The 111,840-nt window shown below is 59.5% G+C and carries 118 protein-coding genes, 1 pseudogene and 1 riboswitch (2 of these 120 running past the window's edge); of the genes and pseudogenes, 87 read left to right on the forward strand and 32 right to left on the reverse strand.

The features are described 5' to 3' along the window. Positions 1-236, forward strand: the end of a protein-coding gene (rfaD, locus tag NSJP_RS07625) for an ADP-glyceromanno-heptose 6-epimerase (RefSeq protein WP_080886317.1). It extends 844 nt beyond the left edge of the window; 236 of the gene's 1,080 nt are visible here — the last part of the coding sequence; its start codon lies beyond the left edge, outside the window; its stop codon occupies positions 234-236. Between the two features lie 161 nt (positions 237-397). After that, entirely contained in the window at positions 398-967 is a 570-nt protein-coding gene (locus tag NSJP_RS07630; RefSeq protein WP_080886318.1) for a DNA-3-methyladenine glycosylase, read from the forward strand. Between the two features lie 63 nt (positions 968-1,030). Here the strand turns inward: NSJP_RS07630 and NSJP_RS07635 are convergent, their stop codons facing one another. From NSJP_RS07635 to NSJP_RS07670, 8 genes are all read right to left on the reverse strand, one after another. Further along, on the reverse strand, positions 1,031-1,399 hold the full coding sequence (locus NSJP_RS07635) for a hypothetical protein (RefSeq protein WP_080886319.1): 369 nt from the start codon (positions 1,397-1,399) through the stop codon (positions 1,031-1,033). A gap of 243 nt (positions 1,400-1,642) precedes the next feature. Further along, positions 1,643-3,472 (reverse strand): ATP-binding protein, encoded by a 1,830-nt coding sequence (locus tag NSJP_RS07640; RefSeq protein ID WP_080886320.1) that lies wholly within the window; start codon positions 3,470-3,472, stop codon positions 1,643-1,645. Between the two features lie 133 nt (positions 3,473-3,605). Further along, positions 3,606-4,004, reverse strand: coding sequence for a phage holin family protein (locus tag NSJP_RS07645; RefSeq protein ID WP_197685493.1), 399 nt, complete (start codon positions 4,002-4,004; stop codon positions 3,606-3,608). A gap of 15 nt (positions 4,005-4,019) precedes the next feature. Continuing rightward, positions 4,020-4,361, reverse strand: a complete 342-nt coding sequence (locus NSJP_RS07650; protein WP_080886322.1) for a DUF5666 domain-containing protein — start codon at positions 4,359-4,361, stop codon at positions 4,020-4,022. Positions 4,362-4,399: 38 nt separating this feature from the next. Beyond that, complete coding sequence (locus NSJP_RS07655) at positions 4,400-5,014, reverse strand: c-type cytochrome (protein ID WP_080886323.1); 615 nt, start codon at positions 5,012-5,014, stop codon at positions 4,400-4,402. Between the two features lie 12 nt (positions 5,015-5,026). Further along, on the reverse strand, positions 5,027-5,857 hold the full coding sequence (locus NSJP_RS07660) for a carotenoid biosynthesis protein (protein ID WP_080886324.1): 831 nt from the start codon (positions 5,855-5,857) through the stop codon (positions 5,027-5,029). A 78-nt stretch (positions 5,858-5,935) separates the two neighbouring features. Continuing rightward, positions 5,936-6,922 carry a hopanoid-associated sugar epimerase gene (gene hpnA, locus NSJP_RS07665; RefSeq protein WP_080886325.1) on the reverse strand — a complete coding sequence of 329 codons (987 nt, stop codon included), beginning with the start codon at positions 6,920-6,922 and terminating at the stop codon, positions 5,936-5,938. An 89-nt stretch (positions 6,923-7,011) separates the two neighbouring features. Beyond that, positions 7,012-7,902, reverse strand: a complete 891-nt coding sequence (locus NSJP_RS07670) for a polyprenyl synthetase family protein (RefSeq protein ID WP_080886326.1) — start codon at positions 7,900-7,902, stop codon at positions 7,012-7,014. A gap of 658 nt (positions 7,903-8,560) precedes the next feature. On the opposite strand from NSJP_RS07670, the gene NSJP_RS07680 reads away from it, so the two are divergent. The 16 genes and pseudogenes from NSJP_RS07680 (at position 8,561) to NSJP_RS07760 (ending at position 24,292) form a co-directional block, all read left to right on the forward strand. Then, positions 8,561-8,857: an antibiotic biosynthesis monooxygenase family protein gene (locus NSJP_RS07680; protein WP_080886328.1), complete on the forward strand. Its 297-nt coding sequence runs from the start codon at positions 8,561-8,563 to the stop codon at positions 8,855-8,857. 44 nt (positions 8,858-8,901) lie between these two features. Further along, a riboswitch (cobalamin riboswitch) is annotated at positions 8,902-9,109 on the forward strand. 253 nt (positions 9,110-9,362) lie between these two features. Next, positions 9,363-11,804, forward strand: a complete 2,442-nt coding sequence (locus NSJP_RS07685; protein ID WP_080886329.1) for a ribonucleoside-diphosphate reductase subunit alpha — start codon at positions 9,363-9,365, stop codon at positions 11,802-11,804. After that, positions 11,801-12,823, forward strand: coding sequence for a ribonucleotide-diphosphate reductase subunit beta (locus NSJP_RS07690; RefSeq protein WP_080886330.1), 1,023 nt, complete (start codon positions 11,801-11,803; stop codon positions 12,821-12,823). Before NSJP_RS07685 ends, NSJP_RS07690 begins: the two co-directional genes overlap by 4 nt. A gap of 90 nt (positions 12,824-12,913) precedes the next feature. After that, positions 12,914-13,219, forward strand: a complete 306-nt coding sequence (locus NSJP_RS20065) for a cysteine-rich CWC family protein (protein WP_080886331.1) — start codon at positions 12,914-12,916, stop codon at positions 13,217-13,219. Between the two features lie 518 nt (positions 13,220-13,737). Next, a complete protein-coding gene (locus tag NSJP_RS07700; RefSeq protein WP_197685495.1) occupies positions 13,738-14,637 on the forward strand; it encodes an acyl-CoA desaturase in 900 nt (299 codons plus the stop codon). Between the two features lie 43 nt (positions 14,638-14,680). Beyond that, entirely contained in the window at positions 14,681-15,790 is a 1,110-nt protein-coding gene (gene cfa, locus NSJP_RS07705) for a cyclopropane fatty acyl phospholipid synthase (protein WP_080888536.1), read from the forward strand. 4 nt (positions 15,791-15,794) lie between these two features. Continuing rightward, entirely contained in the window at positions 15,795-17,135 is a 1,341-nt protein-coding gene (locus tag NSJP_RS07710; RefSeq protein ID WP_080886333.1) for an FAD-binding oxidoreductase, read from the forward strand. Positions 17,136-17,506: 371 nt separating this feature from the next. Continuing rightward, positions 17,507-17,839: a hypothetical protein gene (locus tag NSJP_RS07720; RefSeq protein ID WP_080886335.1), complete on the forward strand. Its 333-nt coding sequence runs from the start codon at positions 17,507-17,509 to the stop codon at positions 17,837-17,839. A gap of 69 nt (positions 17,840-17,908) precedes the next feature. Next, positions 17,909-18,283: a hypothetical protein gene (locus NSJP_RS07725; RefSeq protein ID WP_080886336.1), complete on the forward strand. Its 375-nt coding sequence runs from the start codon at positions 17,909-17,911 to the stop codon at positions 18,281-18,283. Positions 18,284-18,361: 78 nt separating this feature from the next. Beyond that, positions 18,362-18,991 carry a hypothetical protein gene (locus NSJP_RS07730; RefSeq protein WP_080886337.1) on the forward strand — a complete coding sequence of 210 codons (630 nt, stop codon included), beginning with the start codon at positions 18,362-18,364 and terminating at the stop codon, positions 18,989-18,991. A gap of 96 nt (positions 18,992-19,087) precedes the next feature. Next, on the forward strand, positions 19,088-19,735 hold the full coding sequence (locus NSJP_RS07735; protein WP_080886338.1) for a YajG family lipoprotein: 648 nt from the start codon (positions 19,088-19,090) through the stop codon (positions 19,733-19,735). Positions 19,736-19,761: 26 nt separating this feature from the next. After that, positions 19,762-20,823: a hypothetical protein gene (locus tag NSJP_RS07740; RefSeq protein WP_080886339.1), complete on the forward strand. Its 1,062-nt coding sequence runs from the start codon at positions 19,762-19,764 to the stop codon at positions 20,821-20,823. A gap of 196 nt (positions 20,824-21,019) precedes the next feature. Further along, positions 21,020-22,126 (forward strand): DUF2914 domain-containing protein, encoded by a 1,107-nt coding sequence (locus NSJP_RS07745; protein WP_080886340.1) that lies wholly within the window; start codon positions 21,020-21,022, stop codon positions 22,124-22,126. Positions 22,127-22,238: 112 nt separating this feature from the next. Continuing rightward, positions 22,239-22,946 carry an FAD-binding oxidoreductase gene (locus NSJP_RS07750; RefSeq protein WP_080886341.1) on the forward strand — a complete coding sequence of 236 codons (708 nt, stop codon included), beginning with the start codon at positions 22,239-22,241 and terminating at the stop codon, positions 22,944-22,946. Positions 22,947-23,546: 600 nt separating this feature from the next. Then, positions 23,547-23,891, forward strand: a pseudogene (speD, locus tag NSJP_RS07755) (S-adenosylmethionine decarboxylase); the annotation flags it as partial. Between the two features lie 65 nt (positions 23,892-23,956). After that, positions 23,957-24,292 (forward strand): SCP2 sterol-binding domain-containing protein, encoded by a 336-nt coding sequence (locus tag NSJP_RS07760; protein WP_080886343.1) that lies wholly within the window; start codon positions 23,957-23,959, stop codon positions 24,290-24,292. Positions 24,293-24,301: 9 nt separating this feature from the next. Here the strand turns inward: NSJP_RS07760 and NSJP_RS07765 are convergent, their stop codons facing one another. The 9 genes from NSJP_RS07765 to NSJP_RS07805 all read right to left on the reverse strand — a co-directional run bounded on the left by NSJP_RS07765 (position 24,302) and on the right by NSJP_RS07805 (position 33,902). Then, positions 24,302-27,493 carry an efflux RND transporter permease subunit gene (locus tag NSJP_RS07765; RefSeq protein ID WP_080886344.1) on the reverse strand — a complete coding sequence of 1,064 codons (3,192 nt, stop codon included), beginning with the start codon at positions 27,491-27,493 and terminating at the stop codon, positions 24,302-24,304. Between the two features lie 10 nt (positions 27,494-27,503). Beyond that, positions 27,504-28,730 carry an efflux RND transporter periplasmic adaptor subunit gene (locus NSJP_RS07770; RefSeq protein ID WP_080886345.1) on the reverse strand — a complete coding sequence of 409 codons (1,227 nt, stop codon included), beginning with the start codon at positions 28,728-28,730 and terminating at the stop codon, positions 27,504-27,506. Beyond that, complete coding sequence (locus NSJP_RS07775) at positions 28,730-29,365, reverse strand: TetR/AcrR family transcriptional regulator (protein ID WP_172834229.1); 636 nt, start codon at positions 29,363-29,365, stop codon at positions 28,730-28,732. The genes NSJP_RS07770 and NSJP_RS07775 overlap by 1 nt, the downstream gene beginning before the upstream one ends. Positions 29,366-29,636: 271 nt before the next feature. After that, entirely contained in the window at positions 29,637-30,029 is a 393-nt protein-coding gene (locus NSJP_RS07780) for a PilZ domain-containing protein (protein WP_080886347.1), read from the reverse strand. Between the two features lie 23 nt (positions 30,030-30,052). Next, positions 30,053-30,445, reverse strand: a complete 393-nt coding sequence (locus NSJP_RS07785; protein WP_172834230.1) for a PilZ domain-containing protein — start codon at positions 30,443-30,445, stop codon at positions 30,053-30,055. Between the two features lie 41 nt (positions 30,446-30,486). After that, complete coding sequence (locus tag NSJP_RS07790) at positions 30,487-30,903, reverse strand: PilZ domain-containing protein (protein WP_080886349.1); 417 nt, start codon at positions 30,901-30,903, stop codon at positions 30,487-30,489. A 200-nt stretch (positions 30,904-31,103) separates the two neighbouring features. Beyond that, positions 31,104-32,783 (reverse strand): isocitrate lyase/phosphoenolpyruvate mutase family protein, encoded by a 1,680-nt coding sequence (locus NSJP_RS07795; RefSeq protein ID WP_080886350.1) that lies wholly within the window; start codon positions 32,781-32,783, stop codon positions 31,104-31,106. Positions 32,784-32,850: 67 nt separating this feature from the next. Beyond that, positions 32,851-33,384 (reverse strand): hypothetical protein, encoded by a 534-nt coding sequence (locus NSJP_RS07800; protein ID WP_080886351.1) that lies wholly within the window; start codon positions 33,382-33,384, stop codon positions 32,851-32,853. A gap of 2 nt (positions 33,385-33,386) precedes the next feature. After that, positions 33,387-33,902 carry a hypothetical protein gene (locus NSJP_RS07805; protein ID WP_155969983.1) on the reverse strand — a complete coding sequence of 172 codons (516 nt, stop codon included), beginning with the start codon at positions 33,900-33,902 and terminating at the stop codon, positions 33,387-33,389. A gap of 144 nt (positions 33,903-34,046) precedes the next feature. Between NSJP_RS07805 and NSJP_RS07810 the strand changes: the two genes are divergently transcribed. From NSJP_RS07810 to NSJP_RS07835, 6 genes are all read left to right on the forward strand, one after another. Further along, positions 34,047-34,544 carry a thiamine pyrophosphate-binding protein gene (locus NSJP_RS07810; RefSeq protein ID WP_080886353.1) on the forward strand — a complete coding sequence of 166 codons (498 nt, stop codon included), beginning with the start codon at positions 34,047-34,049 and terminating at the stop codon, positions 34,542-34,544. 67 nt (positions 34,545-34,611) lie between these two features. Next, positions 34,612-35,190, forward strand: coding sequence for a thiamine pyrophosphate-dependent enzyme (locus NSJP_RS07815; RefSeq protein ID WP_080886354.1), 579 nt, complete (start codon positions 34,612-34,614; stop codon positions 35,188-35,190). A 15-nt stretch (positions 35,191-35,205) separates the two neighbouring features. Further along, complete coding sequence (locus NSJP_RS07820; RefSeq protein ID WP_080886355.1) at positions 35,206-36,288, forward strand: pyridoxal-phosphate-dependent aminotransferase family protein; 1,083 nt, start codon at positions 35,206-35,208, stop codon at positions 36,286-36,288. Then, entirely contained in the window at positions 36,285-37,004 is a 720-nt protein-coding gene (locus NSJP_RS07825) for a phosphocholine cytidylyltransferase family protein (RefSeq protein WP_080886356.1), read from the forward strand. Before NSJP_RS07820 ends, NSJP_RS07825 begins: the two co-directional genes overlap by 4 nt. Before the next feature lie 55 nt (positions 37,005-37,059). After that, on the forward strand, positions 37,060-38,445 hold the full coding sequence (locus NSJP_RS07830; protein ID WP_080886357.1) for a CDP-alcohol phosphatidyltransferase family protein: 1,386 nt from the start codon (positions 37,060-37,062) through the stop codon (positions 38,443-38,445). Next, a complete protein-coding gene (locus tag NSJP_RS07835) occupies positions 38,438-39,427 on the forward strand; it encodes a lysylphosphatidylglycerol synthase transmembrane domain-containing protein (protein ID WP_080886358.1) in 990 nt (329 codons plus the stop codon). The genes NSJP_RS07830 and NSJP_RS07835 overlap by 8 nt, the downstream gene beginning before the upstream one ends. On the opposite strand, the gene NSJP_RS07840 is transcribed toward NSJP_RS07835, so the two are convergent. Both NSJP_RS07840 and NSJP_RS07845 read right to left on the reverse strand, forming a co-directional pair. Continuing rightward, positions 39,424-39,786 (reverse strand): PilZ domain-containing protein, encoded by a 363-nt coding sequence (locus NSJP_RS07840; RefSeq protein ID WP_080886359.1) that lies wholly within the window; start codon positions 39,784-39,786, stop codon positions 39,424-39,426. The two genes, NSJP_RS07835 and NSJP_RS07840, sit on opposite strands and share 4 nt — an antisense overlap. 61 nt (positions 39,787-39,847) lie before the next feature. Further along, positions 39,848-40,927: an alpha/beta fold hydrolase gene (locus NSJP_RS07845; RefSeq protein WP_080886360.1), complete on the reverse strand. Its 1,080-nt coding sequence runs from the start codon at positions 40,925-40,927 to the stop codon at positions 39,848-39,850. Between the two features lie 229 nt (positions 40,928-41,156). On the opposite strand from NSJP_RS07845, the gene NSJP_RS07850 reads away from it, so the two are divergent. The 3 genes from NSJP_RS07850 to NSJP_RS07860 are packed head-to-tail and all read left to right on the forward strand — an operon-like array spanning position 41,157 to position 44,731. Next, positions 41,157-43,163, forward strand: coding sequence for a carbon starvation CstA family protein (locus NSJP_RS07850; protein WP_080886361.1), 2,007 nt, complete (start codon positions 41,157-41,159; stop codon positions 43,161-43,163). A gap of 22 nt (positions 43,164-43,185) precedes the next feature. Further along, a complete protein-coding gene (locus NSJP_RS07855; protein WP_080886362.1) occupies positions 43,186-43,683 on the forward strand; it encodes a YajQ family cyclic di-GMP-binding protein in 498 nt (165 codons plus the stop codon). Between the two features lie 25 nt (positions 43,684-43,708). Then, complete coding sequence (locus NSJP_RS07860; RefSeq protein ID WP_080886363.1) at positions 43,709-44,731, forward strand: WD40/YVTN/BNR-like repeat-containing protein; 1,023 nt, start codon at positions 43,709-43,711, stop codon at positions 44,729-44,731. A gap of 24 nt (positions 44,732-44,755) precedes the next feature. On the opposite strand, the gene NSJP_RS07865 is transcribed toward NSJP_RS07860, so the two are convergent. Continuing rightward, positions 44,756-45,910, reverse strand: a complete 1,155-nt coding sequence (locus NSJP_RS07865; RefSeq protein ID WP_080886364.1) for a hypothetical protein — start codon at positions 45,908-45,910, stop codon at positions 44,756-44,758. A gap of 271 nt (positions 45,911-46,181) precedes the next feature. Between NSJP_RS07865 and rsmH the strand changes: the two genes are divergently transcribed. The 21 genes from rsmH (at position 46,182) to NSJP_RS07970 (ending at position 68,251) form a co-directional block, all read left to right on the forward strand. Further along, positions 46,182-47,096 carry a 16S rRNA (cytosine(1402)-N(4))-methyltransferase RsmH gene (gene rsmH, locus NSJP_RS07870; RefSeq protein WP_407938653.1) on the forward strand — a complete coding sequence of 305 codons (915 nt, stop codon included), beginning with the start codon at positions 46,182-46,184 and terminating at the stop codon, positions 47,094-47,096. A gap of 2 nt (positions 47,097-47,098) precedes the next feature. Continuing rightward, positions 47,099-47,413 carry an FtsB/FtsL family cell division protein gene (locus NSJP_RS07875; RefSeq protein ID WP_080886366.1) on the forward strand — a complete coding sequence of 105 codons (315 nt, stop codon included), beginning with the start codon at positions 47,099-47,101 and terminating at the stop codon, positions 47,411-47,413. Between the two features lie 23 nt (positions 47,414-47,436). Then, positions 47,437-49,149: a peptidoglycan D,D-transpeptidase FtsI family protein gene (locus NSJP_RS07880; protein ID WP_080886367.1), complete on the forward strand. Its 1,713-nt coding sequence runs from the start codon at positions 47,437-47,439 to the stop codon at positions 49,147-49,149. Between the two features lie 19 nt (positions 49,150-49,168). Continuing rightward, on the forward strand, positions 49,169-50,671 hold the full coding sequence (locus NSJP_RS07885; RefSeq protein WP_080886368.1) for a UDP-N-acetylmuramoyl-L-alanyl-D-glutamate--2,6-diaminopimelate ligase: 1,503 nt from the start codon (positions 49,169-49,171) through the stop codon (positions 50,669-50,671). Between the two features lie 41 nt (positions 50,672-50,712). Continuing rightward, positions 50,713-52,155 (forward strand): UDP-N-acetylmuramoyl-tripeptide--D-alanyl-D-alanine ligase, encoded by a 1,443-nt coding sequence (locus NSJP_RS07890; protein WP_080886369.1) that lies wholly within the window; start codon positions 50,713-50,715, stop codon positions 52,153-52,155. Between the two features lie 31 nt (positions 52,156-52,186). After that, positions 52,187-53,263, forward strand: coding sequence for a phospho-N-acetylmuramoyl-pentapeptide-transferase (mraY, locus tag NSJP_RS07895; protein WP_080886370.1), 1,077 nt, complete (start codon positions 52,187-52,189; stop codon positions 53,261-53,263). A gap of 5 nt (positions 53,264-53,268) precedes the next feature. Beyond that, positions 53,269-54,678, forward strand: a complete 1,410-nt coding sequence (gene murD / locus NSJP_RS07900) for a UDP-N-acetylmuramoyl-L-alanine--D-glutamate ligase (RefSeq protein ID WP_080886371.1) — start codon at positions 53,269-53,271, stop codon at positions 54,676-54,678. A 32-nt stretch (positions 54,679-54,710) separates the two neighbouring features. After that, positions 54,711-55,904: a putative lipid II flippase FtsW gene (ftsW, locus tag NSJP_RS07905; RefSeq protein ID WP_080886372.1), complete on the forward strand. Its 1,194-nt coding sequence runs from the start codon at positions 54,711-54,713 to the stop codon at positions 55,902-55,904. Continuing rightward, on the forward strand, positions 55,904-57,031 hold the full coding sequence (murG, locus tag NSJP_RS07910; protein ID WP_080886373.1) for an undecaprenyldiphospho-muramoylpentapeptide beta-N-acetylglucosaminyltransferase: 1,128 nt from the start codon (positions 55,904-55,906) through the stop codon (positions 57,029-57,031). The genes ftsW and murG overlap by 1 nt, the downstream gene beginning before the upstream one ends. 70 nt (positions 57,032-57,101) lie before the next feature. Then, positions 57,102-58,493, forward strand: coding sequence for a UDP-N-acetylmuramate--L-alanine ligase (murC, locus tag NSJP_RS07915; RefSeq protein ID WP_080888537.1), 1,392 nt, complete (start codon positions 57,102-57,104; stop codon positions 58,491-58,493). A 4-nt stretch (positions 58,494-58,497) separates the two neighbouring features. After that, the gene (gene murB / locus NSJP_RS07920; RefSeq protein WP_080886374.1) at positions 58,498-59,451 is read left to right on the forward strand and encodes a UDP-N-acetylmuramate dehydrogenase; all 954 of its coding nucleotides are present in this window, start codon (positions 58,498-58,500) and stop codon (positions 59,449-59,451) included. Between the two features lie 68 nt (positions 59,452-59,519). Further along, on the forward strand, positions 59,520-60,512 hold the full coding sequence (locus NSJP_RS07925; protein ID WP_080886375.1) for a D-alanine--D-alanine ligase family protein: 993 nt from the start codon (positions 59,520-59,522) through the stop codon (positions 60,510-60,512). Beyond that, the gene (locus tag NSJP_RS07930; RefSeq protein WP_080886376.1) at positions 60,509-61,375 is read left to right on the forward strand and encodes a cell division protein FtsQ/DivIB; all 867 of its coding nucleotides are present in this window, start codon (positions 60,509-60,511) and stop codon (positions 61,373-61,375) included. The genes NSJP_RS07925 and NSJP_RS07930 overlap by 4 nt, the downstream gene beginning before the upstream one ends. Before the next feature lie 4 nt (positions 61,376-61,379). Continuing rightward, positions 61,380-62,615: a cell division protein FtsA gene (gene ftsA, locus NSJP_RS07935; protein WP_080886377.1), complete on the forward strand. Its 1,236-nt coding sequence runs from the start codon at positions 61,380-61,382 to the stop codon at positions 62,613-62,615. Positions 62,616-62,667: 52 nt separating this feature from the next. Next, positions 62,668-63,846 (forward strand): cell division protein FtsZ, encoded by a 1,179-nt coding sequence (gene ftsZ, locus NSJP_RS07940; protein ID WP_080886378.1) that lies wholly within the window; start codon positions 62,668-62,670, stop codon positions 63,844-63,846. Between the two features lie 18 nt (positions 63,847-63,864). After that, positions 63,865-64,605 (forward strand): peptidoglycan editing factor PgeF, encoded by a 741-nt coding sequence (gene pgeF / locus NSJP_RS07945; RefSeq protein WP_080886379.1) that lies wholly within the window; start codon positions 63,865-63,867, stop codon positions 64,603-64,605. Between the two features lie 56 nt (positions 64,606-64,661). Next, positions 64,662-65,372, forward strand: a complete 711-nt coding sequence (locus NSJP_RS07950; RefSeq protein WP_080886380.1) for a YggS family pyridoxal phosphate-dependent enzyme — start codon at positions 64,662-64,664, stop codon at positions 65,370-65,372. After that, positions 65,365-66,177 carry a pyrroline-5-carboxylate reductase gene (gene proC / locus NSJP_RS07955; protein ID WP_080886381.1) on the forward strand — a complete coding sequence of 271 codons (813 nt, stop codon included), beginning with the start codon at positions 65,365-65,367 and terminating at the stop codon, positions 66,175-66,177. Before NSJP_RS07950 ends, proC begins: the two co-directional genes overlap by 8 nt. Then, a complete protein-coding gene (locus NSJP_RS07960) occupies positions 66,177-66,473 on the forward strand; it encodes a YggT family protein (protein ID WP_080886382.1) in 297 nt (98 codons plus the stop codon). The genes proC and NSJP_RS07960 overlap by 1 nt, the downstream gene beginning before the upstream one ends. A gap of 19 nt (positions 66,474-66,492) precedes the next feature. Continuing rightward, a complete protein-coding gene (locus tag NSJP_RS07965; RefSeq protein ID WP_080886383.1) occupies positions 66,493-67,005 on the forward strand; it encodes a DivIVA domain-containing protein in 513 nt (170 codons plus the stop codon). Between the two features lie 79 nt (positions 67,006-67,084). Further along, positions 67,085-68,251, forward strand: coding sequence for a serine hydrolase domain-containing protein (locus NSJP_RS07970; RefSeq protein WP_080886384.1), 1,167 nt, complete (start codon positions 67,085-67,087; stop codon positions 68,249-68,251). On the opposite strand, the gene NSJP_RS07975 is transcribed toward NSJP_RS07970, so the two are convergent. Further along, complete coding sequence (locus NSJP_RS07975; protein ID WP_080886385.1) at positions 68,233-68,550, reverse strand: hypothetical protein; 318 nt, start codon at positions 68,548-68,550, stop codon at positions 68,233-68,235. The genes NSJP_RS07970 and NSJP_RS07975 overlap by 19 nt on opposite strands. A gap of 140 nt (positions 68,551-68,690) precedes the next feature. On the opposite strand from NSJP_RS07975, the gene NSJP_RS07980 reads away from it, so the two are divergent. The 10 genes from NSJP_RS07980 (at position 68,691) to NSJP_RS08025 (ending at position 79,141) form a co-directional block, all read left to right on the forward strand. Beyond that, positions 68,691-69,227: a CDP-alcohol phosphatidyltransferase family protein gene (locus NSJP_RS07980; RefSeq protein ID WP_080886386.1), complete on the forward strand. Its 537-nt coding sequence runs from the start codon at positions 68,691-68,693 to the stop codon at positions 69,225-69,227. 155 nt (positions 69,228-69,382) lie between these two features. After that, positions 69,383-70,597, forward strand: a complete 1,215-nt coding sequence (locus tag NSJP_RS07985) for a type II secretion system F family protein (RefSeq protein WP_080886387.1) — start codon at positions 69,383-69,385, stop codon at positions 70,595-70,597. 155 nt (positions 70,598-70,752) lie between these two features. Further along, entirely contained in the window at positions 70,753-72,456 is a 1,704-nt protein-coding gene (locus NSJP_RS07990) for a two-component system sensor histidine kinase NtrB (protein WP_155969987.1), read from the forward strand. Further along, the gene (locus NSJP_RS07995; RefSeq protein ID WP_080886389.1) at positions 72,441-73,826 is read left to right on the forward strand and encodes a sigma-54-dependent transcriptional regulator; all 1,386 of its coding nucleotides are present in this window, start codon (positions 72,441-72,443) and stop codon (positions 73,824-73,826) included. The genes NSJP_RS07990 and NSJP_RS07995 overlap by 16 nt, the downstream gene beginning before the upstream one ends. Then, positions 73,819-74,742, forward strand: coding sequence for a 4-(cytidine 5'-diphospho)-2-C-methyl-D-erythritol kinase (ispE, locus tag NSJP_RS08000; RefSeq protein ID WP_080886390.1), 924 nt, complete (start codon positions 73,819-73,821; stop codon positions 74,740-74,742). The genes NSJP_RS07995 and ispE overlap by 8 nt, the downstream gene beginning before the upstream one ends. A 215-nt stretch (positions 74,743-74,957) precedes the next feature. Further along, positions 74,958-75,899, forward strand: a complete 942-nt coding sequence (locus NSJP_RS08005) for a ribose-phosphate diphosphokinase (RefSeq protein ID WP_080886391.1) — start codon at positions 74,958-74,960, stop codon at positions 75,897-75,899. 34 nt (positions 75,900-75,933) lie between these two features. Beyond that, positions 75,934-76,725 (forward strand): 50S ribosomal protein L25, encoded by a 792-nt coding sequence (locus NSJP_RS08010; RefSeq protein ID WP_080886392.1) that lies wholly within the window; start codon positions 75,934-75,936, stop codon positions 76,723-76,725. Positions 76,726-76,727: 2 nt separating this feature from the next. After that, the gene (pth, locus tag NSJP_RS08015; RefSeq protein WP_080886393.1) at positions 76,728-77,312 is read left to right on the forward strand and encodes an aminoacyl-tRNA hydrolase; all 585 of its coding nucleotides are present in this window, start codon (positions 76,728-76,730) and stop codon (positions 77,310-77,312) included. 79 nt (positions 77,313-77,391) lie between these two features. Continuing rightward, the gene (ychF, locus tag NSJP_RS08020) at positions 77,392-78,483 is read left to right on the forward strand and encodes a redox-regulated ATPase YchF (protein WP_080886394.1); all 1,092 of its coding nucleotides are present in this window, start codon (positions 77,392-77,394) and stop codon (positions 78,481-78,483) included. A gap of 70 nt (positions 78,484-78,553) precedes the next feature. After that, entirely contained in the window at positions 78,554-79,141 is a 588-nt protein-coding gene (locus tag NSJP_RS08025) for an acyloxyacyl hydrolase (protein WP_172834232.1), read from the forward strand. A gap of 105 nt (positions 79,142-79,246) precedes the next feature. On the opposite strand, the gene NSJP_RS08030 is transcribed toward NSJP_RS08025, so the two are convergent. Genes NSJP_RS08030 through NSJP_RS08040 form a run of 3 tightly spaced genes read right to left on the reverse strand, consistent with a single transcriptional unit; the run spans position 79,247 to position 84,110 of the window. After that, complete coding sequence (locus NSJP_RS08030) at positions 79,247-79,891, reverse strand: UdgX family uracil-DNA binding protein (protein ID WP_080886396.1); 645 nt, start codon at positions 79,889-79,891, stop codon at positions 79,247-79,249. Then, positions 79,888-82,920, reverse strand: coding sequence for a DNA polymerase III subunit alpha (locus NSJP_RS08035; RefSeq protein WP_080886397.1), 3,033 nt, complete (start codon positions 82,918-82,920; stop codon positions 79,888-79,890). The genes NSJP_RS08030 and NSJP_RS08035 overlap by 4 nt, the downstream gene beginning before the upstream one ends. Beyond that, positions 82,917-84,110 (reverse strand): DNA polymerase Y family protein, encoded by a 1,194-nt coding sequence (locus tag NSJP_RS08040; RefSeq protein ID WP_080886398.1) that lies wholly within the window; start codon positions 84,108-84,110, stop codon positions 82,917-82,919. The genes NSJP_RS08035 and NSJP_RS08040 overlap by 4 nt, the downstream gene beginning before the upstream one ends. Positions 84,111-84,331: 221 nt before the next feature. Between NSJP_RS08040 and NSJP_RS08045 the strand changes: the two genes are divergently transcribed. The 15 genes from NSJP_RS08045 to NSJP_RS08115 all read left to right on the forward strand — a co-directional run bounded on the left by NSJP_RS08045 (position 84,332) and on the right by NSJP_RS08115 (position 94,808). Then, positions 84,332-84,967 (forward strand): Yip1 family protein, encoded by a 636-nt coding sequence (locus NSJP_RS08045; protein WP_080888538.1) that lies wholly within the window; start codon positions 84,332-84,334, stop codon positions 84,965-84,967. A 165-nt stretch (positions 84,968-85,132) separates the two neighbouring features. Beyond that, complete coding sequence (gene rpsF / locus NSJP_RS08050; protein ID WP_080886399.1) at positions 85,133-85,480, forward strand: 30S ribosomal protein S6; 348 nt, start codon at positions 85,133-85,135, stop codon at positions 85,478-85,480. After that, complete coding sequence (locus NSJP_RS08055) at positions 85,467-85,877, forward strand: single-stranded DNA-binding protein (protein WP_080886400.1); 411 nt, start codon at positions 85,467-85,469, stop codon at positions 85,875-85,877. Before rpsF ends, NSJP_RS08055 begins: the two co-directional genes overlap by 14 nt. Before the next feature lie 25 nt (positions 85,878-85,902). Then, positions 85,903-86,169 (forward strand): 30S ribosomal protein S18, encoded by a 267-nt coding sequence (gene rpsR / locus NSJP_RS08060; protein ID WP_080886401.1) that lies wholly within the window; start codon positions 85,903-85,905, stop codon positions 86,167-86,169. 10 nt (positions 86,170-86,179) lie between these two features. Continuing rightward, positions 86,180-86,794, forward strand: a complete 615-nt coding sequence (locus NSJP_RS08065; RefSeq protein ID WP_080886402.1) for a YceD family protein — start codon at positions 86,180-86,182, stop codon at positions 86,792-86,794. A gap of 54 nt (positions 86,795-86,848) precedes the next feature. Beyond that, positions 86,849-87,034 (forward strand): 50S ribosomal protein L32, encoded by a 186-nt coding sequence (gene rpmF, locus NSJP_RS08070; RefSeq protein ID WP_080886403.1) that lies wholly within the window; start codon positions 86,849-86,851, stop codon positions 87,032-87,034. A 257-nt stretch (positions 87,035-87,291) separates the two neighbouring features. Continuing rightward, on the forward strand, positions 87,292-88,317 hold the full coding sequence (plsX, locus tag NSJP_RS08075) for a phosphate acyltransferase PlsX (RefSeq protein WP_080886404.1): 1,026 nt from the start codon (positions 87,292-87,294) through the stop codon (positions 88,315-88,317). Continuing rightward, the gene (locus NSJP_RS08080; RefSeq protein ID WP_080886405.1) at positions 88,314-89,288 is read left to right on the forward strand and encodes a beta-ketoacyl-ACP synthase III; all 975 of its coding nucleotides are present in this window, start codon (positions 88,314-88,316) and stop codon (positions 89,286-89,288) included. Before plsX ends, NSJP_RS08080 begins: the two co-directional genes overlap by 4 nt. Before the next feature lie 105 nt (positions 89,289-89,393). Further along, the gene (gene fabD, locus NSJP_RS08085; protein WP_080886406.1) at positions 89,394-90,329 is read left to right on the forward strand and encodes an ACP S-malonyltransferase; all 936 of its coding nucleotides are present in this window, start codon (positions 89,394-89,396) and stop codon (positions 90,327-90,329) included. Between the two features lie 57 nt (positions 90,330-90,386). Continuing rightward, complete coding sequence (fabG, locus tag NSJP_RS08090; protein ID WP_080886407.1) at positions 90,387-91,133, forward strand: 3-oxoacyl-[acyl-carrier-protein] reductase; 747 nt, start codon at positions 90,387-90,389, stop codon at positions 91,131-91,133. Between the two features lie 131 nt (positions 91,134-91,264). Further along, positions 91,265-91,498, forward strand: a complete 234-nt coding sequence (gene acpP, locus NSJP_RS08095; RefSeq protein ID WP_080886408.1) for an acyl carrier protein — start codon at positions 91,265-91,267, stop codon at positions 91,496-91,498. Between the two features lie 12 nt (positions 91,499-91,510). Further along, positions 91,511-92,761, forward strand: coding sequence for a beta-ketoacyl-ACP synthase II (gene fabF / locus NSJP_RS08100; protein ID WP_080886409.1), 1,251 nt, complete (start codon positions 91,511-91,513; stop codon positions 92,759-92,761). Positions 92,762-92,791: 30 nt separating this feature from the next. Next, positions 92,792-93,499 carry a ribonuclease III gene (gene rnc, locus NSJP_RS08105; RefSeq protein WP_080886410.1) on the forward strand — a complete coding sequence of 236 codons (708 nt, stop codon included), beginning with the start codon at positions 92,792-92,794 and terminating at the stop codon, positions 93,497-93,499. 97 nt (positions 93,500-93,596) lie between these two features. Beyond that, positions 93,597-94,187: a peptidylprolyl isomerase gene (locus tag NSJP_RS08110; protein WP_231989513.1), complete on the forward strand. Its 591-nt coding sequence runs from the start codon at positions 93,597-93,599 to the stop codon at positions 94,185-94,187. 12 nt (positions 94,188-94,199) lie between these two features. Continuing rightward, entirely contained in the window at positions 94,200-94,808 is a 609-nt protein-coding gene (locus NSJP_RS08115) for a peptidylprolyl isomerase (RefSeq protein ID WP_080886411.1), read from the forward strand. Positions 94,809-94,945: 137 nt separating this feature from the next. Here NSJP_RS08115 and NSJP_RS08120 read toward each other — a convergent pair whose 3' ends face one another. After that, positions 94,946-95,644: a hypothetical protein gene (locus NSJP_RS08120; RefSeq protein ID WP_080886412.1), complete on the reverse strand. Its 699-nt coding sequence runs from the start codon at positions 95,642-95,644 to the stop codon at positions 94,946-94,948. Continuing rightward, entirely contained in the window at positions 95,641-96,702 is a 1,062-nt protein-coding gene (locus tag NSJP_RS08125; RefSeq protein WP_080886413.1) for an NHL repeat-containing protein, read from the reverse strand. The genes NSJP_RS08120 and NSJP_RS08125 overlap by 4 nt, the downstream gene beginning before the upstream one ends. Before the next feature lie 148 nt (positions 96,703-96,850). Here NSJP_RS08125 and folD point away from each other — a divergent pair, with 148 nt between their 5' ends. The 4 genes from folD (at position 96,851) to NSJP_RS08145 (ending at position 100,257) form a co-directional block, all read left to right on the forward strand. Continuing rightward, complete coding sequence (gene folD / locus NSJP_RS08130; protein WP_080888540.1) at positions 96,851-97,711, forward strand: bifunctional methylenetetrahydrofolate dehydrogenase/methenyltetrahydrofolate cyclohydrolase FolD; 861 nt, start codon at positions 96,851-96,853, stop codon at positions 97,709-97,711. 32 nt (positions 97,712-97,743) lie between these two features. Next, positions 97,744-98,631 (forward strand): methylenetetrahydrofolate reductase, encoded by an 888-nt coding sequence (locus NSJP_RS08135; RefSeq protein WP_080886414.1) that lies wholly within the window; start codon positions 97,744-97,746, stop codon positions 98,629-98,631. Beyond that, entirely contained in the window at positions 98,628-99,416 is a 789-nt protein-coding gene (panB, locus tag NSJP_RS08140) for a 3-methyl-2-oxobutanoate hydroxymethyltransferase (RefSeq protein WP_331714209.1), read from the forward strand. Before NSJP_RS08135 ends, panB begins: the two co-directional genes overlap by 4 nt. 64 nt (positions 99,417-99,480) lie before the next feature. Continuing rightward, positions 99,481-100,257 carry a sterol desaturase family protein gene (locus tag NSJP_RS08145; protein WP_080886416.1) on the forward strand — a complete coding sequence of 259 codons (777 nt, stop codon included), beginning with the start codon at positions 99,481-99,483 and terminating at the stop codon, positions 100,255-100,257. 18 nt (positions 100,258-100,275) lie between these two features. Here NSJP_RS08145 and NSJP_RS08150 read toward each other — a convergent pair whose 3' ends face one another. The 3 genes from NSJP_RS08150 to NSJP_RS08160 form a co-directional block, all read right to left on the reverse strand. After that, complete coding sequence (locus tag NSJP_RS08150) at positions 100,276-101,085, reverse strand: symmetrical bis(5'-nucleosyl)-tetraphosphatase (RefSeq protein WP_080886417.1); 810 nt, start codon at positions 101,083-101,085, stop codon at positions 100,276-100,278. A gap of 131 nt (positions 101,086-101,216) precedes the next feature. After that, positions 101,217-101,615, reverse strand: a complete 399-nt coding sequence (queF, locus tag NSJP_RS08155; protein ID WP_155969989.1) for a preQ(1) synthase — start codon at positions 101,613-101,615, stop codon at positions 101,217-101,219. Between the two features lie 87 nt (positions 101,616-101,702). Then, positions 101,703-101,951, reverse strand: a complete 249-nt coding sequence (locus NSJP_RS08160) for a methylenetetrahydrofolate reductase C-terminal domain-containing protein (protein WP_080886419.1) — start codon at positions 101,949-101,951, stop codon at positions 101,703-101,705. 410 nt (positions 101,952-102,361) lie between these two features. Here NSJP_RS08160 and NSJP_RS08165 point away from each other — a divergent pair, with 410 nt between their 5' ends. The 5 genes from NSJP_RS08165 to NSJP_RS08185 are packed head-to-tail and all read left to right on the forward strand — an operon-like array spanning position 102,362 to position 106,505. Continuing rightward, on the forward strand, positions 102,362-103,264 hold the full coding sequence (locus tag NSJP_RS08165) for a thiamine pyrophosphate-dependent enzyme (protein ID WP_080886420.1): 903 nt from the start codon (positions 102,362-102,364) through the stop codon (positions 103,262-103,264). Positions 103,265-103,287: 23 nt separating this feature from the next. Then, positions 103,288-104,004 carry a 2-oxoacid:acceptor oxidoreductase family protein gene (locus NSJP_RS08170; protein WP_080886421.1) on the forward strand — a complete coding sequence of 239 codons (717 nt, stop codon included), beginning with the start codon at positions 103,288-103,290 and terminating at the stop codon, positions 104,002-104,004. Positions 104,005-104,013: 9 nt separating this feature from the next. After that, the gene (locus NSJP_RS08175) at positions 104,014-104,337 is read left to right on the forward strand and encodes a pyruvate ferredoxin oxidoreductase (RefSeq protein WP_197685498.1); all 324 of its coding nucleotides are present in this window, start codon (positions 104,014-104,016) and stop codon (positions 104,335-104,337) included. A 22-nt stretch (positions 104,338-104,359) separates the two neighbouring features. Further along, positions 104,360-105,124 (forward strand): carbon monoxide dehydrogenase beta subunit family protein, encoded by a 765-nt coding sequence (locus tag NSJP_RS08180; RefSeq protein ID WP_080886422.1) that lies wholly within the window; start codon positions 104,360-104,362, stop codon positions 105,122-105,124. A gap of 37 nt (positions 105,125-105,161) precedes the next feature. Continuing rightward, a complete protein-coding gene (locus tag NSJP_RS08185) occupies positions 105,162-106,505 on the forward strand; it encodes a transketolase C-terminal domain-containing protein (protein ID WP_080886423.1) in 1,344 nt (447 codons plus the stop codon). 82 nt (positions 106,506-106,587) lie between these two features. Here the strand turns inward: NSJP_RS08185 and NSJP_RS08190 are convergent, their stop codons facing one another. Then, positions 106,588-106,836 (reverse strand): hypothetical protein, encoded by a 249-nt coding sequence (locus NSJP_RS08190; RefSeq protein WP_080886424.1) that lies wholly within the window; start codon positions 106,834-106,836, stop codon positions 106,588-106,590. 37 nt (positions 106,837-106,873) lie between these two features. Between NSJP_RS08190 and NSJP_RS08195 the strand changes: the two genes are divergently transcribed. Continuing rightward, positions 106,874-108,082 carry a small ribosomal subunit Rsm22 family protein gene (locus NSJP_RS08195; protein WP_080886425.1) on the forward strand — a complete coding sequence of 403 codons (1,209 nt, stop codon included), beginning with the start codon at positions 106,874-106,876 and terminating at the stop codon, positions 108,080-108,082. A 161-nt stretch (positions 108,083-108,243) separates the two neighbouring features. Here the strand turns inward: NSJP_RS08195 and NSJP_RS08200 are convergent, their stop codons facing one another. Together NSJP_RS08200 and NSJP_RS08205 are read right to left on the reverse strand one after the other, a co-directional pair. Then, on the reverse strand, positions 108,244-108,426 hold the full coding sequence (locus NSJP_RS08200; protein ID WP_080886426.1) for a hypothetical protein: 183 nt from the start codon (positions 108,424-108,426) through the stop codon (positions 108,244-108,246). Between the two features lie 37 nt (positions 108,427-108,463). Beyond that, entirely contained in the window at positions 108,464-108,823 is a 360-nt protein-coding gene (locus NSJP_RS08205; RefSeq protein WP_080886427.1) for a hypothetical protein, read from the reverse strand. A gap of 115 nt (positions 108,824-108,938) precedes the next feature. Between NSJP_RS08205 and NSJP_RS08210 the strand changes: the two genes are divergently transcribed. The 4 genes from NSJP_RS08210 to NSJP_RS08225 all read left to right on the forward strand — a co-directional run. Beyond that, positions 108,939-109,379 (forward strand): dual specificity protein phosphatase family protein, encoded by a 441-nt coding sequence (locus tag NSJP_RS08210; RefSeq protein WP_231989514.1) that lies wholly within the window; start codon positions 108,939-108,941, stop codon positions 109,377-109,379. A gap of 83 nt (positions 109,380-109,462) precedes the next feature. Continuing rightward, entirely contained in the window at positions 109,463-110,347 is an 885-nt protein-coding gene (gene mutM, locus NSJP_RS08215) for a bifunctional DNA-formamidopyrimidine glycosylase/DNA-(apurinic or apyrimidinic site) lyase (protein ID WP_080886429.1), read from the forward strand. A 162-nt stretch (positions 110,348-110,509) separates the two neighbouring features. Next, positions 110,510-111,706 (forward strand): ATP citrate lyase citrate-binding domain-containing protein, encoded by a 1,197-nt coding sequence (locus tag NSJP_RS08220; protein WP_080886430.1) that lies wholly within the window; start codon positions 110,510-110,512, stop codon positions 111,704-111,706. Positions 111,707-111,789: 83 nt separating this feature from the next. Continuing rightward, positions 111,790-111,840: the 5' end (the start) of a citrate/2-methylcitrate synthase gene (locus NSJP_RS08225; RefSeq protein WP_080886431.1), read on the forward strand. 1,770 nt of this gene lie beyond the right edge of the window; only the first 51 of its 1,821 coding nucleotides appear in the window; the start codon lies at positions 111,790-111,792; its stop codon lies beyond the right edge, outside the window.

The raw sequence follows: 111,840 nt of genomic DNA on the forward strand, positions 1-111,840 counted from the left end.
ACTTTATCGACATGCCCACCGACTTGCGGCCGAAGTATCAATATTTTACCCAGGCCGCTATCGAAAAGCTGCGCGCGACGGGGTATACCCGTCCCATCACACCGCTTCATGATGCCGTACAGGATTATGTCGTCAACTATTTGATGCCAGGGGCTCTCTTGGACTCTGGTGTCGGGCTAACGCTCTCGAAGCCACAGAAGAGTGACAGTCCGGTCGGTTCTTTCCAGCATCCATGAATGGCAATGCCTGTTCCTTCCTGACGGCTTCCATGGATGAATTGCATAACGAGGTTTGATAGGCATAGGTCTAAAAAGGTAGGTCGAACGTGTAGATATCTTGCCACCACGGGGTAGCCGTCTTGCGACCTAATGGCACCATGGTGAAGAATAGTTCCTTCATGTGTAACATCTTGCCCCGAGCCTACTTCAATCGTCCCACGCTGACGGTCGCGCGGTCGCTCGTGGGCAAGTACCTGGTTCGTGAAAACGGAACGGGACAGCTGGCAGGGCGAATCATCGAAGTCGAGGCGTATGTGGGGCCTTCTGACAAGGCTTGCCATGCCTCGAAAGGCCGAACGGCCAGGACCGACGTGCTGTTCGGTTCGCCGGGGGTCTCCTATGTGTATCTCATTTATGGCATGTATCACTGCCTGAACGTCGTGACGGATCGGGAAGAGTTTCCCGCCGCTGTCCTGATTCGGGCGATTCAACTGGACGGTCTCTTGATCGATGGGCCCGGTCGAGTGTGCCGTGCGCTCGGCATCGACCGGACGCTGAATCGGCTCGACATGACGATCGGCAAGCAGCTCTGGTTCGAGGAACGGGAAAAGAGAACGGGCAGGACGCCCATCGGTGCGTTTCCACGCATCGGCGTGGATTATGCGGGGAGTTGGGCCAAGAAACCGTGGCGATTCCGGTTGCTCTCCGGAGAACCGGCCTTGTCCGGCCGCCGCGCGCTTCGTTCCTGATCAAATGAAAAGGGGACGCTGCGGTTGACGCAACGTCCCCTTCGTCGCACGTGCGTGCCGTCGTCAGTCGATCTTGCGATCTCCGGTGATCTTCGTGGCGGAAGTCACAGGAGGCGCAATCTGGATCTGGGGACCCTGGACCTTCGGAAGCCGTCCCGCTCCCTCGTTGGCGGTGATACGCTCATTGTCTTTCTTCTTCAGATCCTGCTGTGCGTGCTTATCGTCGAATCCGGCCGCTTTGGTCAGCGTGGATTCGCCGCGAGCATCTCCCTGACCCGGATCGTTGGCCGTCGGCTGGCCGGTGACCGGGCTTCCGCTGTTCTTCATTGGATAGCCTTCATGCTTAGGGAGTAACGCAGGATTGGCCGACGCCATAGACAGGGCAAACAGCACACCGGACGCTGCCGCAAGAGTGCCGAATACGAGCTTCATACCCCTTCTCCTTTGAATGATGGTGGGTGAAGGATTACCGTGCATAGGGTTCGTATTTATAAGGCCTGATCAAGTGGCGGGATCATATCCAGGGATGCCCGGTTCTGTCAAGGATGAAAGCAATCGCGGCGACCGGTGACCGCGCAGTCTATGTGCTTGAAGACACGAGGATTTGACCAATAGCGCCGGCCGGCTGGTTTGAAGGGACTATCGGGGTTCGACCTTGAGGTCCTGGCGGGATCTTCAGCTGCCACGCCGGGGCGGTCGCCGTCCCCGGCCGCCGCGGTGGCGAAATGCCGGTCCTCGGCTGACTCCCGGCAGACGAATCGTGACGGTGGTGCCCTCTCCGGGCGCACTACCGATGGCGATCGACCCTCCGTGTTCCTCGACGATCTTTTTCACGGTCGCAAGGCCGAGACCCGTACCGGCCCGCTTCGTCGTAAAGAACGGTTCGAAGACCTTGTCGACGATCTCCGAAGGAATCGGCGCTCCGTCGTTCTTGATCAGAATTTGATCCTCGATCCCACGGCCGGCCCGATGCTGGCTGACGTGGATCGTGAGATGTCCGCCGGGCGTCATGGCCTCGCAGGCGTTCTTGAAAATGCTCAGGAACACCTGCTGGAGCTTGGCTTCATCGCCCCGGACGGGCGCCAGGACCGGCGCGTATTCCTTGGTGACGTGGATGCGCGTGACCTCCAAGTCGGTCGCGACGACGGTCAGCGCGCTTTCGATGACTTCGGGTATGCGGACCAGCCGGCGGTTAAGATCGAGCGGCTTGGCGAAGTCCAGAATCTCGTTGAGAATGGCTTCGACGCGAATCAAGTCGCGCATGGCGTTTTCCACCCGGGTTTGCGGGTCGAAATCCAGAATGCCTTCACCGGTGACCTCTTCCAACTGCGCGCGGATGGATCCGAGGGGTTCCCGGATCTCGGTAGCGAGAAACGCGCTAAATTCTCCGATCGCAGCCTGACGCTCCTGCTTGCGGATGACCGGTTCCAACGGCACGGCGCCTTGAGGAGAGGGCACGCCTTCCGCATCCTCGGTCCCCGTGTCGCTTTTGGTCGGACTGGGCTGTGGGGCCGGAGCTTGAAGCAACTCCGCCAGCTTGAGAATATCAGGTTCGAGGGTGCGTGCGTCCGTCGGCTGGTACCGCCCGGCTTCCCGCGACGCCAATGTCAGGGTTCCTCCGACCTGTCCGCGAACGAAGAAGGGAAGGACCAGCGAAGACTGGAAACGGTCCTTGAACAGCTGCTTGTGGTCCAAGAAGCGGCCCTGGGTGGAAGCCAGATCATGATCCACGCGGGGTTTGCGATGGCGGATCGCCCATCCGGCGGCCGAACTGTCGAGGGTCAACCGGTGGCCGGGCTTGAGATCCCTCTTACCGTCTTTCTGGTCACCGCGCACGTCGCCCGCCAGACCCAGGACTTCGACGTTGCCCGCGATGGGGTCGTAGTGACAGACCCAGGCGCGATCAAAGGGCACGGTCTGGTGGGCATCGGTCAGGACCGATAGAATTTTTTCCTGCAGTTCCGGCGTCACCTGCGAAACGGGAGCGACAAACATATCGGCGGCCGATTGGACCGGGGCGGTCGGTTCGTTCGAGACCAACGCGCGACTGAGGACGACGTTGATGTTGAATAACCCCTCGCGATCCAGCGCCTTGGTGATGTCGTCGCCGGCCTGATCCATCAGGCCTTTTTCTTTTTTCGCGAAGGATGCCCCTTCTTTTCTCCCGATCACGAGGAAGCCGTAGGTGCGATTGCGGTATTTGAGCGGCACGCTCAGGAGCGATTTTGCACCCGGTGTGACCATGCGGACCCGCATCGTGCGGCCGCCGTCCTGGTCGTGTGCAGATGCCCCGTCGGTGACCGCCGGAGCCGACAGCGTCCGGAGAATCGCGTGAACGTCCCGTGTCGTGAATCCGCGCGCGACGTGACCGACGAGCGGTCCCTGTTCCTGGTGAAAGATGGCGGCCAGGGCGGAGTCAACCGGCAGCTCGTTCAAGACCGACGTCAGCGTCCGTTGCAGATGCGTTTCGGGCTGGGCTTTGCTCTGAGTCACAGCTGATGGCATTGGGTGATTCGTCAAAAAAGAAAATGCATTCTAGCAATGCATGCGAGGCAATTCAATGAGAAGACGATCGGGGCGTCGTCCGCCTTCCGCCGGGGATCAGAAGAAAAGAAATCGCAACGATTCGGACATCTGATCATGGGTTGATGATCTTGGGCGGACGCGGTTCCGAGTGGCGCACCTCGACGCGGTGAGAATCGGACGTGAACAGGTTCAGAATGCTGGTCACGATGCTGATCACCAGGGCGCCGCCGACCGCGGGCCAGAACCCCGACACGGTGAAGCCCTTGACCAGATAGGCGGTCAATTCGAGCAGAATGGCGTTGACGACGAGCAGAAAGAGGCCGAGCGACAGCACGATCAACGGCAGCGTGAGAATCAAGAGGATCGGGCGGATCAACAGATTGAGAATCGTGAGCACCAGGACGGCGGCGACACCGGCCGTCATATCGCGCACCTCGATTCCCGGGACGGTCGCCACGGCAAGAAATACGGCGATCCCGGTGATCACGATCCGAACGACGGCCGACTGCATCGTCATCTTCCTTCGTTAGTGAGCGGGCTGCGGAGCCGGGACGGTCGCCGCCGCGGCTTTCTTCGCCGGCGAGAAGTGGACTTCGGTCGCGGTCAGGCCCTTCTTCTCCTTGACCGCATCGATCACCACGCGGTCTCCCGCAGCGGGCAACTCCGACGAATTTGGATTGCCCTTCTCCTTGAAGTGGGTGTCCTTCGTCACCTTGACCGTCACGGTTCCGCCTTTCTGCGTTTTCACCTGAATGTGGTCGCGGTCGATTTCAGTCACGGTGCCGAGCACATGCTGGCCGGAGCCGTGTGCGAAGGCGGTGGCGGAACAGAACAGAACGAGTGTGGCCATGAACAGATATCGAACCATAAGTCGCGTCACTCCTTTGTCATGCAAGGTGAGACAATTCAATGGTGATGGCCGTCGGCCTGTCCGACGGTATCGTCCCCTTCCAGAAACTTGTCGTATTCGGCTTCCTCTTCCATTTCGTGCCTGGTCTTCGGGTTGAGGCCCTTCATCTCGTCGAGTTCCTCGGGAGTCAGGTTGGGAAGATGCCGGATGAAATGAACCAGTTTCCAACTGTCCATGTCCTTTTCCGGCTCATCGTCGCCCCAGGCCGGCATGGCAGTGAAACGGATGCCATTGTGGATGGCCCAGAATAACTCTCCGTCGGACATCGACTGTGTGTCCGCCTCGCGCAGATCAGGGGCTTTGGGATAGACGTTCTTGCCGATCGGCGTCCGTCCACTGCCGTCATTGGCGTGGCAAATGGCGCAATGGTCGGCAAAGTGCGCCCGAGCATCTTTGAGGACCGCGGGAGTCAACGGCACAGGATTCGGGGCGTTCCTCTGGGCGATCGGAACGGCTAGATGGCGGATTTGCCGTGCCATCAGGACCTCGAGACGATGAGGCTCCGTCTTCGCGCTGAAACCGGTGGTAAAAAGCTGATAACCGACCCACCCGACCATGCCGAGCGCCACGAGGCAGACCACGATGACGACTCTGATCACCCGTTTTTTCATGGTGAATAAACACTATACAAATTCCGTGGGTTCATTGCCAGCGACCGGCTGTTTGCGGGGCGCGGCGAGGCGAAGCACGAGCACAATGGTGAGTGGAAGAAACATCAAGGCTCCGGAAAAACCGAGGGTCGTCTCGCCAATCCAGAACGTGACGCTCAAATTAAACAGCAGCACACCATAGTACAGCCCGACTCCCAGCAGGACTCGGTGTGTAGTCGCGACTCCCGGACGGACGGCAAGCGGAGGCAGGCGGCGGTCCAGTGGAAAATAGATGGCGAGGGAAATGAGGCCCACGACCATCCAGCCGGCGTAATTCGACAGAGGGACGCCGAAGTGCGCGCCGTCTTCCGCATAGTAGTAGAGTTTGCCCAGGAACCAGCGGTCGCCGCGCAACGCGACCGGGTCGATCACCATGTCGATCGCGGCGAACAACAGCGAGGTCAACAGGAGCGCCTGCCACCCGCTGCGGACAGCGAGGTCGAAGCGGAGAGGCTGCAGCCGGGAGGCTGAATCCGTTCGGTCACACGGCAACACGACACACAGCGCCGTGCAATAGGCCGCATACAGCAAGAAGCTGAACGAGATCGAATCCATGAACGGAATATTCGAAAAGTACAGCTCCTGGCCGGCTGTGGAACCCGTGTAGAAGTACCAGCCGAACGGGATCCCCGTTCTGGTCGAAGAAAACTCGCAGACGAAAGCGGTCAACCAGCTGATCAGCCAGAGCCGCCAGGCTCGCGGCCATCCGAGCAATTGAATCGCGGAGATCAGGAACCCGGCCAGGAAAACGAACACATAGGGTCGGAGCAGGATGGTGTTGAAGAAAAGGACGGCAATGTCCATCAATGTTTCATGTTGAATGATGGTGGAATCCGGCGACCGTCACTTCACATTGAATATTCGGCGTGTGGCATTGACGCCTCATGAGGCGTAACCATGTGTTCGAAACCATCGCACCGCTTTTTCCAACGCTACTTCCGGAGGGGTTTGAGGAAGGCCGAGTTCGCGCAGGGCCTTGCTGCAATCATAATGCATCTTGTACTTGGCCATCTTCACGCCTTCAAGAGGAATGCGCGGCGTCCGGCCGGTCAGTGCGGCGATCCATTGGTTGCCGTAGGCCAGGGGAAGCACGGCCAGCCTCGGCAGCCGCAGGGTAGGCGCCTTGACGCCGGTCAATCGACTGAGGATCTCGAAGACTTCGCGGAGCATCAAATTCTTGTTTCCCAGGATGTACCGTTCGCCTTGCCGGCCTTTCTCCATGGCCAGCAGGTGGCCGGCCGCCACGTCGTCGACGTCGATCAAGTTCATGCCGGTTTCGATGTAGGCGGGCATGCGCCCCTTCATGAAATCGACGATCACTTGCCCGGTCGGCGTCGGCTTGACGTCGCCGGCTCCCACGGGCGCGCTCGGATTCACGATCACCACGGGCAGTCCGTCTTTCGCCAGTTTCAAGACCTCCTGCTCCGCCAGAAACTTGGAGCGCTTGTAGTGCCCGGCCATCTGATCCAAAGATACGGGCGTCGTCTCCGTGCCGACTCCGCCCTCGGGCGGCAATCCGATCGCGCCGATCGTGCTGCAATAGACGGTGCGTTCGATGCCGACCGAACGGGCCGCCTCCAGCATGTTCTTTGTGCCGGTCACGTTGACGTCGTAAAAAATGGACGGGTCCTTGGCCCACAGGGCATAGTGGGCGGCGATGTGGTAGAGCTGCCGGCAGCCGGACAGGGCCCGGCGCAATGAGGCCTGGTCCCTCAGATCGCCGGTGACGGGTTCCACCGGTAATCCGTCGAAGTTCTGCCGATCCGAGTCGGCGCGGACGAGCAGGCGAACCTCGGTCCCGGCTTGCACCAGTGCACGCGCCACCGCGCCTCCGACGAACCCGCTGGCTCCTGTGACGAGAACCTTCATAGTGAGGAGCTGATGGCGAATGGCTGATGGCGTATGGCAGGAGCGAACGTTCGTCGGCCGTCGGCCATCAGCTGTCAGCTATCGGCCCTTCAGTTCTTTCTGGACGTGATGTATCGGGCGATCTCGCGAAGCGGATCGGCGGATTGGCCGAAGGAGGACAGGCGGCCGATCGCCCGGGCCACGCATTCGTCGGCGAACTTCTTTGCGCCGTCGACTCCATAAAAGGTCGGATAGGTCTTCTTGCCGCGCTCGGCGTCCGTGTTCGGATTCTTGCCCAGCTCTTCCCGGGTGCCGGTGACGTTCAGCACGTCGTCGGCGACTTGAAAGGCCAGTCCGATGTCCTCAGCGTAGCCCGTCATGTCGTTGAGTTGGCGGTCGGTGGCTCCGGCCGCGATCGCGCCCATTCGTACCGCGGCGCGGATCAGCATGCCGGTTTTGTGTTTATGGATGTTCTGGAGCGCGGCCAAGTCGATGTCCCGGTTTTCCGCCTGAATGTCGAATACCTGTCCCCCGACCATGCCGGCGTGACCGGAGCCATAGGCTAGCTCCTGAATCAAACGGACTTGTCTGGTCGGATCGCAGCCCTTCATCAGATCGGGCCGGCTGCAGAGATCGAAGGCCATCGTGAGCAGCGCATCGCCGGCCAGGATCGCCATGGCATCGCCGTACACTTTGTGGTTGGTCGGCTTGCCGCGGCGAAAGTCGTCGTTGTCCATCGACGGCAGATCGTCGTGGATCAGCGAATAGGTATGGATGAATTCCAGGGAGCAGGCGACCGCCATCAAGCCGGGCGGGTTGGTTTCCACCGCCTCAGCCGCCGCGATCGCCAGGATCGGGCGGATCCGTTTTCCACCCGCCATGAGGCTGTAGCGCATGCTTTCGTGAAGCGTGGTCGGGGGCAGCGTCGCGGCCGGCGTAACCTGATCGAGAAACCGATCGACTTCGACCTGTTTGTGTTCGAGATAATCCTTGATGTTCATGGGGTTGAAAGCGGTGTTTGATATCAAAGGGAAGGAACGGCGCGGAGAGTAGCAAATGGATTTTGGAGTGTCAAACAGAGATGTGGAAGACGAATGCTCTCGGTCACGCAGCTGTGCCATCGGGCTTCGGTCTGCTACCTTCGCTGAGGCCTGGGCCTTGTTGGCCGCTGTTAGCCTCGTTGATGCTTGGCGCCGCAACTGGATCCATTCCAAGCGACGCTTGAATGGATCTGCGGACAGCGACGCCACCTGCCCGGAGCAGGCCGCATAACTCGGCATCAGCGGAAACACAAGTCCCAATGGCCGCTTAGGTAGCAGACCTCGTGGTCTCTCTACCCAGGCTTCATCATTGTTCGGAAAACTGAAACGGGTATTCCGTCGATATGCTGGAGCCGCATGAAGGTGGCCCGATTCACCTCAAACGTGCACGCATTCTTGCTCCCTCAACCTATATCTTGCTTGGCGCGGGTGTCGCGGTGACCGGGTGCCCCGTCGCGCGGAGCGGAAGGGACCCGCTGGGGGATGGGTGGAGCGAGCACCAGGGGGCTGGTTGCCGCGACAGGACCCGCGCTCACACCCCTTTCATCGCTCTGTACGACGACAGCATAATGATACCTGGTGAACTCGATCGACCGTACTGATCCTGGGGAGGTGCATCATGGCGGTGACGCTGATCAACGTGTTCTCGGTTCCGAAGGGGCAGGAAGAGGCGTTCGTGAAATGGTGGGAGGACGTGAAGGCCGACATTACCTCCCAGCCTGGCTTCATCAGCGGGAAGTTTCATCGAAGCCTCAAGCCGGACAGCAAGTTCAATTTCATCAACATCGCGATTTGGGACAACGAAGAAATCTACTGGAAGGCGTATGAGAAGAGCGTCACGCCGATGAAAGCCAAGCTGGCGCAGCTGGGCGTCGAGATGGTGCCGGCGCTCTACCGCGTCGCGTTTGAATATTGATCGAGCGTCCGGTCGCGCGTGCTTGACTTCACCAGGGGCCGACTATAGACTCCGCCCGTGCTGGTTCACTGATCTCCTATTCAGTGAGCAAAAGGGAACCCGGTGCGAATCCGGGGCTGCCCCGCAGCGGTAAGCGAGAACGACTCCACGATTACGCACTGGCCTTCCGGCCGGGAAGCGGTGGAGAGTAGGAATCCGGCGACAGCCGAAGCGCTCGCAAGCCCGAAGACCTGCCAGCACCCGGTGACGGAGAGACAACCGAAACCGGTTCGACCTGGAAGCCTCGAGGGAGGACCGTAGGTCTGAGCTGGTTCGGACTGTCATCCTGCCTTCCGTTCTTGGTTCACGACCAACATCCTTCTACAGCTGTATTCTCACCCGCGGGGGTGGCGGTCGGTCTCGGAACCGTGTTGATTCCCTCACGCGTTTCGGCCGGCAACGACTTCTCGCGGTTCGCCGCAAAGGGGCATCCTTTGCGCTACCCGACCCAACGAGGAGGACGTGCATGCCCAGTGAACCAACCGAGAGCATCGAGAGTCTCGCCGTCTCAGATTCACCCCTCTCTCCACATGGCGGGAACGATGAGGTGTCTTCCCAGCACACCATGCGGGTGAAGAAGCGCAACGGGTCGACGGAACCGGTCGACGTCATGAAGATCGTCCGTGCCGTGGAGCGCTGCTGCGGCGGCCTCTCGGACATCGATCCGCTTCGGATCGCGACCAAGACCATCAGCGGCCTGTACGACGGGGCGACGACGCGCGAACTCGACCGGCTTTCGATCCAGACGGCTGCTGCCCTGATCGTGGAGGAACCCCAGTACGCAAGACTCGCCGCCCGGTTGCTGGCGACTTACATCGACAAGGAGGTGCGGAATCAGGAGATCCACGCGTTCTCCCAGTCCGTCGCCGCCGGGTATCGCCTGGGATTGGTGAACGAGCGGCTTCAACACTTCGTCTCGCAAAACAGCCGCAAGTTGAACGATGCGCTCGATCCGAAGCGGGACCGTGAGTTCGAATATTTCGGGTTGCGTACCGTGTACGACCGGTATTTGCTCAAACACCCGGCGACCCGGCAAGTGATCGAGACGCCGCAGCAGTTCTTCCTGCGCATCGCCTGCGCGCTGTCAGAGACCGTCTCCGACGCGCTGGAACTGTACCGGTTGTTGTCATCTTTGGAATACCTTCCGAGCTCGCCGACCCTGTTCAATGCCGGGACGAAGCACGAGCAGTTGTCGAGCTGCTTCTTGCTCGATTCGCCCGACGACCACCTCGAGCATATCTATCAACGCTACACGGACGTGGCGATGCTGTCGAAGTTCTCGGGAGGCATCGGTCTGGCGTATCATCGTGTGCGCTCGCGCGGCTCCTTGATCGAGAGCACGAACGGACACTCGAACGGAATCATCCCCTGGCTGAAGACGCTCGACGCCTCCGTTGCCGCGGTCAATCAGGGTGGAAAGCGTAAAGGCGCCTGTTGCGTGTATCTCGAGCCGTGGCACGCCGACGTCGAAGAGTTTCTGGAACTGCGCGACAACACGGGCGACGAAGCTTCCAGAACCCACAATCTGAACCTTGCCAATTGGATTCCGGATCTCTTCATGAGGCGTGTGGAAGCCGACGCTGATTGGAGTCTGTTCGATCCGAAGACCGTTCCGGAACTGCCGGATCTTTACGGTGAAGAGTTCGAGCGGGCGTACGTCCGGGCGGAAGAGGCCGGGCTCGCGGTAAAAGCCATCAAGGCGCGCGAGCTGTATGCGCGAATGATGCGGACGCTCGCGCAGACCGGCAACGGGTGGATGACGTTCAAGGACAAGTCGAACCGTGCCTGTAACCAGACCGCGTTGCCGGGGCGGACCGTTCATCTGTCGAACCTCTGCACCGAAATCCTCGAGGTGACGTCGCGGGACGAAACGGCCGTCTGCAACCTTGGCTCGATCAATCTTGCCCGCCATACCGCGGCCGGCTCCGACGGCGCCGTCTCGTTCGATTTCGAGAAAATGGGCCGTACCGTGCGATGCGCGGTGTATCAGCTCGATCGCGTCATCGACTTGAATTATTACCCGATCACCGCGGCCCGGTCGTCCAATCTGCGCTGGCGGCCGGTCGGGCTCGGGGTCATGGGCCTGCAGGACGTGTTGTTTCAAATGCGGCTTTCCTTCGACGCTCCGGAGGCGCGCGCATTGTCTGCCCGCATTGCCGAAGACATTTACTACCACGCGCTCTCGGCTTCGGTGGATCTCGCGATCACGAAGGGCCGTCATCCCGCGTTCGAGGACACGAGGGCGGCGCGAGGCGAACTGCAATTCGACGCCTGGGGCATCGAACCGAGCGATCCGGCGCGATGGAGCGCGCTCCGGACGCGGATCGCGACGCATGGGCTGCGAAATTCGCTTCTGGTCGCGATCGCGCCCACCGCCACGATTGCGTCGATCGCCGGATGTTACGAATGCATCGAGCCGCAGGTCTCGAACCTGTTCAAGCGGGAAACGCTCTCCGGGGACTTTCTCCAAGTGAACCGGTATCTCGTCGCGGACCTGAAGCGGCTCGGCCTGTGGAACAGCGAGACGCGGGCGCGCCTCAAGCTGGCCGAAGGCTCCGCGCAAGGGCTCAATGAACTGCCGAGCGACCTGCGAACCCTGTATCGGACCGCCTGGGAGATTCCGATGCGGTCCCTCATCGACATGGCGGCCGATAGGGGAGCCTTCATCGACCAAAGTCAATCGCTCAATCTGTTCATTGAAAATCCGAACATCGGCCAATTGTCGAGCATGTATTTCTACGGGTGGAAGAAGGGATTGAAGACGACGTACTACCTGCGTTCCCGGCCCGCCACGCGCATCGCGAAAGCCACGGTCGACGCCGCGCCGCAAAAGTCGCCAGGCGAACGGGGCACGGACGCCGTGGCCTGTTCGCTCGAGAATCCCGGAAGCTGCGAGGCTTGCCAATGAGCCACGTCAAACGGCCGGCGCGGCTGCTCGATCCCGGTATGTGCCTGACACTCCGCCCCATGGCGTATCCCGTATTCTTCGACATGTATCGCTCGGCGATCAAGAACACCTGGACCGTGGAAGAAGTGGACTTTTCGACCGACGTGGGCGATCTGCGCACGAAGATGAGCGCCGCCGAACGTCACCTGGTGCAGCGGCTCGTCGCATTCTTCGCCACCGGCGATTCGATCGTGGCCAACAATCTGGTCCTCAATCTGTACGAGCACATCAACGCGCCGGAGGCGCGGATGTATTTGTCCCGGCAGCTCTATGAGGAGGCCCTGCACGTCCAATTTTATTTGACGCTGCTCGACACGTACGTGCCCGACCCTGACGAGCGGTTCTCGGCGTTTGCCGCCGTGGAAACCATTCCCTCGATCCGGCGAAAAGCCGAATTTTGCTTCCGGTGGATGGATTCGATCCACCGACTCGATGCCCTGGATTCCCGTGAGAAGCGGAGCCGATTTTTGAGGAATCTGGTCTGCTTCGCCGCCTGCATCGAGGGACTCTTTTTCTTCGCCGCGTTCGCCTATGTGTATTTCCTCCGGTCACGCGGCCTGTTGCACGGGCTTGCGAGCGGGACCAACTGGGTCTTTCGAGACGAAAGCGCCCATATGGCCTTTGCCTTCGAGGTGGTCAGTCAAGTCCGCCGTGAAGAACCGGAGCTGTTCGACGGAGCGTTCGAGGCCGATATCGGGCTGATGATGGACGAAGCCGTCGCCTGCGAGACCGCGTTTGCCGAAGATCTCTTGGGTGGAGGCGTGGCGGGCCTCTCCTTGCGCGACGTGCGGCAGTATCTGCAGTTTGTGGCGGATCAACGACTGACGACCCTCGGCCTCCGGAAACGGTACGGGGCGAAAAATCCTTTCACGTTCATGGATCTTCAGGATGTGCAGGAAGTGGCGAATTTCTTTGAACGGCGTGTGTCCGCGTATCAGGTGGGCGTGACCGGAGACGTAGCCTTCGATGCGGCATTCTGACGGACGATACCCGGCGCCGGGTTGCGTGGCAGGCGGGCGGGTTTGGCCGCCGGCGCGACCCCGTGTGGATCCGGATTGCGGACTCAGGGCATGCGGGTGGGCGGAAGTCGAGGCGGCTGGGGTGGTTCCAAGCCGCTTCGCCGGTGCGCCGGCGTGAGCGTCTCGGAGTTCGATCCGGCCAAGTGCCCGCGCTGCGGACAGGGGAATGAATGCGGGATGGCGGCCGGCAGCAGAGCCTGTTGGTGTTTCGAGTCATCCATTGCACCGGAGGTCCTCGATCGTGTCCGATGCGGATCCGAGGGGCAGGCCTGCCTTTGTCGGATTTGTCTATCGGAGCCCCATTCCTCGATGGTCGAGTTGGCAAAGATTCACGATCGTATTCGAACGTGGAGGTAGTGGCGAGGCCGTCGATGCAGCGCAGGCGCGAGGCCTCTTCGTTGTAGGTATCTGTCCACGGTCTGCCCCCCTGCGTCTCTCCCCTCCGTCACGCTCCCTCGAGGGCTTCGGCTCCGGGCCGTGCCGTGGTAAGATCTTTTTCGGGATTTCTGCTCAATCCGATTGCGCTGGCCTTGAATTTCAAAAACAGATATCTTAGAGTCATTACCCATCCCGCCGGGTGATCAGGAGCGGCTTAATGCCCACCAAGTCACGGCACCACTGCTGTTCGGCGTCGTCGCGCTCGGGTGGTGGATGATTGTATAGCGCGTCCGGCAGGGGCAGACACGCTTGTCTGAGCAGTGGCTGTGTGTCGTCTACTTACCGGCTTTCGCAAGGTTTTGGTCAAGGATGTTATTCGGTTCTTCGTGGGTCATTCCGCTTCCGAGTCTCCATGTGACGCATTTGGGGTCCGTTGAGAGAACGGTCGGACGAGAATCGGTGCGATTAGCGATTGGCAGATGCTCTCAGAGGGCCCCGTGGTAGCTACCAGTCCCGATCAGTCGATCCCGCCTAAATCTCCCGGCTTCTGCTGGTGGGAGTCGCTCCCGTTCGTTGCCATCCACTTGCTCTGTCTTGCCGCAATCCTGACGGGTGTACGATGGGAATGGGTTGTCCTGGCCGTCGTGAGTTACTACGTGAGGATGATCGGCGTCACGGCGGGGTATCACCGCTATTTCTCGCACCGGTCGTTCAAGACGAGCCGGATGTTTCAATTTCTACTGGCGTTTTGGGCCATGACGTCGGCACAGAAGGGCGTGTTGTGGTGGGCCGCCCATCACCGCCATCACCATAAGTATTCGGATCGGAAAGAAGATTTCCATTCCCCTCTGCAGCGGGGGTTCTGGTATTCGCACGTCGGCTGGATCCTCTCGGATGATCACGTCAAGACCGACTTGACCCTGGTGAAGGACCTGAGCCGCTATCCTGAGATTCGGTTCCTGGATCGGTTCTATTTTCTTCCCCCGTTTGTCTACGGCGGCCTGCTCTATTTGCTCTGGGGATTTCCGGGGTTGGTCTGGGGCTTCTTCATCTCCACAACGGCGCTCTACCATTGCACGTTCTTCATCAATTCACTGACTCATTTGTTCGGGACCGTTCGATACCGATCCGGTGACGGAAGCAGAAACAGCCTCATCCTCGCTCTCCTTTGCTGCGGGGAAGGCTGGCACAACAATCACCACCACTATCAGATTGCAGCCAATCAAGGTTGGTTCTGGTGGGAGGTGGACCTGTCCTACTACGTCCTCGTCGTCCTGTCGTGGGTTGGGCTTGTATGGGACATCCGCACGCCGCCCCCGCAGATCAAAGCCGCGACCATCGCCACCGAGCTGTCCTTCCGATCGGACGGCCCCCAGGCACCGGCCGCCCTCCGATAGGGTTGTCATGGCGGGTGCCGTCGGCCATTCTGAACAGCGGATCATGAGTCAAAAATCCACGATCGAGAGTTTGCTTGAAAAGGCCGGCATCCAGGTCGATGGACCGGAGCCGGGCGACATCCGTGTCCACGACGACCGTTTCTATGCCCGGGTGCTGGCGGAAGGGTCGTTGGGATTGGGCGAATCCTACATGGACGGCTGGTGGGATTCGCGGCGCTTGGACGACTTCTTCGCCAAGTTCCACGATGTGCCGCTGGATCACGCCGTCGTCGACAAATACCTGATCATGAACGCATTGAAGGCGCGGCTGTTCAACATGCAGAACATGCGGCTTTCGAAGCGGGTTGCCCAGCAGCATTATGATCTGGACAATGCCTTCTATGAAAAAATGCTCGGCCCGCACATGCAGTATACCTGCGCCTATTGGAAACGGGCCCAGGATCTGGAGACGGCGCAGAAGCACAAGCTGGACCTCATCTGCAGAAAACTGCACCTTCAGAAGGGAGAACGGGTCCTGGAGCTCGGGTGCGGATGGGGCGGCTTCGCCCGCTATGCCGCGACTCACTACGGATGCAGCGTGACGGCCTACAATATTTCCGAACAACAAGTGAGCTATGCACGCAAGTGGTGCGAGGACCTTCCGGTCGAGGTGATTCAGGGCGACTACCGGAGCGCCTCGGGCGAGTTCGACAAGGTCGCGGCCATCGGCCTGTGCGAGCACGTGGGATACAAGAATTACCGGACGCTCATGGAAACGGTCCATCGGACGCTGAAGCGCCGCGGACTCTTTCTGCTCCATACGATCGGGAACAACGCGTCGGTCTCGACGGCCGATCCCTGGTTCGACAAGTACATTTTCCCCGGCGGGATGCTCCCTTCCGTCGCGCAGCTCAGTGCGGCGATGGACGGACTCTTGGTGTTGGAGGACTGGCACAATTTCGGGCCCGATTACGACCGCACGCTCGTGGCATGGCAGGAGAACGTGGACCGGCATTGGGACGAGCTCAAGGCGAAATTCGACGAACGGTTCCGCCGGATGTGGCGGTACTACCTCCTGTCGCTGGCCGGGGCCTTCCGCGCCCGCCGTATTCACCTCTGGCAGGTCGTGCTGTCCAAGCACGGTGCGTTGGGGGGATACGAGCCGGTACGATAAGCGCATGATTCCTTTTGACGCGTATGCCGAGAAGCGGGCGCGCGCCGCCGCGAGCATGCAGTCCCTCGGTTCCGAGGGACTTTCGCTGGAGAAATCCACTTCCAATCTCTTCCGGCATCGGACCGGATCCGCCAAACCTCGGCTCGATCTGCGGGAGTTTCGTCACGTCATTCGCATCGACGAACAGGCTCGGACCGCGGAAGTGGAAGCCCTGACGACGTACGAAGAACTGGTCCGCGAAACCTTGCCATTCCAATTGATGCCGGCGGTGGTGCCGCAGCTCAAGTCCATCACGGTCGGCGGCGCGATCGCGGGGATCGGCATCGAATCTTCATCGTTCCGATACGGGTTCGTTCACGAGACCATGCGTGAACTCGACGTCCTGCTCTCCGACGGGCGCGTCGTCACGGCGACCGCCGACAACGATCATCGCGACCTGTTCTTCGGGTTTCCCAATTCCTACGGCACGCTGGGCTATGCGTTGCGCACCGTCATCGATCTGATTCCGATCAAACCCTTCGTGAAGCTGACGCACCGCCGCTTTACGGATCCGGATCGGTATTTTGAGGCCATGGCGGACGCCTGCCGCCAGGGCGGCGCCGATTTCGTGGACGGCACGATGTTCGACGGGCGGACGTTCTACCTGACGACGGGAATCTTCGTCGGCCAGGCGGAATGGCTGAGCGATTACACCTATCTGCAGATGTACTACCGGTCCATCACGGAGAAGACGACCGATTACCTGATCACACACGACTATCTCTGGCGTTGGGATACGGATTGGTTCTGGTGCTCCAAGCATTTCCTGCTGCAATATCCGATCATGCGCCGGTTATGGGGCAAAGAGCGGCTCAATTCCGGAGTGTACTGGAGGTTGTGGAAGCGGGCCCACGGCTCACGGGTCGCGCAATTGGCCCTGAAGATGATCGAAGGCCGTCAGGAGGCCGTCATTCAAGACGTGGAGATTCCGATCGAACAGGCCCCACGATTTGCGCGGTTCTTCAACGAGCGCATCGGCATCACGCCGGTCTGGCTCTGTCCGGTCGCGGTTCGCGATCCCGCCCGTTCGTACAGTCTGTATCCCATGGAACCCGGCATGCCCTATGTCAATTTCGGTTTCTGGGATACGGTCAAGAGCCGTCACGGCGACGGGCATTTCAATAAGCTGGTCGAAGAGACGGTTCGGGATCTTCGCGGCCATAAGTCGCTGTATTCGACCTCGTATTATTCTCGGGAAGAATTCGATCGGCTGTACAATGGCGAGGCCTATCGCCGTTTGAAGGGCCTGTACGATCCGGGGAAACGGCTGAAGGGTCTCTATGAAAAATGTGTGCTCAAGCTCTGACGTTCGCCGTACCGGAACTGCCGGCTGGGACGCCCGCCGATTTTCCGGCCGCTTGTCATTCGGGAGCCCGCTTGGCTATACTGCCTCCCTATGAGCATTAGGAAAGCTGGTGGTGATTGGGAGCCGATGCTCCTTCCGATCGAGCCGCGACAGTGCAAGGTGTGCCAGTTAGGGCTCTATCGCGACAAAACGATGCTTCGTGGAGGCTGGTCCCGCTGCAGCGTTTGCGACGAGTTCGTCCACTACAGTTGCCTGGCCAGCGGCAAGGTGTCGTTCCTCAAGGCTCGTCCGCGTATCTGCAAAACCTGCCGCGCTGCGGAGAAGGCCGCCTCCGTCCCCCCGACGGCGGAGCAGCCGGTGGCCGTGGGCTCGTGACCGACCCCGACTTCGGCCGATCTTCCGATGACCCGAGATGGCAGCAGGTGTTGGCGCAGAGCGTGCACTACGTTCTGGCCCCGCTGATTCTCTTCTCCAGCGGATTCTTCACGGCAAATTTTCTCATCAGCGGCCAGTACACCTGGCCGAGAACGAGTCGGGCCGCAGCCTTGACGCTGACGGTGCTCGTCCTGTGCTATGAATTCGTCTATAAGGAACATCGAACGCGAACCGGATCGCACGAGCAGGCCCGCGCCGTCGTGCTGTATGCCTGCGTGATTCCCTATATCATGGGCGCCATGATCATGGTGGCGCTGTGGAAACTGTGACCGGTTCATAACCGGGCTCGTGGGCTCGTCGCGATCGGTTGCCAACCTGCACGGTCGGAAGAGAGACAAATGGCCGAGGTCTTTCACAGCGGGGCGTTTCTCCAGCAATGCTGGTCGGTACATCCGCTCTGCATCGCGGTCAAACGGATGGGAGCAGACCGCACGCTTATTCTGAGCTGCAGTTCCTGTCGATCCGTTCATCATTTGGCATTGGGATCGGTCACGGTCAGAGCCTCGGTGGTATCGGCCGACCCGCAGGACCCCGAACGGCCCGGCGATCCCGACGAGGGCGAGGTACGGCTGACGGAGTGTCTCCGGGCCCATGCGGCGGCCTTGTCGCTCCGGGACATGGATGTGTTCAAGGATTTGGTCTTGATCCGTTGTGCGGAATGCCGCAGGCATTATGCCGTGGCGGTGACGGCCTTTGAGACGCACCAAAAGTGACGGGGCCGAAGAGACGTTTCCCGGACGCGGTTTCCCGGGATCGACGGTCCGGTTCATCGTGGACGTGGAGCGACTGCAATGAATCCCCTGGATCGTTCGGGCTCGTTTACCGACGAGGAAACAGTCCTGCTTGCCGACGGCGAATTCTTTCGCAAGAAGCAGCGGATCTCGGCAAAGATCCGAACGATGCTGGAGGCCTCGCACGTTGCGCTTCGCGACGAACTGACGCGCTCGCGTCTGCTGGCCCCTTCCGATTTCGACGCGACGCATCACCAATTCGTGAAGGGCGAACACCTCGAATCTTGCCCGTATCAATACCTCGATTGTCCCAAACACTTTCAAGGATCGGACAAGTACACATTCCGAACGCTTGTCTGGTGGGGCCACCATGTGGTCTTTGTCTGGATTCTGGAAGGGCGGCTCGTGAAGCAATACAAGAAGAATCTCGTGGATCGTTTCCATTCCGTCGCCGGCCGGCATCTGGAGTTGTCCACGGCGCCGACGCTCTGGGAATGGAAATGCGGAGAGGGATACACGCTTCCTCTCACCCATGACCGCAAGGCAACGGTCGCCGCTGTCGTGGCTGAGCGGGGATTCCTGAAAATCGGGCGGTATGTTCCTCTCGGCGATGCCCGGGTCCGCCAAGGAGACTTGGCATCGCTCGCCCGGGAGGCCTTTGCCGCCCTGAGTCCCATCGTCTCCTCTTGAAATTCCCTGTTTGTGAAGGCATAGGGATTTCGGTAGACTAGCGCCATTCTTTCTCACGGACTCAATGATGCGGCTGTCGATGCGCAAGGAGGTCAAATGGATAAGGTGTTGATGCGTGCCGGGGCGGTGATGGTGTTGCTGGTGGGGGGACTGATCGGGTCCGGTTGCGGTGGAAGCGGCCAGACCGTTCATTTGGATGTCGTTCCCAAGCCGATGCCCGCACAGATGGCGGAGCCCGAAGCGGTCAAGATCGTGGTTGTCCCGTTCGAGGACCGGCGCATGGAGAAGAGCCGCGTCGGTATGCGGACGCATCTCTGGGGCGGAGTCACCTATTTCAACACGAAGGGCGACAAGCCGGGCGACGCCTATGCGCAAGCGCTGGCGGAGCGGCTGCGGGCCAGGGGGTGGCATGACCGGTCGTGGGATGTCCGGGTGTTGCCGGCCGGCTCAGAAAACTCGGCGGACATCGTGATTACCGGGCAGATCGTCGACTTATCCGCCAACGCCAAGAGCCGGATGTTCTCGACGGCGCTGACGTCCAGCAGCAAGGTGACGATTTCAGCGCACAACAACGCGGATAAGACGACCACCAATCGCACGATCGAGGGCGCGCAGACCGACACCGTCTTTTGGTTCACGGATAGCGACATACAGAAAGTGCTCACTGCGACCATCAAGGACACGATCGATCGGTATGTCGAGGACACGACGATTTCACAGCGCACGCTCCGGCCCAGCCGATAGGAGGACGATGGGAGAGGAGGACGCCAGTGCGGGAACGTCGCTGGGAAACGACCACGCCCCTGTCGTTCGGGCAGGTATTGGCCGTGGGCGATCGGCTGGCCACCCTGGGCCTGAAGCCGGCGGTTGCGGCCAAGGACGTCATCTGTTACGTCGAGGATTGGAAGGTAGAAGCGCCGGAGGATCTGGACGGTCTCGACGCCTGGGCCACGGAAGACGTCACCCTGGTGCACGTGCGAAGCGGCTGGCGAGGGGATTTTTTCCTGCTGGCGGGGGCCTATCACACGGTCTATCAGCGACATCAGAATCTCGGCACCTACTGTTCGATCAGCCACCCTTGGCGCAATCGCGAGCCGCTGGTCCATCACGAAAGCCGCAACATGCTCTGGCTCGGTTTTCGCCACGCCCATTCATTCGTGCGCGTACGTCTCCAAACGAGGGAGGTCATCAGCCCCGGAGAGACCAGAGGGGACGACCGGCGGGAGCAATGGCTGGAAGAGCGCCGTACCGCGTTCCTCGAGGCCATCACCTCGCTCGAAGTGCCGGTTGAAACGGCGATTGACAAGCAGCAGGTCGTCTTGCATCCGGTCGATCCGCATGTCCCGTTTTTTTGTTCCTGGCCCGACGCCTTCGGCCCCTGCCAGTTCGAGTACAACACCACGGATGCCTATGAGTTCCTGGTCCCAGCCAGCCGGCTGGCGGCGACGTTTGCCCCCGAGCCTGCCGGCGTCCGGGCCTACCTGACCGGTTTTTCCGAAGAAGCGCTCGGCGAATTTGCGGCCATCGAGCCACAGGCCGGCTTGGCCTATCGGTGTTCGGTGCATTGTCCCCTGGACGACCTGCCGGAGATCCGGAGCGTGATCGAACCGGAGGGCCGGCTCTATGCCACACTCTGCGAATTTCAAACGCAGGACTTGATTCCGGAACAGGACGACGCGTCGGCCATTGTGGGAGTCATGGGGACCGGCGCAGGGTTTCACTTGGAAGTCCGCTTGAATCGGGCCCCGTTGCCCGAGGAGCAGATGGCCGGATGGCTGGAGCGACTAGTCGGGTACCCGGTCGTGTATGCACCGCTCCCCGCCTTCATCTGACAGAATGTTGAAAAAGCCTACGGGCATCGTTCTCGCATCGCTCAAACCCTCGACGTACCCGGAACCGTACGCCTCAGGGTTTCACTCGCTGCGGCCTCGCCGGTGGGCTTTTTGAACATTCTGTACGAAATCTCAATGCGAATCGCAAAGAGTATTTTTCGTTGATCAATTCTTGGCGATTCAGCACAGTGGGCCCATGAGCCCGCTCGGGAAGGTTCAATCGATTCTCGCCAAGCCGTTCATGCCGGCCGTGTTTTTCTTCTCCGGCGTGACCTATGACACGCTGACCTTGACGCGTATCGACCGGCTGCAGGACAACTTACTGTTGCTGCTCTACATTCTGTTGCTCGGAACCCTGATCGTGCTGACCGGCCGGTTGGGAATCGAGCCGCCTCCCGATCGCGCGCAGCTGGCCTCATTCCCCCCGCTCGTCCGATGGACGCTCGGCAGCCGGCCCTATTATCCAATGGTCAGCCAGTTCCTGCTCGGCGGGCTCTTCAGCGCCTATGCCGTCTTTTATTCCCGCAGTGCGTCGCTGACCGGTACGGCCGTGTTTTTCGGCCTGCTGGTCCTCCTATTGGTCGGCAACGAGTTCCTACGGGACCGGCTCTCGAATCTGCGGTTGACCGTGAGCCTCTATGCGCTCGTGTGTTTCTCGTTCTTCACCTTCTTCCTGCCCGTCATGACCGGCCTGATGAATGCGGCGATGTTCCTGCTCGGCGCGGTGCTCAGCGGCCTGGTCACCCTGCGGGTCGTGGAGCTGATCTATCGGAACAACCCGGACCGATCCCGGCGTGAGGCGGTCGGAGTCACTGCGCCCGCGCTCGCACTCATCGCCCTACTGGTGTCGTTCTACTTTCTCAATTGGATTCCGCCGGTGCCGCTGTCGTTGAAGTTCGGAGGCATCTATCACGAGGTGAAGAAAAGCGACGACCGGTTTGAGCTGTCCTACGCCAAGAAGTGGTACGAAGTGTGGAAGCGGTCCGATACTGTGTTCCCTGCTGATGAGCCGGTCTATTGCTTTACGGCGGTGTTTGCGCCGGTATCGCTCAATACGACGGTGTATCATCACTGGTATTTCCGAGCCCGGCACGATAGGCCGTTTACCCATGCGGATCGCATCCCGGTCAGGATTTCCGGAGGACGAGAGGGCGGATACCGGGCCTACACGTTCAAGCAGCGACTCGACTCGGGAGAGTGGCGCGTCGACGTGGAATCCGAGGACGGCCGTATCATCGGCCGGGTCTCCGTCACCGTGGAACAAGACTACGGGATGGGGCCGTTGGTCACGACCTTCTATTAATGCGTGTGCACATCCATCTGCCTGACATTCGCATCGAACCATCCCGACGGACGACCCCAAGACGTCTGTGGTACGGTATTCGGGAACAGCTTGAAACAAAGGCGGATCGGCGGTGACGTTGACCTACCAAGCGGAAGTCTGTCGAATTCGAGACTTGACGCATGATGTTCGTGAACTGGAACTGGCCTTGCACGAACCGTCTCGTCTTTCCTTCAAGGCCGGACAGTTCATTTCGTTTGAGGTGCCGAAGGCCGGTCTCCCCCAACCCGTGGTCCGGCCCTATTCCATTGCGTCTCCCCCCTCGATCGGGGATCGGGTGACCTTGGTCTTTAATTTGGTGCAGGGGGGGCCGGGTTCGCAGTATCTCTATGGTCTTCGGACGGGTGATGCCGTCCGGTTCAAGGGCCCGGCCGGGTCGTTCTACCTGCGAGAGGATTCCAACCGACGGATGCTCTGTGTCGCCACGGGGACCGGCATCGCTCCTCTTTGGTCCATGATTGTTTCGGAATTGGAGCGGCAGAGTTCTCAGCCTGTCACCCTTTTCTGGGGCCTCAGATACGAGCGGGACCTGTATTACCGGGAGGAACTGGACGGGCTGGCCTCCCGCTTCCCGAGGTTTTCGTTCGTCACCTGCCTCTCGCAGCCTGGTCCGGACTGGACGGGGGTCAGGGGACGAGTCACGGAGTTGGTCCGGGACCGGGTGACGTCGGTGCGTGACCTTTCCGTGTATCTATGTGGTAACGGCGCGATGATCAAGGATGTGACGGCCCTGATTCAGGCGAAAGGGTTGTGCCCGATCTATCGGGAGAAGTACTACTGACAGGCGGTGAATCGCATTCTAGCGGCATTCTCGCATCGCTCACGCGTCCACATAGAGCGGAAACCACTGTCCCCACAGTCCGATGGGTGGACGGGTGAGCGGGGCCGCTGGCCTCCGCGTCATGGACTAGTGTTTTGGCGATGCTTGGGGTTTCGGCCCCAACCGGGTGGTGTGTTGAAAGATGCACTTTGGGCAGGTGTAGTGAACGAATTGTCCTCCTCCCACGAGCCGTTTCTTCATCGAAATCTTGCACCAGGTGCATAGGCGATCGGGAAGCTCGGAGAGAACGGGAGCAGAACCGGACGGGGGCGGCGTTGCAGACGACGACGACATGGGGAGCATTGTGTCCGAGCGTCGAGAAGCTTGTCAACCAATCGTCGCGATTCAGCAGCGGACGAAACAGATTTTTTTTCTGCCCGAGTCCTGCATCCGAACGAATCATGTTATAGTGCAAACATTCAAACGGTTTTCCCACCACATCACAGAAAGGCGGAATATCCTATGAGCGTAACCGTTGGATCGGAATCGACGATTTTGCCATCGAGTGCCCCGACGACTTCCTCGCCCGTTCAAGCCCACGAAATGGTGGGAGAGGGGAAGGCGTGGGGACTCTGCACCGCCGTGGATCTCCAAGACTGCCAACCGGATTTGATTCGCAATGCGGAACATATTCGCCGTTACGTCGTGGAACTCTGCGAGCTGATCGGCATGAAGCGGTTCGGTGAGTGTCAGGTCGTCGATTTCGGCTCGGGTCGTGTCGCCGGCTATTCGATGGTACAACTGATTTCGACCTCGCTGATCAGCGGGCATTTCGCCAACGATACCAACAACGCCTATTTGGATATTTTCAGCTGCAAGGGGTATGACCCCGCCGTCGTGGAGGCCTTTTCGAAGGATTTTTTCAAGGCCCGTCGCAGCACGGCGACCGTCACGCTTCGATATTAACGAGTTTGCCGGGAGCCGCGTAATCGGCTCCCGGCTCCGCATCACTTCCGCCTTCGTGCGGCTTCATGAAGCCTCCGACACTCAAAGAATTCTTCCGGCATCTGCCCGAGAAACTCGACACAGACGCGGCCGAAGGCCTGGAGGCCGTCTATCAGTTCGACTTGAGCGGCATCGAGGGCGGGAACTACTTCCTGACCGTCAGCCAGGGCGCGTGCCGGGTCAACGAGGGGAAGCACGACGATCCGCATGTGACGCTGGCCATGGCGGGCGAGGATTGTATCAAGGTCCTCACCGGGCAATTGAGCGGTCAAATGGCCGCCATGTCCGGCAAGTTGAGGATCATGGGAGATCTGGGACTGGCGCTTCAATTGCGCGCGCTCTTTCCCGGTATTGGGTCGTAGACAGGCCGACTATCCTCTTAGCGGCTCAATCGAGGATTGCGCCGGTAGGTCGCCCCCACCTGGCTGCTCGTCGACAAGGGGCCTCGGAAACCGCTCCTCGAGAATCAAATACATCGTCGGTACGAGAAAGAGGGTCAGCAAGGTGGAGAGGCTGAGACCGCCCACCACAGCTCGGGCCAAGGGGGCATTGGTCTCTCCGCCGGTTCCCCAGCCGATTGCCATGGGGATCAATCCGAACACGGTGGCCAAGGACGTCATGAGGATAGGGCGAAGTCTGGTCCTGGCGGCAGTGATCACGGCCTGATGGAGCTGGGTTCCCTTGCGGCGCAAGACGTTCGTGTAATCCACGAGCAACACGCCATTGGAGACGACGATACCCAACATCATGATGATGCCCATCATCGACGTGGTGGACAGGGTCGTGTCGGTCAGGAACAGCGCCAAAATGACGCCGGGGAAGCCCATCGGAACCGAAAACATGATAATGAACGGATCGATCAGCGATTTGAATTGGGCCGCCATGACCATATAGACCAGGATCAAGGCCAGCACCGTGGCAAACAACAGGCCGGTGAAGGTTTCGCGCTGCTGCTGGATTTGACCGGCCAGTTTGATGCTGAAACCGGTTGGCAGCTGCAGACGGGAGAATCCGGCCTCGAGGTCGGCGGCGATCGCGCCGAGGTCCCGATTCAACGGGTTGGCCGTGATATGGATGACCCGTTGGAAATACTTGCGGTCGATCTTGACCGGCCCGGCATTGAGCTTGAGCGAGGCGACGTTTTTCAGGAGCACCGGCTCCTTGTTGCTGGCGGTCAGGATGATGTTCTCCAGGTCGGTCAGGTCTTTGCGATGGTCTTCGGCCAGCCACGCGCTGATGTAGTACTCGTTGCCGTTCTGCGGATCGGTATAAATGATGGGGTCCGTTTGCCCGTTGCCGTTCAACGAAAATAAGACGGCGTTGGCGATGTCCGTTTCGCTGATTCCAAGCAGCGCGGCTTTTTCCCGATCCACGACCACATTCACTTCCGGATAATTTTCTTCACGACTGACCTCGATGTCGGCCAGGCCGGGAGTCTGGTGCATGAGCGCCTCGACGTCCCGGATGACGCCGCGGGCCTTCTCAAAGTCATAGCCGTAGATTTCCACGTCTACCGATTTTTGCGAGCCGAAGCTCGTCACCCGTTTGACCAGCCCGCCCGGGTCGAAAAACATGGCCACACCGGGAAAGAGCTTGACCACTGCCGGCCGCACGTCATTCATGATTTGCACCTGATTACGGGTCCGCATGTCCGGCGGTTTCAAGTAAACGGAGATGATCGACGTGTGCGGGCCGGTATTGGGATTGAACAGGGAGGAACGGCCCTGTGCGAGCACGCCCGTGCTCGAAACGATGGTTTCGAGTTCGTGAGGCGGAATGTTCGCGCGCAGGACCCGTTCGACTTGAGCCACCTGGTGCTCGGTCTTTTCCACGCGCTGTCCCACCGGTGCCCGCAGCACGATGCGGAATTGACTTTCGTCCGATACGGGAAGGAATTCCGTGCCGATCATCGGCACGAGCGCCAGGCTCAAACCGAAGATGGCCACGATGCCGAGGATGAATATCCGGCGATGACACAGGACCCATCGCAGCGACTCTTCAAATCCCCGATCCAGCGACTCGTACCGCTCGCGGCTCCAGGCCATGAGCCGCACGAACCACTCGGGCATCCGTCGATGGGATTCGTGCTCAGGTTTGAGAAACTTGTAGCAGAGCGCCGGCGTGACGGTGCGCGAGACAAAAAACGACGTGAAGAGCGAGATGGCGATGGTCAGCGTCAGCGGAATCAGCAGGAGCCGGGCGATGCCGACCACGAAAAACATCGGAAGGAAGACCACCACGGTCGTGACGGTCGACGCCAGGATGGGCATCGCGACCTCGCGGGCGGCCTCCAGAATCGCATCCCAGCGTCTGGGAGTGGCATTGAGATGTCGCTGGATGTTTTCCAATTCCACGATCGAGTCGTCGACCAGCCGTCCGATCCCGAGCGCGAGACCGCCGAGCGTGAACACGTTCAACGTTTGTCCCGTGAAATAGAGGACGATGAAGGTCACCATGATGGAGAGCGGAATGGCCACGGAGATGATCAGGGTGCTCGTCAGATTCCTCAGAAAGATCAGAATGACGGCCGCGGCCAACAGGGAGCCGTGCAGGGCCTGCTCGATCAGATTGCTGATGGACTGGCGGATGTACACCGATTGATCGAAGGAAATGCCCAGCGTGACGTCGGGTGGAATGCCGAGCATCTTGGGAAGCGAGGCCCGCAGCGCATCCACCACCTCGACGGTGTTGGCGATCGGCTGCTTGTTTACCCGAAGGTACACCGCGCGATTTCCGTCGGTTCGCACGATGTTGGTTTGGATGTCCGATGAGTCGGTGACTGTGCCGAGGTCGCGCACGCGCACCGGATTGCCGGTCTGGTTGACCTTGACGATGACGTCCTGGATCGGTTCGACGGTCCGGAATTGATTGTTCGTGAAGACGTTGTAGTCGAGATTCCCGGCCTTGATGTTGCCGGACGGAAGAATGAGATTCGCCGCTTTCACGGATCTGACCACGTCGAGGATGGAGAGCCCGCGGGCATTGAGCAGGGCGGGATCCAGATTGATGTTGATCTGGCGGATCTTTCCGCCCTCGACGGTCGCGGCGGCGACGTTGGCGATCTGTTCGATCTGCGGGGCGATCGTGTTGAAAGCCAGATCATAGAGGGCCCGCTCGTCGAGGGCATCGCTGGATACCGTGACGAAGGCCACCGGGATGTTCGACACGTCGAACTTGACGATAAACGGCTGCAGGATGCCGGGGGGCAGGCTGTTCAGAATCTGGGTGATGCGCTGCATCACCTCCATCTGCCCCACGTTGATGTCGGCGCCCCAATTGAACCAGACTTGGACCGCCCCGATGCCCTGTTTGGCGAAGGATTCGACGTGTTCGACGTTCGACGCCGAACTGACCGCTTTTTCGATGGGATAGACGACGCTTTGCTCGATGTCGAGCGGCGGGGCGCCTTTGTAGAGGACGCCGACGAATGCCACGGGAACCTGGATGTTGGGAAACAGATCGACGGGTAACCGGTTCAGGGAGGTGGCGCCGAGCACGATCATGGCGAGCGACAGCATCAGGATCCCGATGCGGTTGCGCAGTGCAAGCAGCGTCAGCCACATATCGCGGCGGTTACCCTTTCGGCGGGGCGGGGGCGGCCTGTTGCGGCGTGGCCGGATCGTCGTGCGCGGGTTGGAGCGATTGGGCCTGCACGGGGGTTCCGGATTGGACCAAGTCTTTACCAGACACGATGACCTGCTCGTCGCCGATCAATCCCTTGGTGATCTCGACCCGGTTCTCATCCCGCACGCCGATGTCCACCGAGACCCGCTCGGCCTTGCCGTCCCGGACGATGTACACGTACTGTGCATCCTCAAGGCGACTGACCGCATCAATGGGGATTTGCAATGCGTTGGCGTGCTTTCCCACCAACACTTCGACGCGCGCGAACATCCCGCCTTTGAGGAGATGGTTCTTGTTTGGAAGATCCAACTCGACGGTCATGGTCCGCGTGGCGCGGTTCAGAGCCTGGACGACGCGGGTCACGGTTCCTTCGAACGCGCGGTCCGGGTAGGCTTCGGCCCGTACTTCGGCTTTCTGCCCGATCTTGATCAATGGCACGTCCTTTTCGACCACTTCGATCAGCGTCCGAACGACTTCGATGTCATGTAGGCTGAGGATGCCCCTGGAGGTCGTCGACGTACTGGTCGCGGCTCCGGTGACGTAGGCGCCCAGATCAAGGTTGCGTTCCGCAATGTATCCGGAGAACGGCGCGCGGATGTACGAGTAGGCGAGGTTGGTTTCCGCCTGCGCCAGCGCCACTTCCATTTGTTGGACCTGCGCCCTCAACGATTCCTGCGCGGCGACGGCCGCGTCGGTGTTCACCTCCGCATTGTCCAAGTCCTGTTGGGACACGAACTGATCCTTGATCAGCGCCCGCATGCGGTCGAGCGTGAGCCTGGCGTTGCGCACGGAAGCGTCCTGCTGCGTCACCTTCGCACGGGCGGCGGCCAGGTTGGCCTTCGCTTGGTTGACGGCATGCAGGTAGTCGGTATGGTCGATTTCGACGAGCAGGTGATTGGCTTTGACGAAGTCTCCCTTGTCGACGTACAGCTTGGAGATATAGCCGTCGACGCGCGAGAAAATGTTGACGACCTGGTTGGGCGTGATGTCGGCCGTATAGGCGAGCCGGATGTCCAGATCCTGCTTGAGGGGCCGGACCGTTCCGACGGTAATCGTCCGGGTTTTCTTCGGATCGTTCTTGGCTCCGCTGCTCAACCGGAAGACAACCAGCGCCGTCACGGCGAAAAAAATGATCACGCCGAGCGTCACGATCGGGTGCTGTCGGACGGGGTTCATCAGCCCGGTCTCCGTCGGCGTCGGTGACCGCCGTCTTGCCGAATCAAGCCGTTGAGGAATAATTCGACATAGGTCGCCACCGTTTCGTCGTGTGTTCGATGCATCGGAACGCCAAAAATCTCGTGCAAGAGCCGGTGGTGGACGACGATGCCGATGAAGGCGCGGGCGGCGAGCAGCGGGTCGACGTCGCGGAACGCCCCTTCTTTGATCCTCAGCTGGATGTAGGAGGCCAGGTGGTCGTAGAAGACCTTGTGGTGCTTCGCAAAGAAGATATCGGACAGTTCATGTCCCTCGAGCGCGCTGAATAAGAGGAGCCGGAGCAGAGTCGGATCGACCCCCGGTCTGATGCGGAAGCCCGCAATCAGCATGAACACCCGATGGTCGTCGCGTTTCTTGGCGGACTCCTCCACCGCCCCGAGCAGCCCATCCACGGACACTTTCTCCGCCAAGATGGCGGCGTACAAAGCCCGCTTGGTCGGAAAGTGTTTGAAGACGAGGGCTTCGCTGACCCCGGCCGCCCTGGCGATTTCTCGCGTCGTGGTGCCGTTGAAGCCTTTCGCCGCGAAGAGGGAGGCGGCTGCGGCGATCAATCCGGCCTGTCGCTCCTGACTGGAGGGACGGCGTCGCTTGTCCATGGTCTGCATGTGCTTTGAGGGAAGCCGACCTAGTAAGTGAGTATTCACTCACCATGTACAGTAGCATGAGGCCGGGGTTGCTGACAATGAACGGTGTGCGGCCGAAGACTCTCGCCGGCGGCGAGGAGCATGGGATCCAGTGGCGGAACGGTGGGAGGCAGGTGAAGGGAGAAAGATGATGCAGATGAAACGGTCCGACGAAATGAATCGGCTCCCGTGGAAGGATCTGTGACCTCGGCCGGATGTCCCGCGCGAACGGGCCGTCAGCCGGCTAGTGGTCGCGCTTTTCGTGCAGGCTGCCGGCAACGAAGTAGCGGAAGCGGTTCTGTTCCCGAAGGTTCATCCCCGTGATCATCACGCCGAAGCGATGGCCTGCCGTCCAGGTGACCTTGGCTGCGGTCACGAATAGTGGATCTTGCCCGTCGGGCAGGTAGAGGAACAGCGTCAACTCCATTCCGGTCCTGACCGGTGTGTTTCCTCTGACCCCCAGGCCGTGCCGGGACAATGACGTGACCGTCCCGTCGCCGACCAAGACGTGGCGGCCCTCCGGCTGCGCGGAGTACATGAGGCTGAAGTTGGCGGGAACCCTCAGGTGTTCTCGCCGATTACATGGAGTGGTCTGCAGCCGCAAGGACCTGTTGGAACGGACTTTTGTGCATCTCATGATCCACCTCCTTCAAATGGCGATCATCCACCGATGGACGGACGGGACGATGAATTCCAGGTGTGAAAGCGCAGCTGATTCGAAATCTCAGGTGAGAGTGAGAGCAGTTCCACGCCGAAGCGAAGGCCGGACACCCAGGACACCCGGCATTGCGGCAGGCAGATCGGATCGTCCGTGCCAGGGACGGTGATAAAGAGAGCGAGTTCCATCCCGCTCGTCACGCCCTGGTCGCCGCAGATGCCGACGCCGCCGTCTGAGAGGTTGGCGGTCAATCCGTCGCCCATCACCATGCGTCCGGCCTGCATTCCCGAATACATCACGGCAAACCGACTTGGGACCCGTTCAGTGACGCGGCGAGTTGGTCTGAGGACGGCAGGATGATCATGAGGACGGTCTGACGGATACGTGTTCATCATGGCTCCCCTCTGGCCGCTATCGGCCGCGATTGGTCTCATCCTCAGACAATGCGAAATCCGGCTCGCGTCTGTCTAGATGCGGAAAAGGTGACATGCCTCCAGATTAGTTGCTGAATCCGCTTCCGTTCTTCCGGCATCAGGTCGGGGAATTCAGCCGCAAAGGCCAATCCCTTCACTCTGGGGATTGTCACGTCCGTCAGGCAGAGGGGAGGCTGTCCATCCGCGAGATAGAGAAACAGCGTGATTCGGCTGCCTACCGGCGGGGAGACAGTCCCTTCGATGTTGCAGCCGGATTTTGAGAGGTCCGTCAATAATCCTTCCGCCTTGAGGAGGCTCGATCCGTCCGCACTCGCATATAAGACGGGGATTCGCAGGGAGGCCCGTTCGGCATAGCGGCGATCCAACGGGGTGTAGGCTTCTTTCACATCGATGCCGAGATCCACGACCCGCTGTTTCATTGAGTACCCTCCCGGCGCCTCTTTTATCGACAGGTCCACGTCAGGCGACAAGTTGAAGAGTATCGGATTTCGCGGATTTGCCCATCCCCAGGGAGGGGGAAACGGGACCCATCGTTAGGGGGGGAGGGTCAGGAGAAATCAGCAGCCGGCCGGACGAGCGTCCAGGGCATGCATAAATACAAAGACAACGGGATGGCGGATTATTGGCGCAGTTTGGCCCAGGCCTTTTGATATTCTTCGAAGGAATCGACTTCAACCCAACCTTTGAAGATCGGGACGGCTTCGACCCGTTGGCCTTGGTCGATCAATTCCTGAATCAGATCGGTAAACGAGGCTTTGACGACGGCGCCGGCTTCGTGGAACCCATCGGATTTATAGCGTTCCAGGGCGGCCCGATACCCGGCTTTGAATGCGGCGATGCCCTTCTCGGAGAACATGGCCATACCGATGAATTCACCGTGCGCTTGGTCGTGGGGTAGATGCTGTCCGATCTTGATGATCCGATGCTCTCCGTCCGGCATGACGAATCGAGACAGATAGCTCTTGCCGGGAGCATCGGCCAGACTGACCAAATCGGGGTTGATATGGACCGGTTGCCGGTCACGCTGGCGCTCCTCCTGCCAAGCCAGATCCACGACCAGCGCGATGTCCGCCGGACTCTTCAGAAGTTTTTCGAGGATCGTGTTGTCGAAGACGATATCGCCGTACAGGATGATCGTTCGGCCCTTCATCTCGCTTTCGGCGCAGAAGATCGAGAAGAGGTCGCCGGTTTCTTCGTAGCGGTCGTTGTCGTAGTACCGGATGTTCGGAAGGGTGATCGCCTCTTTCTTGTAGCCGCGGACGAGGGCGATCTCCTTGATGTTGCATTCGTTCAAGGCGGAGATCTGCCGTTCGAGAATCGTTTTGCCCTTGATGTCCAGCAGGCACTTGGGCATGTCTGCAATGAGAGGAAGCAATTGCTTCTCGAATCCGGCGGCCGGGATGACGGCTGTGATCTGCTCTCCGCCGACGGGAAGGAATTGACGCTCATCCCGCTCCATCTGCGGAACTCCGACGATGTCGTAGACTTCCGGCAGCGTGACGATGCGGTCGTTTGCGGCGCCGGGCCTGGTGTCCCGTTTGATGAGATCCAGCGTATCGCGCATCGCGCGGATCGCCGCGCGGACCGGCTGGTTGGCATAGATGATGATTTTTACGCCCGCGTCTTCCATTTCCTCGGCGGTCGTCTGGTCGAAAATCGTCGGCACGACCACCAGAGGCACGCGTCCGGACCAGGCTTTGTACACCGCGCGCAGCTCATCGAATTTTTTTGACTTGGAATGGATCAAGACGGCGTCGGCACCGGCCTCCGCGTAGGCTTCCGCCCGTTTGAGGGCTTCCTCCTGCCCCCATCCGGCAATCAGGGCTTCGGTCCTGGCAATGACCATGAAGTCGGGGGAAAGCTGGGACGCTTTCGCCGCCTTGATCTTGCCGCAATGTTCGTCCACGGCAATGAGCTCGCGGCGGACGCCCGCGTAAAAGCTGCAGCGCTTGGGATAGACGTTATCCTCGATGCAAATCGCCGCGACGCCCGCCCGCTCCCGGTCGGTCACCGTGCGCATGACGTTCAGCGCGTTTCCATAGCCGGTGTCGCAATCGGCGATGACCGGAATCGAAACCGCTTCGGCGATGTTTCGTTCGACTTCAAGTTGCTCGCTGGAGGTGATGAAGCTGGCGTCCGGAATGCATTTGAGCGAAGCGGAGATGGCAAATCCGCTGGCCCATACACCGTCAAATCCCGCCCGCTCGATGAGGCGGGCGCTGAGGGCGTCGTGTGCCCCGACAACTTTCAACGCACCGGGTTTCTTAAGGGCAGCCCGAAGTTTAGCAGCGTTCGTCATGATGGCCTCGCATGATGCGAAAGCGCGACCCGCTTGTCAACCAAAAGTTTACGGCGGAGGCACGCACTTAGAAGACTGTTGCCGAGTTGCCGTCGGCGATTTTTCCCCGTAGGGTTTGGCTCTCGAAAAAAATGATGCCTCGATCCGCTCGATTCTCGTATCGCAGGGTGACTTCCGTTTCGAATCCTTGCCAGGCGTAAAACTTCACGGGACCGACGGAGAACTGCTCCAGGGCGTCGTCGAGCGGGCCGTAGAGTGACTGCAGATACGCCAGGATCTCGTCATGGGTTGCCTTGCCCTGGTATCGCACGGTGACCCGGGCGAACTGATCGTCGATCGTGGTGAACTTCATGGACTCCACCTGGGAAGGTCCCAGGTGCGGGGGCGCATTTTTCCCCTCATAGGTTTTCAATCGTCCGGCTTCCTCCGTCTTGCCGAAGGTTTCGGACTCCGACAATGCGGCTCCCCACGGAATCCCCTCGAATCCGTTCGGATCGTGCTGGAGAGGCACCGCAAACGCTACGAGGCTCGACAGGAGCAGGGTCGATGCCGTTGACAGCACCCCCCGTAGAAGCACGCTGCAATAAGAGGGTTTGGCCATGCTCAATCGGCTGTGTCGGCGATTTGATCGTTGAACAGAGGTGCCAGACTGCGGCTGTCGATGAAAATGAACCCGCGCTCGGTCGCTGCCTGGTAGGTCACGTTGATTTCCGAATCGGTCCCGCGCCAATTGTACTGCTGATTGAGTCCGCGCACCATCTGCCCGGGCAGGCGTTCCACCGGGCCGAATTCTTCCTCGAGATAGACGAGAATCCGCTTGTGAGTCTGATCGCCTTTGTAGCGAATTGTGACTCTGGCGAACTGTTCGTCGACGGACGTCAACCGGACGCTTTCAACCGGGATGCCTCCGAACGACGGAGCATCACGGCTGAACTCATAGTCCCGAAGGTGGTCTCCCTCCTGCTTGACCTTCAAGTCCGGCCGTTCGGCCAACGACGAACCCCAGGCAATGTCGCGGAACCCCTTTGGGTCCTTCGTCATCGGCACGGCATGAAGGGCGTTGGGGAACCAGAGAAAAACGAATGCCAGAAGGAATAAATGTCCCGAGCGCTGTTTCACGGAAGGCCACCGGTATGTATGGAGCACGCTAACATGCGAAGATTCGAGGTGCAACCGTCCAGATTTCTTGAGAACACCTCGGTGCATGGCATATAATGCGCGCGTTTTTCCCGTTGGGACCGCATACACGAGGAACAAGATCCGATGATCGACAGCGATGCATTTGTACGGGCCATGCAGGACATGGGGGTGGATTTCTTTACCGGTGTGCCCGATTCGTTGCTCGGAGGCATCATCGCCGAGTTGATCGATCGGCATCTGTATACGCCGGCGGTACGCGAGGACGAAGCCGTGGCGATGGCCGCCGGAGCGTATATGGCCGGCAAGATTCCCGCCGTGCTGATGCAGAATTCGGGACTGGGCACGTCACTGAATACGCTCATCTCTCTCAATGTGATCTACCGGCAGCCCTGTATCCTGATCGTCTCGTGGCGGGGACAGGGTGGAAAGGATGCGCCGGAGCATCTCGTCATGGGAGAGGTGATGCCGCAATTTCTTGACACGATGAAGATCCCTCACCGAACACTGACCGAGAAAACCGCCGTCGAGGATTTCAAGTGGGTGGCGGAGACGTTCATGAAGCAGCGCATTCCCGTCGCGCTCTTCATTGGTAAGGGTGTCGTCAAGGGACTGCACCCATGAACCACCGAATGTCCGGGGTGTCCCCTGCGCGACGCAATCGGGACACCGTGATGAAAGGAACGATGTCATGAGACCGGAGCAAGGGACTTTGATCAGCCGGGCTCAGGCCATCGGCGCCCTGTTAGAATTATTGACGGACCAGCCGGTCGTCATTTGCAATGGATTTCCATCGCGCGAAGCGCACAAAATTGCGGACCGGGCCACGCATTTTTACATGATCGGATCCATGGGCAATGCGCCGGCGATCGCGCTGGGTGTGGCGCTGGCCAAGCCGAACAAGCAGGTCGTCACCTTCGACGGAGACGGCAACGTGCTCATGGGCATGGGGACCTTGGCCACCGTGGGCGCGCTGAAGCCGAAGAATTTCATCCACGTCGTGTTCGACAACGAAGTCTATGGGACGACCGGAAATCAGCCGACGATCTCGAATGTGGTGCCGCTGGACAAAGTGGCCAAGGCCGCCGGCTACGTGAATGTCGAGCGTGTGCGCGACCGGGAGGATCTTGTCTACGAATTCAAGGATATGCTCAAAAAGGACGGGCCCAGCATGCTGCTGGTCAAGGTCAATGAATTCGCCGAGGATGCCGGCCGTGTCCTCCTCGAGCCGCCAGATTTAACCAAGCGATTCATGAAAGCGATAGAGTAGGAGTCGAACCGCACCATGATGTTGTTGAATCCGGGACCGGTCAACGTATCCGACAGAGTCAGACAGGCGCTCCTTCGGCAAGACATCTGTCACCGGGAGTCTGAATTCTCCGAGCTTCTGGCGGGGATTCAATCCAAGCTTCTGAAGGCCTTCGTACCGGGAGCGGAAGCCGACTATGTCGCCGTTCTGATCACCGGATCGGGAACGTCCGCCGTCGAAGCCGCCGTGCTGTCGTCCCTTCCGCACGGCAAACGCATGCTCGTTTTGAACAACGGAGTGTACGGCGAGCGCATGTCCCAGATGGTGGGGATTCACCGATTGGGCGCCTCGGAGTTGAAATTCGAGTGGACCGTGACGCCCGATCCCGAGCGATTGCGGTTGGCCCTCAGGCAGCATCCGGAAGTCCATGCCGTGGCCATGGTGCATCATGAGACCACGACCGGATTGATCAATCCGGTCAAGGCGATCGCGGAAGTCGTCGACAGCCAAAACCGCGTATTTATTCTGGACGCCGTCAGCGCGTTGGGCGGTGAACCTCTCGATATCGCCGGAAATCACATCTACATGGTCGGCGGTACGGCGGGCAAATGCATTCAGGGATTTCCCGGCGTGTCGTTCGTACTCCTGCGGCGGGGATTCCTGGAGCGGATGCGGGCGTATCCCAAGCGCTCATGGTATCTCCATCTGACCCACTATGTGAACGATCAAGGGCAAGGGATCATTCCGTTCACGCCGGCCGTGCAGGTGTACTACGCGTTCGACGAAGCACTCAACGAACTCCTGGAAGAAGGGGTCGCCAAGCGCATCCAGCGCTATAAGAAAATGGCGACGTTGATCCGGGAACGCATGGCTAAACTCGGCATGAAGGCGGTTCTGACACCGGATCGCCAATCCAATACCATCACCGCGTACTATCTGCCGGAAGGATTGTCCTACCAAACCCTCCATGACCAGTTGAAGGCGCAGGGCTACGTGATCTATGCCGGCCAAGGCAATCTGGAAAACAAGATTTTTCGAGTGGCCAACATGGGGGCGTTGACCGAAGCGCAGTTTACGGCCTTTCTCGACGCCGTGGAACGGGTTTGTGCGTCCGCATGAAAGCCGTCATTCTCGCCGCCGGCGTCGGTAAGCGGCTCTGGTCCGTGACCCAGCATCGTCCGAAGTGCCTGATTGAGATCGGCGGTCGGAGTCTGCTTCACCGGTATCTGCAATCACTGGGAGCGGTCGGCGTATCCCGAGCGGACATCGTCGTCGGATACAAACAGGAGCTGATCCGGTCGGCGGTGGATGCGGATTCGTGCGGGATACGGGTGAACTTTCTCGTCAATGAGCAATTCCATCGCGGCAGCATTTCTTCTCTCTGGGTGGCGCGGGCGGTCTTGGATGATGACGTCATCATCATGGACGCGGACGTGCTGTTTCATCGTGAGATTCTCAGAAGACTGGTGAATTCCGCGTATCCCAACGCGTTGCTGATGGATGAGTCTGTCAAGCAGACCGGCGAGGAATGCATGGTGGTGATCGAGGGGGGGCGCGTCATTGCCCTGACCAAGCGTATGCCGTTGCATTACGATTACGCGGGTGAAGGCGTCGGATTTCTCAAGGTCAGGGCGGCGGATACCCCCCATATCGTGGCATCCCTGAAAACGTACGTCGATCGGGAAGCCTGGCAGATGGAATATGAGGACGCGTTGTCGGAATTCTTCAAGGACGTCAAGGTCGGGCACGAAAAAATCGGAGGTTTGCCCTGGACCGAGATCGATTTCATCGAGGACGTGGAGAGGGCCGAGCGGGACGTGTTGCCGAAACTGTGAGGCGCGGGCGCGCGTCGCGTCGGCGAGGGGCGCAATTCGAAGAGGGTGAGCCGAGATGGGTGAAAGTCTGCTCGATCAACGGGCCGATCTGCAAGGACTCTCGACGGCCATCCTGCTGCCGTCCGTGGACCTATTCGGCGCGCCGGTCAGAGGAGCGGTCGGGCCCCTGACGCCGATTGTGGGCATCAGTTTGTTCCAGCGCGCAGTCTTGACCTTTCAGCGGGCGGGCATTCGACAATTGATTGTGGTGGCCGGGGCGGAGGAGGAAGCGCTCAAACACGCCCTCGGTAAAGGACCTCGCGTGACGATCCCGGTGCGGTGGATGCCGATTCGGGAATTTCCGCTGGACGATCCGCGAACCTGGGAGGCTTTGGCCGCAGAAGCTCGAGGATTCTGTCTGGTGTCCGGAGCCACGGGCATCTTTTCCCGCGCCTTGGTCGAGCAACTCAGACAGGACGTCCAGGAAGGACACGCAATTGTCGTCGCACCCGGACGGCCTCGACCTGGGACGAGTCAGGGCGATGTGGGATCGACGCGCCGCCTCGTCGAATCAGGGACGGGAGAGGCGGCGGATCTGGTGGTGCTGCCGGTCAATATCTTGAACGCTGCGGGATCAGCGACGCGCGAATCCGGCACCATTCCCGTCCGTCGGTGGATCGAGCAGGCGGCGGCGACCGGACGGTTGCGCGTGTGTTCGACCGGCTCAAACCAGGCTCAGTGGTATCGGGCGGTGCGAAACTCCCGTGACGTGCGTGCCGCGGAAAACCAGCTGTTTGCCTCGCTCAAGAGCGACCTTGAAGGTTTCGTCGACCGGTATTTCAATCGAATCCTGTCCCGAAGGTTCACGCGGGTCTTTCTCTCGCTCGGATTGTCCCCGAACGCCGTGACGATGCTGGCCACATTCGTGGGGCTGGCTGCGGCCGCGGGATTCGCGATGGGGACATATGCCGCCGGCCTTACGGCAGCCGTATTGTTCCAACTTGCGGCGGTCATCGATTGCAGCGACGGCGAGATTGCGCGGCTGACGTTCACCGAGTCCCCGTTCGGAGCCTGGCTCGATATTGCCATGGACAATGTCGTCCACATGGCCATCTTCGGAGGAATCGCCTGGGGAAGCTACACCGCCGGTTCGGGAGATCCGTACGCCTGGGTGCCGTTGGTATTGGGGGCGGCCGCAATTCTGGGGAATGCCCTGTCATTCGGCCTGGTGGGCAAGGCTCAGAAGATCAAAGCGGCGAACGGGTGGAAGACCCTTGCGCAGGCGGCACGCTCCGAATTCATTCTGCAGAATCTGGCGAGCCGGGACTTTTCGGTCATCGTCCTGTTGTTTGCGCTCGTCGGCAGACTGGAGTGGTTTCTGTGGCTCGCGGCGATCGGATCCTTGACGTTCGCGGCGATCATGTTCTGGGTGGTTCGTTTTTCCTCGACCGGCCGTGGTTAAGCGGCTTCTTCTCGCCGTCGGTCTTTTCACGCTCGGGTTCCTCGTCTGGTACATCGGCCCCGCCGAGATTTACGACGCCGTTCACAGGCTGGGTCCGGTGGCGATTCTGGCGATCCTCGCCCCTTCGTTCATCATGTATCTGGTCGAGGGGTACGGATGGAAGGTGACGCTCGAACGACCGGAACGGGTCCCGTTCTGGCGTCTGCTCATGATCCGCATGGCCGGGGAGGTGGTCAATATGACCACGCCGACCGCCTACGTCGGCGGAGAACCATTGAAGGCGTATCTTCTTCAGCGGCACGGCGTGCCCATGGTCGAGGGATTGGCGTCCGTGGTTATCGCCAAGACCACCATGACGATCGCGCAAGTCTTGTTCATCATCGTCGGGATCGGCGTCGGCTTGTGGATTCTGGGGCCTGACGGCTCGCCCGGTCAGATCATCACGGCAGCCCTCCTCAGTCTGGGATTGTTGCTCTTCGGGACGGGGGCGTTTGTGTTGGTGCAGCGACGGGGTCTTTTTACCTGGACATTAGAGCTGATCCGGAAGCTCGGCTGGCGGATTGCGTTTCTGGAGCGACGGGAAGAACAACTCCGATCACTCGACCGGACAATCCTAAATTTCTATACGAGACGCCGGGGGATGTTCTATCTCTCAACAGGACTGTACCTTCTGGGATGGCTGGCTGAAGCCATCGAAGTCTATGTCATTATCTATTGCCTCGGCGGCTCGGCTGATATGTTGTCGGCGGTTTCGATCGGCGCGTTATCGGTTTTAATCAAGGGAGGAACCTTCTTTATTCCCGGAAGCCTGGGTGCGCAGGATGCAGGCAATTTGCTGCTGCTGCGCGCGTTCGGCTACAGCGAAGTCGTCGGAGTCGCATTCGCGCTCTTGCGGCGGTTTCGTGAACTGGTCTGGATCTCCGTTGGGCTGCTGTGTTTGACGCTGATCGGTAAACCGCAAGGATCGGCGAATGATTCCTAGATCGTGACCCGCTCCCGCTGAATGGCCTGGATCCGTTCCACCATCAGGTCCCACACGAAACTGTGCAGGCGAAGGTTCGCGGTCCGATCCATCTTGGTGAATTCGATCCCCGCGCGATTCCCGTCGACCCATCGCACCTCGCCAAGTTCAATGGGGAGAGAATCATGACGATCCGGCAACAGCAATCTGAGGGCGACGCTCCGTTCATGCGGTAGGGGATTGTCGGTTTGGATCGTGCAGCCTACGGCCGACAGGTTGACGATGACCCCCTCTCCTATCGTAGACAGTACGCAATACATTGCCGGATAGCTGACCGGAAGGCGGTAGAGCCCGCGATGATAGGGCCGGATGGTTTCCATGATTGGCAGAGTTTAAATGGTTCCCTGCTCATCGAATATTCCCCGTAAGGGGGGCGGCCGATCACGGATCGACTGCCGGCTTCATAAACGGGATCGCGACCGATTCGGGTTTGAGCATAGTGGGCTGCCGCATAGCACTTGGTCCTGATGCGGGCCGGCTGAACTCGATCAGTTGTCTGACCTGTTCGACGATGATCTCGGGCTGATCGAAGTTGACGAAGTGAGTGCTCTTGTCCGCGAAGACCTGACGGCTGTTGGTAGAAAGCTTCAGGAGATCGGCCTGGAGATTCAACCACATGTGGCGGAACCTGGAAAGGTCCACGTCTTGCGGCATATCGGGCCACCAGGTCGGTCCCGCCGCCGTGACGATGATCAGCGGGAGGTCGCCGAGCAGACCGGCGCGCTTCACTTGGGAGGCGGTGGCTTCCAGTGACGCCTCTTCATCCGCCATGGTGGCGAAATAGCGAGTTTTTGCCCAACCCGCTCGCAGCATAGGGCGAATATCCGGAGGCGCCCCTTTCTCTTGTCTGGCGAACAGCGGCGGCAGGACATCCAATGTCAGCATCAGCCGCGTGATTCCGAGCGTGGTGGCCGCTCCCATGATTGGAAAGGCCGTTCTGACCGCAGCGATGAATTCCCGAAACTCTTCTTCGTCGAATTGTCGTTCGTGGTGAGCGTCGACCAGCACCATCGCGGCGACGTCCTCCCTGTGGGTTTCGTAGTACAGCCTGGTTACGAAGCCTCCGAGCGAATGGCCGACCAGGATAAAGGGTCCGGAAACTCTCGCGCGGGCGAGCAGGGTATGGAGTTCGTTGGCAATATGCCGGCCTGTCCGTGGTGACGGCCCGCGCTCGCTCCAACCCAATCCCGCTCGATCATAAGAGCAGACGCGCGTAAGCCGGGCGAGATCGAATTGGATCGTCGTCCAATAAAGCGACCAGCCCATATTGGCCGATTCGAGAACGACGGTGGGAATGCCTTCTCCCATACAACGAAGATGGAGTTCGTGTCCGCCGACGTCGACGAGCCTTCCCGGCGGCGGATACAGTTGAGCGTCCAGGGCCAGATCAACGGCTTGGTATGCCGCTCCGGTTAGGGCGAGCAGCAACATCCCGACGATGAAACGAATCAGCCATCGCATACGATGTCAGTCGACCTCTTCCGCCATTCCGTGAAGATGTCCTCGACTCGCCGGCCAAGCTCTCAGGAGGTCATGTGGCATGACGAGTCATAGCTTTTTAGCGCACTTCTTCCGCGTATGGCCTAGTAGACTCCCTTGAAAATGTGAAGATCTGTACGAGGTCTGGCAGATACTTTCGTCCACCATTTCCCTTCTTTTCCATCCGGATCTTTATGATAGGATGCCGCGAATGTCGGTCATGATGCGTGCGACTTGGATATTGCTCGCCGTACTGGGGGCGGTGGCGTTCGGTTTCGTCGGCGGTCTTATCAATCCCAACGAAAAAGTGAACGGGCTCTGGCTCGTCGTCGCGGCGGCCTGTTTGTACGTGCTGGCCTACCGGTTCTACGGACGCTGGCTCGCCAGCAGGGTCATGGAGTTGAATGACCGGCGGATTACTCCTGCCGTCCGTTTGAATGACGGCGTGAATTTTCACCCGACCAACAAGGTTGTCCTGTTCGGGCATCACTTCGCGGCCATCGCGGGCGCCGGCCCGCTCTTGGGGCCGGTACTCGCCGCACAATTCGGGTTCCTTCCCGGGTTTCTCTGGCTCGTCGTCGGCGCGGTGCTTGCCGGAGCCGTGCAAGACTTCATCGTGCTCGTGGCTTCGATGCGACGAAACGGCCGGTCATTGCCGCAGATCGCGCACGACGAGTTGGGAACGATTACTGGAACGGCAACGGCGGCGGCGGTGCTGTTCATCGTGGTGGTCGCTCTGGCTGGGCTCGGATTTGCCGTCGTGAATGCACTGTATCACAATGCATGGGGAACGTTTACGATTGCCATGACGATTCCCATCGGATTCTTGATGGGATTTTATCTTCATCGGTTTCGCCCCGGGGCGGTTGCCGAGGTGACAATACTGGGGGTGATATTGCTGGTGCTAGCGGTGCTGGGCGGGCGCGTGGTTGCCCAGTCGACTTATGCCTGGATGTTTGAACTCGACAAGATCACGCTTGTGTGGACGCTTGCCGGGTACGGCCTCCTGGCCTCGGTGTTGCCTGGATGGATGCTATTGGTACCGCGCGGATATCTCTCCACATTCATGAAGCTCGGAGTCGTCTTCCTTTTGGGATTGGGGGTCATCCTCATGGCACCCACCATCGAAATGCCCCGGGTGACGAGATTTGCCCTCGGCGGAGGACCGATCATTCCCGGCTCCCTGTTCCCGTTCTTATTTATCACGATTGCATGCGGAGCGGTTTCCGGCTTCCATTCCCTCGTCTCGTCCGGAACGACTCCGAAGATGATCGAACGGGAATCGCATGCGAGGGTGGGGTATGGAGCCATGCTGCTGGAGAGCTTCGTCGGCGTGATGGCGCTCATTGCGGCATCCGTCCTTATTCCCGGAGATTACCTCGCGATCAACACGACACTTTCAGCCGACGCGCTGGCGGCGCTAGGATTTGCGCCCGTACACATTACTGAACTTGCTCATTTGGTAGGGACGGACATCGAGGGGCGTCCAGGTGGTGCCGTGTCGCTGGCCGTCGGTATGGCCTCGATCTTCTCCGCCTTGCCGGGCATGGGTGGCCTGATGGCCTACTGGTATCAGTTCGCGTTGGTCTTTGAGGCGCTGTTCATTTTGACGACCATCGATACGGGTACTCGGGTTGCCCGCTACCTGGTGCAAGAGATGATGGGGCGGGTCTATGCCCCTTTCCGGCACATGAACTGGTGGCCTGGGGCTCTGGCCACGAGTGTCCTGGTCGTCGGTGCTTGGGCCTATCTGATAGGGACCGGCAATATCTCGACGATCTGGCCGATGTTCGGGGCGGCCAATCAGCTCTTGGGCACGTTGGCCCTCTGCATCGGTACGACGGTTCTCATCAAGATGTGGAAATCTCCCTATCTGTGGGTGACCGCCGTGCCGATGAGCTTTGTCGGTGTCGTCACGTTGACCGGCTCCTATGAACTCCTGGGAATGTTTTTGAGCAAAGCGGCAAAGGTCGCAGGCCGTGAAGCGTTTTCTTTGTATCTGGATGCGGTACTCGTCGTGGCGGTTGCCATGTTGGGACTCGTCGTCTTGGGAGACAGTTTCAGGCAATGGTACGGATATGTCGTTCGGAAAGAACCATTTACGAGCAGCGAGGTGATCGTCATGGCCGGAGGCGGCTCTGCGGGGCGGGCACAACCGGTCATTCAGGACGAAGAGGTCCAGCGAGGCTTTAAGCTTCCGTTCGGGGGCTGCTGCTGACATTGAAATAAAGGAGGCCGACATGGCCGATCAGTTCTCGTTTGACATCGTCTCGGAAGTCGACATGCAGGAACTCAAGAATGCGCTCGATCAAGCCGTCAAGGAGATCAAACAGCGGTTCGATTTCAAAGATTCGAAAACCGAGATTCTCCTGAAAGAAAAGGAGAAGGAGTTGGTCGTCGTATCGGATGACGAGTATAAACTGGCCGCGGTTCAGGAAATCATCAAGGCGAAGTGTGTGAAGCGAGGCGTCTCTCTAAGAGCGTTTACGCATGGAAGCATCGAGCCGGCCCTCAGCGGGACGGTTCGACAGATATCGAAGATCCAAAGCGGACTCGCCTCGGACAAGGCGAAAGAGATTGCCAAATCGATCAAGGAGTCGAAGCTGAAGGTGCAGGCCCAAATCCAGGGGGAGCAAGTGCGCATTCTTGGCAAGAGCAAAGATGAACTGCAGGGAGCCATCGCGTTCCTGAGAGGAAAAGACTTCGGAATCGACATTCGGTTCACAAACTACCGGTGACCGGGAGGTGGTGCGGCTCTCCACTATGCGCCTCGTCTTTCTTCTGCTTTCACTCGTCGCGATCGCAGGGTGCGATCGCAGCGACCCGATTGTCCTTATCCAACTCCATCCAACGAATCCCGACATTATGTACGTGGCGACGAACGACTATATCTATAAGACGCGCGACCGGGGACAGACCTGGACGAACCTCTCGCAAGGCATGAGTCATTCGCGGGTCATTTCCATGGCCGTGGATCCCACGTATCCGGCGACCGTATATGCGGGGACAAAAGGGGACGCCGTGTTTAAGAGCCATGACGGTGGACAGCGCTGGGTTTCGATGCGCTCAGGGCTGGACGACGCCACCATCTCTTCGGTCGTGAATCAGTTCGTGTTCGATCCGGCGGAGAGCAATCACATTTATCTCGCCACCACAATGGGAGTGTTCGAGACGAATAACGGCGGGGACAATTGGATCAAGAAAATGGAAGGGATGAAAGAAGTTCTGATGGTCGTGACGCTCGGCATGGATTCCTCGAGGCCGGAAGTTCTGTATGCCGGCACGAGTGGTGGGGTCTATAAGACCTCGAACAAGGCGGCCCGCTGGGACAAGGTCAACAACGGTCTGGTCGCGCCCGATATGATCAAAACTTCCCGTGCACTCAACGTCACCGCGGTCGTCGTCGATCCGTTCGCGTCAGACACGGTATATGCCGCGACGTTAACGGGACTTTATAGAACGACGGACGGAGCGAAATCGTGGACGCGTATCGGCCAATCGCTTGCCGATCAAATGATCATTGGCATGATCGTGGATCGGACGAAGCAGGGAGTCATTTATATTTCAGGACGCGACGGGATCCATCGAAGCGAGGACGGCGGGTCGACCTGGAAGACGATGAATCGCGGGCTTATAACTACAAACGTTCGATGCATTGTCCAAAGTTCAACTGACCCCAAAGTGTTCTATGCGGGAACCAACGGGAGCGGGCTCTATCGTAGCGGGGATGGCGGGGAGACCTGGGACGCCATGCCGGCAATCGTCCCGGTCAAAGCGACGCCATGATTGACGCGTGTACAGGTAACTGGCTTAGTGAGGAGATGTTCCGCGATTCTGCAGGCTAGACCCGACGGACGAACCGCCCAATGTGGAGCCGATCGTGCTGTCGCTGAGGCCTGAACCGATCGTCGAGCCTCCCAAGGTCGATCCAACCGTGGAGTCCGGCAGATTCGATTCGACGGAAGACGGGCGAAGGCTGGATCCAACGGCGGACTGATTTGTATTCAAGGTAGATTCTCCTACGGCGGCCCCGGCACGTCCCGTCGTTCCGATTTCGAAGCCCACAGGCCCGGTAGCACCGATGTCCACGCCAGTCTTCGGAGTCACTCCGAAGTCTGATCCGGTCGTACCTCCTTTCCCGATGGCCGATCCGGTTTTCGGCGTCATTCCGATTCCCGTTCCTACCGACGGGCTCGCTCCGATTCCCGTCCCGGTCTTGGGGCCGGCGGGAACCGGACGAGGCTGGAAATCGCGCTGAATGGCATCCTCGAGTTCGTGAATCTTGCGGGAATCTTTCGCAGCTGTGTCGGAATGGCCGCTTGCCAGACGCTCACGGGTTCTTGAGATTTCGTCGAGTTGCGCATGGAGTCGTTTTAAATCGGCGCGTGCCTGCGCAACCGGAGGAATCAGTTCGCCGATCGTCCAGCCTCGCACCTTAATTTGTTCGCTGAAAAGCCCGGACTGGGCCAGACTGAGCAGTTCGTTGACCTCGTCTCCCATCGCTTCCACTGCTTCCAGTTCGGCAAGATCGGTCTTACAGCAGGCAAGGAATTTATTGTAGCGCTGAAGAAAGGAAGCGACCTCCGCTTCAAGATTATCGATTTTGAGCTGGCGGCTTTGCGCACGTCCTGACGTCGCTTTCTTACCAGATTCGTCTTTTTTCTCCACCAGCGGTACACAAGGTCCGTCGGCTGATCCTTTTCCCTGCGATGCCCGTAACTGTTGATCGGCCGGCCGTCCTTCGCAAAATTCCATGGGCGGTGCCGCCAATAATTCCGGCGCACGGGATAGAAAAGCAGCCAAGGAGAGCGCAACGGCCGCCAGCAGTACCTGTCCGCCTCTTTTGATGCTCGTCTGACTGAGATGAGCGGTAATGATCATGGTTGAAGTGTCGCCTTCGATCCCCGATCTGTCAAGAAATTGACGGGTCATCGCAGTGGTCCGTTTGATGATTCTCGACATCATCAATCCGCCTGCCACTATGCAGAGGAGGGCCTTCCTTTCCTCCTATTCCCATGGCACATGAGGCTGGGGACGACAGCATCGATCGGTAAAGGTGCAATGGGCCTCCCCAGACATCATTATTAAGGAATGCGAATAAGATGTCTGAACGAAGAAGTTCGGACGGTGAGATTTCTGGATCGGAACCAGTGCATAAGTCTCTGAATTTCTGTTGACAAGACTTTTGTCTAGAGTATACTCCGCCACAGAGTGGGAGAAAGTGGGTGAACCTGGAATCGGGAAATTTTCTGAATCATTGAGGCATGTTTCGGTCATGCCAAATGAGATTGTTTCTTGGCTAATGCCAGGTCCCGATGCAATCGTGCTGGATTGCACGGTGGGATATTGTGGGCACGCGGAAAGCATTCTGAAATCGAGTGCGCCCAGTGGCCGAGTGATTGGAATAGATCGTGATCCCCAGGCGATTCATGCGTGCGAAGTGGAGTCCGCTCGCTTCGGGGGACGGCTCCAGTTGGTCAGGGGACATTTTGTTGATTTGAAACGGCATCTCGCCGATCGTGGTGTCGCACAAGTGAGCGGCGTGCTGTTTGATCTCGGGGTTTCGTCTCCCCAACTTGATGAGCCCGCTCGCGGGTTCAGTTTTCGGGCTCCTGGCCCCCTTGACATGCGGATGGATCAGTCCGTCGGAAGAACCGCAGCGGAGATCGTCAACCATGCGGATGAAGCGGATCTGGCCAAGATGATCTTCGAGTTCGGAGAAGAGCGGTTCTCCCGGCGGATCGCGCGGGCAATCGTGCGAGACCGGACGCGAAAGCCGCTTGAAACGACCGAAGAACTGGTTGCGACCATCGAAGGCGCCGTTCCATCGTCATATCGGCGAGGCCGTCTCCACTGTGCGACGCGGACGTTTCAAGCGCTTCGCATCGCGGTCAATGAAGAGCTGGACTATCTGGAACCCGCATTGCGCGACGCCGCCGACGTGCTGAAGCCGGGAGGGCGGCTCTGCGTACTCTCATTCCACTCGCTTGAGGATCGCATCGTCAAACGGACATTCCGTTCGCTATCCGACGGACGCCTGACCATAAAAACGAAGAAACCCTTAAGGCCAACCGAGGAAGAGATGGCGCACAATCCACGGTCCAGAAGCGCGAAGCTTCGCGTCGCGGAACGAACTCACGAGGTGATGTGACTATGAAAGCAATCATGATGCTATTGGGGCTGGCGTTGGTCTTTCTCTTTGTCTGGGAGCGGGTAGACGTCGTTCGTCTTGGGTATCAGATCGAGCGATTGAAGGCCCAGAAGGTTCTGTTGGTGCGCGAGCGGGATCAGCTCCAGGTCAAGGTCTCGACACTTGCCGCTCCTGAGCGGATCGCCAGGGTGGCGACGGAGAAGCTCGGGCTGCTTCCGCCTCAGCAGGGCCAGGTTTTCCTGGTTCGTCAGCAGCAGGAGGCGCCGGTTCCTTCGTCGCCGGTTGTCGAGCAGATTCGAGTGGCACGCAACAATTAGCGGCTGGAGTTTGGGGAATAGTAATGGGCACGTTTTCCCGGAGACGGTACGTCACGCTGTGCCTGCTCCTCGTGGGGTTTTGCGGCATCCTGGCTCGGCTGGTATCTCTGCAAGTCCTGCAGGCTGCGGAACTGACCGCCAAGGCGGACCGGCAGCACCAGAAGAGCGTCACCTTTGAAGGTGCGAGAGGTTCGGTGACAGATCGCCACGGGAAGATGCTCGCAATGAATATGGAAGTGCCCTCGGTATTCGGGGTGCCGGCTGCACTGGAAAGTCCGTCTCGAACTGCGCGCTCCCTGTCCCCTGTTCTTCATGTGCGCCGCGATGAACTCGAGCGGAAATTGCGACAAGACAAAAGCTTCGTGTGGCTGGCCCGCAAAGTGGAGCCCGAACAGGGCCAACGCTTGGAGCGTTTGTCCTTGGATGGTATCGGCGTGGTCATGGAAGGGCGGCGCTTCTATCCCAAAGGTCCGCTGCTTTCGCACGTCCTCGGATTCGCCGGCATGGATGGGCAGGGGCTGGAGGGCTTGGAACACCGCTACGAAAACCAGCTCCACGGCGAGAAGCGGGTCACCATTCTCCAGCGTGACGCACTGGGCCGCACGGTTTTCCCAAAGGGATTGGCCGAGAACCCTCCGATTCCGGGCAGCGCGCTCACGTTGACCATCGATGAAGTTATTCAATACATCGCCGAAAAAGAGCTGGAAGATGCCGTCACCCACGCTCATGCCAAGGGGGGTGCCATTATCGTGATGGAACCTCAGACCGGCGCCATCCTGGCCATGGCGGTCAACCCGCGGTTCGATCCCAACGCCGTCGGCGCATTGACGCCGGATCGCTGGCGTAACCGCGCATTGACCGACGTATATGAGCCCGGCTCTACGATGAAGGTGATTCTCGCGGCGGCAGCTCTTGAAGAGAAGGTCATGATGCCCGAGACCATGATCTTCGGGGAGAACGGTCGAATGACCGTGGCCAATACGGTCATCCACGATCACGAGAAAATGGGGTGGATGACCTTTGCGCAAATGATTCAGAAATCCAGCAACATCGGCGCGGCAAAAACGGGGATGGCGTTGGGCGAACAGCGGCTCTATCGACATCTCCAGGCATTCGGATTCGGGCAGCGGACTGATATTGACCTGCCCGGTGAGGTCAGCGGCCTGCTCAAAACTCCTAAAGATTGGGGGCGTCGATCCCTGGCGTCGATTTCCATGGGGCAGGAAATCGGTGTGACTCCGTTGCAATTGGTATCTGCCATTTCGGCACTCGCCAATAACGGCGTCATGATGAAGCCCTATGTGGTGTCGGAGATCAGGGATGCGAAAGGTATGCTGCTGAAAGAGGTTATCCCCCAAGCGAAACGGCGGGTCGTATCCCCCGAAACCGCCAGGACCCTGACGTCGCTACTGGAAGGTGTCGTCACGAACGGCACCGGGACGAAAGCGGCCATCCCGGGCTTTCGCGTGGCCGGCAAGACCGGCACGGCCCAGAAGGTCGATCCGAAAACCGGAGCGTATTCGAATACGCTGCTGATTGCGTCGTTCGTCGGGTATGTGCCGGCCGATGCACCGAGGTTGGCGATCGCCGTCATTATCGATGAGCCTCAGGGGGAATCCTGGGGAGGGGTCGTTTCCGCTCCCGTGTTCCGGCGGGTGGGCGAACAGGTTCTGACGTATCTGGGCGTGTCGAGAGACGATCAGGTCAAGATCGCCTCCGCTGGGGCGTATGATTGATGGACGCGAGGATCCAGTCATGACGGTGGAGGACCTCGTCTCGGCGGCGCGCGGACAGATGGAGATCCTGGAGCAGCGCGGCGATCTGCGTGTGCCCATCGGCGTGGTGACGGATGATTCGAGGGCGGTGGTGCCCGGCAGTCTCTTCGTGGCGGTCAAGGGGGAACGGGTCGACGGACATGAATTCGTGGCGAAGGCATTGCACGATGGTGCGGCAGGGGTGATTGCGCAATCCCCCGTGGATACGGGGATCATTCCGCTCGTTCGCGTCGCCGATTCGCGAAAGGCGCTGGGCATCATCGGCAGCCGGTTCTATGGGGATCCGTCTTCGAGATTGACGATGGTCGGCGTCACAGGGACCAACGGTAAAACGACCACGACCTACTTGTGCAAGGCGCTCCTGGAAGGCATCGGGCGACAAGTCGGGTTGATCGGCACGGTTGCCTATCAGATTGGAGAGGAAGTCATCCCCGCCTCGCACACGACTCCTGGTGCGCTCACTTTGCAGGGGCTTTTGGCAAGAATGCTCAAGGCGGGATTGAATGCCGTGGCGATGGAAGTCTCTTCCCATGCATTGGCCCTGGACCGCACGGCCGGCTGCGAATACGACGTCGCGGTCTTCACCAATCTGACCCAGGATCATCTGGATTTTCATTCGACGATGGAAGAGTACTTTCAGAGCAAATTGAAACTCTTCACGGAGTTGGGTCGCGGCAGAAAATCAGGCCAGCGCGCGGTGGTCAACATGGACGATCCTCGAGGATCTCAGGTGCGTGCTGCGTGCCGAGTGCCAGTCTGGGGATACGGCATGACCGGAACCCCGGAAATCAAGGCCGAGCAGGTCAAGCTGTCTCTCAACGGTACGAATTTTATGGCCGCGACTCCGGCCGGGACGTTTCCCGTGGACAGTCGATTGGTGGGTGAACACAACGTCTACAACCTATTGGGAGCGATCGGTGTGGCGTTGCATGCCGGGGCGACCTGCGAACAAGTGCGCGAAGCGGTCACGCAGGTCAACAACGTTCCGGGACGGTTCGAACGGGTGTCGGCCGGTCAAGATTTTACCGTGGTCGTGGATTACGCCCATACGGAAGACGCGCTGAGACGATTGCTGGCGGCGGCGCATGAACTCAAGACCCATCGGATCATCACGGTATTCGGATGTGGCGGCGACCGTGATCGGGGAAAGCGTCCGAAGATGGGCCGCGCGGCAGTAGAATACAGCGACGTAGTCATCCTCACATCAGACAATCCACGCACCGAAGATCCTCTGGCCATTCTGCGCGAAGTTGAGGTGGGCGTCCATGAGGCGCTCCAGCGGCGCAAGGACGTGGAATATCATCTTATAGCCGACCGGCGCGATGCGATCGCGACGGCGGTTCGGATGGCTCGTTCCGGGGACATGATGCTTATCGCCGGCAAGGGCCACGAGGACTATCAAATCATCGGAACGACGAAGATTCATTTTGACGATCGCGAAGTCGCACGGGAAGCCATTCGGCACTTAAGGGATTGCGCGTGAACGTCCAGCACGACGGACGATGGAGGGATGGGGACCCGCCTATGGCGCTTTTTACGATCGAAGAGTTGCGGGAAGTCATCAGCGTCAAGGTCTTGGCTGGCGAGGCCGCGCCGTCGGCCAAGCGACGAATCAGAAATATCGGCACCGATTCGAGATCGATCGGGCGGGGGGATCTCTTCGTGGCCCTGCAGGGCGAACGGTTCGACGGCCACGAGTTTGTGGCCACGGCCTTCGCGCAAGGCGCCATCGGCGCCATCGTTCACGACCAATATCGTCCTCCCGTTTCCAAACGCCAGGACCGTCGGCCGGTCCCGTTTCTGCTGGGGGTTCGTGATCCGCTGTTTGCGTATCAGCAGTTGGCGATGCATCACCGGAGCCGGTTCGAGATTCCGGTCGTCGCCGTCACGGGCAGCAACGGCAAGACGACGACCAAGGAGATGACGGCCGCCGTGCTGGGGCATCGGTGGCGGACGTTGAAGACCGAGGGCAATTACAATAATCGGATCGGAGTTCCCCACACGTTATTCCGATTGACGAAGCGGCATCAAGCGGCGGTCATTGAAATGGGTGTGGACGCGCGCGGGCAGACCACGCGATTGTGCGAGATCGTCCGGCCGACGATCGGCATCATCACCAATATCGGGCCGGACCATCTGGAGTTCTTCGGAAGCATGGAAGGATCGGCCCAGGCTAAGGCGGAGCTGCTGGATCTGCTCTCCGCAGATGGCACGGCTGTGTTAAACGCCGACGATCCGTATTTCGACTATTTGGCGTCGCGTGCACGTTCCCGCGTCGTGTCGTTCGGCCTGTCGGACAAGGCCGATGTGCGCGCGACGCGTGTGACGTCCGATGTCAAGAGAGGAACCAAGTTCGACCTGCTGCTGCCGGGCAAGGGCCGTCCCATCGGCGTGACCATGAAGGTTCATGGCACCCACAATGTGCTCAACGCACTTGCCGCGGCCGCGACCGGTTTTGCATTGAATTTGTCGGGGGCCATCATTTCGGAAGGATTGGCCACGTTCCGTCCGGCCGCAATGCGTTCGCAGATCGTGGCGCACCATGGCGTCCAGATCATCAACGACTGCTACAACGCCAATCCCGCTTCAATGAAAGCCGCGATCGAGCTGCTGGCGACCTGGACGCCGTCACGGGCACGGGTGGCGGTGCTCGGGGACATGCTGGAACTGGGCACCCAAACCAAAGCGCTGCATCGCGAGGTCGGAGCGTATCTGGCCCGCCGCGACGTCTCCCGCTTGATTGCGTGCGGATCTTTGGGGCGGGAAATCGCCGAGGGAGCCAGGCAGGGCGGCATGTCCGGAACCGCCGTCGCCGAAGTCGGCGATGCGGTCGCCGCCGCCGATCTTCTCAGGGCTGAGGTCCGGCAGGGTGACGTGGTGCTGGTCAAAGCTTCACGCGGCATGAAGATGGAACAGGTCGTTCAGAGACTGACCGGTATGCGAGCGGTGACGAAAGAGGCTTCGTAGGAGTGCAGGTTCGCTCCTGTCGAAAGGGTGCATGCTCTACATCTGGCTGTATCCGTTTCATACGGAATATTCGTTTCTGAACGTGTTTCGGTATCTGAGTTTCCGCATCATCTATGCGGCGGTTACGGCCTTTCTTATCGCCTTCGTTCTGGCGCCGTGGCTGATCAGGAAATTGCAGGAGATCAAGCTCGGTCAGCAAATCCGTGACGATGGGCCCAAGCGGCATTTGGCGAAAAGCGGGACGCCCACCATGGGCGGATTGCTGATTATTTTTGCGGTGCTGCTGTCGACATTGCTCTGGGCCGACATCACTCGGCCGTATGTCTGGCTCGTGATGATCGCGACGCTGGGCTTTGGCGCTATCGGGTTTGCTGACGACTATCTGAAATTCATCAAGGCTCGCTCAAGAGGGTTGACGGCCGGGCAAAAGTTCAGCGCGCAGGTCGGTATTGCCCTCCTGATCGCAGTGGCACTCTATTTTACGCCGGGCTACACCACGAAGCTGAGCGTGCCGTTTTTTAAGAACATCATGCCGGACCTCGGCTGGTTTTATATCGTCTTCGTCGTCCTGGTGATCGTAGGGAGTTCCAACGCGGTCAATCTGACCGATGGGTTGGACGGGTTGGCCATCGGCCCTGTCATGATCGCATCCCTCGCCTATACCATCGTCGCGTATGTGGCCGGTCATCGGATCATGTCGGACTATCTCCTGATTCCACACATAGACGGAGCAGGAGAAATCGCGATATTCACGGCTGCGATCCTGGGATCGAGCTTGGGGTTTCTCTGGTTCAACGCGTATCCCGCCACCGTATTCATGGGCGACGTCGGTTCGTTGCCCCTCGGGGCGGCCCTCGGTACCGTGGCCGTGATCAGCAAGCATGAACTGCTGTTGCTCATGGTAGGCGGCGTCTTTGTCATCGAGGCGATTTCCGTCATCTTTCAAGTCCTGTCGTTCAAGTCTCGAGGTAAACGCATTTTTCTGATGGCGCCGATCCACCATCATTTCGAGATGAAGGGCTGGGAAGAGCCGAAAGTCGTGGTCCGTCTGTGGATCATCGCGATCCTTCTCGCGTTGCTGAGCCTGAGTACGTTGAAGCTGCGGTGAGTCTCATGGTGGGAGCCGATCAAACGAGTCTTGCGGGCGCGCGCGTCACGGTCATGGGATTAGCGCGCAGCGGCGTCGCGGCCTGCCGGCTGCTGCAGGAGGTCGGCGCTCGTGTCACCGTGTCGGACCGAAAGGAACCTGGCGAGCTTCAGTCGGCGCTCGGGGACATCGATCTCGGTGCCGTGCAGGTGACCGTCGGGCCGAGCTATGAATCGTCCCTCGAGGGAGCCGATCTGGTGGTCATCAGTCCCGGTGTGCCCTACCGGATGGAAGCACTTGAGCGCGTCCGCCGGCGTGGAGTTGGAGTGATCAGTGAGTTGGAATTGGCATCGCGGTTCCTCGCTGCACCGATGCTGGCCGTGACCGGAACGAACGGCAAGAGCACGACCGTGACCTTGATCGGGAAAATACTCGCGGAACAGGGCAAACGTGTGTTCGTCGGAGGGAATCTCGGCACGGCTCTCAGCGATGCGGCATGGGCGGCCGTGAAAGCGAAAAAGGAAGGGCGTGCGGATCCCTTCGATTATCTGGTCGTGGAAGTCTCGAGCTTTCAGTTGGAGACAGTCGATCGATTCCATCCGTGGATCGCGGGCATCCTCAACGTCACCGTCGATCATCAGGATCGCTACGATTCCTTGGACGATTACCTCGAGGCGAAAGCCAGAATTTTCGAGAATCAATCGCCGGAGGATTATGCGCTCCTCAATCTGGATGATCCCAGGGTTTCGAGGCTCGGAGGGCGGATCCGTTCTCGCCGCATCGGCTTCACCAGAGCGGGAACGCTCGGCCTGGGTGCCGACCAGGGGACCTTTCTAGACGGCGACACCATCGTGACGACGGTGACCGGTTCGCGCCAGACGATTTGCCGGACGAGAGAAATTCGGATGTTGGGAAGCCACAATGTGGAAAATGTCATGGCGGCGTCGACCTATGCCGCGCTGTGCGGCTGTTCGCCCGATGTCATCAGGAAAACCGTGACGGCCTTTCCCGGTCTCGAGCACGCATTGGAATTTGTCCGCGAACGCCGCGGCGTCCGCTTCGTCAATGATTCGAAGGGAACGAACGTCGATGCCACGCTGAAGGCGCTTGAGGGCATCGATCATCCAATTTGGTTGATCGCCGGGGGCCGTGACAAAGGGGGGGATTTCTCGCGCCTCACCGACGCCGTCCGGCGACGAGTCACGCACGCGATTCTTATCGGGGAGGCGGCGCCGGTTCTCCGGCAAGCCTGGCACGGCGCGGTGAAGATGAGCGAGGCCGGTTCCCTGCGTGAGGCCGTCCAATATGCGGCACGGGAATCCTCGGCCGGCGATGTCGTCCTGCTTTCGCCAGCCTGCGCCAGCTTCGACATGTTCAGGGACTATCAAGACCGGGGCCGCCAATTCAAGGAAGTCGTTCTGTCCTTACCGGCCTAGTGGGCACGACTTGGGAGGAGTGAAACAACACGATGGCATCGCGGTCTGCGGGGACGTTGTCGTTGCCATGGCAGGCAGCCGGCCAACGGTCGGCAAAGCAGCGTGTGCCCATGGATCACACCCTGCTGGTTGTGACCCTCACCTTGGCATTGGTGGGCTTGGTCATGGTGTTCAGTGCCAGCGCGATTATGGCGGCAAACCGTTTCCAGGATCCGGAGTTTTTTCTCAAGCGTCAGGTCGCCTGGCTTGGGATGGGTGTGCTCATGATGCACGCGATGTCGCGCGTCGACTACCTGCTGTGGAAGAAGCTGGCGATTCCCATCCTGATTTGTATGGTCTTGCTGCTGATCGTCGTGCTGATTCCGGGAGTCGGCGTCGTGACAAAGGGGGCGAGGCGGTGGCTCCGGGCCGGACCAATTTCGATGCAGCCGGCGGAAATGGTCAAGCTCACGGCCGTCATCTATTTGGCCTACTATCTGACGAAGAAGAAGGACAAGATCGCCCTATTTGGCTCGGGATTGTTGCCGGTACTGATCGTGATGGGGATTCTGAGCGGTCTTGTGTTGCTTCAGCCCGATTTAGGGACGGTCGTTGTCATGGGATTGGTGGCTGTTGGACTGCTGTTTCTCGGCGGGGCCAAGGTGTCCCATCTGGCCAGTCTGGCACTCTGCGCGGTCCCGGTGATGGCCGCCCTTGTGCTGGGGTCGAGCTATCGACGGCAGCGATTGATGACGTTCCTGGCTCCGTGGAAAGACGCATCGGATGCGGGCTTCCAAATCACCCAGTCGTTCCTGGCCTTCGGCAGCGGCGGGCCGTTCGGCGTGGGTTTGGGCGAAGGAAAGCAGAAGCTGTTTTTCCTTCCGGAAGCTCATACGGATTTCGTCCTCGCCCTCGTCGGAGAGGAATTGGGGCTGGCCGGGACGGCGACCGTCATCCTGTTGTTTGCGGTCTTTGTGTGGCGAGGCTTTGTGATCGCCGCCCGGGCCCGCGCTCCGTTCGGCAGGTTTCTCGGCCTGGGTATTACCCTTTTGATCGGGATTCAGGCGCTGGTCAATGCCGCGGTCGCGACCGGCATGCTGCCGACAAAGGGATTGACCTTGCCGTTCGTGAGCTACGGCGGATCATCGCTGATCGTGAATTTTGTCGGCGTGGGCATCCTGTTGAGTATTTCCCGGGATCGCCATGCCGGAGGCAGCAAAGGCGGGCGTGGTGAGTTGGATCACTGATGATGATCGTCATTGCGGCGGGGGGAACGGGCGGCCATCTATATCCGGCCGTCGCGCTGGCGCAGGAATTTCTCCGGCGCGATCCTGCCGTGCGGGTGCTGTTTGTGGGAACGGCGCGGGGGTTGGAATCCAAGGTGCTGGCGCACGAAGGCTTCGAATTGGCATTGATCAGCGCCAAGCCGGTCATGGGGACCGGCCCGGTCGGCATACTGAAAGGCCTGGCCGCGATGCCGCTGAGTTTTTGGCAATGCCTCAAGATTCTCCGCAGCCGGCGGGCGAGTTTGGTGATCGGAGTCGGAGGATATACCAGTCCCATGATGGTGGCCGCGGCGGCCGCGGCCGGAGTGGCGCGCGTGATTCTTGAACCCAACGCGAATCCGGGTATGGCGAATAAGGCGGTCGGTCCGTTCGCGCAACGGATCTTTGTTGCATTCGAGTCGGCGGCCCAGAGGTTCGACCGGGCAAAAGTCCGCGTCGTGGGTACACCCATACGGCGCGCGTTTATCCAGGCCGCGCTCGCGGGTTCCGGAACGAGCCGCACGCCGGGAGAGTTCCGGCTCTTGATATTCGGCGGCAGTCAGGGGGCGAAAGCGATCAACAGCGCCGTCATCGAGGGCCTTCGGACGGTGCGGGACGCGCAGGCCCGCCTGGCCATTACGCACCAGACCGGCGAGGCCGACCATGCACGCGTAACGGAAGCGTATCGTCAAGCCGGAATCTCGGCCTCGGTTGTGCCCTTCATCTATGACATGCCGGCCGCGATTACGGGGGCGGATCTTGTGGTGGCGCGGGCCGGCGCCATGACTGTGGCGGAGTTGACGACGTGCGGGAAGCCGGCCGTTCTGATCCCTCTGCCGACGGCCATTTATGATCACCAGACCAAGAACGCACAAGTGATGGAGGCTGCCGGTGCCGCCGTGCTGCTGCCGCAGAGTGAACTCACGGGCAAGACGTTGGCACAGCTCATCGGCTCATTGGCCGGAGATTCCGGACGGCTGGCTGCCATGGCGGCGGCGAGCCTGTCGTTGAGACGAACCGACGCGGCCGAAGCGATCGTCCGCGAATGCTACGCACTCGTAGGAGGTGGGCATGACAAGCGTCAGTCTCTTGGAGCGGGGGCACTTTGATGGTACCGGACAGCGAAACGGACATGGATTCAATCCATCGCAGCCGATCAGCGGCTTGAGGCGGGCACCGATGTTCAGAAAAACGCAACAGATTCATCTCGTGGGAATCGGCGGAGCAGGCATGAGCGGGATCGCCGAAGTCCTGCTCACGCTCGGTTACAAAGTCACCGGCTCGGATCTTCAGGCCTCCGACACCACGCGGCGCCTGGAAGAATTGGGCGGGCGCATTTTCATCGGCCATGAGGAGTCCAACGTAGGCGACGCGCAAGTCGTCGTCATTTCGTCCGCGGTCTCTCCCGTGAACCCGGAGGTCATTTTCGCCAAGGCGAAACAGGTTCCGGTGATCCCGCGGGCGGAGATGCTGGCCGAGCTGATGCGACTGAAGTTCGGCGTCGCGATCGCCGGGGCTCACGGCAAGACCACGACTACGTCGATGGTGGCCAACGTGCTCGCGCAGGGCGGGCTGGATCCCACGATGGTCATCGGCGGCAAGGTCAACGCGCTGGGAAGCCATGCGCGACTGGGGCGAGGCGATCTGTTGGTGGCGGAGGCGGACGAAAGCGACGGCTCGTTTCTGCGCTTGTCGCCGACCGTCGTCGCGGTGACGAACCTGGATAGGGAGCATCTCGATCACTACGGCAGCATGGAACGGATCAACGAAAGCTTTCTCGAGTTCATCAATAAAGTGCCGTTCTACGGCCTTGCAGTCCTGTGCGCCGACGACGACCGCCTTCGAGCCTTGTTCCCCAAGATCGTGAAGCGGTACCAAACCTATGGGTTGCGGGAGATCGACGGGATCTCGCCGGATTTCCGTGCGACCGACATCAGTCTCAAGCAATGGGGGGCAGAATTTCGCGCCTTCTACAGGGGACGCAACCTCGGCCCGTTCCGTCTCTCGATCCCGGGCATCCATAACGTCTCGAATGCCCTGGCGGCGATCGCCATCGGGATTGAGTTGGACGTGCCGACCGACTTGATCCGCAAGGCGCTGGCCGCCTTTACAGGGGTTGAGCGGCGGTTCCACTTGCGGGGAGAAGCCGGCGGGATCATGGTCGTGGACGACTACGGCCATCATCCGACGGAAATCAAAGCCACGCTGGCCGCGGCCAAACAGGGATGGACCGACCGGCGCCTGATCGTCCTTTTTCAACCGCATCGCTATACGAGGACCAGGGATCTTCTTGAGGATTTTTCGCGCGCCTTCACTGATGCGGACCGGGTGTTTCTGACGGACATCTATGCCGCCAGTGAACAGCCGATTCCGGGAGTCTCCGGGGCCAGATTGGCCGAAGCGATTCGGGCGACCGGTCATCAGTCCGTAACCTTCGTGGAACGGAAAGAGGATCTGGTGGATCAGGTGTTTCCGGAGATCAAGCCCGGAGACCTGGTGTTGACGCTCGGTGCCGGAGATATTTGGAAGTCGGGACCCGCGTTGCTGGCGAGGCTGGCTCCCGGTACGTGACACGATGAATCGCGCTGGATCTCGGAGAAGGACGAAACATGCCGGCACGAAATTTCGGAAGACGGACATCCTGGCGGCCGTCGCGGGGATCAGGGGCGCGGTGCGCTTCGATGCGCCATTGGATTCCTACACGTCGTTCAAGATCGGAGGGCCGGCCGATGTCGTCGTCGAACCGGCGGATGTGGAAGATATCCGTCGCTTGGTTACGCAGGCGCGCGCGCGAGGGGTGCCGCTCTTTGTCGTGGGCGGCACGAACCTGTTGATCCGTGACCGCGGCATCCGCGGAATCGTGGTGCACTTGGGAAAGCTGCGTGCGATCAGGGAAGAACCGGGGGAAATATTGTATGCGGATGGCGGCGCGGGAATGCCGACTTTGATCGGCTATGCCGTCCGGCGGGCTCTCGCCGGACTCGAATGGGCGGCGGGCATTCCGGGCACCGTCGCAGGGTGCGTCGTAATGAATGCTGGAACGAGGTTGGGGGAGATGAAGGATGCGTTGAAGGCCGTACGCCTCGTGACCGCATCGGGCGTGGTTCGCGACATTCCGGCGTCGGCGATCCCCTTTGAGTACCGGCGCGCCAGGCTGCCCAAAGGGATCGTGGTCGGCGTGTGGCTGCAATTGCGCAAGGGGATCAAGAAAGACATTGAACGGGTGGTCAAAGAGTATCTCCATTATCGGCGAGATACGCAGCCGCTTACGCTGCCCAGCGCCGGGTGTGTCTTCAAGAATCCGATCAATGATTCTGCCGGCCGCTTGATTGAGACGCTGAAACTCAAAGGGTTGCGCGTGGGCGATGCAGAGGTGTCGACCAGACACGGGAATTTCATCGTGAATCGCGGGCACGCTCGTGCCGCCGACGTCGTTGCCTTGATCGGCAAGGTCCGGCGGGCGATCAAACGCCAGGCCGGCGTGCGGCTGGATCTCGAACTCCGGATTGTCGGAGAGGCCGGACGGTGAGCGTTCAGGATTTCACAGCCGGGCGGCGACGGGAACACCCGACAAGCGCCGACTGAAGAGCGAACGAGATGGCACGACGTTCTTTGCTAACCAATCTGCGGGTCGGAGTCTTGATGGGAGGGCAGTCCTCCGAACGGGAGGTGTCGCTCCGCACCGGTTCGGCCGTTCATCGCGCTCTTTGTCGAAGAGGATATGACGCCGTCGCGATCGACGTCGGCCCCGCCTTGAGCCGGGATCTTCAGAGGCATCGAATTGCCTTGGCGTTCTTGGCCTTGCACGGGCCTGGAGGGGAAGACGGGTCCATTCAAGGGTTTCTGGAAACTCTCGGCATTCCGTATACGGGATCGGGTGTTCAGTCCAGCTCCGTCGGCATGCATAAAGTCACGACCAAGACGATTCTCGCGGCGTACGATGTTCCGGTTCCGCCCGGGCTGGTGGTGAAACGCGGCCAGATCGTGTCCGAAAGCAGAACCCTTCGGGCAGCGAAACTGCGATGGCCCGTCGTTGTGAAGCCGGCATCCGAAGGATCGACGATCGGTGTGACCATCGTGAAGGAACGAGCACAATGGAAGAAGGCCCTGGCGCTGGCCCATCGCTATGACCGAGACGCGGTGGTCGAAGCCTACATTCCCGGCCATGAAGTCACGGTCTCATTGCTCGGCCGTGGCGGCCGGGCACCGCTCGTGTTGCCGGCGGTCGAGATCGTCGCGCCGGGCGGCTTTTATGACTACTCCGCCAAGTATGAAAAGGGAAAGACCCGTTATCTCTGTCCGGCGCCGTTGCCGGCGGGCGTGACGAAGGAGATCCGCGCGCAGGCGTTGCGGGCGTATGAGGTTCTCGATTGTGCAGGAGCGATCCGCGTCGATTTTCGTATTACGCCACGCGGGCGTCCCTACGTATTGGAGGTCAATACGGCGCCTGGCATGACTGAAACGAGCCTACTTCCGATGGCCGCCGCCCAAGCCGGTATCGGTTACGAAGAGTTGACGGAACGGATCTTGGAATCGGCCGTGGCACGCATGTCTTCTCATCGACCGACGGGAAGGAGCAGGCGGTCATGATTCGGTGGTTCCGGAAAAAGAAAGTCGGAGAGCCGGCTTACCGGCAAAACAGTTGGAAAGGGTCGCGCGGCTTGATCGAGATCGATCGCCGGCAACGACGCTGGGCGCGCGTCAGGCCGACCTGGAATCCAAAAATGCGAATCGCGGCGTGGGCGGCTGGTTTGACGATGGGCGTATGGGCCGTGATCGTGGGGGCGAGCCACCTTGCGCCGATCATCGAACATGGCCTGGAAATCCGCGAGATTCAAATCCAGGGCGTCCACCATGTGGCACGCGAGGAGGTACTTCAACGATTGGCGCTGAAGAACGGAACATCGCTGCATCGGATCAGCTTGCCATTTTTGGCTGAGCGACTGCGGACGATCGCCTGGATCAAGGAAGCCACGTTGGAGCGACTGCCACTGCACACCCTGAGGGTCACCGTCGTGGAGCGGCAGCCGGCTGCGATTGCGCGAGTGGGATCTGAATTCTTGCTGTTGGACGAAGAAGGAGTCGTATTGACACGTCTGGGTGATCAGGACCAACCGTCGCTCCCGCTGGTCATCGGTGCGACTCAGAAGATCCTGTTACAAGGCGAGTCCGGATTGCGTCGGACTGTGCAGGCGTCGATCGAATTGGCCAGGACGATGGCGCATACCGTCGAAGGACGCGTGGAGATCGACGTCTCCGACCCGCTGAATCTGGTCGCGTCGGCCAAGGGCATGCGCTTTCAGTTCGGCCATGATGCCTTGCTGGATCAGTGGAATCGCTTTCGCATGGTGAAGGCCGTGTTCAAGCCCGGCACGCTGGACGGCCGGAAGCGTGAGCTCGGTGAAGTGGATCTGCGGTACGACAATCGCGTCATCGTGCGGGAAAGGGGGTAAGGCTGTGGCGAAGCGGGATCAAATTCTCGTGGGGTTGGACATCGGGACCACGAAGATCTGCGCCATTGTCTCGGAGATTACCGACGATGGGGCCCTCAGCATCATCGGTGTAGGGTCGAGCCCTTCCCGAGGCCTCCGCAAAGGCGTGGTGGTGGACATTGAGAGCACGGTGGAATCGATCAAGAAGGCGGTGGAAGAGGCGGAACTCATGGCGGCGGTCCAAATCAATTCCGTCTATACCGGTATCGCGGGCAGTCACATTTCCGCGGAAAATTGCAAAGGCGTGGTGGCGCTGAAGAAAGCCGAGGTGACTCGCGACGACGTGCAGCGCGCCATCGAAAGCGCCAGAACGCTCGCCGTGATTCCTCACGAGCGCCGGATCCTTCACGTGCTGCCGAGAGAATTCATGGTGGACGGTCAGGAGGGGGTTCGCGAACCGTTGGGACTTTCCGGCAATCGGCTCGAAGTCAATGTGCATGTCATTACAGGTGCGGTAACGTCCGCTCAGAACATTATCAAGAGCGTCAACCGCGCGGGTCTCGACGTCGTGGACATTATCCTGCAGCCGCTGGCTTCCAGCGAGGCCGTCCTGAGCCAGGAGGAACGGGATCTCGGCGTGGCCATGGTCGACCTTGGCGGCGGGACGACCGATCTCGCGATCTTTCTCGACGGCAGCATCCGGCATTCTGCCGTGCTTCCCATCGGAGGACAGAATCTCACCAAAGACTTGGCGATCGGCCTACTGACATCGCAAACGGAGGCGGAAAAGATCAAGGTTCAGTATGGGTTGGCCCGCACGGATCTTGTGCACGGTCATGAGCGTGTGGAAGTTCCTTCCGTAGGGGACCGGCCGGCCCGGACATTTTCGCGCCGCGACATCGCGGAAATTCTCGAGCCTCGAGTCGATGAAATGTTCGAACTGGTTCGCCGCGAGATCGCTCGGGCCGGCTATGAAGGCATGCTGGGAGCCGGGGTGGTCATCACAGGTGGAACCTCGCTGCTGGACGGGATGCCCGATGCGGCCGAGCACGTCCTCAATCTGCCGGCGCGTCGCGGCGTGCCGGGCGGCGTCGGCGGCCTTCGCGACATCGTGAGCAACCCCATGCACGCGACCGGCGTGGGACTGCTGATGCACGCGCGGCGGCATACCGAGGAACTGGCAGCCGCGGGCATGCGCAACGGGCGTCCGCTCAGCCGGGTATTCGATCGGATGAAGTCCTGGATGTTTGAGTTCTTTTAACGTTCGCGTGCGGTGCAATGCCGCACGCGGTTAGCCCAAGGGAGGTGCCCTGATGTTCTCATTTCAAGAAGATGTCCTCTCCCCCGTCCGGATCAAAGTCATCGGGGTCGGGGGAGCGGGATGCAATGCGGTCAATACCATGATTGCATCGGGGCTGGCGCGCGTCGATTTCATCGCCGCAAATACCGATTTGCAGGCGCTTGACCGTTCGCGGGCTGCCTATAAGGTTCAGTTGGGGCCCGAGAGGACCCGTGGCCTGGGAGCCGGCGCCAAGCCGGAAATCGGGAAAGAGTCGGCTTTGGAGAGCAAAGACCAAGTGCGTGAATGCCTGGAAGGAGCGGACATGGTTTTCGTGACCGCCGGCATGGGCGGCGGAACGGGGACCGGTGCGGCACCGATCGTCGCCAGCATCGCCAGGGAGTTGGGCATTCTGACCGTGGGAGTGGTGACGAAGCCGTTCCAATATGAGGGACACCGGCGGATGTTGCACGCCGATGAAGGGCTCAGGGACTTGAGGCGTCACGTCGACACCCTGTTGGTGATTCCGAACCAGCGACTCCTCGGTATCGTCGACAAGACGACGCCGCTGCTTGAGGCGTTCAAGGTGGCCGACGATGTCTTGAGGCAGGCGATTCAAGGAATTGCAGATGTGATCACCACGACCGGCCATGTGAACGTCGATTTTGCCGACGTCCGCACCATCATGTCGCATACCGGCCGAGCCGTGATGGGCATGGGAGTGTCGCGTGGTACCAATCGGGCGATCGAGGCTGCTCAGAAGGCCATCTGCAGCCCATTGCTGGAAGAAGGAAGCGTCGAGGGCGCCAGAGGCGTGCTGCTGAACATCACGGGCGGCCCCAACATGTCGCTGCACGAAATCGAAGAGGCCGCCTCGATCATCCAGCAGACCGCGGATCAGGAAGCGAATATCATCGTCGGACAAGTCATTAACCCCGATATGGGAGACGATCTGGTGGTGACGGTCATTGCGACCGGATTCGAGCGCGAAGAGCAACCGGCGACCGTGCCGGTGGGAGCGGCCCGTGCATCACGGACGACTCCACAGGCGATGAACGGCGTTGGGATTGCCGTGGCGGACCGGCATCACAAGGATATCGACCGACCGACGTTCTTGCGCCGCAGCGAGCTCGTCCAATCGGTGGATCGGGCCGCCCTGCCGGGCGAGGACGAGTGGGACGTGCCGACGTTTTTGAGAAAACAAGCGGATTGATCGGGAAAGGGCTGCTCGGTGCACACGAACCTTCCGGTCATCACCGTGCCGGCGTTCGCCTCCTCGCGGGACGGCGTCCGGCATTTTTTCGGCACGCGGCGGCATGCCGACAGCCTGGCGCTTGCGATCGGTGTGCCGGCTGCGGCTGCCGGGTCTCGCGGTAAGGGATGGCTATTATCCGTCAAGCAAGTCCATGGCACCGACGCATTGGTTCTCGACAGACCGTTGATCGAAGGTGACCGATTCGATGGGGGATGGGATGCATTGGTTACGGATCAGCCGGGAGTCACCGTGACGGTGCGGACGGCCGATTGTGTACCGGTTCTGATCTATGACCGACGCCGCCGGGCGGTCGCGGCCGTTCATGCTGGCTGGCGTGGTGCGGTGGCTGAGATCGTACCCAAGACGATTGACCTGCTCATGGCACGGTTTCACGTGATGTCCGAGGATCTCCGCGTCAGCATCGGACCTTCGGCCGGACCCTGTTGCTATGAAGTCGATGAGCCGGTCTTGAGCGCGTTGCGACGGCAGATGCCGGAATGGGAGTCCGTCGTTCGGAACGCCGGAGAGGGGCGGGCGCAGTTGGATCTCAAGACGTTGATTCGCAGGCAGGTGGAACGAATCGGCGTTGCGCCGCTCCACGTCACCTCCGTCAATTTGTGCACGATCTGTCACGACGACCTGTTTTACTCGTATCGACGGGAAGGGCGAGTGAACGGCACCATGGTCAGCGGCATCATGTTGATGCCGCGCCGTTAAGGGCTTCACCCGCGCATGGCCGGTAGTGTGTCCGCTGGAGTGCGGGCTTCTTGCGTATGGATGTGCGGACGGCCGATTCAATTGCAGACCGTCTCAGGATCGTGATGGATCGCATCAGGCAGACCGCCTTGGCCGTCGGGCGTGACCCGAACGGCATCCGTCTGGTGGGGGCCACGAAAAAGGTTTCCGCTGAGCGCGTTCGTGAAGCCGTTGCAGCAGGATTGCGCGTGGCGGGAGAGAATCGGCTGCAGGAGGCGATTCCCAAGATCCAGGCACTCCGCGACGAGCCGCTCCGGTGGCATTTCATCGGGCACCTGCAACGTCGCAAGGTCCGCGACGTCGTGGCGCGGTTCGAGGTCATTCATTCGGTGGACACTTTGGAACTGGCGTCGGAAATCGACCGACGGGCTCAGGCAGCCGCGATTCGCCAAGATGTCCTGCTGGAGGTCAATGTGGCCGGTGAGTCGACGAAGGCCGGATTCTCTCCGCATCAGCTTGAGGAGCAATTCGCACAATTCTCAGGACTGACGCACCTTCGTATCCGTGGACTGATGACGATTCCACCGCCGGTCGACGATCCGGAACAGGCGAGGATCCACTTCCGTACCCTCCGCGAGCTGGCCGGACGTTTGTCGGCCCTGGCTGTTCCCGAGGTGGCGATGACGGAGCTTTCGATGGGCATGTCGAGCGACTATGAGGTGGCGGTGGAAGAAGGGGCGACACTCGTCCGGGTCGGAACGGCGATTTTCGGGAGGCGGGATGCCTGATCCTGTCATATCGGTCGGCTTCGTCGGCGGCGGGCAGATGGCAGAGGCCATTGTCGGTGGGATGCTTGGTGCCAAGCTGTGCTCCCCTCAAGGGCTATGGGCGACCGATCCCGTCGCTGCAAGACGCGACCAGCTGAAAACTCTGTTCGGTATTCGCGTGGGTGAAGACAACCGCGCGTTGACGGAGTGGGCCGATCTGGTCATTCTGGCCGTCAAGCCACAAGTGCTTCCCGGCGTGTTGAAGGAGATCGGCTCCTTCCTTGCCGGCAAGCTGGTTGTTTCGATCGTCGCCGGCCTGCCGATTCGGGTGATTGCCGAACGGGCGCCGGGTGTCAGAGGGATCATCCGTGCCATGCCCAATCAGCCGGTGTTCGTGCGTGAAGGCATGACGGCGCTGACGGGTGGCCATGCCGCGCCCGCCGCCGATTTGAGTTTTGTGCGCGCGATGTTCGAAGCGGTAGGTCGGGTCGTGGAGGTGGATGAACGGCTAATGGATGCGGTGACCGGTCTCAGCGGAAGCGGTCCGGCATACGTGTTCCAAGCCATCGAGGCCTTGGCCGACGGGGGTGTAAAAATGGGATTGCCACGGCGCACCGCGGACCTATTGGCCGCGCAGACCGTGTTCGGCGCCGCGCGGATGGTACTGGAATCCCGTGAGCATCCGGCGAGCCTCAAAGACCGCGTGGCGTCACCCGGCGGGACGACGATTGCGGGCCTGCATCGGCTTGAACAGGGCGGCTTCCGTGCTACACTGATGGGGGCCGTCGAGGCGGCTACGAAGCGATCGGAAGAATTGGGACGCTGATGTTCGTCGGAGGCAACATCCTACAGGCGGTCGCGACCGTGTTGGATACGGTTCTCTGGCTGTATATGTGGGTCATCATCGCCAGGGCCCTGATCTCGTGGGTGAATCCGGATCCCTGGAACCCGATCGTGCAATTTCTCACGCGTGCGACCGAGCCGGTATTGGCCCCCATTCGCCGCTGGGTGGGGTGGCGGATGGGCATCGATCTGTCTCCTATAATCGCCATCCTTGCGATCACATTCCTGCAGCTGGCATTGGTCCAGACGCTCCGCGATATTGCCGTCCGGTTGAACTGAATCGGTCAAGGGGGACGCCATGAAGATCACGCCGCTCGACATCCAGCAGATGGTGTTTAAGACCAGTTTCAGAGGTTACGACAAGGAAGAGGTCAACCGCTTTCTGGAAGAGATCGCGGAAACCGTCGAGTTGTTGAATCGAGACAACGCGGTACAGCGGGAGAAGATCGTCCTCCTTGAGCAGCAGATCACCGAACTTAAACGGACGGAAGTCACGCTGTCGAACACGCTGGTGTCCGCTCAATCACTCGCCGAGGACGTGAAGCGCAGCGCCCAGCGTGAATCCGATCTCGTCATCAAGGAAGCGGAACTCAAGGCGGGGGAAATGATCCGGCAGGCGCGGGTGGAGTTGCACAACACTCAGCGGGATCTGACGGCGCTTCAAAAGCAACGGCTCCTGATGGTGGAGCGGCTTCGCGCGACACTCCGCACGTTCGAGCGGATGTTGGAAGTCGAAGAGCAGGAAGCGTTCAGTGACGCGGCCTCCACGTCGGAGAACAAGCTCGAAGGACAGTCGAGTCAGGCGTTGTGATCCTCGGCGCAATCTCCGGAGCGCCCGGTCGCTCGGACATTATCCGCTCCTTCCAAAGGCTCTCATTTCCATACCGCGTATGAGTTTGCCCTCTGCGATTCATGCGGAACTGCGATCCGCCGTGAACGACGGCGTATTTCCGGGTGCCGTTGTGGCGGTTCGGCTGCGGGGACAGGCGCCCTGTCTTGCCGCGGCGGGACGGCTGTCTTCGGAATCCGATAGCCAGCCGGTGGAAGTCTCCACCCTCTACGATCTCGCGTCGCTGACCAAACCGCTGGTGACCGTCACCTCGATCCTGCTGCTTGCGCAACAGGCCGGACTTTGCCTCGATGATCCAATTGAAAAAAGCCTGCCGGAGCTTGCGCGCAGCGCCGTGGGACGAGCCCCATTGAGCGATCTGCTGGCGCACAGTTCAGGTCTTCCCGGATGGCGGCCGTTGTATGAAAAATTGTATGGAGACACCCCAGTGACGGACCCCGCGTCTCAGGGTATCGATCCGGCAGCCGCACGATCCGCGGTGCTGAATCTGATTCGCGATGAACCGGCGGTCTATGTCAGAGGGACGAGGAGCCTGTATAGCGATCTGGGATTCATCCTTCTCGGATTTCTCATTGAACGGACGACGGGGGTTTTATTGGACGAGTGGTATCGTCGTGCAGTGACGGATCCCCTCGGGGCAGTGTCGTTGCTGTTTGCTCCCGTCTCCGGAATGGGCATCTCGAGCGATCCGTCCGCGGGTAAAGCCGCGGGGATTGCACCGACCGAGTACGATTCCTGGCGGCAGAGATTGCTGAGGGGAGAAGTCCATGACGAGAATGCCGCGGCTCTGGGAGGGATCGCGGGCCATGCAGGGCTTTTCGGAACGGCCGAAGGCGTCCTTGCCGTTTCCGGAGCGTGGTTGGATGCCTACCACGGCAATGACCGCTTCTTCTCCCCGGACCTGGTTCGCCGGTTTGTGACCCGGCAGACTAACGTTCCGCAATCCAGTTGGGCGCTGGGGTGGGATACCCCGTCCGTGCCGTCGTCTTCAGGCAGCTATTTCTCGGAATGTTCCTTTGGGCATCTCGGATACACCGGCACCTCGGTCTGGGTGGATCCGACTCGAAAGCTCGAGGTCGTAATCCTGTCGAACCGTGTGCATCCAAGCAGACGAAACGAGAAGATTCGGGAGTTTCGCCCGCGTCTTCACGATTTGATCATTCGGGAGTTCGCGTTGTTCGAGAAAGGTCAGGCCGGATCGGGATAGTCGGTCCAGGTTTCTTTTTCGGCGAGGTACTTCGTTCCTTTGAAGTTCGCCCGCGTTCTGAGCCGCCGAAAACCCAGCCGAGAAAGTTTCTCGATCAGTTCCTTCACGGCCGCGGCGATGGTCGGGTGAGACTGCCCTTCGACGGTCAGGGCTTCATACATCACTTTGGCGGCATATCCGGACGTCGTGCGATTGACGAGAATAGCGCGGTTAAAGTAACGGTCGCTGGGATCGACCCCCTCGAGTTGATGCTTCTCGACGAGTCCGTCTTTTTTGAAGAGTGACGTGAGAGAATTCATGAACTCTCCATAGATACCGATGTGCCGCCGCCAGGCCGCAGTATAGGGAAGGTCTCGGCGGACTGCAAGACATTGACAACCCCAAACGCCCCTCCTATCCTTTTGATTCGACTGCGCAAGACGAGGCGTTCCGACCCCGTATGAATATTCCCAACAGTTTGACTCTGCTGCGCATTCTCTTGATCCCCGTGTATATCGGCCTGCTCGTCTATGAGGAATTCGATCAGGCTCTGTTGGTGTTGCTGGCGGCAGGAGTCACCGACGCGCTCGACGGCACCATCGCCAGGGCCGCCAATCAGAAAACCCGCCTCGGAGCTTTCCTCGACCCTCTGGCCGACAAACTGCTGTTGACGTCCGGATTCATCACACTATCGACGATTCATCTCATACCCTCGTGGGTCACCATCCTCGTGGTCAGCCGAGACGTGATGCTTTTGCTGGGCACCGCGGTTGCGCAGCTGACAGAGACGGAGATCGATATCACGCCGACCTTTCTCGGAAAAGGCACGACGTTCCTGCAGCTCTCCTATGTCCTTCTGGTGATTTTCTTGAGTTCCCGCCAGATTGATCTGCAGTACCTTCACCCCTTGCTCTTCGGCATGGCGGCATTCACGCTGCTCTCAGGATTTCACTACCTCTATCGTGGCTATCGACGGGCCGGTTCCGTCGGCCTGTAACCTGTCTTCCTGCTTGTCGGACGGAACACCTGCACTCGGCTATGCGTGGAACCTGCATTTGTTTGACAGGTTTTGGGGTCGTCAGTAGACTCGCTCGATAGAACCGTTGTTTCCGCAAGTTCGCTTCCGCACACACGTAGCAAGTGGAGTGATCTATGGCGACCTTCGCATATGTCGGGCGCTCCCGGTCCGGTGCCGTCAGGAAAGGCGAGCTTTCCGCCAAGAACCGTGACGAAGCCGTCGATCAGCTCCGCAAACAAAGCATCGTCGTCACCAGTCTCGATGAAAAGGCCGGAAAATCCGGATTCAACCTCAGCTTCGGGAACGGCCTGACCGACAAAGATCTTGTGGTTTTTACCCGTCAGTTTGGCACGATGATCAACGCCGGGCTTCCGCTGGTGCAGTGTCTGGAAATTCTCTCCACGCAATCGGAAAACAAGGCCCTGCGCGAGTCGGTCGGGGAGGTCAAGGTGCAGGTTGAGGCGGGTTCTACGTTTTCCGATGCCCTGCGCCGCCATCCCAAGGTGTTCGACGATCTGTACGTGAACATGGTGCATGCCGGTGAAGTCGGCGGTCTGCTCGATACGATTCTGACCAGATTGGCGAAGCACATCGAGAAGGCCATGAAGCTCAAGGGGCAAATCAAATCCGCCATGGTCTATCCGGCGGCCATTCTCGGCGTCGCGGGAGTCGTCATCACCGTGCTTATGATCTGGGTGATTCCAATCTTCGCAAAAATGTTCGACGAATTGTCGAGCGGTAAAGTGGGATTGCCGGGCCCTACGCAGCTGGTCATCGATATCAGCAATGCTTTCCAATCCTATTGGTATGTGGCGGCGGGACTGGTCGCAGGCCTGATATTCGGTGTGAAGAAATACTATGCGACGCCCAAGGGCCGGATGGCGATCGACAAGTTCTTGCTGAAGACCCCTGTGTTCGGGGATCTTATTCGAAAAGCCTCGGTAGCTAAATTCACGCGGACGCTTGGCACCCTGCTGTCGAGCGGCGTACCGCTGCTGGACGGCCTCATTATTTGTGCCAAGACTTCCGGCAATAAGGTGATCGAAGAAGCCTTGTTGAACGCCAGGGTCAGCATCAGCGGCGGTAAGACGATCGCCGATCCCCTGACCCAAAGCCAGGTGTTTCCGAAGATGGTCACGCACATGATCGCCGTCGGAGAGTCGACGGGCGCGCTGGATGCGATGCTGGGGAAGATCGCAGACTTCTACGAGGATGAAGTCGACCAGGCGGTCGCCTCCCTCACGTCGTTACTCGAGCCGATGATGATGGTGTTCCTGGGGGTAGTCATCGGGTTCATCGTCATCGCCATGTACCTTCCCATCTTCAAGATGGCGTCGGCGATCGGGTAGGAGTCCGTTCACGTATCACTGCTTCAGGCAGCCGCCTCTACGGCGGCGGTTCAGCATCATGGGTCCATCGGGATGCTCGGGCTGTTTCCCGTGGTCCGCGACCGCTTCCCTGATCTCAACGACACGCCTTGACGCCCGTTCGCAGGGGTCGTTTCTTGTCTGACGGCATGGATGAATTGCGGGCCAGACTGCGCTGGTTAATGGCATTCCGGGTGGCGATTGTCACCGTGATGCTCGGCTTGTCCCTGGTCTTTCAAGCCACAAAAGGGGAACAAGTCGACACGTACTATGCGCTCATCATCCTGACCTACGCGGTTACGATTCCATCCGCCCTCGTACTGCCCTCTCTCACCGCCCCCGCAAGTCTCACGGTATTTTTCTGGGCGCAAGTCGGGATCGATTTTCTATTGGAAACCGTGCTGGTGGTGAGAACCGGGGGCGTCGACAGCCCGTTTGCAGTTCTCTATGTCATGACGGTGACGGTCGCGAGTCTTGTGCCGCGAAAACGCGTCGGACTGTTCGCGGCCTGTGGCTGCATCATCTTGTTCGGCGCGGTGACGAACGTTCAACTCTACGGGCTTGCTGACGGATGGGACTGGGGGTCGAAGAGCCAATTGACCGCGCCCGAGACGTTTCAGACCTTCGGCGCATATGCCCTGGCGCTTCTGGTCGTAGGACTGCTCAGTGGAACCCTGGCCGATCAACTTCAGCAAGCTGACCGGTCGTTGCGTGAAAAGGAACAGGGACTGACCAGACTTCAGGCGTTTCATGAGAACATCGTCCAGAGTATCAGTAGCGGAGTATTCACCGCCGATGGAAGCGGGGCGATCACATCGTTCAACCCGGCTGCGCAGGAGGCGACGGGCTACACGCTATCTCAAGTGCTCAGGTGCCAGTGGCGCGAGGTATTCAACTGGCATCCTGCCCAACCACTGCACGACGGCGCCGGCATGGCGGCCGTGAGCCGTTTTGAAGTGGAATGCAAACGCGCGGATGGAAACCGGCTCGTCCTGGGTATGACGGTGTCTCCACTGCACGAACAAGGGCAACAGGAGGGGTTAGTGGGAGTTTTCAAGGACCTGACGCAGATCAGGGATCTAGAGGAGGAAATGCGCCGAAAAGAATGGCTGGCCAACTTGGGTGAAATGTCGGCCGGCATGGCTCACGAGATTCGTAACCCGCTGGGCGCGCTCGCGGGAGCCATGCAGATGCTCCGGAAGGAAGCGGCGGCGGACGACACGGATCGGAGATTGATGGATATCGCGATCAGGGAAGCGACGCGATTGGATTCAATCATCACGGAATTTCTACAGTATGCCCGTCCCCCGGCGCTTAATCTGGCGGAGTCCGATATCAACAAAGTCCTTGCCGAGACTCTGGATCTGGTCCAACATGAAGCACGGACCCGCTCGAACATCACGATCGTGACCACACTCGCATCCGGTTCGCTCATCGCCCAGATTGATCAGAATCAAATGCGACAGGTCTTTTGGAACCTCGCCACAAATGCTTTTGAAGCTATGCCGGACGGCGGGCAGTTGACCATCGCCACCGGATGTCGGCAGATCGACGCGGGAGGTCGAAAAGGAGAAGTCATCGAGATCTCGTTTCAGGACCAGGGGCAAGGGATTCCAAAAGCGAATCTCGACAAGATTTTTCTCCCGTTTTTCACGACCAAGAAAGCGGGATCCGGATTGGGCTTGGCAGCGGTCCATCGTATCGTCGACCTGCACGGAGGATGGATTAAGGTGGAAAGCGAACGACAGCAGGGAACTCGTTTCGTCGTGTGCATGCCCCGTTCCGGGGACGACGGCGTACGGCTTTGGCATGAGGGGCGAACACCGTGGAAAAGATCCTAGTCGTCGATGACGAGAAGAGTCTCCGTGAAGTGATGAGCATCATGCTCAAGCGGGCCGGGTACGCCGTCACGGAGGCGGCCGACGGTGAAGAGGCCATCGGCCAGGTCAACAAGGACATCTTCGATCTGGTCATTACCGATTTGCGCATGCCGAAGGCCGGCGGAATGGATGTCCTCAAAGCGGTGAAATCCTCTTCGCCGGATACGGTGGTGCTGGTCGTGACGGCCTTCGCGACGGCGGACTCGGCCGTCGAGGCCATGAAGCAGGGAGCGTACGACTATCTCACCAAGCCGTTTCAAGTCGACGAGGTTCAACTCATCATCCGCAATGCACTTGAGAAGCGCCGGTTGTCCACCGAGAACATGCTCCTCAAGCGCGAGATGGCCAGTCAGTCGTCTTTTGCGCAGATCGTCGGCCAAAGCGAAGCGATGCAGAAGGTCTTCGACGTGGTGCGGAAGGTGGCGGATGCCAAGAGCAATGTGCTCATCTGCGGAGAAAGCGGGACCGGAAAGGAACTGGTCGCGCGGGCCATTCACTACAACAGCGCCCGCAGCACGATGCCGTTCGTCGCGGTGAACTGTAGCGCCGTGCCCGAGACATTGCTCGAAAGCGAGCTGTTCGGCCATATGAAGGGATCGTTTACCGGCGCCGTGGCGAACAAGGCCGGATTGTTCGAAGTCGCGAACGGGGGCACGATCTTCCTCGACGAGATCGGCGATACGACCCCGGCCATTCAGGTGAAGCTCCTGCGAGTGATTCAGGAGCGGGAGTTCCGGCGCGTCGGTGGCAATCAGGACATGAAGGTCGATGTCCGCATCATTGCGGCCACCAACCGTGACCTGGAGAAGGCCGTGGCGGACGGATCGTTTCGGGAAGACCTCTACTATCGGCTCGACGTCATCCCCATCCGCCTGCCTCCGCTACGGCTCCGGACTGGCGATATCCCTCTCCTGGTCAAACATTTTCTGGAAAAGTTCGCGCAGGACAGCGGAAAGGCGGCGCCGGTTCTGACTCCCGAGGCCATGCACGTTCTGCTCGGTCATGAATGGCGCGGCAACGTCCGTGAGCTCGAAAATTTGATCGAGCGCGTGGTCGCGTTTGCAGCCGGAGGACCGGTCAGGGAGCACGATATTCGTGGATGGCTGCACCACTCGGTGACGTCGCAAGCGCAGCAGGGAATTCCGGCGGACCTCCCGGAGGACGGCCTGGACTTGGAAGGGCTGATCAACGGCATCGAGAAGGATCTGCTGATGAAAGCGCTGGAACGGACGAGATGGGTCAAGAAGAAGGCTGCGCGGCTTCTGAGGCTTAACACCCGATCCTTTCGGTATCGGCTGGAGAAGTATGCTATAAAAGGAGGTCGTGACTAACCGTGCCTCCGTATCCGAACCAACTGGCCTCTCTTCCGTCGTCACCGTTTCGGCTCCCGCCAAAATCAATCTCATCCTTCGGATCCTAGACCGTCGCCCCGACGGGTATCACAACGTCTGGTCGATCATGCAGACCGTCGCCTTGGTAGACGAAGTGCGTCTTCGGCTGTCCCATACGGGACAGGTTCGTCTTCGATGCGATTCGTCGGAGTTGTCAGGCGATCACAACAATCTCGTCCATAAGGCCGCGGTCGCCGTATTGGAACGAGCCGGGACGGCGGTGGGGCTCGACATCGAGCTCAAGAAAATGATTCCGCTGGGGGCGGGTCTGGGCGGAGGGAGCAGCGATGCGGCTGCGACAATCGTCGGTCTGAATCGGCTGCTGAGGCTCGAATGGTCCCAGATGGAGATGCGGAACATTGCGCAGACGCTGGGCAGCGATGTACCGTTTTTCCTCTTCGCGCCGTCGGCGGTCGTTGCAGGACGAGGGGAAGCGGTCAAGCCGGTAGCCGTTCAAAATGCCCGCTGGGCCGTTCTGGTGAATCCGGGATTCGGCGTTGAGACCAGATGGGCCTATCACGAACTGGCTACGTCACGGCAGGGGGTGAGGCCTCTGTCGGACAGGCAGCGCCGATTGGACGAACAGACTCAAGTGGATTGGCCGCAGCTCAAGGCGGCGGCGGAGAATGACTTCGAATCGCCGGTGTTCGCCAAACATCCGGCTTTGGGAGCAATCAAACAAACGCTCCTCTCACGGGGGGCCGAAATCGCGCTTCTGTCGGGCAGCGGAGCCACGGTGTTCGGATTGTATGGGGACGAACAGTCTGCTCGACGCGCGCAGACGGAATTCCTATCGGATAGCCGGTTGAAAACCTTCGTGGTTCCGACCTGTTCGGGCCCCCTCATTGCCTCCTAGCGATGCTCCACGGCGCCGGGCGGACGGCCGCGCTTTGTTGACAAGTCCCTCCGGATTCCGCTAGAGTTCCCTCCCTCAGTTGGCTTCCTCAACAACGCGCAGCAAACAGGAGTAGGCGGGTTCCAAATTCTCGCCCGCTTCGGCCCGTCGTCGAGACGAACCACGATTCAGTCAGGATCTGAATAGGCTAATCCAGAGGACCGTTCGAGGGACCGATGAGCAGAGAACTGATGATTTTCTCTGGCAACGCGAACCTGGCCCTCGCCCATGAAATCTGCGCCTATCTCGGCGTCAAATTGGGCGAGGCGACCGTGGCGTCATTTAGTGATGGAGAGATTCGAGTCAAGATCGAGGAGAATGTCCGCGGGGCCGACGTCTTTGTCGTGCAGTCTTCTTGCGAGCCGGTCAATGACTCCTTGATGGAGCTGTTGATCATGATCGATGCACTCAAGCGGTCATCGGCGAACCGGATCACCGCGGTCATTCCGTATTTCGGGTATGCCAGGCAGGACCGCAAGGACCAGCCCCGCGTTCCGATTTCAGCCAAATTGGTGGCGGACCTCATTAGTACGGCCGGAACAGATCGCGTGTTGACCATGGATCTCCACGCGGGACAGATTCAAGGGTTCTTCAATGTGCCGGTCGACCATCTCTATGCATTGCCGGTGTTGTTGGACTACATCATGAAGAAGAAGGTCAAGGATCTCGTGATCGTGTCGCCTGACGCAGGCGGCGTCGAACGGGCCCGCGCCTTCGCCAAGCGATTGCAGGCGACCCTGGCCATTATCGATAAGCGGCGCGAGGGGCCTAATCAGACGCAGATCATGAATATCATCGGCGACGTCGAGGGCAAGAGCGCGCTGTTGCTGGACGACATGATCGACACGGCCGGGACGATCGTGCAAGGAGCCCAGGCCTGTGCCGACAAAGGAGCCCGCGAAGTGTGGACGGCCTGCACGCACGCGGTCCTGTCGGGTCCGGCTCTCGATCGATTGCAGGGCTCCTGCGTCAAGCAGGTCATTGTGACGAATACGATTCCACTTCGCGGCAAGGATCAGACCTGCCCGAAACTGTATCAATTGTCGGTCGCGCCGTTGTTGGGCGAAGCCATCCGACGCATCCATGAAGACGAGTCGGTGAGTTCGCTGTTCGCCTAGCGCGGATTGTGAAGACGCGGAACGGAGGAGTGACATGAAATTCGATTTGGCGGTCACCGTGCGGGAAAAAACCGGTAAGGGCGCCGCGCGCCAGTTGCGGCGGGAGGGCAAAGTTCCCGCGGTGTTGTACGGGCAGGGCGAGTGTCTTCTATTGACCATCGAGCCGGAGCCTCTCGTTAAAATTCTGAAGTCGCAGGCGGGCAGCACGGCGCTCATTTCCTTGAGCATCTCCGGGGTCAAATCCAATCCCAAACGGACCGCGCTGTTGCGTGATTTTCAGGTGGACCCTGTGGAGGGTCACGTCCTTCATGCGGATCTGTTCGAGATTTCCATGGAGAAGCCGATTCGCGTCAAAGTGCCGGTGCACGTGATCGGGGGCACGCCGGCCGGCGTGAAGGAAGGCGGAATTCTCCACTTCAACATGCGTGAGTTGTCGGTCGAGTGTTTGCCCGCCGCGATGCCCGATCATATCGAGGTGGATGCGTCTCCGCTGGCCATCGGACAGGGCATTCATCTCAAGGATATCGCCAAGCGGGACGGCGTCCGGTACCTCGACGATCCGGAGCAGATGGTCGTGAGCGTGGCCGTGCCGATGTCGGATGCCAAACTCGAAGCCTTATTGACCAGTCAGGCTGCCGGACCCGAGGGGGCAAAGGAACCGGAAGTCATGGCGAAAGGCAAGATCGCGGCTGAAGGTGCCGAAGGGGCGGAGGCGTCGAAGACGGCCGCTCCGGCTGCCGCAGCCGACGCGAAGGCTGGAGAAAAGAAGGAAGCCGCGGCTGCAGCTCCGAAGGCTGAGAAGAAGGAAGCCGAGAAGAAGAAGTAACGTTGCGCCTCATCGTTGGGTTGGGCAACCCCGGTGCCTCGTACGCCCATACCCGTCACAATGCCGGCATATGGGTGCTGGAACGGGCCGCTGCCCGATGGGGGATCCGTCTCTCCAGGCGCGGGACGGCTCAGCGAGGGTCGGGACGGCTTGGCTCGGAACTCATCGAGCTTGCCGGCACCCTCGACTTCATGAACGTGACGGGTCCGCCGCTCAAGGGCCTCCTCCGCCACTTTCAGCTTACCGCAGACGATCTCTTTCTCATTCATGACGACCTTGATCTGGAACCGGGACGTCTTCGGATCAAACGGGCCGGAGGCCATGGCGGACATAACGGCATCAAGTCGGTCGTCGAAGCCCTGGGCACTTCGGAGTTCGTCAGGATCAAGATCGGGATCGGCCGACCCGCTCCCCGGCAGGATTCGGCGGACTATGTATTGGAGCCGGTGACGCAGGAAGAGTTGGATGTGTTTGAGCCGTGTTTGGAGCGCGCCGTCGATGCGCTGGAATGTGTGATTCACCGGGGCGCCGAGGCGGCGATGAACCGGTTCAATGTGCGCGATCATCAAAGTGCAATTGAAGAATGAACGCTCAGTGTACGTGAACTGTGGATGAGTCGAGGGTCAGGCGCCGGTCTCTTGACCGGTAACGGAAATAGGGTGAAGCATGGGACTTTGTTGCGGAATGATCGGATTGCCGAACGTCGGCAAGACCACCGTGTTCAATGCATTGACTGGAAGCGGCGCCCTTGCGGCCAATTACCCGTTTGCCACAGTCGATCCCAACACGGGCATCGCACTGGTGCCGGACCCTCGTCTTCTCACGCTGACCGACATCTTCAAGTCGAAAAAGACGACGTACAGCACCCTCGAAGTCCGTGACATCGCCGGGCTCGTCGAGGGGGCAAGCAAGGGAGAGGGGCTTGGGAATCAATTTCTTGGGCATATCCGGGAAGTCGACGCGTTGCTGCACGTCGTGCGCTGCTTTTCTGACTCCGACGTCGTGCACGTAGCCGGTCGGGTCGATCCGCTCCGCGACATTGGCGTCATCGAGACCGAGTTGATGCTGGCCGATTTGGAGGCCCTGGACCGGCGCAAGCAGAAGACGGAAAAAAAAGTGCGGGCCGGTGATAAAAAAGCGGCCTTCGAGATGGACTTTCTCGCACGTTTGATCGGAATGCTCGATAAGGGGGAATGGCTCGGTAACCTGGCCTATCAACCGGAGGAGCGCGCATTGCTGGACGAATGCCAGCTTCTTTCGGCAAAGCCGGTCTTGTTCGTGGCCAACGTATCGGAAGGACAACAGGCCGACGAGGCAAGGGTCGAAGCGGTACGAGAATTTGCCGCACGACGCGGGGCGCGAGTAGTCAGGATCTGTGGACAATTTGAGGCGGAGGTCTCGTCGCTGGCCGAGGCTGAGCGGGCCGACTTCCTGAAGGAGATGGGCTTGAGCGAATCCGGCCTCGTGCGCCTCACGCGTGAGGCCTATGCGTTGCTCAATCTCATCACGTTCTTTACGGCCGGTGAAATCGAGTCCCGCGCCTGGCCGATCGTCAAGAATACCAAAGCGCCGCAGGCCGCTGGAAAGATCCATTCGGACATGGAGCGGGGATTCATCCGCGCCGAAGTGTATACCTACGACGATCTGTTGGCACATGGATCGGAGGCCAAGGTCAAAGAAAAGGGACTCTTTCGTCTCGAAGGCAAAGACTACGTGATCAAAGAGGCGGATATCGTCTACTTCCGATTCAACGTCTAGGCGGTTTCTCGATCAACATGCCCGACATCGATTCCTTTCCTCGAAATCACGGATCATAGAGAGGCATCACGTGCGTCAGGCCCGGGGGCGCGGGAAGCTGCGATATGCGTGTGTCGTCTGGCTCTGGATCGTCGGGGTCGGTTCGCTTGGATGGGCCGGCGAGTTCAGGCTCGAATCGTTGGCGGTGAGAGGGGGGTTCAGCGGCATCTCGCCCCTCGAAGAGGAGCAGAAGTATTACTTTCGGCAGGCCGATCTCGTGCTTACAGCGCGACTTCCCTGGGAGCGGGATCTCGGGACGGACTGGGTTCTGGGGACTAAACTGCTGACTTCAGGCGGAGTGCTCAATGCGGCCCAAGAGACCAATGGAATTTTTACATTGGTGCCGTTGGATGTCCTGATCGGCAGGAAGGACGGACTGTTGTCCTTTGACATGGGTATCGGTGGCGCATTGCTTACCGATCACAAGTATGGCGTGCAGAATTTCGGCGGTGCATTTCAATTTGTCTGGACCTTTGGCGTGACCAGCCGCTTCCTCGGACCGCTTGGACTCGGGTATCATTTTCAGCACTACTCCGACGCGACCCTCTACGGTTCTCATTCACGTGGAGGCGACTTCCACCTCTTCGAACTGATTTATTGGTTCAAGACCGGCAGGTAGGATTCGCACCCCGGTTCACCAACAGTTAGTTCGGCCCTCAAGACAAGGCGCAGCGTTGCGCTCTCGAGTTGTGAAAAGCCCGTCTATGGCTCCGGTTGACATGGGCTAGGCTGCCTGGTTGCGTACGAATCGTCCGATGCGTCGAAGATCCTCGACCAAGCGACCAAATGCTTCACTGCGCGCGGCTGCGTCCGGATATCGGAGAATCGCCGAGGGGTGGATCGTCACAAATACGTGGGTTGCCAGTGCGGTATCCCACGGCCGACCTCTTAACTCGCTCAGTCGGACCGTCTTGGCGAATACCGATTGCGCGGCCGTGACACCGAGGCAAACGAGTGCATGCGGCTTCAACACCGAGACCTCTGCCTGCAGCCAGGGCCGGCATGCAGCCACTTCGGCGGCCGACGGCCGCTTGTGTTTGCGCTTCTTGCCTTGCGGTTCCCATTTGAAATGTTTGACGGCATTGGTGACGTACACCTTGTCGCGTGCAATGCCCGCTTCGGCCAGGGCCCGATTCAACAGGGCTCCAGCCGGTCCGACGAAGGGCCGTCCCATCCGGTCTTCTTGATCGCCCGGTTGTTCGCCGACGAACACGATTGAGGGATGGCGTGGTCCCTCTCCGAAGACTGTTTGCGTGGCGGTCCGATAGAGATCGCAGCCGGTGCAGCAGGCCGCCGCACGCCGGAGAGCGGGAGGAGTCAGTCTTGGGGGAATGAACGAAGCGGCGGATTGGAAAGGATGCAGTTTCACAAACCATCATACCATGGCTCGGAGGACAGCGATGGGGAGGACTCGTCTTTCGATACGCGATCGAGAAAACGTAGGTCCGAAACCGTGATGGTCAGGGCACCGAAGGAGCTTTCCACCACCCCGCATACCACATATGGCCGTCTGGACGACAGAAGTCGATGGCAGCGCCGGTAGACGTCCGGAAACAGGGTCGCATCATAGAGGGCGGTGGTGTCTTCCAGAGTGATAAATTCCATTGGAAGGCCGTCTTTGGTTTCTACCGGCTTTTCCGTGACGAGCCATCCCACCATGGTGATGTGGCGTCCGATGAACCGACCCATTTGTGAAGCCGGCACCGGCCGCACTCGCTCAATCTGATTCCGATACTGTGTCAGAGGATGGCGGGTCGCCAAAAAACCGAACGATTCGATCTCATGGGCCAATGTCTGTTTGGGAGCGTAGTCATCGGGTATCGGCAACGGATCGGGCTCGGAAGTGCCCGCGTAGAGCCGCCAGAGCAGGGCCGGACGGGTCAATTCGCCGGCGATGGAATCGCAGCAGCCTGCGCGAACGAGCGCTCGAGCCTGCTCCGTGTCGGGGTTGATGCGCTGGAGAAAATCCCGAAAGGAGCGATACGGACCGTGAGCCGTCCGCTCCTTGACGATTCGGACGCAGAACTCTTCCGGCAGTGTCTTGACCTGCATCAGCCCCATGCGCAGCCGCTCACCTTCTCCCCGGTAGGCCCAGTCGCTGGCATTCACATCCGGAAGGAGGATCGCCAATCCCATTCGGCGTGCCTCGGAAAGATACGCGAGCGTCGAATAGAACCCGCCGTGATTACTGATGACGGCCGCCATGAATTCCGCCGGATAATGGGCACGAAGATAGGCTGACTTGAATGAGACCTGCGCATAGCTGGCTGAGTGAGGTTTGCAGAAGCTGTAGCCGGCGAAGCTCATGATCATCGCCCAAATCTTCCCGACCACTTCCGGCGAGGCTCCGTTGCCCGCCGCGCCAAAGCAAAATTGCCGATAATAGTCTTGCAATTGCCGCCGCTTGTGCTTTTTGCTGATGATCTTGCGGAGGTGATCCGCATCTTCCACGGAAAACCCGGCCAGAGCCATCGCCACCTTCGTGACGTCCTCCTGGTACACCATGATGCCGAACGTCTCGCGCAGGATGGGTTCGATCAGCCGGTGCAACGGTTCGTAGGGTTCTCCGTGGGCGCGTCGGACAAATTCATGGACGAAGGTGATGGCGGCCGGTCTGACGAGCGACGACACGATGACCAGGTAGTCGAACACGTCGGGGGTCGGCTGCCGGTCCGGCGGCATGCCGAGCCAGAGTTTTTTCAATAGCAGCCTCGTGGCCGGCGATTCGATGTAGAAGCACCCGATCGTATCGCCTCGTTTGATGAGATCTTGCGTGGCCCGGTCGTGCAAGGGATCCCAGGCCGCGTAGTCGATGTGGCGGCCCGTATGACGCGCGACGGCCTCCAGCGCATCGCGGATGACGGCCAGCGAACGGTTCCCCAGGATGTCGATTTTGACCAGACCCGCTTCTTCCGCCTGATCTTTTTCCCATTGAATAACCGGCCGGTTTTTGACCGTCCGTTCGATGGGCACATACCGTCTGACGTCATCGGGCGTGATCACCACGCCTCCGCAGTGCAGGGAGAGATGGCGGAAATGATTCTGTGCCCGCAGTGCCTGCCTCAAAATTTCAGGCCACGGGGCATTCAGGCCGAGGGCCGTTACGATCGCACGGAGCCACTGCGCGCCGGTTGGGGCATCAACGAAGGTCTGTTCACGAATGATGCGGGAGGTTACGGTCGAAATGTCCCCGGCCGGCATGCCGTAGACTTTCGCGGTTTCGCGGATGGCGGCGCGGAGGCCGAGATGGTTTTGGTTTGCGACCATTGCCGCCCGCCCGGCGTACTGCGTGAAGATTGTCTCGAATACCGCCTCGCGTTCATCCCAAGGAAAATCGATGTCGATATCGGGTGGATCGGTGCGGCCCGGATTCAAAAACCGCTCGAAGAACAGATTGTGCTTGAGCGGGTCCACGTGCGTGATCTTCAGGCAGTAGGACACGATTGACGCCGCCACCGAGCCGCGGCCGCACGTTTCGGATGTTCCGACGAGTTCGTGCACCACCAGAAAATAACGAGCGAAGCGTTTCTGCCGGATGATCCCGAGCTCTTTTTCAATGCGCTCCCGGATCTCCGGCGAGAGCGCGCCATATCGTTCGGACGCACCCGCATAGGTGCGCAGGCGAAGGGTGTCGAATGCCTCGTCGTCCTTGAGGCTTCCGAAGGAAGGCGCGGCGACGTCGTGAACGGCCCACTTGCTGTGACAGGACTCGGCGATCCGGACCGTATTGTCCAGCGCCGCCGGCGCATGGGGGAAGTGCAAGGCCATCCGAGCAGGCGGCATCAGCCATTGAGACGGTCCGCAGCAGGCTTCGGCTGGCAATCGCGACAGCGTGGTGTTGAGGGCGACCGCGCGCAGCAGACGGTGTGTGCCGTAGGCGTCCGGGCGTGCAAAATACACCCGGTTGGTGGCGACCGGCGGCAGCCCGCTGCGGCGGCTGAACTGCAACGTTCCGTACATGGCGGGACCGGGCGTCAATTCCACATAGAGATCGCGAGTGGATTGCGTAGCCCACGCGGAAAGGGCCGCCTCGTCGTCGGTGAAAATGATCAAGCCCTGGCGATGGCGGGCCACGGCGGAAAGAACATCGAATGGCCGATCGCCGTGCCGTTCGGACAATAGACGACAGAGATTGGCATAGCCCTCCGGTGTTTTGACCAGCAGCACGGCGCGGTGGCCGGCGGTCGTCAGTTCGGCGCCGAGAATGGGCCGCAGTCCCCGCTGCAGGGCGAGATCAATAAATCGGATGGCACCGTAGAGCCCGTTGGTATCGGTCAATGCCAGACAGGAGAGGCCTTGTTGCTGCGTTACGGCACACAACTCGTCGAGGGGAGATACGCCGCGCATGGGCGAGTAACTCGAATGGACATGAAGATGAACGAACGGAGGAGGCGTCATGGCCTGACCGCACCCCAAGAAACGGCTTGCACGCCGAACTTGGCGCGGATCCGGTCCACAGCCAGAGAGAGACGCTGGTGCACCGGCGGCGTCGAGGCCGGCCATGTTTCGAACAGTTCAAGCTGGTCGATCGGAGACTCCAATTGATCGACCTGAAGCGTGACGTGTTGCAGCCGGACGCGTCGCCGGAAGCACCGGATGAACAGACGTCTGAGGACCGGCTGGAGATCGGCCTCCCAACAGGTCGCATGGTGAAGCCGTTGTTGGGCGAGCTGGTGCTGGTGATCGCTGTGTCGAACGAGGAGCTGCAGGCGCCGGCAGACTCGCCCTTGCTGCCGAAGAGTCGCGCAGAGATTCTCCAAGAGGACATATAAACGTTTCAGCAGCCTGTCGTCATCGATCTCATCGGGATTCAGTCCGAGCGACTGTTCGATTGCCGGTTGATCGGCCGGAGAACGCACAGGGGACGGATCGACTCCCGATGCCCAATCATGCAGCCACGTGGCCGCAGCGCCGAAAGCCGATTGCAGGTGAACCAGCGGTACGGATGAAACGGCTCCCATGGTCTTCAGATTCAAGTCTTCCAGCCGTTGCAGAATGTGTGACGCGCGCACGTGCCGCGCGTGATGCTGGAGGCCTGGAAGCCATGCGGCCGGCAAGGGGGCGAGAAACGATTGTTCCGAGCCGGCTTGAATGGAGAGTATGTGCGGTGATGCGGTGAGAGAGGTCGCCGCCAGCTGCGAAACCAGCTTGCTGCCTGCCAGTCCGATGACAGTCTGTAATCCTTGCTGCCGGGTCAATGCCCGCCCGAGGCGGGAAACCGTATCGATGGGAGGGCCGAAGCAGCGAGCCGTTCCGGTGAGATCCAGGAACAGGGCTCCGAGTCCGATCGATTCCCACGCCGGCGCGAACGGCAGAACGGTTCGTTGCACGGAGCGATGAGCCGCCCGCATTGACGGCAAGTCCGGCGGAATGAGCCGTAGGTTTGGACAGAGACGCCGGGCCAACTCGATTGGGATGCCGGGCCTCACGCCTTCCTGCATCGCTTCGCGAGAGGCTTCAAGGACCAAGGCGCGTGGAGTATGAAGAGGGGCCAGCACGACAGGACGGTTCCGCAGCACTGGGTCAGTGGCTTGGGCGAGGGCAATCCCAAAACATGGGATCTGCACGTAGGCGATATGGCGATCCATCACAAGCGTGCTCGATTGGAAGTATCCAATGGTTACAAATGAAGATGCCCGATGTCAATCATGCGGTGAGGCCGATGGCAACGGCGATTTGTATGCGGACTCACGCGTGCGTCATGAGTGATGGAGAACAGAATGTTGATGAGGGGTCATAAGAAAGCGTGAAAGAGCAATGCATGATTGGCAGCGTGCCATGCTCCCATTTTTGCTATATGTGTGGGTGCATGGTAGCTTCCGCGCGTACGATGAATCTGGTCGAGCGAGCAAAAAACATCGTGTGTCAGCCTGAGGCCGAATGGCCGGTGATCGAACCGGAGCAGATCTCCGCACAGGTGCTCTACACCGGATACATCATGCCGCTGGCCGCAATCGGGCCAGTTGCGATGCTGATCGGCATGTCCCTCATCGGCCTAGAGATCCCCTCCATTGGAACCGTGCGGATACCGCTTCCAACCTTGGTTCCCCAGGTGATGGTCGGCTACGGATTGGGATTGGCAGCTGTGTATGTGCTCGCTCTGATCATCGATGCGCTGGCGCCGACTTTCGGTGGCAAGAGAGATCGAATGCAGGCATTGAAGGTCGCGGCGTATGGCGCGACGGCTTCCTGGGTCGGCGGGATCTTTCATCTCGTGCCCGCGTTGGGCATCTTGGGGCTGTTGGCGGGATGCTATACGCTCTATCTATTTTCTTTGGGGCTGCCAGTCCTCATGAAGTCTCCGCCCGAGCGGTCTCTCGGCTATGCAATGGCGATCATGGTCGCCGCGATAGTACTGACCGCCGTCGTTGGGATACTCAGCGCCGTATTCGTGGAATTTCCGGCTCCTGGAGGTTCGATGTCGTCGGACCCGGTGTCGCCATAAGGGAATCTCGATCAACAGCCGGATGTCTCGAAGTACGTGGATACCTTCAAGGTTTGACAGCATTTTCATCCTTGTGTTAGGGTGCACCCTCTTTGCGCCTGGCTAAAGGCGCACCTACACCTCGCTCCGGACGTGATCCGGGGCCTTGTCCAGGAGGATGTCCGCATGGAGCTCTACGAGTCTCTGTTCATTATCCGTCCGTCCGTGACCGATGAGGAAACGAACGCGCTCATCGAAAAGATGAAAGCGGTCGCCGACAAGACTGGCGTACAGTTCATCAAAGCCGAGAATTGGGGTCGAAAGAAACTCGCGTACGAAGTCCGACGGGAACGGAAGGGCACGTACGTCTACTTTTATTTCAAAGCGCCCAATAATACCGTCGCCGAACTGGAGCGAGCCTATCGGCTCGAAGACAACATCATCAAGTTTCTGACGGTTCACCTCGAGAAGGAACTCGTGCCGCGTCGGGCCGCCGAGGCGCCATCGGAGGAATTTGCCGGTGGCAGGGTTTAACAAAGTCATCCTTCTCGGCAATCTCACGCGCAATCCGGAGCTGCGCTATACGCCCAACGGTACGCCGGTGGCGACGTTGGGGTTGGCGGTCAGCCGCCGGTATAAGCAGGGGGAAGATCTCAAAGAAGAGGTCTGCTTCGTGGATATCGTGGTGTTCGGTAAACAGGCCGAGCATTGCGGACAGTATTTGAGCAAAGGAAACGGCGTCATCGTGGAGGGCCGGCTGCAGCATCGACGCTGGGAAACCGAAGACGGGCAAAAGCGGAGCAAACACGAGGTTGTCGCACAGACCGTGACGTTCATGCCCAAACGAGGCGATACGGGCGGTGGCGGCGGCGGAAGCGATCCCGCCGGTCATCATGAGGAACCGGCCTACGAATACGAAGACCCGCAATAAGCGGTGATCGCGAAGGAGAGCAGCGATGGAACGAGAACGAGGTGGCAGCGGTGGTGGTCGGGGTGACGGAGGCGGGCGGTTTTTCCAGCGCCGGCGCCCATGCCGTTTCTGCGTGGAAAAAGGACCGATTGATTTCAAGGACGTCGGTCTCCTGCGCAATTTTCTGACCGAGCGCGGACGTATCGTCCCGCGCCGCATCTCCGGCAACTGTTTGGGACATCAGCGTGAATTGACGACCGCGGTGAAACGCGCCCGTCATATTGCCTTGATCAGTTTCGCCGAAGAGCGATAGTACGGTTGTCATGCTGGCTGGTGCGGCGATGGGACTGCTCACACCGCTGATCGCGGAAATCACCGCCGAGAACCTCTCGCTGGTCGGAGAAGTGACGGCCGACGAACTGGGGTTGACGGAACGGGACGCCGTGATTCGCGCTCCGCTGTCGGTGAGCCTTGATCTCATGAAGGCGGACGACATGATCGCCGTCACAGGGGTCGTAGAAGGCACGGCGGTCCGGCAGTGCGTCCGCTGTCTACGGGAATACGACGACGCACTGGCATTTTCCGTCCATGCGGCATATGCACGTGAGGGTAAAGAAGCCACGAAGGATCCTCACCCAGGCGGGCGCCAGACCCGGACCTCCGATGTCCGTAAAGGCAAGCCTGTGCATGGAAAAGGTGAGCCTGTCGCGGAGGAAGAGGCTGAGGATGACGATCGATATTTTTATCAGGGCGATCACCTGGACTTGGCCCCGATGCTTCGCGAACACGTGATCCTGGCCGCGCCCATGCAGCCGATCTGCCGCGAAGAGTGTGCCGGTTTGTGCCCGCGTTGCGGCCAGGATTTGAATGAAGGACCCTGTCAGTGTCCGGCGGAGCCGGTCCCGACGGCATTCAGGGTCATCCGGAACATGAAATAATCGGGCGACACCCGGCGGATCACCGGCCGGTATCGACCGCTTGGAGGAATAACCATGCCGAATCCGAAACATAAACATTCCCGAGCCCGACGTGACAAGCGGCGCACGCAGAAGCTGCGGGTCACGCCTCCGGGCATGTCCGTGTGCCCTCAATGCCACGAACTCAAGCTGCCGCATTACACCTGCCTCAATTGCGGAACATATAAGGGCAAGGCCGTCATCCAGGTCGAAGAAGTCTAGGACGGATGGCAAAGCCGGCGCGCGTCTGGTGGCCCGGACGCACCGCTGGCGCGAGCCGATGGATTCATCAGAGTGCCCGCGCCGAGGCGGAGCCTGGTACGCGAAACAGGTCAAATTGAGATGCGGAATGGCCTGCTTCGAGTCCCCTGTTGTGTCGTCCGGGCTTCTGCTATAAGCTTCCAGGGCCGATGACGAACGCCTCCAGTGTCGCGGCTGATCAACCGAATCTTCAAGCACGAGTGACCACACCATCGCGGATGAAAATTGCGCTCGATGCGATGGGGGGAGACCACGGTCCCGCCCCCTGTATCGAGGGCGCCCTGTCCGCCGCGCAGGATTTCGACGTAGATGTCGTACTCGTCGGTGACGAGAAGGTTCTGGCCGACGAATGCCGCCGGCTGGGCTCTACCGATCCCCGCCTATCCATCAAACACGCGCCCCAGGTCGTCGAGATGCACGAATCGCCGGCCACCGTGGCCAGGAAGAAGCGCGATTCCTCGATCTGGATCGCGACGGAGTTGGTCAAGAACGGCGAAGCCGACGCCGTCGTCAGCCCCGGCAATACCGGGGCCAGCATGGTGGCTTCGTTTTTCGTGCTGGGCTTGACCAAGGGGGTCGAACGTCCGGCGATCGCTACGAGTTTGCCGACTCTGACAGGGGAAGCCATCCTGCTGGACGTCGGTGCCAATGTCGATTGCACCGCCCAGCACTTGACTCAATTTGCCATCATGGGCAACGAATACGGCAAACACCTGTTTCGCAAGCCGAACCCCCGGGTCGGGCTTCTCAGCATCGGCGAAGAGGACAGCAAGGGCAATGAAGTGACGAAGGAGGCGTTCAAGATCCTGAAAGGGAGCGCCCTGAACTTCGTCGGGAACGTTGAGGGACGAGACGTCTATAGCGGGAACGCGGACGTCGTCGTGTGCGACGGATTTATCGGAAACGTCGCCCTCAAAATTTCCGAGGGCGTGGCCGAGACGATCAAAAAACTCCTATTCAAGGAAATCTCCGGGTCGCTGCTCGGGCGGCTCGCCTATCCGCTGATCGCCTCGCCGCTCCGAAATCTGAAGCGCCGGATCGATTACGCCGAATTCGGCGGCGCGCCGCTTCTGGGCGTCAACGGCATCACGATGATTTGTCACGGCCGTTCATCCGCCAAAGCGATCAAGAACGCCATTCGGCGCGCAAAAGGATTGGCCGAGAGCCGGGTCGATGAATTGATCCAGCGGGACATCGAAGAAAGTCTGGCCCAAAGCCGGCTGCCGGAGGAGCCGTCGACATGAGGGCGCGCATTACCGGTACCGGGTCCTATGCTCCGCCGAAGGTCCTGACCAACCGCGATCTCGAAGCCATGGTGGCTACCTCGGATGAATGGATCATCGAACGCACCGGCATCCGTGAACGGCGCGTCGCGGCATCGGGCGAGGCCTGCTCGGACTTGGCGGTGAGGGCGGCGGAGCAAGCCCTTCGTGCCGCCGGCGTTCGTGCCGAGGATCTCGACCTCATCCTTCTGGCCACCTGCACCGGCGATTATCCTCTTCCCGCCACGGCGTGCTTGGTTCAGCATCGGCTCGGAGCCGTGCGCGCAGCGGCCTGTGATCTCTCCGCCGCCTGTTGCGGGTTCGTGTATGCCCTGTCCGTTGCGGATGCGTACGTGCGGACCGGTATGCGGCATGTGCTGGTGATCGGCTCCGAGGTCATGTCGGCCATCCTCGACTGGAGCGACCGCAATACCTGTATCCTGTTCGGCGACGGGGCGGGTGCGGCGGTGGTCAGTGGTGTCCAAGGCGATGCAGGGATTCTGTCGACTCATCTCCGCTCCGACGGCGGACTGCATGAATTGATCGCCGTGCCGGCCGGAGGATCCCGGCTTCCGCTGTCCGAGAAAGTCATCGCGGAGAAAATGAACTGCGTCAAGATGAAGGGTAATGAGACGTTCAAGGTTGCGGTGCGCATGTTGGAAGAAATCGCCCGCGAAACGTTGGCATCGAACAATCTTACGGTTGAGGACATCGATTTGTACGTGCCTCATCAGGCCAACATCCGCATCTTAAAAGCGGTCGCCGAGCGTTTGGGCCTTCCACTCGAGAAGATCATGTTGAATCTGGATCGTTACGGCAATACGTCGGCGGCCTCGATTCCCATCGCGCTCGATGAAGCGGTTCGGCAAGGTCGGATCAAAGAGGGATCGCTGGTGATGCTGGGCGCGTTCGGCGCGGGGCTGACTTGGGCCTCGGCCCTCATACGATGGTAGCCCCCTGTTCGCCTCCGGCGCGGCTCACGGAGGGAAAGCTCGTGTGCGCGGCGGGGAACTTTTCCCGTTGACATTCCAAGGGATTTCTTAGATATCTAGCCCTCTATGACTGCAGGAATCGGATTGATTTTTCCGGGCCAAGGGTCCCAGTCCGTCGGGATGGGAAAGGCACTGTATGAGGCTCAGCCCGCGCTGAAACAGGTCTATGACGAGGCCTCCTCGGTGCTGGGATACGACGTCGCGGCCTTGTGTTTCGAAGGGCCCGCCGAACGCCTAAATCTGACCGAGTATACCCAGCCGGCATTGTTGGTCAGCAGCATCGCCGCGCTTCGGGCGCTCGAACCGGCGGCCATCAAGCCGGTCGCCGTAGCCGGTCACAGCCTAGGCGAATATTCCGCGCTGGTGGCGGCCGGGGGGCTTTCGTTCGGAGACGCAGTCCGCATTGTTCAGAAACGAGGCCGGTATATGTCGGAAGCCGTGACGCCCGGCACCGGCTCGGTCGCCGCCCTGTTGGGATTGAGCGCGGATGCCGTCAGTGACGTGTGCCGCGAAGCCGCTTCGGCGGGTGTGGTTCAAGCCGCCAACTTCAATTCTCCCGGTCAAGTCGTCATCGCCGGTCAAAAAGCAGCCGTGGAACGCGCCATCGAAATCGCGAAAACAAAAGGCTGTAAAAAGGCCATCCCCTTGCCCGTCAGCGTCCCGGTCCATACGCCGTTGATGCAATCGGCCGCCGATCGGCTGGCCAAGGATCTTGCCGCGGTCTCCTGGTCGGACCTGGAAGTTCCTGTGATTACGAATGCGGAAGCCAAATCGTTGAAACGCGCGGCGGAGATCGCTCCATCCCTCGTCCGACAGCTTCCGTCGTCGGTGCTGTGGGAAGATTCGGTCCGGACGATGGCCGCAATGGGCGTCACGACGTTCGTTGAAGTCGGCCCCGGGGCCGTGCTGACCGGACTGATCAAGCGCATCGTGCCGGAGGTGGCGACGATGAACGTCAATGATCCCAAGTCGTTGGAAGCCGCGATTGCGGCCTTGAGATGACCCGGGATCGCCGGGGAAAGAGTCTTTCCCTGCCTCTGTAGAATTGAAAGGAGCGGCATGGCATCGTTGGAAGGTCGGGTGGCGATCGTAACCGGCGCAGCCCAGGGAATCGGGCGGGCCATTGCGGAATCGTTGGCGAAAGCGGGTGCGGATATCGTGGTGGCGGATCTCGATCCGGCCCGGTCAAAAGAGACGGTTTCGGCAGTCGAGCAGGCGGGGCGGAAAGCGCTCAACGTGAAGGTAAATGTCGCGGACGCCAACGACGCGAAGGCGATGGCCGATCACGTACTCAAGGAGTGGGGAAAGATCGATATCCTGGTCAACAATGCCGGAATCACGCGCGACGGTTTATTGCTGCGCATGAAGGAAGAGGATTGGAACCTGGTCCTCCAGGTCAATTTGACCGGAACGTTCAATTGCACGAAGGCGGTCTTGCAGCCGATGACCAAACAGCGTTATGGTCGCATCGTCAATATCGCGTCGATCGTCGGCGCTATGGGAAACGTCGGACAGGCCAATTATGCCGCCTCGAAAGCGGCGGTGATCGGATTCAGCAAGACGGTCGCCCGTGAGTATGCAAGCCGCAACGTCACCGTCAATGCGGTGGCGCCGGGATTCATCGACACGGCGATGACTCAGGGATTATCGACCGAGGTGAAGGAGACCCTGCAGAAACAGATTCCTCTCGGTCGGTTGGGGACCCCGCAGGACATTGCCGCGGCCGTCCGGTTTCTGGTATCGGAGGAAGCGGCGTATATTACCGGTCACGTGCTGCACGTGAACGGAGGAATGTTGATGTCATAACCCGTGCCGAGGCGGGATCGAATCGTCGTCGAGGCGCCGGATCATTGGGGTTGACGGGACGTTGTCGCGGCGGTTTCGGCCGGCAGCGGACGTGAGTTCACAGTATAGTATAGAAGGAGGGTGGGACAGCCATGGCAACGGTAGACGAACGGGTCAAGAAAATTATCGCCGAACAGCTGGGAGTCGAAGAAGACGAAGTGACGAGCGAAGCGAGCTTCGTAGAGGATCTTGGCGCCGATTCTCTCGACACGGTCGAGTTGGTGATGGCGCTGGAGGAAGAATTCGGCATTGAGATCCCCGATGAAGACGCGGAAAAAATTCTGACGGTCGGCAAGGCATTGGACTACATCAAGGAAAAAGCCTAAGCAGGGGCAGTCATGGTCGAGCGATCAATCAGGCGCATCGTCGTCACCGGATTGGGGTTGGTGACGCCGCTGGGTACCGGGGTGGAAAAGGTCTGGAAGGCGTTGTGCGCCGGTCAATCCGGAATCGGCCGCATTACGAAATTCGATCCCACCGGGTACGACGCTCAGATCGCAGGCGAAGTGAAGGATTTCGATCCCGCCCAGTTCATCGAAAAGAAAGAAATCAAGAAGATGGATGCGTTCATCCACTATGCGGTCGGGGCCGCGCAGTTGGCGGTGGACGATGCGGGACTGAAAGTCGCGCCGGAGGAAGCGACCAAGGTCGGCGTGTATATTGGGTCCGGTATCGGCGGCCTCGGCTCAATCGAGCACTATCATACCGTGCTCAAAGACAAGGGGCCCGGTCGCGTGTCTCCCTTTTTCATTCCCATGACGATCATCAATTTGGCGTCGGGTCAGGTGGCGATTCGGCTCGGGGCGAAGGGGCCGAACTCCTGCGCGGTGACCGCTTGTGCGACGGGTAATCACTGCATCGGCGATGCATTCAGGTTGATTCAGCGGGGCGATGCCGACGTGATGATCGCAGGGGGGGCCGAGGCGGCGATTACGACGCTCGGGGTGGCGGGATTTGCCGCCTCCAAGGCGCTTTCGTTCCGCAATGCCGAACCCACCAAGGCCAGCCGTCCGTTCGACAAAGACCGCGACGGGTTCGTCCTGGGTGAAGGGGCCGGCGTGCTGGTTTTGGAAGAGCTCGAACACGCGAGGCGTCGCGGCGCCCGCATCTATGCCGAGCTCATTGGATACGGCATGAACAGCGATGCCTATCATATTACTGCGCCGTCCGAAGGGGGGGAGGGTGCCGTCAGGTGCATGGAACTGGCCCTCAAGGACGCCGGGATTCGCAAAGACCAAGTCGGCTACATCAACGCTCACGGTACGTCGACGATGGCGGACGCCATTGAAACCAAGGCGATCAAGCAGGTCTTCGGGGACCGCGCATTTCAAATTCCCGTGAGTTCGACGAAATCCATGACGGGGCATCTGCTCGGTGCAGCCGGTGGCATCGAGGCTGTATTCACCGTGCTCGCCCTGCATCACGGGATGCTGCCTCCCACCATCAACCTTGATAACCCCGATCCCGAATGCGACCTCGACTACATTCCCCACAAGGCCAGACCCGCGTCGGTGTCCGTCGCCTTGTCGAATTCCTTCGGATTCGGCGGCGTCAACGCGTGCCTGTTGTTTAAGAACCCCGACGCGTAGCCGTTCTTCGCAGGGAATGCGCGGGCTCCCATGACGCCCACCAATTCGATCGACGTCTTACAGCAATCCTTGGCCTACCAATTTGCCGACGCAGCTCTTCTGCAGGAGGCCTTGACGCACTCCTCGTACGTTCATGAGCGGAGGCCGATCGGTGCAGCCCATAATGAGCGGCTCGAATTCTTGGGCGATGCCGTGCTGTCGCTGGTGATCAGCGAATATCTGGCCTCGCGGTTGTCCCATTGTTCGGAAGGAGCGTTGTCGAAACTCAAGGCCAAGCTCGTGAGTGAGTCCTCGCTGGTACGGGTCGCCAGGCGAATCAAGCTGGGCGAGCATCTCAGGCTAGGTCGTGGAGAGGAGCGTTCCAAAGGACGCGAAAAGCAATCCCTGCTGTCCGACGCAGTGGAAGCGGTCATTGCCGCCGTTCATCTGGACGGAGGATATGGGGCGAGCCGCGCGGTGACGCTGCGTCTGTTTGAGGACGAACTTCGTTCGTCCACCGACCAGGGAACGTATCCCGGCGCTGAGGATTTCAAGACCCAATTCCAGGAGTGGTGTCAGAAACGGCACGAGATGCTTCCTCGCTACGACATTGTTCGAGAAACAGGGCCGGATCACAATAAGGTGTTCGAGGTTGTCGTTGTGGTGAAGGACGAGCCCGTCGGGCAGGGGACGGGACGGAGTAAGAAAGAGGCGGAGCAGTCCGCCGCGAGGCAGGCGTTGCAGCGGCTCGAGCGATAGACCGCGGCAGCCATGGTATGATGAGCCGTCGGTGGCTCTCGTGCCGAAAGTTTGCCGACATGATGAATCAGCAGGATCGCGATATCGTGAGGAGGACATGATGCAGATGTGGAAGCGGTTGATGGTAGGCGCGTGTCTCGGGGCAGGCCTCATTGCGGGAGCTTGGAATGCGGAGGGTGCCGACAAGATGTCCGGCAAGGCTGAAACGTCGCCAAGGGCGATCATCAAAACGAAGTTCGGCGACATGGAGATTGCGTTCTTTCCGGACAAGGCTCCCAAACATGTCGAGAATTTCCTGAAGCTGGCCAAGTCGGGATTTTACAACGGGACGATCTTTCACCGTGTGATTCCCGGCTTTATGATTCAAGGGGGCGATCCCAATACCAAAGACGTGAACAAACCCGAGACCTACGGCCAGGGCGGGCCGAACGAGCGGCTGAAGGCCGAGTTCAACGACATCCCGCATCGCCGCGGCATCGTGTCGATGGCGCGGACGAACGATCCCAACAGCGCCGGGTCACAGTTTTTCATCGTCGTGAAGGACTCGAATTTCTTGGACAATCAATACACGGTATTCGGCGAAGTCGTGAAAGGCCTCGAAGTGGCCGATCAGATCGCCAACCTGCCGAGAAATCCCCGCGACCTTCCGACCGAGCGGGTGGAAATGACGATTACCCTGGTGAATTAGCGGAGACCTCCGATGCGAGTGTGCCGTCTTCTGTCGAAGATCGTCGCGATTGCCGCGATCGGGCTCGTGGTCGGCTGCGGTGGAAAAACAGAGGTCGTTCCGTCGCTGCCGCCGCCGGACCATGGCCCCAAAGCGATTATCAAGACCAAGTTCGGCGAGATGCACATGAAGTTCTATCCGGACCTTGCGCCCAAGCACGTCGAGAATTTCCTCAAATTGGCCAGGTCCGGCTTCTACAACGGCACGATTTTTCATCGGGTCATTCCCGGCTTTATGATCCAGGGGGGCGATCCGAACACCAAGAGTTCTCTTCGCAAGGAAACCTACGGTCAGGGAGGCCCCAAGGATGAAAAGGGGAATCCGATCCTGCTGAAAGCCGAATTTTCCGAAACACCTCACAAGCGCGGCATCGTGTCGATGGCCCGTGCGAATGAACCGGATACTGCCGGATCCCAGTTTTTCATCGTCGTGGAAGTCTCGCCGTTCCTCGATCGCAAGTACACCGTCTTCGGTGAAATTACGCGAGGGCTGGGGGTGGCGGACAAGATTGCTGGCCTGCCTCGGAACGACCACGATTTGCCGAACGAACGGGTCGAGATGACGATAACCGTCATCGAATAAGCTGACTCCCCCAACGACGACGCCTCCGCGTAGAATACCAAGATTCCCGCATGAAACGATTCCCGTCGTGTGACGGACCCATCTCAGTGGTTCGCTTCACGGGCGCGGCCGGATCGTCCGCAACCCCGTGTGTGTGATTAATGATGGTGGTGTTCGCAACCAGGGCCGTGGACGTGGGGTTCCGGGGAGGGGGGCGCGAAGGATTGATTGGGGAGCACGATGCGACCGGCTTCGTGCTGCTTCGTGAGGTGCGCCGCAATCTCAGGATGATAGGCGCGGACGTATCCGACGAGGCCGGCCAGAAATCGCTGAGATTGAAATCCCGCGCCGGAAAATTCCGAAACGAAACGAATCGACCGATCCAGCACCTCGGGGGCGAGGGTTGCGTCGGCGATCTGCTGAGGATTCTGTTTTTTGAACGAGTCGTATTCCTTTTTCAGGTGTTCGGCGAAGATGGGCATCGGGGCAGAGGGTACGTGAAGCGGGCTCAGCGTCCGTCGAAGAGCTTGGATCGCAGTGATGATTTCCGCGTCCTGTCCGTCGCGCCGATCCTGGAAATAACTGAACGTGACCACTTCGACGAGATTGTACAGGGCGACGGCTTTTTCACCCCCGAAATCCGCCAGTTGCCTGTAGAACTCACGTCGTAGCGGCATGAAGTGCTCTCCCAGCCGCTTCTGCTGATAGTCGCTTCCTGACTCCAAATAGTCGCAATCTTGAGGGCAGGCAATCCGAACGATCCGGTGTTCTCCGCAGCAAAGAGGGCAGATCAGGCCGCCCAAGGCCGGACAGGAGCGTTTGCCCTTACGTTGCTTGCAGTAGAGGCACTGACTCATTTGGTTGCTCCCCCGGCTCCCGGTTTTGGCGGCGGAGGGACAAAGCCATAGTCGGCGAGGGTGCGCTTTTCCTGCTTGGACTTGCCTTCGGACGGTGTTTCCAGGCCGTTCATCTCGGCCGCATGAGCCGACTCGTAAGGCACCAGGATCAGATTATTGGTGCGATCGATGCCGAGATCTCCAGGCGACGGGAGATATTCGGCAATGACTTGAAATCGTTTGTCCCACGTCATGCGCCAGACTTTCCCCGTCGTAAAGTCCGAAACGTACATGTTCGCCCAACGATCGAAATCGACGCCCCTCAAGTTCGCGAATCGGCTCGAGAAGAATCCGTTGGACACCAATTCGGTGAGATGTCCGTCCGGGCTGATCTCGAAGATTTTCCCTTTGTCCCAACTCACCGCGATCAACTGCCCGGATTTGGGGTGAAGGGCCAGCCCAGTCGGACCGGCGAGGTGAGGATCGGCGATCAAGAGCGAGACTTTTCCGGAATCGATCTCGACGCGATAGATGCGGTTGGCCCGCTGGTCCGAACAATACAGCAACCGCTTACCGTCGAATGCCACATCGGTGAGGGACGCAGCGGAGGAACCGCCGCCCATACCGCTCGGGATCGTCACGGTCCCCGTCGAGTGACCGGTGGCGGTGTCGAACCCTCGGACGGCATCAAGGTCGGCGACGTACAAGGTGCTGCCGGCGAGGGCCATGCCTTTGGGGGCGTGAAGCGTCACGCCGTTCTTACCCCCCTGGATGAACTTCAGACTGGTCAGCTTGCCGCTGGCGTCCAGTTTCGTAATGAAGCCGTTGTTATCCGCTTGCTCCGGCTCTCCATTGACGCTGGAGATGAAATATTCATTCCCCGCGGGTCCGCTAACGAAACTGTACGGCGATTGGAGATCGACGACGGTCACCTGTGCGGCGGCTTGATGGACGGCGACGATCCCGATCAGCCAGACGCCGAGCAAAGTGCCCAGGTGGCGACGTCCGATGATGTGAGAGAATGGTGGGGAAATGGTGATCACGAATGGATTGGCATGATAGCCATGGTAATGAATCATCGTAGCCGTGCCGCGCAGAATCTGTCAAGAAACCGCGGCGAGAGCCGTCCAAGGCCTGACCGCGGCGCACGTTGACTTGCACAAAAATGCCCTGTTAAGGTGCGCGTTTAATGGAACGATTCGTTGGCTGACAGGAACGGAGGGAGCCGTGGCAGCGAAACTCATTGATGGGAAAGCATTGGCACAACAGGTTCGGGACGGATTGGCGGCCCAGGCGGCGAAAGTCTTGGCCAAGACGGGAACGAAACCTGGACTGGCGACCATTTTGGTGGGGGATGATCCTGCGTCTCACGTGTACGTCAAGAACAAGCAGAAGGCGTGTGAATTGGCGGGCATCTACGTGGACGACCACAAGTTGCCCTCCAGCACGACCCAGGCCGAACTGCTGGCCTTGATCGACAAGAAAAACGCCGATCCGAAAATCCACGGGATCCTCGTGCAGCTCCCGCTGCCGAAACATATCGACAGCAAAGTGATCTTGGAAGCAGTGTCTCCGGACAAAGATGCAGACGGGTTTCACCCCTATAACTTCGGCCGGTTGGTCGAGGGGCATCCTGTATTTGAAGCCTGCACGCCGAAGGGCGTGATCAAGATGATCGAGTCCACCGGCGTGACCATCGAAGGTAAACGTGCCGTCGTGCTCGGGCGGAGCAACATCGTGGGCAAGCCGTTGGCGCTGATGCTGTTGCAGCGTAATGCCACGGTCACCATCTGTCATTCGAAGACAAAAGACCTGGCTGCCGTGTGTCGCGAGGCAGACCTCCTGCTTGTGGCCATCGGAAAGGCCAAGTTCGTCACAGCCGACATGGTCCGCGAGGGAGCCGTCGTCATCGACGTCGGCACGAACAAGACGTCGGATGGCAAACTGTGCGGAGACGTCGATTTTGAGCCGGTGAGCCAAAAGGCAGGCTGGATCAGTCCGGTACCCGGCGGAGTCGGTCCGATGACGATCGCGATGTTGCTGGACAATACCGTGGAGTCTGCTAGGAGAATGGCAGGAATCGCGTAGGAGGAGGCGGGGAGCGAGCGAGAAGGAAGAATATGACGCGGGAGCCGAGTCGACTAAAAGACGTCCTTGATCGTAAACAGTTTGCCGTGACGGTCGAGTATAACCCTCCCAAGGGGACGAACGTCACCGGCCTGCTGGACAATGCCAGGCAGCTGGTGGGTCGAGTACACGGCGTTAATGTGACCGACAACACGGCCGCCGTGGTCCGCGCCGGATCGTTGCCGGTCTGCCGGTTATTGTACGAGTTGGGGCACGACCCGGTGATGCAGTTGACCTGCCGGGATCGGAACCGAATCGCCATGCAATCGGATTTGATGGGCGCGCATCTGCTGGGCATCAGGAACGTCCTGTGCTTGACCGGCGACTATCCCACGGTCGGCGATCACAAGGATGCCAAACCGGTCTATGATTTGGATTCGGTCCAGGTCATGCAGTTGGTACAGGGCCTCAATGACGGCCGCGACATGGCGGGCAACAAGCTCGACGGCGCCACGGCGTTTCAGATCGGCGCCGCAGTCACGCCCGAAGCCGATCCGTTGGGACCGATGCTCGCCAAATTCGAGGTCAAAGTCAAAGCCGGTGCGGGCTTCTTTCAGACGCAGGCCATCTACAATCCGGAACAGTTTGCGAGCTTCATGACGGCGGTTCGTCCGTTCAAGGTCAAGGTGCTTGCCGGCATTCTGGTATTGCGAAACGCCAAGATGGCTGAATTCATGAACGCCCATATCCCCGGTGTGTCCGTCCCCCAAGCGATGATCGATGAATTGCGGGCCGCAGGCGACAAATCGGAGGATGCCGGCGTGGAGATCGCCGTCCGAACGATTGCCGCGGTGCGACCTCACTGCGACGGGGTTCATATCATGGCCATCAAAGCAACGCATCGGCTTGGAGAGATCCTCACCAAATCAGGCATTGGATGATGAAAGTTCCGGATCTTCGCCGGTACAAGCACGGAAAACGGCTGATCGTTGTGACGGCCTACGACGCCTTGTTTGCCCGCATCATCGAACAGGCAGGGATCGAGACAATTCTGGTCGGCGACTCATTGGGGGTCGTCGTGCAAGGCAAAGCCAATACCCTGTCCGTTTCCATGGACGAGATGCTGTATCACACGAAGTTGGTCGCCGGGGCGGCGCAACAGGCCCTCGTGGTCGGCGACATGCCTTTCATGTCGTATCAGGCCAGCCGGGAGGATGCCCTGCGCAACGCGGGACGGTTTCTACAGGTCGGCGCGCATGCCGTGAAACTTGAGGGTGGGTCGGCGGTGGTGGACCGCGTGCACGATATGACGCAAACCGGGATTCCGGTGGTCGGGCATCTGGGAATGACTCCGCAGTCCGTCAATCAATATGGCGGGTATAAGGTGCAAGGCAAGGAGGCGGCTCAGGCGGAAACGATGGTGCAGGACGCCAAGGCGCTGGAAGCGGCCGGTGCCGTGGCCATAGTATTGGAAGCGATGCCGGCCGACCTGGCCAAGTCGATTACGGATACACTTGCCATTCCGACGATCGGGATCGGCGCGGGACCCCATTGCGACGGACAGGTTTTGGTACTGTACGATCTGTTGGGGCTGTTCGATGACTTTGTTCCGAAGTTCGTCAAGCCGTACGCCCATCTCAAAGCCGACGCCCTCCAAGCGCTGCGCCGTTACAAAGAAGAGGTGGAACAGGGCAAATTCCCCTCGGACTCGGAAAGCTATCGGTAGGGTGGTAAATAGTTTCGCCCTAGTCTGACTGTCCAATCGGTCCCGGTTGGCAGGAGTTGGGTTCATGGAATGGTTCGAGTGGGTCTTCACTCGAGAGTTTCGGCAGTACCTCCTGGCTCATGATCTCGTTTTTCCCCTTCTTTTTCTGATCCGACTGCTCGGCGTGACCGCCATCGAATTGATCCGGCCGGCCAGAAAGGTCGAGTACAGCAGAGTCATCGTCTATGACTTCGCCGTTTTTCTCCTCTATCAGTTCATCATCTTTCCTATCGCAGGGTACATCGACTTGTGGATCGCAGTGCGTCCGAATCTGCCGGACGTCGTCTTGAATCTTCCACTGCCTCTGCGTGTCACGGCCTATTTCGTGATCGCAGATTTCGGTCACTATTGGATCCACTGGTTGATGCATACGGCGCCTGTCTGGCGCATCCACAAGTGGCATCATGTGCCGACGTACATGTACTGGCTTGCCGGCGTCCGAGCGACCATCCCGCAGCAGGTGATCGTGAATCTTCCCTATATCTTCGCCTACTCTTTTCTGGATCTCTCGCCTTGGTGGATGTACCTGGCGATCGGCATGTTCAATGCCCTTCAGAACGACTGGATGCACATGAACGTCGCCTGGAGATTCAAGTGGCTCGAATGGCTGATCGTGACCCCACGGTATCATCATATCCATCACAGTAATCGTCCCGAACATTACACGGCAAATCTCGCCGCTCTTTTTACGGTTTGGGATCGATTGTTCGGAACCTATGTGGACCCCGACAAGGTTTCGGAACCGCTGTCGTTTGGAATCGGAGAAAAGGTGCCTCTTCCCCGGCTTGCGCTGGGCGTGTGAGAAAACGGCCAATGGCGGTTAGCGGTTTGGTCGCGGACCTTCAACTTGGAAGACGGCACGATCTTCGAACCTGACGGCTGTCAGATATCGACCCCATACACATCCGCTGTCGATGGCCAAATGGTTGGGCTTGAGTTGCAGCCCCAAGGCGGCCCAATGGCCGGTGACAATGGTGGTATCGGCGCTTCGACGGCCGGGGATACGGAACCAAGGTACATAGCCGGGGGGGACATCTTTCGGAGCGCCGGAAAAGCCGGACATCTCCCCGGCCGGTGTACAGCTTCGAATTCGCGTCATCACTCGCGCCACACTGGCTCGCCGCATCCTTCCCGTCAGCGACGGATGCCAGGGTGGAAGCGAGGCATGAAAGAAGTCACGGAGAAATTCCCGGTACTCGGGTCCAGCCAGGGCTTCGTCCACCTCGTGCGCCAGTTGCATGGCGTCTGCCGCAGTCCATTGCGGGAGCAATCCGGCATGGACCATGAGGGCGGACTGGTCATGGACCAGAAGCGGGAGCTTTCGCAGCCAGTCCATCAACTCCGGACGATCGTCGGCTCCGAGGACGTCATCAATGGTGTCCTTGGGGCGCAATGTCACGATGCCTTCCGCTGCGGCGAGCAAAAAGAGATCGTGGTTGCCCAACACGGCCAACGCCGCTGTGCCGAGGTTCTTGATGAGGCGCAAGACTCCGAGCGAATCCGGCCCGCGATTGACGAGATCGCCGACGAACCACAAGCGGTCCCGGGTCGGATCAAAGTGGATTCGGTCGATCAGACGGGACAGTTGATCTCGGCAACCTTGCACGTCTCCGATTGCGTAGGTAGCCATCAGTCAAGAAATCGTTCAGTGTGATGCGTAGCGGTCATGTCGGGATTTCTTGATCTCGTCGGCAGGCAGGCTCGGCGGCTTGAGGGGGTTGAGCGAGCCGGAGCCGTAGTCGACAATGGAGCTGACCGCCGTCAAGGGTAGCGGGCTTCGATGACGCTCCGCAGCCCCCCGCGCGCGGCAAAGGTGCCGGTCACCTTTGCCCAAACGGGCCGGCAGGCCGTTACGACATCCTGGAGCACGCGATTGACGGAGTTCTCATAGAAGATTCCGAGATTGCGGTAGGCGTGGATGTACATCTTCAGAGATTTGAGCTCCAGGCAATCCTTGTCCGGCATGTAGTGAATCGTGATCGTGCCGAAATCCGGCAGCCCGGTCTTCGGACAAATGGCCGTATATTCGGGAATCTCGATGGTGATCTCGTAGCCCTTATATTGGTTAGGAAACGTTTCGATATCCGGCAAAGGGGCTGTAATACCGCTCTTGGCATGCCGATCGTTATACCCCAACTTCGTCTTGGACCTGCGGGTCATCTTCTGACTACCTCGTTCTGCCATGGTGTCGCGGCGGGCAGGCGTGTTAACGGCCGTCGGATTGTCCGACCTGAGAGCCGCGTAGACTTACAGCTGTTTCATCCACTCGGTCTGGCCGATTTTTTCCAGTTCGATAAACAACGAAACCCAGGGGCATTTCATCTCGGGATACACCTCGCAGAGCCCTCCTTTTCGCACGCCCCCGCAGGGACCGTGGCTCATGAATTTCGGGCATTCGGCCTTTAACGAATTATCGGGGATGGGAGGGCGCTTATGGACGCCGCCCACATGTTGGGCTCCCTCATCTTCCCCGGGGATCATGACGCGCTGGTTCATAGTTCTAGTGTAGACACATTCGGCTGAATCGGCAATGTCCGTTATGCTTGGAGCGAGAGTACATGCTCGCCTATGTCGCGGTTTTCCGCAAGTGGAGAATGGGGTTAGGGCGAATGGCCTATCGAAAGATGTGATGCTAGGCCTTCTTTCGGCGATAGTGGGCCTTCTGAGAAGTTGCGTTGATTATCAGGAAGTTATAGACTTTGACACAGTCGTGTCCGATCAGTAGGGAAGCAACATTGCCGTTGACAGTCTTTTTTCGGCTTTGCTACGATGATCGAACTTTTGAAAGTCTGTGGAAGTATCAACGCAGTTCTTCCAGCCTCGATTTCCTGCAGGTTTGTTGCGCACAATCATAGTTGTTCACCGGCCGGTTGGGTGCCGGTGTTACGAGAGAGGGAGGTGTCCCGATGAGTCTTGATTATGTGAAATTCTCCAATGGGTTTGAAAAGTTCATGCCGAAAGAATATCGGGACATGGTCGAGCACGGTCCCTTCGGCAAGAAGATCTCCGTCTCTCAAATGGGTAGCTTCAAGGAAGTACTCGAAGAACACCCGATGTGCGCCGGTTGCGCAATGACCCTCTTTATCAGGCTCGCCATGATCGCGTTCCCCAATCCCGAAGACACCATCACCGTCGGCACCGCCGGCTGCGGTCGTCTGGCGATTTCCCAGGCCGCCATCCCGTTTGTCTACGGCAATTATGGAGACCAGAACGGCGTTGCCAGCGGTCTTTCCCGTGGGCTCCGTCTTCGGTTTGGTGATAAGCCCAAGGATGTGGTCGTAATGGCCGGCGACGGCGGTACGGCTGACATTGGATTCCAGCAGGTGCTCCATTCCTGGTTCCGGAAAGAGCGGTTCACGACGATCATGTTGGACAACGAGGTCTATGGCAATACCGGCGGTCAGGAGAGCGGCATGACCAACCGCGGCGCCGTGCTGAAGATGGCTCCGCTGGGCAAGAAGTTTGAAAAGATGGACATGGTGCAAATGGCCAAGGTTGCCGGGTGCGCCTATGTCGCCACGGTGGTGCCGAATAATCCGCGCCGCGTCGAAAGCGTTATCAAGAAAGCCGTGTTGATTGCCCGCGAAGTCGGATCCACCTATATCCAAGCGTATACGTCCTGCAACATCGAATACGCGATTCCGACCGATAAAGTCATGGAAGATGCGAAGACGGTCGAGAACGACCGCTATGCCTTCTCCGAGTACGTCAGCGACGAGGCCAAGCAGTACTTGACCGAACGGTACGGCTACAAGGAGTTTCTCGCCAAGCCGGCTGCTCCTGCCGGGGCGATTCCGAGCAAGGCCTAATACCCAGAGAAGGGAGACCGACCATGGCAAAGCGATTTAACATTCGGATGGCAGGTGTTGGAGGTCAAGGGGTCGTGACGGGATCTCACATCTTGAGTACGGCCGTCATCAACGCCGGCGGGGAAAGCACGATTGTTCCATTCTATGGGTCGGAAAAGCGGATGGCGCCGGTCGAGAGCTATGTCCGCGTGTCGGACGAAGCGATTTATGAGATCGGCGAGATCACGTTCCCGCACATCATCATCATCTTCCATCCCCAGGTCATCACCCACGGCAAGTCCTATACGATGCCGTTCTACTTTGGGTTGAAGGAAGACGGAGTCGCATTGATCAACAACGACGGGCCGATGAGGTTGCACAAAGACCAAGCCCGCGAATTGGAAGAGCGCCGCGCGAAACTCTATTATTTCCCCGCGACCAAGATTTCGTTGGAAGTTGCCGGGATGGATCTCGCCACCAACATGGCGCTGATGGGCTGTATCGGTGCCATCACGGGGTTGACGAACATGGCGGGGTTGGACCAGGCAGTGAAAGACCGATTCCTCGGGAAAGGGTTCGTCGTTTCAGGCGGTACCGCGGCGTTGGACAGTGTGGTCGAGCGGAAGTTCAAGAAGAAGCAAGAATTGATCGAGAAAAATGTCGCCGTGATGCGGGCAGGGTGGAATTACGCCGTCGATCACGGATGGGCGGCCGCAGACGTCAAGCGGGCGGAAGAGCCCGTAGCGGCTGCCAACGCCTAAAGGAGCACCATGTATCTCGTAGCCGATATCGATGTCGAAATTTGTGCCGCGAAGAGTTGCAAGCTCTGCACGCAGTATTGTCCGGAAGCCAATACCATTCTGTACAGCGATGAGATGGGCAAGGACAAGGGGTTCAAGTACGGATCCGCCTATGTCGCCGTGGACCGGTGCAAGGGCTGCGCACAGTGCGTATGGGTTTGCGACAATATGGCGAAGAACAACGCCATCAAAATGATCATGATCGATCAATTGCCGAAAGCCGCTTTGACCGACAACATCACCTACGGCGAAAAGAGCACTACCGCGGTCCTGGCGAGTCCCGTAGTCGGGTAAGCACCAGAAAGGGGAGTTGGGCGTGGCGACGACACCAGATACAAGAGAAAAAATCATTGTCCCGGGGCCTGCCGGGTTTCATCCTCCTTCTGCGGCGCAGCTGGGCGTGGCGCTTCCCGATCCCGGTCAGGGGCTCTATTACGGTCTGCTGGAGCCCAACGAGGAAAAGGTGATCGAGGAAATGGCGCGGAAGATGTTGACCAGTCCGAACGCCACGATTTTCCCCGGTCCGTTGCTCCTGTGGGCGTGGAATGACCACGCGGTGGAAAAGGCCAAGGCCACGCTGGAAATCGCCGCGCAGATTCCCGAAGTCATGATCATTCCGATGCCGGATTATCGCCCGAAGTATCCGAAGATCGATCCGGAAGAAGTCATCAACCCCAATCATCCGAATTTGACAATTTGGGGCAACAAGATCGAAGCGTGCATTTTTATCGGTGTCCATTGCCATTACGCGAATCTGACGTTGAAGATGATCCGGGCGGGAACGAATTGCTGCACAATGGCGATCTGTGCGGAGCAAGGCCATGAGGATGCCATGCTCACGATTCGAGACTCCGATACCGCAAAGATCAAGCGGGTCGCGCAGATCTTCAAGAAGGTTCGTGAAGAAATGGGCATCAAGTTGCCGGAAAGCGGCGAGAACGTCCGGTTCACCGGTACGCAGTCCAAAGTCCATGACGGGAAGACTCACACGAATCCGGCGGCCTTTGCTCCGACCCCCGGCGGGGCAGGCAGTGCGGCCATGTTCGGTCATTCCGCAGAACACATGAAACGAGAAGGGTAGCTGAGCGAATCGGCTCATCACTTAAAGAGGTGCGACCATGAGTGAAGCGTTGGAAGCCCAGCAAAAGACCAACCCCCAGGGTGATCCGATCACCAGCGTGGCGGCTCCGAAGGCGGACGGGAAGAAGGATCCGCATGCTGAGGCGAAGCGGCAGAAGGTTGTGACGCCCGAGTACATGTTCCATGAGGCGCCGCGTACGAAGGAATTCATCACGGGCAGCGAAGCGGCAAAGGAAGCCATTCGCCGTTCGAACGTCGATCTGGCCATCGCCTATCCGATCACCCCGCAAAGCGAAACGATGCAATTGGTCGGCGTCCTCTACGGCGAAGGCTACGTCAAGGAATATTATCGCGGCGAAGAAGAAGTCGGCGTGATGGCCGCGATTGCGGGCGGATCGCGGGCAGGCGTCAGGTGTTATACCGCGACCGCGGGACCCGGCACCTTGCGCGGTCTCGAAGGCATCGCCTCCTGGCCTGGCCATCGGCTTCCCGTGGTGGCCATGTTCACGTGCCGCGTCGTCAACGCCCCGCTGGCCATTCAACCGGACAACATCGAGGTGTCCTACCTGCTCAACTGCGGCATGATCGTCTTTCACGCCGAGAATCAGCAGGACATGTTCGACTTCACCATGGCCGGGTTCACCATCAGCGAAAAAAACGATGTGACGTTGCCGGTCGGCGTATGCTGCGACGGTTTTTTCGTTACGCATGCCCGCGGGTATGTGCGCATGCAGGATAGAGGGATCAAGCTTCCTCCGCGCGAAGCGTGGCGTGGAGCGGTCCCGGTGCTTGATGCGGAGAATCCTCCCGCGCGCCTGTCCCGCGATGCCCCGGTTCAGAAATCGAACTTCATGGCCTACAACATCCACGCCGTATGGCAGCAGGAAGTCTGGGCGGCGGTGGAACGTTCGCGTAAATATATCAACCAATATATTGGTGGGTTGCTGAGCGCCGAAAACGTGGAAGGCGCCGATGCGATCATCATCGCTTCGGGAAGCGCCGCGGCCCAGTCGCGTGAGGCGGTCCGTATTTGCAAGGACAAGGGTTTGAACGTCGGACTCATCAAGATCCGTTCGCTCCGGCCGTTCCCGACGAAGGAGCTCAGAGAACTCTGCGGAAAGGCCAAGCTGATCGTGGTGCCTGAATTCAACTACGTCGGTTGGCTGGCGAAGGAAATCGCGACGGCGATCTACGGATTCTCGAAGGCGAAGATCATCGGCGGTCCGCGCGTGTACGGCGGTCAGTCGATGCCGGTGGAGTTGATCGTGGACGAAGTCGAATCCGGCTTGACCGGCAAGAAATCCACGAACGTAGCGATGTCGCAGATCATGGGTGGCGCCGTCAATCCTGACGACGTGGCTCACTTCATGCGCAGCATCTGAGAAGCAGTTCGGAAAACAAAAGAGCCCGTCAGGATCCCATCCTGACGGGCTTGTTTTCCGGCTCCGTCGAGCGCGCCGCCTACTATCCCTGTATCTCGTCCTCTATCATCTCTTCGCTGGCCGGCATCCCATACGCAACGTATTTTGCATAGGATAAGTAGATCATGGCGCTGTCACGCATCGCCTTGGATCCCTGCGTCATGCGAACCACCTTGTCGGAACCGGGCGGCTCCATATTCTGCAGCATCTGCGCATGGTCCTGCAGCAATCTGGTATAGCGTTCGACTGCCAGCTCGACCTCTTTATATGCTTTGAGGATCTCGTCCGTCATGGTTGTCCTCCATCAGGCCCTGAGCATACACTAGCCCATGCATGGATCGAAAGCCCGCCCTCCAGCCGCTCCGTCCCCTCTGGTGCTCAAGGTGATGAATCAGGTCGTTCAGGCAGGAATTGGGGCCTGTCCCGTAGAAATCCCTTCCGCCGTCGCAGACCTTTCGCACCTGTTTACAAAGGGTAGAGGTTCGCTGGGGGCCTGTTATCTTGACGACTCCGCCTATGCCGCAGCCTATCTCAGCTATTTCATGCCGGTGAATTTATCAAAGGTGCAGCTCCTGCTCGATGAGCTCCCGCCGGACACCATGGTGAAGGAGGCTGGTACTCCCGTACGGTTTCTCGATTTGGGGGCGGGACCGGGGACCGGCAGTCTGGCACTGCTCGATTGGATGCACAGACGTTATCCTGGATCGGCTGCGCGTCTTTCGACACTTGCCGTCGACTCATCCGGTGAAGCGTTGCGCCAGGCCGGTGACCTCTGGAAGCGATACTGCCATGAAGCAGGAATTTCAGGAGCGGAACTGATCGGTTGCCAAGCCGATGTGGAGCGATCGGGGAAAGAGGCATGGCGTCGCAAGGCTGAGCGACAAGCCCCGTTCGATCTGATTCTCCTGGCCAACTGTCTCAATGAACTCTATCTGGATGCAGCAGATCCTGTCGCTGCCCGGGCTGCTCTTCTTGCCGAGCTGCTCCAATGGCTTGCTCCCCACGGCACACTGATACTGCTCGAGCCTGCCCTTCGTGACACGGCCAGGGCGCTCCATCAGGTCCGGGATCGCCTGCTCGGGGAGAAGCGGTGCACCGTCTATAGTCCCTGCCTGCATCAGCAAGACTGCCCCGCTCTAATACATCCTGATGATTGGTGTCACGAAGAGCGGACATGGGACGCGCCCCGTTCAATCCGGGACATCGATGAAGCGGTCGGTTTCATTAAGGACGCGCTGAAGTTTTCCTATCTCCTGCTCCGAACCGATGGACGTACGATTGCGCAGCGCTCGCCCCACACCTTCCGGATCGTCAGTGAATTGCGCGAACTCAAAGGAGATATCAGAGCCTGGGTTTGTAACGAACTGGGGCGCACCGAAATAGGCCGGCTCGATCGGGCAGAATCAGAAACCAACTGTGCTTGGAGCGAATGCCGACGCGGGACGATCGTGCAGATCGAAGGCCTGAAGCGAAAAGACGGGGCGACATTGGCCAGAATTCCGGCCGATGGAACAGTGGAAATCGTGCGGCCTAGTTAACCCGAAGTGCTGACGGGGCACCTCTCGCCGGAGCCATCCAGTCGTATCATCAATGTTCTTAGCGCGGTCGAGCCGTAGCGTTGAGCAGCAGGACCGCTAGCGCAGAATCAGTAACCTAGTGAGCTAAATGCTAGGGAGCTGACTGCAAAAAGCTGGCAGGACTAATCCGCTTCCGGTTCCGAGCTTCCGTGCTGATGACTCACACGATCCTCGTCGAACAGCTCTTCCATTTCCTCTGCGATCATATCCCGATCATTCGGCACGGAAATCAATGGGATTTCCTTCCGAGCTTTCGGCTGGCTTTCCGGTTCGGGGTCTTCCGATTTTTTGGGCTTATCCACCATGGTGTCAGTATACACCTTCAACCAGAAGGAAAGCTGCCTATTCGAAGGCTTCCAAGAAGGACTTTTCAGGAAAGGCACGCTTGCAGTTCAAACAGGTCACGAAGTAAATGGCTTCACGGACGGACATGGTGATCCGGAAATCCAAGCTGACCCCGCGATGATTGCAGGCGGTACAGGAGATCTCCTTCAACCGGTAGGGCACATCCGGCTGGGTGCGCAGATAGAATTCCATGTCTGTATAGACCGGAAAGCTATAGAAGCATTTCTTGCACACCCCGCGCCATTCACCGTCGGACTGCATGAAGCGCTGGTCGATGCCGAAGCTGGACCCCTTGCAGATCGCACACTGCACGGTGGACAGCCTGGATTCGACGTCCGAAACGGAGAGATGGGGCATTAAATCGATCCTCCTTCGCGATTCCGCCGAGTATAGCGTTGGGACCGAAATGACTGCAACTGTCGCATGGAAACGGACTTGATCACGAGTCCCATCGATTCTATAGTTGATGGCCATGTATCAAATCACCGACAAATTGGCCGTGGGCAATGTGTCTGACGCCGAAAATCCGCCGGCCAGCATCGGGGCATTGCTGATGGTGGCGGTCGAGTTGTCGATCATGCCGCCGGCAGGAGTGGCCTACGACAAGATTCCCTTGAAGGAATACGGAGAGGCTGGCATCTCCTCGCTGGATCAGGCGGTCGCCTGGATTGAAGCTCACCTGCCGGAAAATCGTGTGCTGGTGTGTTGCCGGGCGGGTATGGGACGTTCCGTCTCGGTCGTCCTGGCCTATCTCTGCTGCGCGGAAGACATGGCCTATCCGGATGCCTTGAGTCTGCTTCTGAAGCGGAGGCCTGGCGCGGTTCCGCTGCCGAACTTGCGGTGCGCCATCGAAGCGCTGCAACAGCTTCGCGAATCCAGAAGAGTGAGCAATGCGTCAGGCCTGAGGGCTTGAGACCCAGTCCAACCGAGAACGATTTGTATCCCCCCCTGTGCTATGGCTTGAGTCGCCGTCTGCGGAAATGGAGTCGTTCTTCTATGCCGGAACTCCCTGAAGCGGAAGTCGTCGCCAGACAGATCCGGTCTCGTTTGACCGGTGCGAGACTGATCGATGCGGTGCTCGGCCGCCGCGACATCGTGAGGGAAGGGGTGGGCACCCTGTCCTGGTACCGAAAAACGCGTCTCGTTTCCGTCGAACGGTACGGCAAGAGTGTAGCGCTGAGGTTTGAGAAAGGCACCGAGGCGCGATACGTGGTGGCCGAGCTCGGCATGACCGGCCTCCTATTGTTCGACGCTGTTCCGATCAGACATCCGCGGCATGTCCACGCAGAGTTGATCTTCGAAGGAAGCGCCGAGCGGGCCCTTCGCTATTGGAATCCCCGCCGCTTCGGCCGCCTGTCACTCCTCGATGCGTCCGGGCTGGACCGCTATATCTCCCGCCGTTTCGGCTACGATCCATTGACGGTTTCGCGCGAGGAGTTTGCCGGTCTCCTGAGCCATCGGCGAGGCCGTCTAAAATCGTTGTTGATGCATCAGCAGACAGTGGCCGGGATTGGCAATATCTATGCGAACGAGATTTTGTTCCGTGCCGGTCTCCATCCGAATGCCCTGCCCAATCGTCTGCGGCCTGACAGAATCGATCGGCTCTTCCGGATTACCCGGGAAGTGCTCACGCAGGCGATCGACTGTGGCGGATCGAGCGTTCGGGATTTTTTCGCTCCGGACGGCACGGAAGGCATGTACAAACGACACCATCTGGTCTATGGGAAAGAGGGAGAGCCTTGTCCCAACCGTTGCGGGGAGACTATTCGGCGACTCCAGAGCGAGCGAAGCTCGTTCATCTGTGTCAGCTGCCAGGGGCGGCGAGGTCCAGCAAGGGCATTCCGCACGAACGAAGAGGCGGCTTCCATAAAACACCATTAAAAATCGGGAGCTTGCGATTCTCATGCAGAGTACGACCTATCGGCTAGGCCTTTTGATCCCCTGCGAATTAGTCCCTCTGGTGTATTGAGTCATCTCCGCTATTTCGCTACAATCCGGCTCCCTTGTTACCGCTTGCCACTCGCGTCACTAAGGAGACCAGTCATGGCCAAAGTGCTCGAAGGTCCTGGTATGGGACTGATGAAGAAATGGGGAATCGCTGTTCCGCAGTACGTCGTCGTCACCTCCTCCGATGAACTCGCCAAGCTGGGACAAGCCAATGAATGGATGAAGAAAAGCAAGCTGGTCGCCAAGGCCCACGAGGCTTTGGGATCCCGGTTCAAGCTGGGGCTGGTCAAGGTCGGGCTTGATTTGAATGAAGCGGTGGCCGCGACGAAAGAAATGATCGGCCGTCAGGTCGGCAGCATCACGGTGACTCAGGTCATCCTGTCCGAGATGATCCCGCATAAGGAAGAGTATTACTGCGCGGTCAAGTCGACCAGGGAAGGCAGCGAGATTCTCGTGGCCAACTGCGGCGGCATCGAAGTGGAGTCCAATTGGGAGAGGGTCAAGCGCTTGGTCTTGGATGTCGGCCAGCAGCCGACTGCTGAGGCGCTGGAGAAATTGGCCAAGGATGCAGGATTCTCCGGGGCTCTCACGAAGAAAATGGCGGATTTTTCTGGAAAGATGTTCACCTGCTTCGACAACGAAGACGCCCAGTATCTTGAAGTCAACCCGGTTGTCGTGCGGGAAAGCGACGGCGAACTGGTCGCCCTCGATGCGGTCACCCTACTCGACGGGGACGCCAAGTTCAGGCATCCGGACTGGAATTTTCAGTTTGCCGCCGAATTCGGACGTGCCTATTCCAAGGACGAGATGGAAGTGATGGCCGTCGACAGCAAGATCAAGGGCTCCGTGAAATTCATCGAAATTCCCGGCGGTGATACCGCGATGCTTCCGGCAGGCGGCGGCGCCAGCGTGTACTACTCGGACGCGGTCGTGGCGCGCGGTGGCAAACTCGCCAACTATGCAGAGTATTCCGGAGATCCTCCGGATTGGGCCGTCGAAGTCCTGACTGAGAAGGTCTGCTCGCTCCCGCATATCAAGCACATCATCGTCGGCGGCGCCATCGCCAACTTTACCGACGTGAAAAAGACCTTCGGCGGCATCATCAACGGCTTCCGGAAGGCGAAGGCAGACGGCAAGCTCAAGCAAGTCAAGATTTGGGTCCGTCGCGGTGGTCCCAGGGAAAAAGAGGGGCTCGACGCCATGCGGGCTCTCAAGGACGAAGGCTTCGACATCCACGTCTTCGATCGCAACACACCGCTGACCGACATCGTCGACAAGGCGCTTCTAAAATAGCGACAGGTCTGCAATGCCAGGTGTGGCGCCGGGAAGACCGGACCTCCAGGCCGCGCGGGCATTGAAGGAAAAGGGAGACTCCGATGAGCATTCTGGCAAATAAGGACACCCGCGTGGTGATACAAGGCGGACAG

Source organism: Nitrospira japonica (genome assembly GCF_900169565.1).
Lineage (GTDB): Bacteria > Nitrospirota > Nitrospiria > Nitrospirales > Nitrospiraceae > Nitrospira_C > Nitrospira_C japonica_A.

Bases quoted from the DNA above. Each gene is read 5' to 3' on its own strand.
- NSJP_RS07630 (WP_080886318.1), top strand. From the start codon at position 398: ATGTGTAACATCTTGCCCCGAGCCTACTTCAATCGTCCCACGCTGACG.
- NSJP_RS07635 (WP_080886319.1), bottom strand. From the start codon at position 1,399: ATGAAGCTCGTATTCGGCACTCTTGCGGCAGCGTCCGGTGTGCTGTTT.
- NSJP_RS07640 (WP_080886320.1), bottom strand. From the start codon at position 3,472: ATGCCATCAGCTGTGACTCAGAGCAAAGCCCAGCCCGAAACGCATCTG.
- NSJP_RS07645 (WP_197685493.1), bottom strand. From the start codon at position 4,004: ATGCAGTCGGCCGTCGTTCGGATCGTGATCACCGGGATCGCCGTATTT.
- NSJP_RS07650 (WP_080886322.1), bottom strand. From the start codon at position 4,361: ATGGTTCGATATCTGTTCATGGCCACACTCGTTCTGTTCTGTTCCGCC.
- NSJP_RS07655 (WP_080886323.1), bottom strand. From the start codon at position 5,014: ATGAAAAAACGGGTGATCAGAGTCGTCATCGTGGTCTGCCTCGTGGCG.
- NSJP_RS07660 (WP_080886324.1), bottom strand. From the start codon at position 5,857: ATGGACATTGCCGTCCTTTTCTTCAACACCATCCTGCTCCGACCCTAT.
- hpnA (WP_080886325.1), bottom strand. From the start codon at position 6,922: ATGAAGGTTCTCGTCACAGGAGCCAGCGGGTTCGTCGGAGGCGCGGTG.
- NSJP_RS07670 (WP_080886326.1), bottom strand. From the start codon at position 7,902: ATGAACATCAAGGATTATCTCGAACACAAACAGGTCGAAGTCGATCGG.
- NSJP_RS07680 (WP_080886328.1), top strand. From the start codon at position 8,561: ATGGCGGTGACGCTGATCAACGTGTTCTCGGTTCCGAAGGGGCAGGAA.
- NSJP_RS07685 (WP_080886329.1), top strand. From the start codon at position 9,363: ATGCCCAGTGAACCAACCGAGAGCATCGAGAGTCTCGCCGTCTCAGAT.
- NSJP_RS07690 (WP_080886330.1), top strand. From the start codon at position 11,801: ATGAGCCACGTCAAACGGCCGGCGCGGCTGCTCGATCCCGGTATGTGC.
- NSJP_RS20065 (WP_080886331.1), top strand. From the start codon at position 12,914: ATGCGGGTGGGCGGAAGTCGAGGCGGCTGGGGTGGTTCCAAGCCGCTT.
- cfa (WP_080888536.1), top strand. From the start codon at position 14,681: ATGAGTCAAAAATCCACGATCGAGAGTTTGCTTGAAAAGGCCGGCATC.
- NSJP_RS07710 (WP_080886333.1), top strand. From the start codon at position 15,795: ATGATTCCTTTTGACGCGTATGCCGAGAAGCGGGCGCGCGCCGCCGCG.
- NSJP_RS07725 (WP_080886336.1), top strand. From the start codon at position 17,909: ATGGCCGAGGTCTTTCACAGCGGGGCGTTTCTCCAGCAATGCTGGTCG.
- NSJP_RS07730 (WP_080886337.1), top strand. From the start codon at position 18,362: ATGAATCCCCTGGATCGTTCGGGCTCGTTTACCGACGAGGAAACAGTC.
- NSJP_RS07735 (WP_080886338.1), top strand. From the start codon at position 19,088: ATGGATAAGGTGTTGATGCGTGCCGGGGCGGTGATGGTGTTGCTGGTG.
- NSJP_RS07745 (WP_080886340.1), top strand. From the start codon at position 21,020: ATGAGCCCGCTCGGGAAGGTTCAATCGATTCTCGCCAAGCCGTTCATG.
- NSJP_RS07760 (WP_080886343.1), top strand. From the start codon at position 23,957: ATGAAGCCTCCGACACTCAAAGAATTCTTCCGGCATCTGCCCGAGAAA.
- NSJP_RS07765 (WP_080886344.1), bottom strand. From the start codon at position 27,493: ATGTGGCTGACGCTGCTTGCACTGCGCAACCGCATCGGGATCCTGATG.
- NSJP_RS07770 (WP_080886345.1), bottom strand. From the start codon at position 28,730: ATGAACCCCGTCCGACAGCACCCGATCGTGACGCTCGGCGTGATCATT.
- NSJP_RS07775 (WP_172834229.1), bottom strand. From the start codon at position 29,365: ATGGACAAGCGACGCCGTCCCTCCAGTCAGGAGCGACAGGCCGGATTG.
- NSJP_RS07780 (WP_080886347.1), bottom strand. From the start codon at position 30,029: ATGAGATGCACAAAAGTCCGTTCCAACAGGTCCTTGCGGCTGCAGACC.
- NSJP_RS07785 (WP_172834230.1), bottom strand. From the start codon at position 30,445: ATGATGAACACGTATCCGTCAGACCGTCCTCATGATCATCCTGCCGTC.
- NSJP_RS07790 (WP_080886349.1), bottom strand. From the start codon at position 30,903: ATGAAACAGCGGGTCGTGGATCTCGGCATCGATGTGAAAGAAGCCTAC.
- NSJP_RS07795 (WP_080886350.1), bottom strand. From the start codon at position 32,783: ATGACGAACGCTGCTAAACTTCGGGCTGCCCTTAAGAAACCCGGTGCG.
- NSJP_RS07800 (WP_080886351.1), bottom strand. From the start codon at position 33,384: ATGGCCAAACCCTCTTATTGCAGCGTGCTTCTACGGGGGGTGCTGTCA.
- NSJP_RS07810 (WP_080886353.1), top strand. From the start codon at position 34,047: ATGATCGACAGCGATGCATTTGTACGGGCCATGCAGGACATGGGGGTG.
- NSJP_RS07815 (WP_080886354.1), top strand. From the start codon at position 34,612: ATGAGACCGGAGCAAGGGACTTTGATCAGCCGGGCTCAGGCCATCGGC.
- NSJP_RS07820 (WP_080886355.1), top strand. From the start codon at position 35,206: ATGATGTTGTTGAATCCGGGACCGGTCAACGTATCCGACAGAGTCAGA.
- NSJP_RS07825 (WP_080886356.1), top strand. From the start codon at position 36,285: ATGAAAGCCGTCATTCTCGCCGCCGGCGTCGGTAAGCGGCTCTGGTCC.
- NSJP_RS07830 (WP_080886357.1), top strand. From the start codon at position 37,060: ATGGGTGAAAGTCTGCTCGATCAACGGGCCGATCTGCAAGGACTCTCG.
- NSJP_RS07840 (WP_080886359.1), bottom strand. From the start codon at position 39,786: ATGGAAACCATCCGGCCCTATCATCGCGGGCTCTACCGCCTTCCGGTC.
- NSJP_RS07845 (WP_080886360.1), bottom strand. From the start codon at position 40,927: ATGCGATGGCTGATTCGTTTCATCGTCGGGATGTTGCTGCTCGCCCTA.
- NSJP_RS07850 (WP_080886361.1), top strand. From the start codon at position 41,157: ATGTCGGTCATGATGCGTGCGACTTGGATATTGCTCGCCGTACTGGGG.
- NSJP_RS07855 (WP_080886362.1), top strand. From the start codon at position 43,186: ATGGCCGATCAGTTCTCGTTTGACATCGTCTCGGAAGTCGACATGCAG.
- NSJP_RS07860 (WP_080886363.1), top strand. From the start codon at position 43,709: ATGCGCCTCGTCTTTCTTCTGCTTTCACTCGTCGCGATCGCAGGGTGC.
- NSJP_RS07865 (WP_080886364.1), bottom strand. From the start codon at position 45,910: ATGATGTCGAGAATCATCAAACGGACCACTGCGATGACCCGTCAATTT.
- NSJP_RS07875 (WP_080886366.1), top strand. From the start codon at position 47,099: ATGAAAGCAATCATGATGCTATTGGGGCTGGCGTTGGTCTTTCTCTTT.
- NSJP_RS07880 (WP_080886367.1), top strand. From the start codon at position 47,437: ATGGGCACGTTTTCCCGGAGACGGTACGTCACGCTGTGCCTGCTCCTC.
- NSJP_RS07885 (WP_080886368.1), top strand. From the start codon at position 49,169: ATGACGGTGGAGGACCTCGTCTCGGCGGCGCGCGGACAGATGGAGATC.
- NSJP_RS07890 (WP_080886369.1), top strand. From the start codon at position 50,713: ATGGCGCTTTTTACGATCGAAGAGTTGCGGGAAGTCATCAGCGTCAAG.
- mraY (WP_080886370.1), top strand. From the start codon at position 52,187: ATGCTCTACATCTGGCTGTATCCGTTTCATACGGAATATTCGTTTCTG.
- murD (WP_080886371.1), top strand. From the start codon at position 53,269: ATGGTGGGAGCCGATCAAACGAGTCTTGCGGGCGCGCGCGTCACGGTC.
- ftsW (WP_080886372.1), top strand. From the start codon at position 54,711: ATGGCATCGCGGTCTGCGGGGACGTTGTCGTTGCCATGGCAGGCAGCC.
- murG (WP_080886373.1), top strand. From the start codon at position 55,904: ATGATGATCGTCATTGCGGCGGGGGGAACGGGCGGCCATCTATATCCG.
- murC (WP_080888537.1), top strand. From the start codon at position 57,102: ATGTTCAGAAAAACGCAACAGATTCATCTCGTGGGAATCGGCGGAGCA.
- murB (WP_080886374.1), top strand. From the start codon at position 58,498: ATGAATCGCGCTGGATCTCGGAGAAGGACGAAACATGCCGGCACGAAA.
- NSJP_RS07925 (WP_080886375.1), top strand. From the start codon at position 59,520: ATGGCACGACGTTCTTTGCTAACCAATCTGCGGGTCGGAGTCTTGATG.
- NSJP_RS07930 (WP_080886376.1), top strand. From the start codon at position 60,509: ATGATTCGGTGGTTCCGGAAAAAGAAAGTCGGAGAGCCGGCTTACCGG.
- ftsZ (WP_080886378.1), top strand. From the start codon at position 62,668: ATGTTCTCATTTCAAGAAGATGTCCTCTCCCCCGTCCGGATCAAAGTC.
- NSJP_RS07950 (WP_080886380.1), top strand. From the start codon at position 64,662: ATGGATGTGCGGACGGCCGATTCAATTGCAGACCGTCTCAGGATCGTG.
- proC (WP_080886381.1), top strand. From the start codon at position 65,365: ATGCCTGATCCTGTCATATCGGTCGGCTTCGTCGGCGGCGGGCAGATG.
- NSJP_RS07960 (WP_080886382.1), top strand. From the start codon at position 66,177: ATGTTCGTCGGAGGCAACATCCTACAGGCGGTCGCGACCGTGTTGGAT.
- NSJP_RS07965 (WP_080886383.1), top strand. From the start codon at position 66,493: ATGAAGATCACGCCGCTCGACATCCAGCAGATGGTGTTTAAGACCAGT.
- NSJP_RS07970 (WP_080886384.1), top strand. From the start codon at position 67,085: ATGAGTTTGCCCTCTGCGATTCATGCGGAACTGCGATCCGCCGTGAAC.
- NSJP_RS07975 (WP_080886385.1), bottom strand. From the start codon at position 68,550: ATGAATTCTCTCACGTCACTCTTCAAAAAAGACGGACTCGTCGAGAAG.
- NSJP_RS07980 (WP_080886386.1), top strand. From the start codon at position 68,691: ATGAATATTCCCAACAGTTTGACTCTGCTGCGCATTCTCTTGATCCCC.
- NSJP_RS07985 (WP_080886387.1), top strand. From the start codon at position 69,383: ATGGCGACCTTCGCATATGTCGGGCGCTCCCGGTCCGGTGCCGTCAGG.
- NSJP_RS08005 (WP_080886391.1), top strand. From the start codon at position 74,958: ATGAGCAGAGAACTGATGATTTTCTCTGGCAACGCGAACCTGGCCCTC.
- NSJP_RS08010 (WP_080886392.1), top strand. From the start codon at position 75,934: ATGAAATTCGATTTGGCGGTCACCGTGCGGGAAAAAACCGGTAAGGGC.
- ychF (WP_080886394.1), top strand. From the start codon at position 77,392: ATGGGACTTTGTTGCGGAATGATCGGATTGCCGAACGTCGGCAAGACC.
- NSJP_RS08035 (WP_080886397.1), bottom strand. From the start codon at position 82,920: ATGACGCCTCCTCCGTTCGTTCATCTTCATGTCCATTCGAGTTACTCG.
- NSJP_RS08040 (WP_080886398.1), bottom strand. From the start codon at position 84,110: ATGGATCGCCATATCGCCTACGTGCAGATCCCATGTTTTGGGATTGCC.
- NSJP_RS08045 (WP_080888538.1), top strand. From the start codon at position 84,332: ATGGTAGCTTCCGCGCGTACGATGAATCTGGTCGAGCGAGCAAAAAAC.
- rpsF (WP_080886399.1), top strand. From the start codon at position 85,133: ATGGAGCTCTACGAGTCTCTGTTCATTATCCGTCCGTCCGTGACCGAT.
- rpsR (WP_080886401.1), top strand. From the start codon at position 85,903: ATGGAACGAGAACGAGGTGGCAGCGGTGGTGGTCGGGGTGACGGAGGC.
- NSJP_RS08065 (WP_080886402.1), top strand. From the start codon at position 86,180: ATGCTGGCTGGTGCGGCGATGGGACTGCTCACACCGCTGATCGCGGAA.
- rpmF (WP_080886403.1), top strand. From the start codon at position 86,849: ATGCCGAATCCGAAACATAAACATTCCCGAGCCCGACGTGACAAGCGG.
- plsX (WP_080886404.1), top strand. From the start codon at position 87,292: ATGAAAATTGCGCTCGATGCGATGGGGGGAGACCACGGTCCCGCCCCC.
- NSJP_RS08080 (WP_080886405.1), top strand. From the start codon at position 88,314: ATGAGGGCGCGCATTACCGGTACCGGGTCCTATGCTCCGCCGAAGGTC.
- fabD (WP_080886406.1), top strand. From the start codon at position 89,394: ATGACTGCAGGAATCGGATTGATTTTTCCGGGCCAAGGGTCCCAGTCC.
- fabG (WP_080886407.1), top strand. From the start codon at position 90,387: ATGGCATCGTTGGAAGGTCGGGTGGCGATCGTAACCGGCGCAGCCCAG.
- acpP (WP_080886408.1), top strand. From the start codon at position 91,265: ATGGCAACGGTAGACGAACGGGTCAAGAAAATTATCGCCGAACAGCTG.
- fabF (WP_080886409.1), top strand. From the start codon at position 91,511: ATGGTCGAGCGATCAATCAGGCGCATCGTCGTCACCGGATTGGGGTTG.
- rnc (WP_080886410.1), top strand. From the start codon at position 92,792: ATGACGCCCACCAATTCGATCGACGTCTTACAGCAATCCTTGGCCTAC.
- NSJP_RS08110 (WP_231989513.1), top strand. From the start codon at position 93,597: ATGATGCAGATGTGGAAGCGGTTGATGGTAGGCGCGTGTCTCGGGGCA.
- NSJP_RS08115 (WP_080886411.1), top strand. From the start codon at position 94,200: ATGCGAGTGTGCCGTCTTCTGTCGAAGATCGTCGCGATTGCCGCGATC.
- NSJP_RS08120 (WP_080886412.1), bottom strand. From the start codon at position 95,644: ATGAGTCAGTGCCTCTACTGCAAGCAACGTAAGGGCAAACGCTCCTGT.
- NSJP_RS08125 (WP_080886413.1), bottom strand. From the start codon at position 96,702: ATGATTCATTACCATGGCTATCATGCCAATCCATTCGTGATCACCATT.
- NSJP_RS08135 (WP_080886414.1), top strand. From the start codon at position 97,744: ATGACGCGGGAGCCGAGTCGACTAAAAGACGTCCTTGATCGTAAACAG.
- panB (WP_331714209.1), top strand. From the start codon at position 98,628: ATGATGAAAGTTCCGGATCTTCGCCGGTACAAGCACGGAAAACGGCTG.
- NSJP_RS08145 (WP_080886416.1), top strand. From the start codon at position 99,481: ATGGAATGGTTCGAGTGGGTCTTCACTCGAGAGTTTCGGCAGTACCTC.
- NSJP_RS08150 (WP_080886417.1), bottom strand. From the start codon at position 101,085: ATGGCTACCTACGCAATCGGAGACGTGCAAGGTTGCCGAGATCAACTG.
- queF (WP_155969989.1), bottom strand. From the start codon at position 101,615: ATGACCCGCAGGTCCAAGACGAAGTTGGGGTATAACGATCGGCATGCC.
- NSJP_RS08160 (WP_080886419.1), bottom strand. From the start codon at position 101,951: ATGAACCAGCGCGTCATGATCCCCGGGGAAGATGAGGGAGCCCAACAT.
- NSJP_RS08165 (WP_080886420.1), top strand. From the start codon at position 102,362: ATGAGTCTTGATTATGTGAAATTCTCCAATGGGTTTGAAAAGTTCATG.
- NSJP_RS08170 (WP_080886421.1), top strand. From the start codon at position 103,288: ATGGCAAAGCGATTTAACATTCGGATGGCAGGTGTTGGAGGTCAAGGG.
- NSJP_RS08175 (WP_197685498.1), top strand. From the start codon at position 104,014: ATGTATCTCGTAGCCGATATCGATGTCGAAATTTGTGCCGCGAAGAGT.
- NSJP_RS08185 (WP_080886423.1), top strand. From the start codon at position 105,162: ATGAGTGAAGCGTTGGAAGCCCAGCAAAAGACCAACCCCCAGGGTGAT.
- NSJP_RS08190 (WP_080886424.1), bottom strand. From the start codon at position 106,836: ATGACGGACGAGATCCTCAAAGCATATAAAGAGGTCGAGCTGGCAGTC.
- NSJP_RS08195 (WP_080886425.1), top strand. From the start codon at position 106,874: ATGCATGGATCGAAAGCCCGCCCTCCAGCCGCTCCGTCCCCTCTGGTG.
- NSJP_RS08200 (WP_080886426.1), bottom strand. From the start codon at position 108,426: ATGGTGGATAAGCCCAAAAAATCGGAAGACCCCGAACCGGAAAGCCAG.
- NSJP_RS08205 (WP_080886427.1), bottom strand. From the start codon at position 108,823: ATGCCCCATCTCTCCGTTTCGGACGTCGAATCCAGGCTGTCCACCGTG.
- NSJP_RS08210 (WP_231989514.1), top strand. From the start codon at position 108,939: ATGTATCAAATCACCGACAAATTGGCCGTGGGCAATGTGTCTGACGCC.
- mutM (WP_080886429.1), top strand. From the start codon at position 109,463: ATGCCGGAACTCCCTGAAGCGGAAGTCGTCGCCAGACAGATCCGGTCT.
- NSJP_RS08220 (WP_080886430.1), top strand. From the start codon at position 110,510: ATGGCCAAAGTGCTCGAAGGTCCTGGTATGGGACTGATGAAGAAATGG.